Below are 115,343 nucleotides of genomic sequence, written 5' to 3'. Positions count from 1 at the left end.
CAATGCATTTAAATATACCCGGAGGGGCGGAAAAGTAACGCTATCCCTCTCGCAGGCAGAAGACTCGGGACAATGGCTGTACATTAAAGTGTCGGATACCGGTGTGGGTATCCCCGCTGAGAAGCACGGAAAGATCTTTGATCGCTTTTTTCAGCATGATTCCGCGGTCTCGATTCTTAATCAGGGAAGCGGGATTGGCCTTTCGATCGTCAGGGAATTTGTCCAAATGCACCATGGGTCCATTCACGTGGATAGCACTCCCGGAAAAGGAAGCACCTTTACGGTAATGCTGCCTTGCGGTATTTCTGCGGCCGATGTGGGAACGCCACCCGCAATTACCGTAATTTCTGATGATTACCGACCGCAGGACGCCCCGGCTTCCAAAACACCAGCTATGGCTCTGCACCCCGCTGACGCACCTGCCGAAATTCTGATCATAGAAGATAACGACGAATTCCGGCATTATCTCAAAAGCAGTCTGGAATGCCATTACAGGGTCATCGAAGCCTCGACCGGATCGGAAGGATGGCAGAAGGCCCTCGCCCAGCATCCGCAGATCATCATCAGCGACATTGCCATGCCCGAAATGGATGGTAACGAACTGGCCCGGAAGATCAAATCTGATAAGCGCACGGCACATATTCCGATCATCCTGTTAACGGCTTCAACCGGCGAGGAACACGAACTGAACGGGTTGAACTCCGGTGCGAACGACTACCTGACCAAGCCTTTCAACTTCGATATTTTAAATGCCAAGATCAACAATCTGCTGCTGCTCAACCGGCTCCTCAAAAATGCCTATACCCGGCAAATTGACGTTACGCGGCCTGAACCTCAAATCATGTCGGGCAATGAAAAACTGATCAAGAACATTCTGGCCTACATCGATGAGCATATTAACAACAGCTCCCAGCTGAGCGTCGAAAAACTGAGCAAACAACTGGGAATGAGCCGCGGGACATTGTATAGCAAGCTACTGGAAATCACCGGGCAAACGCCCATCGAATTTATCAAGGCGATTAAGCTGGAAAAGGCCGCGTTGCTGCTCGAAAAAAGCGACCTGAACATTGCGCAGATTTCCTATGCCACCGGGTTTGCCGCACCCAACTATTTCACCAAATCTTTCAAGGCAAAATTCGGCGTACTCCCTTCCGAATACATACAGGCCCGCCGAAATTTTTTGTCTTTCCAAGGGTAAAAATGTTAGAATGAAGGGGACAAATGTTCAATTCAGAGGCTAGGACGCCGTAGCGGTTAAGTGTGACGTTGACATTTCCTCAAATTTACCCAACCTTTGATTGGTGCAAGTTTTTGTCATTTTAGTCCATATCTATCACGCTTATGAAAGACCTTCTACTAGAATTTCATTTGAAAAGGCCCAGGCAATGGTTGTTAACGATATTGATAGCCATCGCCTCGGCCAATCTGGTGCTGGCAAAGGTTGCCGACAAACAGGTAACCGGCCGGGTAACGTCGGAAGACGGAGATGCGCTTCCTGGTGTAAACGTAACATTGAAGGGATCCAGCATCGGTACCAGCACTGATGCGAAAGGCGATTTTACGATCAACGTTCCCTCCGAAAGCAGCATATTGGTATTCAGTTTCATTGGATTCGGTAAACAGGAAGTCGAGGTCGGAACGAAAACACATATTGAAATAAAGCTCGCCACCGAAAACCAGGCGCTGGAAGAGATGGTCGTGATCGGGTACGGCTCCCAAAAGAAATCTTCGCTGACAGGCGCGGTATCTTCGGTATCTCCCAAAGAGCTGACGGCCCTTCCGGTGGTGAGCGCAGAGCAGGCCCTGCAAGGGCGTGTTCCGGGCGTACGTGTGGTAAACAACGGTAGCCCCGGCCAAACGCCGATCGTCCGTATTCGCGGGATCGGCTCGATCAACTATGCTTCCGGCCCGCTCTATGTGATCGACGGAATTCCTTCCGGCGACCTCAACAACCTGGACCCGAAGGATATCGAATCCATGGAAGTGCTCAAAGATGCCAGCTCGGCGGCGATCTATGGTTCGCGCGCCTCTAATGGGGTCATTATCATTACCACCAAAAAAGGATCGCAGGATGGCAAGCTGCATGTGAATGTAGACACCTATTTCGGCACGCAATCGGCCTGGAAAAAGCTGGACTTGCTCAATACCGACCAGTACATCCAATATGCGACCGCTTTGCTGGGCAATGCAGGTATCGCCATGCCAGGCAGACTTTCCGATCTGAACAAACCCATTTACGAAGGAGCCACGCAGACGTTTGCCCAGACGCACACCGACTGGCAGGACGTACTTTTCAGAAATGCGCCCGTTCAGCAGCACCAGTTTTCGGTCAGCGGGGGAAATAGTGTATCCCGCTTTTTTACCTCCGCGGGGTATTTTGACCAGGAAGGTATTCTGGTTGGCACGAATTACAAACGCGCCAATTTCCGGATCAACTCCGACCACCAGATCACCAAATTCCTCAAAATCGGCCAGACACTCACGTTTTCCTATGACAAAAGCCGCGGAGAGCAAGGCTTTGGCGGTGGACGCACGCTGGTGATGCAGGCGATCCGCAACCTACCCTACTGGCCCGTCACCGACCCTACCAAGCTGGGCGGATACAGCTCCCCGACAGCAGCCGACGGAAGCGACCCCGATAACCCGCTGCGGATCACCCAGATGGACGTCTCGCGCAGCCAGCGCATTAAAGTACTCGGCTCGGTGTTCGCGGAACTAAACCTGACCAGTTTCCTCAAATACCGTTTCAGTTTCGGGGCCGACGTGGTGAGTGCATTGTCCAACGATCAGTTCCCGATCTACAACGACGGCTACAAGTCCCGTACCCAATTCGAAATCCGCAACGGACGCACCGCCTACTATTCGCCAGTCATTACCAATCAGCTGACATTCGACAAGACATTCGGCAAGCATATGCTGAACGTCACTGCGATCGTCGACAAACAGACATTCCGCACCAACACGCTCAACGGTTCCGGTTACAGGCCTAACAACGACATTGACCAAATGCAGGGTATTTCCAATCCGAATGCCAACAGTTCTCTGGATGAAAGTGCGCTCATTTCGTACGTCGGCAGGTTGAACTATGAATATGACGGCAAATACCTGCTCAGCGGATCGGTTCGCCGGGATGGCTCCTCACGGTTTGCACCCGGCAACAAATGGGGTACTTTCCCTTCCGTGTCCCTGGGCTGGCGCATCAGCGAGGAGGAATTCTTGAAAAGCGTTCCGGAAATCTCGGAACTTAAAATCCGCGCCAGCTACGGCCAGACGGGTTTCAACGGGATCGGAAGTTACGCGTGGCAGTCGCTGGTGCAGGCCGACAATTCCAACTACGTATTCGGAGGGAGCAAGCTGCTCGGGTCCTATTTCAGCGCACTGGGCAATACCCAGCTGAAATGGGAAAGCACTGCCATGACCAACGTGGGTATCGACCTGGCTTTGTTCAACAACAGCCTCACATTCACCGCCGAGCGCTACAACCGCAATACAGATGGACTTTTGCTGGAAGTACCTATCCCGAACTCGCTAGGCTACTCGTCGTCTCCATTGTCCAACATCGGAAAGATGAAAAACTGGGGTTATGAATTCCAGTTAGGCTACAACAAAAACGACGGCGATTTCAAGTGGAATGCTTCTGTGAATCTGGACATCACCAGAAATAAGGTGGTAAGTCTGGCCACGGAAAATGCTTCCATATTCTCCGGAAAAAATGACGACTTCGGCGGCTTCGACATTACCAAAACAGAAGCCGGGCACCCGATCCAGTCGTTCTACGGCTGGAAAGTCGACGGTATTTTCCAAAGCCAGGCCGAGATTGACCAGGCTAATGCAGCCGACGGCAACGACCAGACCAAGTTTCAGCCAGCAGCGGCACCGGGCGACATCCGGTTCAAAGACCTGAATGGTGACGGCATCATCGACGGAAACGACCGCCAGTACCTCGGCAGTTTTATTCCAAAATTCAGCTATGGCGGTAACTTCGGCGGCAGCTACAAGGGTTTCGATGTGACGCTCTATTTACAGGGTGTGCAGGGCAACAAGATTTACAATGGTACCAAGGTGATCGAGCAGGGTATGCTGCGGTTGTTTAATGCAGGAACCGATGTGCTGAATGCGTGGACTCCCACCAATACCAACACCGACGTTCCCCGCGCCGTGAGCGGCGACCCGAACAACAACAGCAAAACAAGCGACCGGTTCGTGGAGAGCGGCTCTTACATGCGTATCAAAAATTTCAGCATCGGCTACACGATCCCTTCCAAAGGACTTTCCGCGCTGACCCGGAACACCATTACCAAAGCCCGGGTGTATGTTTCGGCAACCAACTTCCTCACATTCACCAAGTATTCGGGCCTCGACCCGGAAATCGGCGCGAACGGTTCGTCGACGGCCACCGGCACACAGCTGATCAATGGGATTGACTACGGCATGTACCCGCAGCCGAGGACCTTACAGGTAGGATTGAGTTTTGGCTTCTAACCACATTTGAAAAAGCATTGCAATGAAAAGAAATATCATATTGGCGTCAACGCTTTTACTGGGCATGGTCCTTTCCTGTAACCAGGATGTGCTGGAAAAGACCAATCCAAACGGTGTTACTGTCGAGAATTACTATAAAAACGGCGCCGAACTGACCAGCGGCGTGACCAGCGTGTACTCCATGCTCAAAGCCAACAACCTCGTGGCGCGCGAATGGTTCTTTCTGCACGACCTCCGAAGCGACGACATGGCCGCGGGCGGCGGGCAGCTGGAAACGCCCCGCAACCAGTTGCTGCTCGGCACGCACGATAGCGGCAACTCGGTAATGGGTACCGTATGGCTGGCCTATTACCGGCTGATCCACCGTGCGAACTCGGTGGTGGATAACTCCACGGCAGTTTCCGACATTCCGGCTGCCGATAAGGCCCGCCTGCTTGCCGAAGCCCGCTTCCTGCGTGCGTATGCCTATTACGAGCTCGTAAGCATGTGGGGCGGCGTGCCTTTGTATAAAAACTATGTACTGACCGTCGACGGAAGCCTGCCGAGATCTACCGATGCCGAAGTATACGCTTACGTCGTTGCAGAACTGAAAGAAATCCAGGACCAGCTACCGGCCACCTATAATGCGGCAAACCAGGGAAGAGCAACCAAGGGCGCCGCACAAATGCTGCTGGCGCGGGTTTTCATGCAGCAGGGCGATTATGCAAATGCCAAAACGGAATTGCTGAAAGTGTACGATTCCAACCTGTACGCGTTAGTCGACAACTACAACGATAACTACCTGGAAGAAACCGAATTCAACAAGGAATCCATTTTCGAGGTCAATTTCTATCCTTCGGGCGGAGTTTACAACTGGGACGGTGACGGCAACGGCGCAACGGCCGGCACCGAGACCGTTCGAACGCAGGAGTATTCGGCTATTGGCTGGCGTAACGTAATCCCTTCAAATGGGTTGCTCGCTGAATTTGAAAAAACCACCAAAGGCGACGCCAAGACCGATCCGCGGTATGAGGACTCGTTTTATTTCACGGGGGAAAAGTATAATAACGGGATGTCGACGCTGACCGATGGCCAGCAGAACGGCAGTTCATCAGTAGTAGATGGCGTTACCAAGAAGGTTAGCTGGCAAAAATATTCGCTGATGTACAAATTGAACGAGTCGTTTCTGACGGGCGGGATCAATCAGCGGATCATGCGGTTTGCCGAAACTATTCTTTCCCTGGCCGAAGTGGAAAACGAGCTGGGGAATATCCCGCAGGCGATCAAATACCTGAATATGACGCGTGCCCGGAAAAGCGTTTCAATGCCGGCCTACCCTACCGCAAAATACCCGGTTACCACCAAAAACCAGGTGTTTGCCGCTATCATGCACGAGCGCCGCGTAGAGTTGAGCGGGGAGCAGATCCGCAATCGCGACATTCTGAGATGGCGTAAAAACGGGAAGCTCAAAACCGAGCCGATCGCCTATTTCCAGGCTAAAAAACATGAATTACTGCCTATCCCTCAACAGGAAGTAGATAACAATGCAAAGATTGACGCCAAAGATCAGAACCCTGGTTATTGATCCTGAAAATAACAACCCAAATGCAAGACGGCACCGGTTTACGACCGGTGTCTTCTGCTTGCTATACCTATCAATCATCAATCTGTTCGTTTCCTGCAAAAACAAAAGCGATACCCTGTTTCGGCTGCACGTGCCCGATGAAACGCAGGTCAGCTTCGTCAACCGGCTCACACCCAACGACTCCATCAATCCCTTCACCTTTACCAATTTTTACAACGGGGGCGGCGTCGGGATCGGGGATGTGAATGGGGACGGAAAACCGGATATTTTCTTCGGAGGCAACCAAGTCAGCAGCAGGCTGTATTTAAGCAGGATCGACACCGTTTCCCAAAAATGGGCATTCGAAGACGTTACCGAAAAGGCAGGCGTAACCACTGCCCGCTGGTGCAGCGGCATTTCCATGGTCGATATCAACCAGGACGGGCTGCTCGACATTTACATCAGCGTGGCCAGCCACGTCAAAATGCCGGATTCGGAAAATCTCCTTTTTGTAAATCAGGGTAACCGAGCCGATGGCGTACCCGTGTTTAAAGAACTCGCGCAAGCATACGGGCTGAATACCCGTGCGTTCACCACCCAAACCGCCTTTTTCGATGCGGACCTGGATGGCGATCTCGACGCGTACATGATGAACACCGCTCCGGACCTGCAAAATCCCAATTTTATCCGCAAAACCTATCACGACGGCTCCTATCCCAGCACCGGCAGGTTTTACATCAATGAAGGCCGGCAAGCAAACGGGCTGCCCAAATACACCGACATTTCCAAAGACGCAGGCATAAAATACGAAGGGCTTGGCCTGGGCCTGGCTGTGAGCGACATGAACAAGGACGGCTACCCGGACATTTATTGCTCCAACGACTTCATCAGCAGCGATATGCTCTACCTCAATGCAGGGAAGGGCGCGCGACCGCTTTTCAACAATGTGATCAAGGAAGCGACTGCGCACACCAGCCTGTTCGGCATGGGCGTAGACGTCGCCGACATCAACAATGATACATACCCCGACATATTCCAGCTCGATATGCTGCCGGAGGACAACCTGCGGCAGAAAAAAATGCTGGCCGGCCAGGATTACGACCGGAAGGAAATGAGTATTTCGGAGCAATATGGTTATCAGTTGCAATACATGCGGAATATGCTGCAATTGAATCTGGGCCCGCTTCATGAAAAAAAAGGAAATGCCCCCGTCGCGCCCAGGTTCTCCGAAATCGGGTTGCTGGCGGGTATTTCCAAAACAGATTGGAGCTGGGCACCGCTCATCGCCGACTATGACAACGACGGTCTGAAAGATATTTTTATCACAAACGGTTACCGGCGCGATGTGACCGACCGCGATTTTATCCAATTCAAAGAAGATTTTTCAAGCTTTGGTACCAACGATTTCAAGCAACAAAATGCGCTGGAACTGATCCAAAAAGTGCCCGAAGTAAAAATCCGCAACTATGCCTATAAAAATGCGGGAAATCTAACCTTTCAGAACACATCCAAAGAATGGGGGCTCGATGAACTATCGTATTCAAACGGCGCCGCCTACGCCGACCTGGACGGTGACGGCGACCTGGACTTGGTAGTCAACAATATCGATTCGGAGCCGCTGATCTATCAGAACCAAAGCCGCGAGAAAGCGCGTGCCAACTTCCTTTCCGTCACTTTTAAAGGCGACAAGGGAAACCTGGACGGGATCGGCTGCAACGTCACAGTATGGCAGGGCAAACAGGCACAATATGCTGAAATGTATGTCGCGCGCGGCTTTATTTCGTCGGTGGGCTCAGGATTGCATTTCGGGCTGGGGAATAGCGGATTGGTCGATAGCCTGTTGGTGAGCTGGCCGGGCGGGATGTCTCAAAAGCTCTATAAAGTTGCTGCGAACCAGCATCTGGTGCTCAGGAGAAAAGATGCCCGAAACGTTCTTCCGACAGCTCCCAATGCCACCGAGCCATTTTTCCGGGATGTTACGGACGAATTAAAGATCGATTTCGTACACAAAAAATCGGGCTACATCGACTTCAAACAAACCGCCGCATTGCACAAAATGCTTTCCAAAAGCGGGTTTGCCATTGCGGTAGGCGACGCGAATCAGGACGGCCTGGACGATTTCTTCGCCGGGGCGAGTTATCTGAAAGGCAAGCCCTGCATTTACTTTCAGCAGGTGTCGGGCGCATTCACCAAACGCGAAATCGCGCAGGATTCGCTGCATGAAAATATAGCTGCAACGTTTTTCGATGCGGACGGGGATCAGGATCAGGATTTGATCGTGGTCAATGGCGGCAGCGAAAAGCCTGAGACGGATCAGGCATTTTATCAGGTACAGTTGTATTTAAACGACGGCCGGGGCAATTTCAAACTTGCACCTGCCGGGAATTTTCCCGCTATTTCAGTAAGCGGTTCCTGCGTGGTTGCCAATGACTTTGATAAGGATGGCGACGCCGACCTGTTCATAGGCGGGCGGATGGTCCCGGGCAAATACCCGCTGCCCGCGCGCAGCTACCTGCTCCGAAACGATTCACGAAACGGGAAACCGGTATTTACCGATATTACCGCGTCGCATTGCCCCGAGCTGCTGTCGGCAGGCATGGTGTGCGCCGCGATATGGGCCGATGTGGACAACGACGGCCTGGACGATCTGGTAATCGCCGGAGAATGGATGCCCGTACGCGTATTCAAAAACCAGAAAACGAAATTCCTGGAAACCGATTCCATCCGAACCTCCCTGGGCGCCTATTCCGGCTGGTGGAACAGCCTGGCAGCGGGAGATTTCGATCATGACGGCGATATCGACTTCATTGCCGGCAACGAAGGGACCAATACGTTTTACCGGGCATCGGAACGTGAGCCTGTGGCATTGGTGGCAAAGGATTTTAACAACGACGGTACTTTCGATCCATTGATGGGCTATTTTATCCAGGGAGTCTCCTACCCCAGCGTCCCCCGTGATGCGTTGAACCAGCAGGTTATTCAGTTTCGCAGAAAATACCCGCATTACATCGACTATGCCAAAGCTACTTTTGACGATTTACTAAGCGCAGACGAGAAGAAAGATGCCTACTCGGCAAAAGCGACTTTCCTGCAAACCGCCTGCATTGAGAACAAAGGGAATGGGCACTTCGAAGTCAAGGCATTACCGATAGAAGCACAAATGGCGCCGGTGTTCGGGATTGTGGTGACTGATGTGAATGCGGATCATAACCCGGACGTGATCCTATCCGGCAATTTTTATCCCAACGAGGTCAACATGGGCAGACAGGATGCATCCACAGGCCTTTTACTGCTCGGAAACGGCAAAGGCGCATTTGCTCCCCAAAGTCCCGCGAAGAGCGGCCTGCTGCTCCAAGGTGATGCACGTTCCAGCAGGCTGCTTCTGGGCTCGAGAAATCAGCGACTGTTGTTAACAGCCATGCATTCCAAAGGCGTTACGGTCCACCGCATTTCGACTGCGCTCTTTAAGCAGGAGTAATGTATCCTTTTATTCAGCCCAATCAACATACCTGACCTGATTGCGATCAAACTGAATATTTGTTTTCCGGCATCTCAAGCAAATCGCACATAATCTCAAGTTTTACCGACAAGCATTACGGCCAGGCCAATATACTTTTGCCTGGCCGGCAGCGATGCCATGCCAAATGGATCCTGCCGGATTTTGTAGCCGGTGTAAGGCACTGGCTATGCTACTACGGAGTCGGCGAGACTGCCTCAAACAACCCAAAATTGGAGCATGAAAAAAACAGAAATTGACAGACAAGACGTTGTAGAGGCTGAAAACAAACTCTTTTCGGCTCAACTTGTGAGCGATGTGGAGGTTCTAGACCAACTGCTACACGATGATTTGATTGCGGCTTCGCCGACAGGGCAAGTCCTGACCAAACAAATGGACCTGGACGCACACAGGGCAAAAGCAATGCGTATCGAAGACGCCTCAACAATCATTGATGAGATTAAAATAAATGGCGAGACCGCACTTTCGATTGTCACAATGACAGCGAAAGGAGAAATGATGGGCACACCATTAGAGGGAAAATTCAGGTATTTCAGAGTTTGGCAACGCTTTGGTGCTGACTTGAAAGTGATCGGTGCAAGTTTTATGCAACTCCACTAGATTTGCCTGCATCAGTTGAGACTTCAGTTGAAAGTCTGACGGAATTCCACCGGAGAAAGATCGGTTTTTGTTTTAAAGAGCCTGCTGAATGACTGCGGATGCTCAAAGCCCAGTTCATAAGCAATCTCGGAAATGGTCAATGTTGTTGAACACAATTTTTCCTTAGCGGTTTCAATCAGCTTATCACACCAAACACATTGACGTCGTATACCTCTTTGAACACATCTATGCCCACCTTCGTGACGCTGACACTTACAATTTGTCAGAAAAAAATGTCACGATACTGAAATTTTTTCCGGGATTTAAATATTGGTACGCAGTTTGAATTAGACCCCGATGAAGGCTCAAAAGTCCTTTGTTTATTGATTGTTTAACTTTTTAAAAAGGAGGTTAATTATGTCACTCATCAAAAGGAACGGGCTTACGCCCACAACATTCCCAGCGCTGTTCGACGATTTCTTTGGCCGCGAACTTTTTAACTGGGGCAACAATAATTATTCAGCGACCAGCACAACTGTGCCTTCGGTCAATATCCGTGAAACCGGCGACAACTTTGAAGTGGAGATGGCCGCTCCGGGCATGGATAAGACTGACTTCAAAATAGAGCTGAATGGCAACACGCTCACCATCAGTTCTCAGAAAGAGCGCGAACAGGAAACCGATCACGAAGGGTACAACCGCCGGGAGTTCAGCTATCAATCTTTCCAGCGCAGTTTCGTCCTTCCTAAGGACGTCGTTGACGTCGAGCATATCGCGGCCAGGTACGAGAACGGTTTGCTCCATCTCACCATTCCAAAACAAGAGCAAGCCAAGCAAAAGGCCCCGCGCTTAATTGAGATAGCATAAATGAGAGGGCTTGCGAATGCAAGCCCTCTCATTTTAACCTTTCTGATAGTATACACCACAACAATACCTGCATTATCGCCGGTGAAATTTTAAGTACTCCAATCTTCGGTTGCGCAGTGTAGTGATCCGGCGCATTCATTTAACAAATAAGAGTTTGGGCTAATGAACCAGGTTTTAGTTTCGCTCAGCGTTTTGAGTTTGCTGATCCTGCTGCTCATCATGGTGCTTAAGAGGTTTCAGCAGCCTTACATGATCGCTTACATCATTGCAGGCTTCCTGATCGGTCCCTATGCCGCTAATATTTTTAAGGGTGCAGAGGACGTCGAGCCAGTCGCTGAAATCGGTATTCTGTTGCTCATGATTTTCCTGGGCATGGAAATCGACATCCCGGATAACAAGTCGCTGTTGTTTAAGCCATTGGTAGCCCAAGGGATGAAGATCGTGCTGACTTTTGGTTTGGTGATGCCGATTTCATTTTTAATGGGATGGCCATGGCTGACGGGCGCCATCATTTTCGTTTTACTGATCTTTAACAGCACGGCCGTTGTGAGCGAGTATCTCCGTAAAAACGGCGAGCTTAAAACAGAGTTTGGCACGACTATATTAAATATTCTCTTATTGCAGGATTTAATGCTCGCACCAATACTGGGCGTCTTGCAGTTTGCAGGTGCGGAGCCCTTTTCCTGGTTGCATTTAGGGTTATCTGCCGTGACGTCGGTACTGGTATTTGTCTTGCTACGCGCCATTCGGAATCGCGACCTGGTTCAGTTAAAAATCAAGCACATTTTTCGGGACGACCAAGAGCTTCAGATTTTCGCAGGTTGCCTGCTGTGCCTGGGGTTTGGCCTGCTTGCCGAACTGTCCGGGCTCAGTGGCGCACTCGGGAGCTTCATAGCAGGCATTTTGATTGGCAAGCTGGATGCATTTAAATGGCTGGGCAGCGCGCTGCACCCTTTTAAAGTATTTTTCGTCGCTTTATTTTTCGTTACGATCGGATTGCGCCTGGATGTGGACTATATGAAAAGCCACCTGCTCACCATAGGAATGGGTACACTACTGCTGCTTGCAGTCAATAGCTGTTTGTCGGCGCTTATATTCAAAGGGCTGAAATACTCATGGGCCGACAGTCTTTACGCCGGGGCACTGTTGTCACAAATCGGGGAATTTGGAATTCTCGCTTGCTCGCTGGCTTACAAAATGAAAGTGATCGACCAGGACCTTTTTAAGACCGGCATCGCCGTTACGGCTCTGTCGCTCTTGCTGTCCACTATATGGATCACCGCACTCAGAAAATTTGCATTCAAGAGACCGAAGACACTCATTGAAAGTGAAAATAATCCAAACACTGCCTCTTGATCTAAGATCGGGCTTACGAGCTACTTTGAAAAGTGACTCGGCAAAGTGCTTGCCTTCATTGATCATGCCTCATCGTCTTACACGATCCTGAAATGCATCTCACCAACGGCTAACGAACAATTAAAGCTGTGGTTGGCTGGAATAGTATTTTAACAAAGGCGCCGCATAAGACTCTTGATATGTATAGTCAGCAGCTATTTATGGGAACGAGTGGTTTGGTCCTGCCATTTAAGAACCGCAACGCGTACCCGCCGGAATTCGAAGGCCGAAGCCGCCTCCAAGTATATGGTGCACTTTTTAATTCGATAGAAATCAATTCGATTTTCTACAAGCTGCCGCGTTCTTCGACGATCAATCAATGGAGCCAGTCGGTTCCTGATAACTTCCGTTTCACCTTTAAGCTATGGAAGCAAATTACCCATAATAAGGCCCTGGCATTTGATCAGGCCGATATCGAGGCGTTCTTTGACGTAATCGCCGGAGCCGTGGATCGCAGTGGATGCATTCTGATCCAGTTTCCTGCCTCGGTCAAAGCTGCTTTATTTAAAAAGCTTGAATTAATGCTGCTCGGCATTCAGCAGGCAAATACGAGCGGCTGGCCGATAGCCGTAGAGTTCAGAAGCCCTGAATGGTACAAGGAGCCGGTGTATGAACTGCTCAATGCGTACGGTGCAGCTATGGTTTACCACGACAAAGCTGGCAGCACATCGCCTCATCCCCAGTTGGAAGCAGCCCATATTTACCTGCGATTCCATGGACCTGGCGGAGATTATAAAGGTAGCTACGACCAGGGCCTGCTCTATGAGTATGCCGGATATATTGCCGAGTGGTTAGGCGAGGGAAAGTCAGTCTACGTTTACTTCAACAACACGATCGGTGCAGCAGTGGATAACCTCAAAACGTTAGAAAGATTTTTGCAGGAGGATTATCTAACGGGATGACACCCGCCCGTCAGTTAAGGTTTAAGCCGACGGTGAGCCCGAGGTAGGGCTTTCCCTGGTATATCCAGTACTTTTTATTGCTATCCAGCAAATGGTCCATGCCCAATGCCAGCCCGAAATTAAGCTTCTCCACAGCCATCAGGATGCAAACCGCCTTCGACCAGATAAAGCCATCGTATTCCACATTGATGTTGTTGTCTGTAACCCATGGATTGAGCGGCGTTACGCCAATGCCCGTTGCCAGGCCCGCGGAAAAACCCAGATGCGTTACGCGCTGGTGGAGCTTGCCGATCGGGTTGCTTTTGTAAGATAATTCATAGGTGTCATTTCTGTATCCAACATACAATGCGCCATTCAAATGATTGCTGAGCTGCGGTGTAAAGGAACTGGTAGAAGGCCTGTATTTAAAGGGTGTAGTCAGTATATCCAGGTCAAAGCTGCTTTTCCAATACCGGCTTGCCGCAATCTCCTTGTCTACACCACGCGGATATATGGTTGGCTTCATTGCCTTGCCGCTGTAACTATTTGTTTTCCAGCCTGGTTCTAATCGGTAAACCAGCATGGAGTCATCTGCATTCTCCACATAAACCTGCTTTTTCTGCTCGCCGATCTTCGTATTGTAGACACCGTCGGTCATTTTATACTTTGGACTGTTTTTCAGGACACCGCAGGAGAGCATCATCACGGATGCTGCAAAAACAAGTACAATTCTGGTCATAGAGCCACGCGATTGATTATGAATGGTTGAAATCAATTTGCCATTGAAGCGACATTTTTTCAAAACAATAGCTCGCCATTGAGTTAAAAAAGTATGCCCGTTCAAGCTGTATCCCCGTCCTCCGCTGGCGACACGCGACATGAGCGTTGGTAAGTTTCGGGAATCGCTAGGTGCTCCGGCAAACGGCCACATTTCGAAATATCGTTACAAACTTGGGCAGTCCCGCGGTTCGCCCGTAAACCACGCTGTATTTCGTGGCGAAGCAAGTAGTTACACGAAATATCGTCCGAAAACCAAGGGCTAAAATCCCATATACAGCTGTATATCAATTTATTGAAGTAATGGCATGCGCCTTGTAATTAAGCATGTAAGGCTGTGGATTCACTGATGATACGGTTCAAAAAAATCCTGCCCCGGCAAAACAACTGTCAAAGACGATTGTAAGCTTACAGTTGAACCAGCCGTTTTGTGAGCGAAAATTTGGACATCCATTTTATAGGTGGTGACGGTTAATTCGCAACAGGGATACAAACTCCCGGGAAAGTTTTAAGCACGTATAGGCTTTACCAGGAATTATAGGCTTACCTGGAATTTTACCCACTACACCTTACAAATCAAAAACGAACAACACGTTCAATACCGGACGCGCCGGCTGCCGTCTATATGGACTTAGCGCTTGAAAAGGCACTTTCTATATCTGGAACAATTCTTTCAATATAACTATGAAATCGACTTCCTTTTTTATTTAATCTGCTGATTTTGCATGATCCGCAATTATTTTAAGATAGCCTGGCGCAATCTTTCAGGGAATAAAACCTACTCCCTAGTTAACATAGGCGGGCTGTCGCTCGGGATAACCGTCGCCATACTCATCGGCCTTTGGATCTATGACGAGCTCACTTACAATAAATGTCATCAAAACTACCACCGAATTGCCCGGGTGCTGCAACAGCAAACCCTGGACGGAGAAGTTAATACAGGGGCCAATGTTCCGGCACCACTTTTCACGGAATTGCAGACCAACTTCGGAGGCGATTTTGAGCGCGTAGTCATTACTTCCTGGCTTCAACGCCATACACTCGCCTATGCGGGGACCAGCTTCACCCGGCCTGGTAATTTTATGTCTCCCGGCGCTGCGGAAATGCTTTCTCTTAAAATGGTCCGCGGAAGTGCTTCCGGACTGAAAGATCCGGCCACAATCCTGTTGTCTGAATCGACTGCAAAAGCGATTTTCAAGGATTCCGATCCGGTGGACAAGATGATGAAGATCAATAAAGACCTGAATGTGAAGGTTACCGGGGTTTACCAGGATATTCCGTACAATTCAGAATTTCATGAACTTGCCTTTATTGCTCCGTTTGACCTGTTTATGGCTTCTACCAACTGGGTAAAAGAGGCCGTGGCAAATAGTGAATGGCAAAGCAGTTCTTTTCAAATCTTGACCCAGCTTTCAGAAAAAGCCGATTTAAAGACATTATCCGACAGGATCAGAAACATTAAAGCAAAAAAAGCCGGCAACAGCGAATTGAAGTTCAAGCCGCAGATCCTGCTGCATCCTATGAGCCGATGGCATTTGCACTCCGAATGGGTGAATGGTAACAACACCGGAGGGCGCATTGGCTTTGTGTGGCTTTTTGGAACGATCGGTGTATTTGTATTGCTGTTGGCCTGCATCAATTTTATGAACCTGAGCACTGCACGTGCGGGGCAACGAGCCAGGGAAGTTGGAGTCCGAAAGGCAATCGGCTCATTGCGCCAGCAGCTCATTGGCCAGTTCCTTAGTGAATCTTTCCTGGTTGTATTGTTTGCCCTCTTGTTCGCGCTGGTACTGACCCGCCTGGCCTTACCTGCCTTCAATGAAATTGCCGACAAACAAATGGTCATTCCCTGGAAAGATCCCATCTTCTTTGCGAGCGTTACGCTATTCACACTGCTGACGGGACTGATTGCCGGCAGCTATCCCGCCTTCTATTTATCTTCTTTTGAGCCTATTAAAGCGCTCAAAGGCAAATTGGGCCGTTCCGGACATATACCCAGAAAAGTCCTGGTGGTGGTTCAATTCACGGTTTCTGTTGTATTGATGATCGGCACGATCGTGGTTTACAAGCAAATCTTATATGCCAAAAATCGTCCGATTGGTTACGCCAGGCAAGGCCTGCTGACAATGCTTGTAAACACAGCTGATATCCACCTTCATTTTGATGCAGCCCTCGACGATTTGGTCAAAACAGGGTCAGTTACTTCGCTGGCCGAATCTCAAGCTCCTCCAACGGAGGTTTTTTCGGCCAATGTCGGGTTCGATTGGAAAGGTAAAGATCCCGCCCTCAATTCAGAATTCGCGACAATTGGCGTTTCGCATACTTTTGGAAAAACCGTTGGTTGGGAATTTCTGGCCGGGCGTGATTTTACCCGGACTTTGTCAACAGATTCCTCCGGGATTGTCGTCAACGAGGCAGCGATAAAGTTCATGGGACTTGCCAGGCACGACCTGAACGATGCGATCGGAGAAGTTGTAACCTGGGATGGAAGGCGTTTCAGGATCATTGGGGTGATCAAAGATATGATCATGGAATCGCCATACGATCCGGTTAAAAAATCGATATTCTTCATTCATCCGAAAGCCGGCAGGTTTATCACCGCAAGGCTCAACCCCGAAACTAACGCCAGTTTTGCGCTAAAATCCATTGAAGCCGTTTTCAAAAAATATAGTCCCGATTCGCCCTTCAATTTCCAGTTTGCGGACCAGGAATATGCGTTGAAATTTGCGGCAGAGGAACGGGTTGGCACCCTCGCATCAATATTTACAGTCCTGGCTATTATCATAAGCTGCCTTGGACTTTTTGGAATGGCATCGTTTATCGTGCAACAGCGCACAAAGGAGATAGGAATCCGAAAAGTGATGGGTGCATCCCCTGCCAGCTTGTGGCAGCTGCTCACTGTCGACTTCGTCATTCTCGTAGCCGTTTCATGCACGCTGGCAACGCCTATCGCCTGGTACATGATGGATCGATGGCTGGAAAAGTACGCCTTTCATACAGAAGTTTCGTGGCTGATTTTCGCTGGCGCCGCCTCGGTTATGCTTGCCATCACCATCCTTACCGTAAGCTACAAGACTATTCGCGCAGCATTGCAAAATCCTGTAACCAGCTTGCGGATGGAGTAACCCATTTTCAAAGCACTAACCCAGCAACGAACGCATCTTACGCTGAATAAGATCAGCCGCATATCTGGGGCTCAGCCGGTACAATTTATCCATCGCCCGGGCGTCCGGACCGATTACCACGCGGAACTGGTTTTTCTCCATGCCTCGCAGGATTTCACTCGCGGCTTGTGCGGCTGCTATGGGTTTGAATTTCGATTCACCGGCCGTATCTGCCTTGGGGAGATTCAGGCCGGAGTTCTGCATAATGTTGGTGGCAATGGCGCCCGGAAAAACCACGGTAACTTTCACTGGTGTGTCCTTCAATTCGGCATAAAGGCCCTCGGTGAATAGTTTCACAGCCGCCTTGGCCGCGCCGTAGATCGTCTGACCAGGCACCGGCAGAAAGCCGCCCATGCTCGATACATTAACAATATGTGCTTCCGGCCGTGTTAAAAGAAGCGGCACAAATGCACGGGTAACATAAATCGTACCGTAGAAATTAACCGCCATTACCCGGTTAATCTCCTCCATCGTCAATTCAGGAACGGGCCGGAAAGGCTGGATAATACCTGCATTGTTGATGATCCCGTCGACCGAACCGAAATGGGCAAGCACTTCGGCCGGTAGCGCGTTCACTTTTTCCGGATCGGTAATGTCGGTTCTGAAACCTTTAAATTGACCCGGTGCCGGGCCAGCAAGGTTCCCGGTTTCACCGAGTGCGGTAGCATTGATATCCACGCCGGCCACGTTAGCACCACGTTGCGCCAGTTGCATGCTGAGTTGTTGACCGATGCCGCTTCCGGCACCGGTAACAACAATGGTCTTGTTCGTTAGTTGCATAAAAATTTTAGTTGTATCCTGATCCGTCCAGTGGAAATGCTAGCGAAGCTCGCCAGGCACGCCGGTGGGTAAGCCTTTCGACAAATCGACTTCGATTTTGCGGTTGTCCAGCTGCGTCTTGATGATACCCGATCCGTGGCTCCTTCCGCTGAATTTGGCATTCTCCACTTTGAGGAACCCCTTGTGTTTGCCGGACACCGTAATATCGGCATTCCAGGTTGCCTCCCAAAACGTTTTCTGACCGATCGTTTCCGAGCCATTCAGGACGTACTGCCCGTCATCCGAAAAATTAACGTACTCGATTTTAAATACCGTTTCCCCCGACGGCGACTCCGCTTTTTGGGTGCTTATATTGGCATGTCCCGAAACAAGGCCTACGAGTTTCCCTTCGGTGGGTTGTGAGGAATTCAACGGTTTTAAATCTTCCAGGTTAGTAGCCCAATCCATTGTTGGGGTTACGATTTTAAGCGGAACAGTCGGCTTTCTAGAAGTAAACGTAATTATCCGCAGGCGGCCCATGGCTTCGCCCTTTTTTACCTTGCGCGGGTCTTTTTGCTCCCAGAAAATGCCGCGGGTACTGCTGGGATGCCAGGTGAGGTTACCAAAATGGTTATATTTGGTGAGGTTGTCCGATGCCGTTGTCAGGTTCTGCCCGGTGTATCCATCCTCGGGGAGCCGCGCGCGATCTCCGTATTGGTCGGTCATCGTCAGGCCGTAGTACCGCCGGGCGTCCCTGAACCCTTCTACCTCTTCGTTCCGCCATTCCGCAACGCCCGGTGCCAGTGCATTATTGACGATAAGCGGGCGGGGGATCAGGCTGAACGCATCCATCCGGGTCGTATGCCGGTGCGACTGGAAAATGAGCCATTTGCCGTCCGGTGAAGGATACACGCCTTCGTCATAGCTGAAATGCCGGGTAAACCGTGTTACCTCGCCAGTGGTCAGGTCGATTTTAGCAATATCAAAGTTACCCGCTTCAAATGCGCTGATGGTCGTCAGGTATTTCCCCATACCGGTGAAGCTCTTCACTTCGCCCCCTCCGAAGAAGAATGGCCGGAAATCTGGTGCGCCTGGCAGAGCTGCTTTGTCTCCCGAGATCACTTTCGTTTTGGCCAATTCGTAACGCTCTCCTTTTTCATCGGAGACACGCGTTAGCTCGCTCACGAGCACCAGGGCACTCGGCGTTGGCCTGGCAACCAGCAGGGTGTATGCCACGTGAACCCCGTCCTGCGACATGTTGCTGGCAATACGGGCGATGGTTTTGCCTCCCGGAACCGTGGGGTACACAAGCGGAAGAATCCGCGCCTGCTTGCAGTCCACGATGGACGGACTGCATTCGAGAATGCCGGTGGGCGTGTAAACACGCTTTCCATCCGGGAGCGGCACAGGCATTTCCCCGCCAATGTTCTCCGGCAGCTCGCAGGTAAGGCATTTGAAACCGGTGCCGTCGTCTTTCATAATGGCAAGGTTCGACTTCTTCGCACCGGCTATGGTCACTTCCATAATCAGGTGTTGGGCATCGGGCAAATAGTTGACCAAAACCGCATCGAGGACGCTTTCAGGGAGCGGGATGGTCGAAACTTTGAACGGTTCGGGCTTGGGCGGCCGCGGGAGCTTGGGCATAAGCGCGTAGTTCGTTTGATTGGTCGCAGCCTTTTGTCCGAAGATGAAGACGGGTGAATGCAGCAGGCAAGCCAGACAGCAGAGACACATCAGGTAGGTTGACTTTTTCATTTTGAATGATTGAATGAGCCGCCGTGGGACGGCGGATGATTGTGATCCGGGTAATGGGTGATTAGACTAGAAGGTGTAGGTGGCTGTTAAGAAATAGGACCTGGGCGGAAGGCTCAATGTAAAAAACACCGCATTGGGATTCCCCTCCATTTGTGCTTTGGTGAAGCCCTGGGTATTGAGCGAGGCCGGGAACCCGCCCGGCGCCGACCAGCCCATGATGCCGTTTTGGTTGAACACATTGTTAACGTTGGCCTGGATCTGCAACCTGCGTGAAATGTTGTAACCCAGGTTCAGGTTGGTCTGGTCAAAGCCGGGGAGGTAAAACACGTTCGCTACATTACCTGCCCGCCTGCCGATATATGACCAGTCAATCGAACCGTACACTTTGCCGGAGGTGTAAGTAGGTGAAACACGGAGGATCTGGCGGGGCGAGTAGTCGGTTTCATTGCCGGAATAGCTTTGAATCTGGTCGTCGGCCTTTCCATTCCCATTCAGTACCCAGGTGTTGAAATCGACAGCCGTAGATTTTTGGAAAGTGGCTACGGCCCGGACGCTCAGTTGCTTGTTCAGGTTGTATGTACCTTCAATTTCAACCCCTATTGTTTTAAACTTGTTGTAAAGTACGGCGGTCGTGTAAGTAGAGGTCAGCTCGGCCGATTCCTGGCCGAGGGCCTGCTGAGGAACTTTGCCCAGCAAGCTGTAAAACGGCGTTACAAAAAGGGAAAACCGGTCTTTTTTAGCTTTAAAACCCACCTCATATTGCTGCGTGCTTTGGGCAATCGGATTGAGATAATCGGCATTGACCGAAGACTGGACATTCAGATAAATTCCCAGATCGGGTGCTTTGCGGCCTTGCGAATACCGGGCGTAGACGGCCAGCTGGTCATTAAATTTGTAATTCAGGCCCGCCGAATATGAAATCGTCTTAACAGTTTTGTTATACGTCAGCGTCGAAGTGACGGCCCCGCCCATGTTGTCGTATAATGTGAGGGGATTCTTGTCCGTTCCGCCGTCGGTGGAAGTGGTTGCGGAAGCGATTTGATTGCTACCTCTCACCCGTATACGTTCAAAGCGGATACCCCAGTCGAAGTTCAGTTTATCGGACATTTCCCAGGTATGGCCGAAGAAGCCCGCCAGCTGATTTTGCATGAGGTCGAAGATGTTGGTCGCAACGCTCCGGCCCGAGCCGCCCGTGATACCGTCGGGGTTGGTCACCTGATAAACCTTTCCCTGCATGTCGGTGTAAACAATGGCTGTCGGTTGCGGGCGCGGGCTTGCCATCAGGCCGAACATACTGCCGACGCCATTCGGATTGAGCCGCTTCACATCCGCATGCGCATAGTACAGGCCGCCCGTGAAGCTCATGTGGCTAAGCCGCTTGGTGAGCGTGAGCTGGTCGATGGTTTCCTTCACCCGATTATCAAATACGATCAAAGGATTGAATGTCAGGGAGTTTTTCTGGATTTGATCCCCAGGCAAGCTGCTGCTGTTAACCGTAAATTTAAGGCCGGCGGGTGCCCCGTTTACGAAATTGATGCCCTGCGTGACATTGGCCAGTTCGGTGCCGGTGGCCAAATCCTGGAACGAATAGGTGCCGAGTTTACCGGCCAGGCTATTTACCCCATAAAAGGTCACATTATCAATGGCAAACGGATAGGGAATCGATGTGGTGTTCCAAAAGGACGTTTTGTAAGCATAGCGGATCTTATTTTCAACGGTCCATCCCTTGCCGAAGTTATGGTCGAAGTTGGCACCTATCGCCAGATCTTTCGAGTGAATTTTGTCGCGTGAATCGAAGGTACCGCGCTCGCCGGTGTTGTTAATGGTGTATTCGGCCGAAACCGGGGGGATCAGTACCGAGTTGGTTTGCTTGACACCCGGTGCCAGATGAGGATTTTTGAAATTGACGGTCGGCAATTGTTCGAACCAGGAATTGTGGTCGTTCAGGTGTTTGGCGTACAGTTTCAATGAACCATTTTTGAAACGTTTCAGCACATTGGCTTTAATCTGCCCGCCGTTATTCATCGGGTATCCGGGATAGCGGGCACCATGATTCTGTCGCCAAAACCCGCCCACATTAAACGTGAGCGTCTTGTCCCTTGCCAAGGGGCCGCCGATGTTGGCGTCGGCCCGGTAATAGGGATTCCGGCCATTGCCTTCCAGCCCGAACTTCGCCCGGGCCTGCACCTCGAATGCCTGCCCGCCCGTTTTGGAAACATAGTTGAAGATACCGCCGGGCGCATTGTTACCCAGGATCGACGCCGTACCACCCCGCACGGCTTCCAGTTTGCCCAGGGTGAGGTCCGGCCGCAGAAAGAAATCCGGGCCGTAGTTTCCGTAAGTTGCATTCGTTACCGGCAGACCGTCCTCCTGCATCGAAACGTAATAATAGCCGTTGGATACGTCGTTCCCTCCCACATTTACACCCCTGGAACTGACCGTGTTCCGGATTTCCCCGAGCGATGAATTAACATATACGCCGGGCACATTTCGCAACAGGTCGGCGGCGCTCAGGGGCGCCTGCAACTGAATGAGCTTGGAAGGGAGCACCGATATCGCGACGGAGGACTCCATCCGGCTGCGCTTGTCGAACACACCGGTAACGATCACTTCGTCCAGGTTGGCAGGGCTTTCCGAAAGCGTCACATCGATGACCGTCCGGGAGCCCACCGGCACTTCCTTAGGCAGAAAACCAATAAAACTGAACACAAGCGTAGCCGACGGTGCCAGGTTCGGAAGCTGATAACTCCCCGAACCATCCGTGACCGTGCCCTGGCTGGCACCTTTCACTTTCACGCTGACGCCCAGCAGGGCTTCTCCTTTGCCATCGCTCACCTTTCCGTGAACCGATGACTGTGCTAACGCAACCGGGCAATTGACCATAAATAGGAACACGAGTCCTGACAGCAGCCCGAATACATTTTCAGGCCGGGGAAGGTAGAATTGTCTGTTCATCTACAAATCGGTTAATGGAGTTGTATTGTACTTTTCCTATATGCGCCGTTTGCAAGGCGCTGCACGTTGAGTGTGGTATTATTTCAAAAGGCAAACCGGATCCGGGCACAACAACCTATGGCGTTGGCAGTTTTTAGCATAAAATCGGATGAGATTTAAAAAACTCCAGTCATACTATAATAGAATGACTGGCAGTTGATTACTTCAATGCGTTTATCTGATAACATACATTACTCCACAAATGTAAAGGAAAAATATTATTATTATCTACTCGAATAGATAATAAATTTTTCACTTTTATTTCTATTTCCGGGGCGGGGCTTCCCGGTCTGTTTTAGTTACTTGTGTTCTACAAAATTTACGGGATGACATTTGCAGTTGGTTATTTTCTATAACAATAGATAATATTCCAAAATCTGTATATTTGAGACCTTCTCCGGCAGCGCTTGTGCAGACCGGCCACCTAAACAGAGGAATGAAAAGCAATATGAAATCCGTGGAATCGGTAAGTGATAAAAATTACATTGAACAGGTATCCGTCGAGTGTGTCATTCTCGGCTACCACGACAAGAAGCTGAGGGTAATGGTGCCGAAGCTCGCTTTTAAAGGGGATTTCTGGGGCCTGCCCGGCGGTTTTGTGTACCAGGACGAAGATACGGACGATGCGGCCAGACGCATACTTCAGGCGCGCACGGGCATCAAGGACGTCTACCTTGAACAATTTCAGGTGATGGGGAAGGCAAACCGAAACAGCCGCGCCTTTATGGACCGCATGATCGAACAGAATACCGAACTGTTCAACAACCCGTTGGCGGAAGGGCAGCGCAGCCGGATGGATTATGATTGGTTTACGCGGCGGTTCATATCGATCGGCTACTACGCGTTGGTGGATATGAACCAGGTCATTCCACAAAAGACGGATCTCGACGCTTCCATCGAATGGTACCCTGTGGACGAATTACCACCGATGATCATGGACCATAACCAGATCGTGGCCAACGCGCTTTCGACACTGCGGCTTACAGTCGATCAGAAACTGAATGCATTCAACCTGCTTCCGGAAACCTTTACGATGCAGGAAATTCAGGATGTGTATGAGGCCATCTTCGACAAGCGTTTTGCCCAAAACAATTTCCCCAAACGTATTTTGCGCCTGAACGTGCTCGACCGGCTGGAAAAGAAGTACACAGGTGCCGCCAATAAAGCGCCCTACCTGTATCGTTTCGATAAGGAACGGTATGACCGGTTACTGGCGGAGGGTGATTATCCAATAGCCGATTCCCCCTTACCTATCTCGACGTAGAATAAGAACTCCTGATTTTGGATAACCAGAACAGCCGGATGTGCAGTTGGTAATGTCGGAGGAACCTCTCGCCACACAGAATCCGTGAATTCCGTGCTAGTACGCAAAGCTTCTTGTCCTGGTGGTGTGTGCTGAGAAATAGCCCATAGCTCCCCCGCGTATATTCGTTTTCGGGTTGGAGATCACGGCTGAGTTTTGCTTCAAAGCCTGGTCCAGAGAGTAGTAAAAGTCATACACGTCGGTATCGATGCATTGCAGGCTCACCGTAATGATATCACCCCTTCTGATGTCTACATCATTATTTAAAACGTGCGTCACCGTTGCTCCGTTGTTGATTTTGTCGTTGTGCAGGTATATCTCCCGCGACGGTCGGTCCTGAACAGCTAGTACAAGGTGATAAAAGTTTCCTCGCGCGACAGGATCATCATATAGGGCCACAACATCTGTGCCGTCTCCAAAAGTAGCTGCCTTCGTATACAGGCTGTCCAGCGCAATGGGTGGCGGCATTGTAGAAACGGAGGAAAACGTTTCATTTCCCAGCATTACCACCATTTTGTACGTATGCCCGGGCACGCCCGCTAACACGTGCGTCAGGTACCGGCCCGGGGTCACCTCCGTCAAGGTATCCGTCAATCCGGCGTTCTGATCTGTGATGTAGACTTTGGCGCCGCTTACTGCGGGGAAATTGTTATCCTGATCAAAATGGATGGAGCTTGTCATTTTTACCTCATAAGGGCCCGGCTGGTCGGTGATATTGCCGGTGATAACATACCTGGGAGACGACGGATTAAGCTTGACTTCAATCACTTTCTGACAGGAATAAAATGAGGTTACGCAAAATGCGAGCATCCAAACCGATGTTTTCATCATACTAAAATTTGAAATTGTAGGAAATAGAAGGCACCCATCGGAATAATGAGGTCTGGAGCGCCTGCGTCTTGGTTGGGTCGTCGGGGTCAGTCTCGAAGGTGATAATGTACGGGTTCTGCCTTCCATAGGCGTTGTAAATGCTGAAAGCAAGTTCGGAAGAGAATCGCCTACGTTCCTTCAATTTGAGAATAGCGCCCAAGTCCAGTCTGTGATAGGCCGGTCTTCTGTATTCATTTCGCCCCGTGTAGTACGGTATCGCCTGGTCGTCGACCTCATATTTGCCGCTCGGGAAGGTAGCGGCATTACCGGTATAGTAAACAAAATCGGCCGACAACGTCCATTTCTTCGATAATTTATACATTCCCACGATGGACAGGTCGTGAGTACGGTCCTGGGTGGCAGGATACCATTTGTTGTCGTTTACGCCGTTGATCCGAAGTTCTGTTCGTGATAATGTATAAGACAACCAGCCTGTCAGCCGGCCTTCATTCTTTTTTACACTGAATTCAATGCCGTACGCACGCCCCTGCCCGAATAGAAGCTGGGGCTCTATCGGTTCGTTGCTGTTCAAAATCTGGGCATTGTCTTTGTAATCGGCCACATTATGCATTGCCTTGTAATACGCTTCCACACTGGTTTCATAAGTATTTTCTTTGAGGTTCCGGAAGAAGCCAAGCGACACCTGGTCGGCCACCGTCGGTTTGATAATGTTATTGGTGGCCACCCATTTATCGATCGGGTTGCTCGTAATGAAATTGGAATACAGATGCAGGTACTGTGCGTTTCTCGCGTAGGCAGCCTTGATAGACGACGAATTTCCCAACTGGTAGCTGGCGGATATCCGGGGTTCAAAATTCACATAGGTCTTAAACACATGATTCGACGGGAATTGAAGGGTATCAACGATTTGGCGGTTGTCGTCGAGCGTATAGAACCGGGAATCGCCTCCAAGGACCACAAAGGCACTCAACCGCATTCCGGCGTCGATGTTGAGTCTCCTTGTCGCCTTCCAACTGTCACTGACGTAAACCGCATTTTCCCAGGTTCGCGAATTGGCCGTGTCCGAGACGGCCGGGCTGGCGGTGATAATTCCGGGCGTGATGGTATGGTGAATGGAATTGAATCCAAAATGCAGGGAATTGTTACTGCTTAGGTAGTAATCCAGCCCCTCCTTGAAGTTCCAGTCTTTGATGGACGACAACATGTTGCCGTTTACACCTGCGGTATTTACGTGGACTTTGTAACGGTAGTCGCTGTAAATAAGAGAAGTATTTGAAAATAGTTTCGAACTAAAAACATGGTTCCATCGCAGGGTTGCCGTGGCATTGCCCCAGTCGATGCCCAAAACGTCCCCAAACGACAAAACATCTTTGCCATAATAGCCGGAAAGATAAATCCGGTCCTTGTCGGTGATTTTGTAATTCAACTTGGCATTCAGATCGTAGAAATACAGCCGGTTGTTCCGTACCGTGGAATCGCCGGACAGCCCAAGGAACGCATCGGCATAGGTACGCCGCGCACTCACTAAAAATGACCCTTTCCCTTTTACGATCGGACCCTCCGCATTCAGCCGGGCGGCGATCAGTCCGATCCCTCCGCTTGCGTGGTACGACTGATCGTTACCATCGTTCGTTTTCACATCCATGACCGACGACAAACGTCCGCCATACTGCGCAGGCTGGTTGCCCTTGTACAGCGTAAGGTTCTTGATCGCATCTGAATTGAAGACCGAGAAAAAGCTCAGCAGGTGCGAGGGGTTATACACGATGGCCTCGTCCAGCAGGACCAGATTCTGGTCGGCCGCACCTCCCCTGACATAAAAGCCGGTGCTGCCTTCACCGGCAGCTTTCACGCCCGGCAAGAGCTGGACGATTTTCATCACGTCTTTTTCACCGAATAATACCGGCAGCGAAGCCAGTTTTTTCACATTCAGATTTTCCCGCCCCATCTGCGCCGAGGTCACCGCCTCGTTTTTGGCCTTATCACTTACCACTACCTCCTGTAATGTGTTGCCCTCGGCGGCCAATGTTACCTTTAACTTATAATCCTTATCGAGCACCACCTTTTCCGCGTATCGTGCATATCCGATATAGCTCGCATAGATCGTGTAAGAGGCTGCGGGAAGGGAGATGGAGAAAAAGCCGTATTCATTCGTAACCGTCCCCTCATGAGTACCTTTCACGCCGACGGTCGCGCCAATCAGCGACTCGCCGGTCGCTTTGTCGGTCACGGTGCCGCTAATCGTATATCTTTTCTGGGCAACGCTGCTTAAACCGGCCAAAAGCAACATGCCCAGGATGAGTAGTTTGTTCATAAAACAGGATTGAAGTCGAACAAAGCTACTTTTCTATACCTCTGGGGCTTTTGCGAATTATAGGAAGGAGCCTAACTTTTATACCAAAGTGGCAGGGCATTATAGAACCCCGCCCTGCTTCGCGGCAATAGAAGTGAGGGAGATGGGTTGGTATAATAAACCAAGCCGTTTGTATAATTCAGCATTTGTGCAGCATTTAGATCGTTATCTTGGAGTTGCAAAAGTGAAGACTACCAGAATGGAACCAGCCAATGGACTTTCAGCCCGCGACACTTACATGGAATTGCTGATTGCGCGAAAGTACCGGATATACCGGCACCTGGTACTGGTATTTATGCTCGGTACTTTTGTGTTGAGCATGGAGCCGGGCGGCAACGGCACCTCCGAGGACCTGTTAAAACTGCGCTTCTTCATTTTTTTTTGTGTCCCTTCTTTATACGAATATGTATTTGCTGGTCCCGCATTTGCTCTTCAGGAACAAACACGTCCGGTTTGTGGCGGCCATCGCGTTGTTTATAGCCATCGCTTATCCCCTGGTCTTTTTCAACTACCAAGCCAATGGCTTTTCAACCACGCCGTACTGGGGAGTGGCGAAATATGTCTTCATATCTCTGGTGTGGGTTGCCGCCTCCACTGCCATCAAACTATTTCAGCGCTGGCTGATCGACTCCCGGCGTATCAGCGAACTGGAACATCTGACGCAATCCGCCGAATTGGAGCAACTGAAAAATCAGATTAATCCCCATTTTCTGTTCAACATGCTCAATAATGTCAATGTGCTTACGCAAAAGGATCCGCAAAAAGCCTCCCAGATACTCGAAAAGCTCAGCGATTTTTTGAGATACCAGTTATACGATAGCGCCAGGCCCAAGGTATTGCTGACGTCCGAGATTCGATTTATTCACGATCTGCTCAATATGGAGAAAATAAGGCGGGACAATTTTGAGTTTACCATTTCAAACGAAGGGCAGCTCACCGGTATCCAGGTCGCTCCCTTGCTGTTTATGACCTTTGTCGAGAACGCGGTGAAACACAGCCTGGATGCCGACAACGGGTCCTGGGTTCATATTTATTTCGGCGTCCATGAGGGTGAATTGAGTTTCAAATGCACCAACTCGAAACCCCGGTTGGAAGCCACGCTGCCAGGTCCCGGAGGCCTTGGATTGACAAATGTTAAACGCAGGCTTTCCTTGCTTTACCCCGATCGGCATGCTTTGAAATCGGAGGATTCCGCTCAAACCTATTCGCTCAGCTTAATTATCAAGTTATGAGATGTATCATCGTCGACGATGAGCCTTTGGCCAGAGAGGGCATTGCGTCCCTGGTAAGTAAAACGCCAGGCGTGGAACTGGTCGGGACTTTCAACAGTGCGAATGCCGCAGCCAGGTTCCTGGCCGACGAGGCGGTTGATCTGCTCTTCCTGGACATTCAAATGCCTGGAATGAACGGCATCGATTTCGCCAAATCCGTACCGCCATTGACATTGGTGATTTTCACGACCGCGTACGCGGAATATGCTTTGGATAGTTACGAAGTGGAAGCGGTGGATTACCTGATAAAGCCGATCAAGATCGAGCGTTTTCAAAAGGCCGTTCTTAAGGCGTCCAACTACCTGGACCTGTTGAAATCGGGCTCTGCCTCAACCAACAGCATACAACGGATAGCGAATGACTACTTCTTCGTAAAAGCCGAAAGACGCATTTTCAAGATACAATTCAACGATATCCTTTTCATAGAAGGGTTAAAGGATTATGTCGTCATTCAGACAGTATCTCAGAAGGTAATCACCGCCATGAATATCAAAACCATTTACGACCAGCTGCCGCACAACACATTTGCGCGGGTAAGCAAATCATACATTATCAACATGGGGCAAGTGACGTCCTTTGATAACAACACCGCCTTTATCGACAAGTACGAAATCCCGATTGGCGACGCTTATCGGACGCAGTTTTTTGATGGTTTTGTAACAGGAAAATTATTGAGCCGAAACCGGTAAATGCCGGTTTCGGCTCTTACTATCTTTCAACGGCGCTCAGGCATTGTCAAACCTTTCACATCTTCCAATGGGCCAAAAACGCCAAACTCTGTTCACCTCACTTTGGCATCAGCACTGTATCAATTACGTGAATCACCCCGTTAGACTGAAAAACATCAGCAATAGTGACCATCGCTTTGTTGCCTTTGGCGTCAGTCAGAACGATTTTTTTACCCTTTTGCATCGCTGTGAGCTCTCCACCCGCCACTGTTTTCAATATGGCCTTGCCGCCTCCATCCTTAATGGCCTTCATCAGGTCCGCTGCGCTCATATTGCCGGAAACAACGTGGTAGGTCAAAATGCCCGTTAGCATTGCTTTGTTTTCCGGCTTTACAAGCATATCAACAGTTCCCTTCGGCAATTTATCGAATGCCATGTTGGTCGGAGCAAATACCGTGAACGGGCCTGGACCCGACAAGGTTTCTACCAACCCGGCAGCTTTTACAGCCGCAACCAGTGTGGTGTGGTCTTTTGAATTGACGGCATTTTCAATGATGTTTTTAGATGGATACATAGGCGCTCCACCGACGGTTACAGTTTTTTCTTGTGCGAACGAATGGTTTCCAATCACTAACAAAGTGATCATTGCGAGAAAGAAATTTAGCTTTTTCATTGTGTAAGTCAGCTTGAAAAGTGAACAGTTAAGTGTGTGTGATCGATCAACACGACCAATCTACGTCCGCCAATCTGCTCTTGGATCATTCTGCCACATTATTGAGACTTAGCAAAGCCAGTTTTTATACATAACCAGTTTATAATTAAATAGTTAACTCTACCATAAATCAAGTTCATACCCGTCTGGAGCGTATAGTGCGCATGGACAAAACCAGAATTCACTTAAAAAAAATATTTTTTTTGCCTTCAATCTTATTCTTACAAGTCTGCGTAAGTCTCCCCGAAAACTCATTCAAAATGAAAGGGAAACAAGCTCATTAACTTTTACTTACGAAGATCATGCACACAAACAAGAAGTACAGCTCCAACAGCGCAGAGGAAGAAAGAGCATCACATGTCAACAGACGGTTGTTTTTAAGCTCGGCAGGATTGACCACCGCAGTCGGTACTATTTTGATCGTAACGGGTTGCACTAAGGAAGACCACCAGATACCCGGCATGGGTGACGCGGTAGACCTTGGTTCAGGCGACATTGGCGTGCTCAACTATGCGTACGCACTCGAACAACTCGAAGCAGCATTTTACGCGAAGGTGATCGATTCCCCTTTTTCCGGCATGACCGACATGGAAAAAACCATCCTGACAGACATCCGTGACCACGAGATCGTTCACCGCGAATTTTTCAAGGCTGCCTTGGCAGACAAAGCCATCAAAGGGCTGACTCCAAATTTTGACGGAATCGACTTTGGCAGCAGAACCGCTGTACTCGGTGCAGCCAAATTGTTCGAGGATACCGGTGTAGCCGCATATAACGGTGCGGGAAAGCTCATTAAGGACCCGAACTACCTGCTCCTGGCAGGAAAGATTGTTTCTGTGGAAGCGCGCCACGCGGCTGTTATCCGTGACTTGATCAACCCCAAATCTGCTGACTTTGCCGGTGACGACATTATCGACCTGAACGGAATGGACAAGGCCATTGCGCCGGCTGACATTCTTGCTGCGGTTAAGGGCTACGTCAGAGACACGATTACGGGCGCCAACGTAGGTAAATAATCATTCACACTAACAGGATCAGAAACAATGGATATTTTCAAAATTATAGATCAGTTTCAGCAAATCGACGGCGATGCAGCGGGAAGACTCGAATATGCTTCACGCCGCTATTTCATGAGGAAGGTGGGGAATAAATTAGCTTCGGCGGCTATTCCGACTGCATTTGCAGCGATTGTGAACAAGGCCTTCGCGCAATCTGCGGCGGCGATCGATGTGCTAAACTATGCACTAACGCTCGAATACCTGGAAGATGAGTTTTACAAAGGAGGGCTTGCAGCGGCAAATCTTATTCCTGCGTCGGACAAATCGATATTCACGCAGATTGGTAAGCACGAGTCGCAACACGTAGCATTTCTGGTGAAAGCACTAGGTGCGAAAGCCATTGCCAAACCGATGTTTGATTTTACCTATAAAGGTGCATTTGCCGATGTATTCAGTAATTACAAGACGTTTGTAACAGTTTCGAGTGCGCTTGAAGATACAGGTGTGCGAGCTTACAAAGGTCAGGCAGGGGTTTTGATCCCGGACCCGCAAATTCTGGAATATGCATTGCAGGTCCACTCCGTAGAAGCCCGCCACGCGGCTGTTGCCCGCAGGTTAGCTGCAACATTGCTTGGGGCGCCTGCCATGAAAGGTTGGATCACGGGCAAGGAAGGCGCAGTACCTGCTATTTACGCAGGCGAAGACAATATGACTCAGGGCGGAGTAAATATCAAAGGCCTGGCATCAAAGACGGATGCTGCTGTTACCGAAGCATTCGACGAGCCCCTGACAAAAGACGCGGTACTGGCGATTGCCGGTCCATTCATAAAAGGTTGATTGAGTTGATAGTAAAGTAAATTGATTGTTAGTTTAAAATCCGTTGTGATAGCACAGCGGATTTTTTTTAACATGACCAACAAATCCAAAGACCGACTGGCGGCGTAAATGGGTTATCAAAACTACATAACTCAATCACGTTCCCATGAAATCACTCAACTTTCGCCTGAGGCTGGTGGTTGCCGCCCTTAGCTTCATCCTCTTGTTCTCCATGTCTTCTTGCGACGATCACCGCGTGCCGCCTGCCGGGCCGTCGCTTCCCGACCGGATTTTCTACGCATTGTCGGATAATAACCTGCTGCACGAGATCAATATCCGAAATACAGGCACACCGTTACGCACTTTTGAAGTAGTCGGTCTTGAACAGGGCGATATGCTTAAAGGCATCGATTTCCGCCCTGCCACCGGACAACTTTACGCGATCAGTTCGATGAATAATCTCTATCAAGTGAATGTTAAGTCCGGCGATCAGCACGGAAAGGCTACCCGCATTGGCTCGGCACCGATTGCCGCTACTTTGAACGGCCATGTTGGTTTCGACTTCAATCCCACCGTCGACCGTATCCGAGTGGTGACCAGCTCGACCCAGAACCTGCGCCTGCATCCTGAGACCGGGGCAATTGTTCCTGGCGACTCACCATTGAATGGTTATGCCAACCCAATGATCGGCGCGGTTGCTTACACCAACAGTCGCGCAGGGGTTACTGCCGCACCCGCGGGCGCAGGTACGACACTCTACGACATCGACCCTTCAACGGACATGTTATACATACAAAATCCTCCCAATCCCGGAGGATTGGTGCCGGTAGGAGCGCTCGGACTGAACATCGAGGAAGTAGGCGGGTTCGATATCTCCCCTGACGTAAACCCTTCTGATATTTACCCAATTGTCTCTGTCAAATTCGGCGGCAAATGGGAGCTCGACTTCGTGGATCTGGCCACCGGCAAGCTCCAAAAGCTGGGCGATTTCCCGGCTAATGCGAATGTCATCGGTATTGCCATTCCCCCACTCCCCGTCGCCTATGCTTTGACCGACGGCGGTATGCTGAAAATTTTCAACCCGGAAAACGGCATGGAATACGGCACCAAGTCAATTCCGGCAATTCCAGGCGTTACATTACAGGGCATAGACATTCGTCCTGCCAACGGCAGGCTTTACGCACTGGGCAATAACAGCAAAATTTACGGAATAGACCTTGGAAGCGGAGCTGTTACCGAGCTGGCAAGCCTGAAACTGGCCGACAACACCCCGTTAATGCTCAGCGGCACCTATTTCGGCGTCGATTTCAATCCCGTCGCGGACCGTCTGCGCGTCGTAAGTGACAACGGGCAGAATCTCCGCATCAATGTAACTGACGGCGTGACGGTCGTTGATCAACCTCTCAAAATCGGTGTTGCAGGGCCCATTCCGTTTATTACCGCGGTTGCCTACACTAATAGCTATCCGGGCACTACAACTACGACGCTATTCGATATCGACAGTCAATCAAATACTTTATATGTACAAACACCGCCCAACAACGGTGTAATGACCGATCCGAAGGCCCTGGGAATCGATGTTGAGCCTGGTCTCGGCTTCGACATCGGTAATGTCTCCGGCAAAGGCTACGCCGTTTTCACGGTGGGACTCAACACCAGCTTTTACTCCGTCGATCTGAGTACCGGCGCTACCATGCACAAATTTCCGTTCAGCGGACCTGTAAAAGGGCTTGCCGTTGGGTTCGGGTTGTGAAATTTTATATTTTAAAAAAAGCACCATTCCGGTCGAGCCGGATGGTGCTTTTTTGTGTCAATCTCTTTCGTAATGATTTTGTATTGCTCGGAAAAAAACATGAGGCCTGCCAATGAGCCGAAAGCCGGGCGAGCTATCTCACCGCCACCAACCCTGCGACTTATCTTTGAGCCGCAGGCTATCGTGTTTTATGTTGAAATGTTTTAAGCATATCTTAAGAGTCAGGGATACAATTTTATCATAGCTTCTTATTTACTTCGTGCGTTCTGACATAGTACTACCACCCAACGTATGCGGATCCTGATCATCGAAGACGAACCCGGCATTTTAAACTTCCTCCGGCAGGGACTTGAAGAAGAGTCCTATTCGGTCGATACGGCGACGAATGGCCTGGATGGGCTTGAAATGGCACTCGCAGAAGCGTATGATGTGGTACTGCTCGATTGGATGCTGCCGGGGAAAAGCGGGGTCGAGGTCTGTCGGGAAATCAGAAGAGCAGGGATTAAAACACCCATCATCTTTCTTACCGCCCGCGATACGGTGCAGGACACGGTCTTCGGTTTGCAGGCCGGTGCCAACGATTACATCAAAAAGCCATTCAGCTTTGAAGAACTTTTGGAGCGGATCAAGGTGCAATTACGGCCACATTCGGGCGAACAGGTTGAATTTCGGTTGGGCCCCATTGTAGTCGATACCCAATCCCACCAGGTTTTCAGGGATTCACAGGAAATTAAGCTCACGCAGAAAGAGTTTGGCCTGCTGGAATTTCTGCTGCGCAACAAAGGAAAGGTTTGCCGGCGGACACGGATTATCGAAAGCGTTTGGGATATTCATTTCGAGTATAACACCGGTGTAATCGACGTTTACATTAACTCGCTGCGCAAAAAGCTGGGGCTCACCAAAGAGGAAGATTATATCCAGACCATCCGCGGTGTAGGCTACATTGCAAAGGAAATATGAACAATGCGCGGATGAACTCCTCTTATCGAAACCGGATCGCCCTTAACTTTACCCTGGGCACGGGGCTATTGGTAGCCCTGGTTTTTCTGCTGATCTATTACATTGTCAGCGCTACGGTTTTCAACCGCCTCGAAAAAGACCTTGGCTACGAGTTGGATAAGCATTTCTATGAAGTGGGCGTCCGGGATGGGCAACCCTACTTCGCCGATAAGGCCGAATGGCTGGAACGCGAGCATAGTGAACTGGAAATCAACCCGGTATTCGTTGTCCTGACGAGCCTTTCGGGAAACGTCATCGATAAATCGCCCAATCTGAAAAATGATTCGCTCAAACTTCATTTCTCGACGGTGGATCGCGCTGTGTTCAAAACCACTTTACAAGGACAGGCGATCGAGCAAGTGCAACTGGCCATCAAGGAAAATAACCGGCCAGCTGGCTATATCGTTGTAGCTATGCCTATCGACGAATCGGAAAGAGTGCTTTTTAATCTCAAAGTTGTACTTCTCGTGGCGTTTCCGGCGGTGCTGGCAATCCTGTTCGGTTTCACCCGGTACAGCGCCGGCAGAAGCATTCAACCAGTCTTGACGGTGATTGAAACAGCCAGCAAGATCTCCAAGGACAATATGGGCAGCCGCATCCCGGTACCCGCGGTCCGCGACGAGCTTCATTTGCTGGTAACCACCCTGAACGAACTGATGACCCGTGTTGAGCATGCGATAGAGCGGGAAAAACGGTTCACGGCCGACGCCTCGCATGAGCTCCGTACGCCACTGGCGGTGATCAAAGGCACCCTGGAAGTACTGATACGGAAGCCGCGATCGGCGGAGGAATACATCGCGAAAATCTCCTTTTGCATCGCAGAAATGGACCGCATCAACCACTTGGTTGACCAGCTCCTGTTGCTAACCCGGTTCGAAAGCCAGCAGAAGGCCATGGATATGGGCGCGGTGGATCTTTCCGAGCTCACGGGCAACGTTTTGGGGCGTCACCAGCAGCAGATCGTCGAAAAGAAACTCTCCGTAGACTTGGAAACGGACGGATCGCACGTCGTATATAGTGATCCGTACATGGTGGAGATCATGTTAGACAACATTATTTCCAATGCGGTAAAATATTCGACCGGCCCGGCCGGCATTACCATCAGGATTGCCACTTCCGGCGAAAGTACGCAGTATTCGGTCACCGACCAGGGAATCGGCATCGATGCAAACGACATCAACCGCATACGTGACGCCTTCTACCGTTCGGCGCCCCTGTCCCATCCCGAGGTGAAAGGAAGCGGCCTCGGCCTCTCGATCGTCAGCCGCATGTGCGAAATGCTTGGAGTGGATTTCAGTATCCATAGCCAGCTAGGCAAAGGCACGGATGTTACGCTCTCATTTCCAATCTTAAGCCAATCTTAAGAATCCCTTGAGAATCCCTTAAGAAAAGCAGGGATACCTTTGATTCAAACAGAAAACAATCAGAGTTAATCCTGCTAATCATCTATGAACTCCACCGGACACGCTGAGAACCTGAGCCGTCATGCCTTCCTGCGCAAGCTGGGCTTTGGCGGAGCTGCACTTTCCGCAATTTATTTTGGCAGCCATCTGCAATCATGCACCAACGACCGGGTCAACCCCGCGCCTACCAATATGACCCTCGATCTGAACGACCCCGCTTACGCAGCCCTGAAATCCAACGGCGGATACGTCGTAAAGGATGGCGTCGTCATCGCCCGAAGCAATACAGGCGCCTATATAGCGGCCACCCGCACGTGCAGCCATGAAGGCCGAAACGAGGTAATCTACCAAACCGACCATTTCTATTGCACAGCACACGGCGCCAAATACGACAACACCGGCAAAGGCCTCAATAGTGAAGGCAGGAAAGGAATAGCCGTCTACACGACCTCCCTTACCGACCAAATCCTTACCATAACTGCCTAAGCCATGCTCAAAACAACGTTTGTCCTCTTTTTCAGCCTGATCACTTCAGTAGCTATGGCCCAGACCGATCTGATGAAGCAGTTGGAGCAAGCCGACGATTCGACCGTACACTATGCTGCGGCGATATTCAAGGGCACCCGCATTATCAACGGACATTCAGTCGAAACGGTCGGGAAAAACAATATGGACTTCATCATTTCGCACCGCTTCGGGGCGATCAATTCCGGGGCCGGCAACTTTTTCGGGTTAGACGAGTCCCAGATCCGGCTCGCGCTGGAATACGGTCTTACCGACCGGCTAATGGTAGGTCTGGGCCGCAGCAGCTATCAAAAAACGATCGACGTTTTTGTGAAATACCGCCTGCTTCGCCAGTCAAGCGGCCTGCGCAACATGCCCGTATCCGTCACGCTTTTTGCCAGCGACGCGCACAATGCCAGCACCTCCACGCCAGACCTTCCTTTTTACACCATTACCCAGCGCCAGACCTACACGTTCCAGGCGTTGGTCGCCCGCAAATTCAATGAAAGGCTCTCCTTGCAACTCACACCCACTGTGATGCACCGCAACCTGGCGGAAAAGCCATTGGATGCGAACAATGTGTATGCGTTAGGGATGGGCGGGCGCTACAAGCTCACCAAGCGGACCTCGTTCAATGCCGAGTACTGGTACACCCCCAAGCGTATTGGAAACACCACACAACGGGATCCGCAATACACCAACACGCTCTCCCTCGGCTTCGACATCGAGACCGGCGGACACGTGTTCCAGCTTCACCTGACCAACTCGCGCGGCATGATCGAGAAGCAGTTCCTGGGCCAGACCACCGGCAAATGGAGTAACGGCGACATCTTCTATGGCTTTAATGTCGCCAGAACATTCAGTTTCGACAAAAGCAAAAAACGCAGCAACAGCAATGGATACTAAGCTTTTCAGACTGGCATTTCTGCTCATGGCCAGTCAGCTGCTGGCCATCTGCGCCAGTGCGCAGATTTACATGACCAAAGCCGGGCAAACCAGCTTTTTCTCGCAAACGCCCCTGGAAAACATATCGGCCGTAAACCAGCAGGTAGCGGTGCTGCTCAACAGCGCCAGCGGAGAAATCGCGGTTCGGATGCAGCACCGGGCATTTAGTTTTCCAAACAAGCTCATGCAGGAGCATTACAATGAAAACTATATGGAAACCGAGAAATATCCGGCCGCCAGCTTTACAGGCAAGGTCAGCGAGCATATCGATTACGGCAAGGATGGTACTTATAGTGTGAGCGCGGAGGGTGTTCTCGATATCCACGGTGTTAAGCAAAAACGGGTATTGAAAGGTCAGCTGTCAGTAGACCACGGACAATGCACACTCAGCTGTGAATTCGAGGTAAAGCTCTCCGATCACAACATTCAGGTCCCCACCCTGGTGATCGCCAAAATCGCGGAGTCCATATCAGTTAAAAACAGGTTCGTTCTCACATTGAAGAAAAACCCTTAGCCATTCAATGCTGAACAAAATCATCTCTTTCTCAGTCAGGAACAAACTGATAGTCGGGCTGCTGGTGCTTGCGCTGATAGGTTATGGCAGCTATGAGCTGACCCGGCTGCCGATCGACGCTGTGCCGGATATCACCAACAACCAGGTACAGGTAATCACCATTGCGCCATCCTTCGGTGCGACCGACATCGAACGATTGGTTACTTTTCCCATTGAGCAGGCCAACAATAATATTTCGGGGTTAAAAGAGATACGAAGCTTCTCGCGCTTTGGTCTTTCCCTGGTCACGATCGTTTTTGAGGACGATGTGGATGTGTATTGGGCAAGGCAGCAGGTCTCCGAACGCCTTGCGAAAGTGCAGTCGCAAATTCCCCAGGGTATCGGTACGCCGGAGCTCGGGCCCATCAGCACCGGACTCGGTGAAATTTACCAGTACGTGGTCCGTGCCAGGGAAGGTTACCAACACCGTTACGATGAGACCGAGCTTCGCACAATTCAGGACTGGATCGTACGAAGACAGCTACTTGGTGTGAAGGGCGTTGCCGAAGTGAGCAGTTTCGGCGGAAAGCTCAAACAATATTCGATCGAAGTGGATCCCGCGAAACTGCTTTCCATGGGGTTAAATATCAACGACATATTTACTGCGTTGCAGGAAAACAACGCGAACACCGGGGGCGCTTATATCGAAAAGGGACCGTCGGTGCTTTACATCCGCAGCGAAGGGCTTGTCGAAGACCTGGAAGATATCGGCAACATTGCCGTCAGGAACCTGCCCGATGGGCAGCCGGTGTTTATCCGTGATGTTGCCGAGGTTAGGACAGGATTCGCCACCCGATACGGGGCCATGTGCTACAATGACCAGGGGGAAGTCTCGGGAGCTGTGGTAATGATGCTGAAAGGGGCCAACAGCAGCGAGGTAATTACGGCCGTGAAGCAACGTGTGGCGCAGATCCGGAAAACGCTTCCCGAAGGTGTGGTGATCGAATCTTTTCTGGACCGCACCAAGATGGTTAACAATGCCATCGGGACCGTTGAAAAGAACCTGTTGGAGGGGGCGTTGATCGTCGTTTTCGTGCTGGTACTCTTTTTGGGAAACCTCAGGGCAGGCCTGCTGGTAGCATCTGTAATTCCGCTAGCCATGCTTTTTGCGGTCATCATGATGAACACGTTCGGCGTCAGCGGCAACCTGATGAGCCTTGGCGCACTGGATTTCGGCCTGATTGTCGACGGAGCCGTGATCATTGTCGAAGCGGTGATGCATCAGATCGCCCGGAGTGCCCGGTTTTCAGGCACCGAACGACTCACACAAACACAAATGGACGAGCAGGTCAACGAGTCGGCCGACCGCATGATGAACAGCGCTGTATTCGGGCAGATGATTATTTTAATTGTATACCTGCCCATATTCACCCTGCAAGGTATAGAAGGGAAAATGTTTAAGCCCATGGCCCAAACCGTGGCATTTGCCCTGCTGGGCGCGTTCCTGCTCTCGATAACCTACATTCCTATGATGAGCGCGGTGTTTTTGAGCAAAAAAGTACGCCATGAGCCCAATTGGTCCGACCGCGTAATGGGCAAAATTACGGCTGGCTACCTGGTCACTTTGGATAAACTGCTGCACTTCCCAAAACTCGTCATACTTTCCGCATTGCTCCTTTTCACTGTGGCGATATTTACACTTACTACCCTGGGGGGCGAGTTCATACCCGCGTTGGAAGAAGGGGATTTTGCCGTGGACACGCGTGTGCTTACGGGCAGCAGCCTGACCACCACAATCGCCAATACTACTAAGGCGGCACACATTCTTAAAACCCGCTTCCCCGAGGTGGAGAAGGTGGTTACCAAAATCGGCAGCGGCGAGGTCCCCACCGATCCTATGCCCATGGAAGCGAGCGATATGATGGTAATCCTGAAAGACAAAAGCGAATGGACCTCGGCAAGCACCTTCCCCGAGCTTTCGGAAAAAATGGGCCGCGCATTGCAGGAAGTACCCGGCGTCACAGCCGGGTTTCAATTTCCGGTGCAAATGCGCTTCAACGAGCTCATGACCGGCGCACGACAGGATGTGGTTTGCAAAATATTCGGAGAGGACCTGGATACGCTGGCATTGTATGCGGCCCGGCTTGGCAAACTGGTCAATCAGGTCGATGGCGCCCGGGACCTGTACATCGAAGCGGTATCGGGCCTGCCGCAGATCGTTATACGGTACAATCGGAACACGATCGCGCAATTCGGCCTTACCGTCGGGGCGGTGAACCGCATCGTCAATACCGCGCTGGCAGGTCAAAGCACGGGGATGGTTTTTGAAGGAGAAAAGCGCTTCGACCTGGTCGTAAGGCTCAGCCCGACTCAAAAAAGGAATATTGCACAGATCCGCGACCTGCTGGTACCTACCTCCGGCGGCACGCAGGTCCCGCTTTCGCAGCTGGCCGACATCCGCATTGTTACCGGCCCCAATCAAATCCAGCGGGAGGATGCCAAGCGCCGCATTGTGGTGGGCTTTAACGTTGCCGGACGCGACGTACAAAGCATTGTGAACGAGCTTCAAGCCAAAGCCGGCCAAAACTTGCAGCTACCGGCTGGCTACTACGTTACCTACGGCGGCGCTTTCGAAAACCTGAATGCGGCCAAAGCACGGCTGATGATCGCCGTGCCCGTGTCGCTCGTGCTGATCTTTGTGCTGCTGTATTTTGCCTTCAACTCGGTGCGCGACGGATTGCTGATTTACTCGGCGATCCCGCTATCGGCCATCGGAGGGATTTTCCTGCTTGCGCTCCGTGGAATGCCGTTCAGTATCAGCGCCGGGATCGGCTTTATCGCCCTGTTCGGTGTGGCCGTACTGAACGGAATTGTACTCGTGGCCGAGTTCAACCGGATTCGTAAAGCGGGTGAAAGCATTATTCGAAGAGCCATACTCGAAGGCGCCAGCCACCGGCTTCGCCCGGTCCTGATGACTGCTTTTGTCGCCTCGCTAGGCTTTCTGCCAATGGCGGTGAGCAATGGTGCCGGAGCGGAAGTGCAACGGCCACTGGCAACGGTAGTGATCGGCGGCCTTCTGGTAGCAACGGCGCTGACATTGTTCGTCTTGCCGGTGCTTTACATGGTATTCGAAAACCGTTCCCATCTCAAAGCAGGGGCTGTTGGCCTGGTGATCTCCGCTTGCCTGCTCGCACCCGGTCATGCCCGGGCCCAAAAGGAGATCGGCCTGGAAACTGCCATTAACCTCGCATTGAAAGATAATAGTCAGTTAAAAAGCGAAAAGTTACGGGCAGAGTACCGGCAGGCACTCATCCAAACCGCGGTCGACCTGCCGCAAACCACTATAAGTATCGAGACAGGCCAGATCAACAGCGCCTACACCGATACAAAGTTTGCATTATCCCAATCAGTACTGCTTCCGGTGGTCTACCGGCGGCAGCGTTCGCTTTTGGAGCAAGAATTTGAGGCAGGTGTCCTGCAAGCCTCGGCCACCGCGCTCGACCTGCGTCGCAATGTCACGCGCCAGTTTTATATGCTGCTTTACCTCAAACAAAAAGCCCGGCTTCTAAGCTCGCTCGACAGCCTTTTCACTGCGGTAGCTGCGCGCGCCAACGAGCGCCTGGCGCGGGGCGAGACCAACGTGCTCGAAAAGACAAGCGCTGAAATGCAGCTCGGACAAATCAGGCAGCAGCGGGGGCAGCTGGACGCTGATCACAAACTGGCGCTGGTCGCATTCAACCTGCTGCTAAACGGATCGGAACCGCATGAACCGCTCGACAGTCCGCTTCTCATTTCTTCCACCGTATACACGGACACCGCCAAATTATTATCGCACCCCTACATGCAGCTGGCCGGCAGGCAACAAAACATTGCCGACGCGGCTATCGCCATTGAAAAAGCCAGGCTTTTACCCGAATTAAACCTGACCTACAACAACATGAGCATGCGTGGTACCGGCGCAGACAATAAAATGTACAACGGCTGGCCGCGCTTTCAGGCTGCACAGGTGGGAGTGGGTATTCCCGTTTTCGCAGGTGCACAGAAAGCGCGCATCCGGGCGGCAAAGATCGCCGGTGAGGCTGTCCGGCAGCAATCTCAGAGCCAACACCGCCAGTTTACAGCCCGTTACATGGCAACGCTTACGAGTTACCGTCAACTGCTCGAACGCTTCGGCTATTTTCGGAACTCAGCCCTTCCCAGTGCCGAGCTGATGGTCCTGACGGCGAGCAGCCAGCTTGCGGAAGGTAATATCAACTACCTGGAATGGAGCCAGCTGATCGCGCAGGCCACTTCGATCAAAAACGAATACCTCGACACGATTGCTAACCTGAATCAAAATGCGATAGAACTGGACTATTTCCTTAGCCAATAAGCGAATGATGAATATCAAATTTCTCCTTTACACTGCGCTGGGCATTATACTTGGTTCCTGCGCGGGAAAAACGGCTGACCAGGAGTCTGCCGGCCAGATGCCGACACAAGAAAACGTCGCGAAACTCACACCCCGGCAAATCCGCAATGCAGGAATTGCCCTTGACTTTCCGAAAGTGAGGCAGGTTTCATCCGTACTGCGTTTGAACGGCAGGATCGACGTCCCGCCGCAAAATATGGTATCGATCAGCGCCCCGCTCGGCGGGTATCTCAAATCTACTAACTTGCTGCCCGGAATGCACGTGCAGAAAGGGCAAGTACTCGCCGTGCTGGAAGATCAGCAGTACATTCAGCTACAACAGGACTATCTGGCCGGCAGCGCCCGCATCAAATACCTGCGAACCGAGTATGAGCGCCAAAAGAGCCTCAATAGCTCCAAGTCGGTAAGCGATAAAACCTACCAGCAAGCCGAAGCCGACTTCCTGGCCCAACAGGTGGCGGTGGGGGCTTTGGCCGAAAAGCTCTTGCTGGCCGGAATCAATCCGAATCACGTAAGCGCCGACCGGATCTCGCGCAGCGTCAACATTTATTCGCCAATCTCGGGTTATGTGTCAAGGGTCAATGTAAACATCGGCAAATACCTGGCCCCTACCGAGGTACTTTTTGATTTGATCAACCCGTCAGATATCCACCTGGCCCTGAAAGTGTTTGAAAAGGACCTTGATAATATCCGCAAGGGGCAGCAGGTACTAGCCTTTACCAACTCCCGGCCAGAGCGCAAGCTGGCTTGCGAAGTGATACTGGTCAGCAAAGACCTGTCGCCCGAACGCACCGCCGAAGTCCATTGCCACTTCCAAAAATACGAGCATGACCTTTTGCCCGGCACATTTATGAATGCGGAACTTGCACTGGAATCCCGCAACGCGACCGTCCTGCCCGATGATGCCATCGTCAGCTTTGACGGGAAAGAGTACATATTTATTCCCGAAAAGGACGGATTTACCCTGACGGCCGTCCAGACGGGCCATAGCGAAAATGGAGTAACCGAAATCCTGAGCCCTGTCAATCTCCGGGACACGCGCTGCGTCACGAAAGGCGCATACTCGCTGCTGATGTTTTTGAAAAACAGACCAGACCAATAAGCTTCCTTCGTGTTCCCACCTAGCCTCCCCATTGGCTAGTCAATCAAATCAGCGTTTAGTGGTTGGAGATCTGGTGACACATACTCCTTCCGCGCCTTGACCGAAAAAATCAAATCTTCACTATAAAATTTCAGAAAGGCTGTTCGCTCAGAGAAAGGGCTCGTGAACAGGTGATTACAAGCTTCTAAAGAGCGACATGCGTCCACGCTTCAACCGGCAAGGATTTGTCGAAAAATTACCTACCGGAAGTTTTCGAGCGCGACTTTGCGCCGGATCCGACTCAAACTTTCCGGCTTCATGCCCAGAAAAGATGCAATGTATTGGACCGGCACATTGTGCAGTATTTCCGGGTGCGAGGCGATAAGCTTACGGTACCGTTGCTCGGCGTTGAGCGTGGCAAGTTCCTTCGACCGATTTTCATTATAAGTAATGGAGTGCTGAAAAACGGATATGCTGAAATCCTTCATTACGGGGCTGGAAGCGATCAGTTGGTCCAGTTCCGGTTTCGTAATTCTCAGGAGTTCGCATTCTGTAATGCATTCGACATTTTCGCCCGAGATGGTTTGGGCAATAAAATGGCCATAGGAAGTAAAAAAACCGGGCGGGCAATTAATGTGCGTCGTCACCTCGTCCCCGTTCTCATTATAGTGGAACAGGCGCAAGAAGCCGGAAACGATGTAGTACAAGTATTTAGGAACTGTCCCTTGCTCCTCAATGACCCGGTTCTTCGGAAAAAGGACAGGATCAAACGCCTTCCGGATCAGCATTGCTTCTGGTTCCGGAAGAGCGTGATCCTGCCTGATAAAATCGATGAGTTTGTTGTGCATTGACCGTCGCTTGATCGAGGCTTTCAATATAAGCAAAACTATTGAAGCAGGTTCTGGTGTTCCATCAGGTAGGCCAGTGCCGATGTAACAGCTTGTTCAGGTTTGCCGGGATTAAAACCAAGTTCCGTTCGCGCTTTTTCAATATCGAAATTTTGCTGCAGTCCCGAGAATATCTTTATGTCCTTTCGGGTCAGCAGGGGTGCCTTTCCCGAGAACTTCGCCGACAATTCCATCATGGCCGCCAGGCCCAGCAGCATAAATCTGGGCAAGGCTCCCGGCACCTTCAAATTCAGTTCCGGGTAAAGGCGGCTGGCCAACCGGGTCGTATGGGTAATGCTCATACACTGCTCGTTAGCCAGGATGTACCGTTCGCCCGGAAGTCCCTTTTGCGCAGCCAGGTAACACCCCTGGGCCACATCCCTGACATCGATCCAGTTCAAGGTGATTTTGGTGTCGACGGGAATCTGCTTGTTCAGGATCAATTTCAAAACGCCATAAGAAACATTCAACGGAAGGGTAGCGTCCCCTCCTATCATCGCCGAGGGCAATACGGCTACCAACTCAACGCCGAGCTCGTCGGCCAACCGAAATGCCAACTGTTCGCCGTCATTTTTCGAGTTGTAATACATGTCCCGTCTTTCGGGATTATAACCGTAGCGCTCCTTAGTAGGAAGTTTCGAATAATTAAGTGCGGCAACCGAGCTTACATACACGATTCGTTTGACCCCCATTTCAGCAGCGGCTTCAATCATGTTGCGCGTACCGTTCAGATTTACATCGTAAATCTCCTTTTGCGGATCCCTTGCCCAAAGCTTAAATGCCGCGCCTACCGCATAAAACACCTCCACACCTTCGAGTGCTTTTGCAAGCGAGGCTTTATCGGTAATATCGGCTTGAACTACCTCACAATCCATCCCCGAAAGCGATGCTTTGTTTTCAATATTGCGTATCGAAGCCCTCACCGGGATGCCCTTCGATATCAAAAGTCTAACCAGGTTGTTGCCCAGATGTCCGTTTGCGCCGGAAACCAACGCTAAATTCTTTTGTCCCATTGTTACTCTTGCTGATTGTTCGGGACAAAATTCAAGACTTCCGAATCGCCGGCGCTTGACATTTGTTATTTAATCATCCGCATTATACAAATACATAAGCATTGGAACATCCCGCTCACGAAATGGGCGTGTTACATCGAAAGTCCCCAAACAAACACATTCAGTACTGTTTCAAACAGTGAACCCAAATTCGACAGTCAGTCCAAATCGGGCTACACTTAGCCGCAGTTCCAAACTATTCCTATACGTTACGCATCACCGACCGCGGCAGAAAGGCCGGCGGCGGCCGGCCTTTACCCGGTCGTCTTAAAAACGCAAGCAGGTCGCCGGGTGCTTAAAGTATTGATTACTCGTCAATTGAGCATTTCATATGCATAAATCCAGGTGATATAGGCTCAGTTTCGGATCCTATGCCACCTGGCTACTCAACAATTAATATTCCTGGATTATGCGTTGATTCCTCCATCAACCGCAAAACTGCTCCCGGTAATATAGCCTGCTTCCGGGCCGGAGAGGAAGTTGACCATGGCGGCAATTTCCTGCGGTTTGCCTAGCCTTTTGAGTGGAATTGCGTTAGTGAACGCTTCGCGAATCGCCGGGTCAGCGGGCATCATGTCTGTGTCGATTGCACCTGGCTCAACGGTATTCACAGTGATGTTGCGGGAAGCCAGGTCCCAGGCCAGTCCACGGGTATAGCCGCTGATCGCGGCCTTGGTGGCGGCATAATCCGACATGAAAGGCCCTCCTATCCTTTTGCCTCCCACTGAGCCGATGTTGATGATCCTGCCGCCTTCCGGAATATATTTCACCGCCGCCCGCACCGCTTCGGAAACGGCCCGGATGTTGACATCGACCTGGCGATCATACTCACCCGACCTTTCGACGGCTTGATCCAATGGCCCTGCTACTGCGATGGCAGCATTATTGACCAGGATATCGATTTTTCCGAACTTACTGACGGCCTCGTTTATTGCCTCGGTCAATGCTCCACGCTGCGCAGCATCTGCTTTGATCCCGAGAGCACTTCCCCCATTTTGTGCAATTTCGTCCGCCAACTTCTTAGCTTTTTCTTCTGAGTTGACGTATGTAAAAACAACACTCGCGCCTTCTGAGGCAAGTCTTCTGACAATTGCCTCACCCATGCCACGTGTACCACCTGTAACAAATGCGACTTTTTCTGTTAATGTCTTCATGATCAAACTGATTTATTTTGGAATTATAGTTCCAGAATAAATATTTTGGAATTATAGTTCCAATAAGTTTGTATTTTTATCACGACACAATTGATCTGACGCTAAATCATAATCCAATGGCTAGAAACCGTAACTTCGACGAGCAGGAAATTTTGGACAGGGCAATCGACCTTTTCAAAGTTCGCGGGTATCGGGGTACTACGCCGGAGGAATTAGTCAATACGTTAGGTATCAGCAGATCGAGCCTCTATAACACCTTTGGCGACAAACATTCATTGCTGCTCAAAACACTTCACCGCTATTACGAAAAGACAGTAACTGCCCTGGAACACATTATTGCCGACACGGAGGATCCGCTGGCCGGGATCAAGTTAATCTTTAAATTGTCGATTGAAGGCACCTACCCGGGAGGTATGCCCGAGGGCTGCTTTTTGATCAACTCCATTATAGAGTTTGGTCCCGACGAGCCGGCAGCAGTTGAAATTGTCAAGAAAAGTATTGATGCTACCAGGGCCGCATTGCTCCACTTTGTGGCTTGTGGCAAAAAAACGGGGAAGTTTTCGGATAGTCTCGATACTGAGACCATGGCAGACTATTTGCAGAATTGTATTAACGGGATCGTGGTTTCAGCCAAAGCGGGAATGAGTCAGGCCAACTGTGAGCGAATGGTTGAAAGCACGCTGATATTACTGCACTAGCGACACTAGCCTGCTCGTATATTATGGATGGGCGTTCCGACAGATCTGATCCGTGGCTGCGCTTACCAGTGACAATCCTGTGATGTTTACAGATTTTCTTTTACAAAGTTTTCAGCGTATGTTTTGATCTGCTCACGGACGGCCCGGAACGCTTTCAGAACCTGTTCATCAGTACCCGTCGCTTTTGCCGGATCAGGGAAGTTGTGATGGAATTTCTTTGCATTATTGGGAAAACAAGGGCACCGCTCTAGGGCATTGTCACAAACAGTAATGACGAAATCAAAATCGATGTCGCCGTATTCATTCAGGTTGTTCGACGTGTGATTGGAAATATCGATCCCGTCTTCCTCCATGATCGCGATCGCTTTGGGATTCACACCGTGCGTCTCTACCCCGGCACTGTATACGGTGGCCTTATCTCCGGCAAAATGCCTCAAATACCCTTCGGCAATCTGGCTCCGGCAGCTGTTACCGGTACATAGCACCAATATTTTTTTCATGTTAGTTTTAATTGACTCCTATCGTTTTACTTCTACGCTCCAACAGAGTAATATTCCGCCAGGCTCCTTTCATTTTGCCGATTTTTTCACGGTAGCCGATGATGCGGAAACCATTGTTCTCATGGAGCCTGATGCTAGCCGGATTTTCCGGAAAAATACTGGCCTGCAACGTCCAGTACTCCTTGCATTCGCTTTCGGCAATTAAATGCTTCAAAAGTAAATCCCCTATTTTCTGTCCCCTGAAAGCTTCCGCTATATAAATGCTCACTTCCGCAACCCCGGCATAAACACAGCGACCGGAAACCGGTGTCAAGGCAGCCCAGCCCGCCACTTCTCCGCTATCGGAAACGGCTACGTACCGGAGATTCGCCACATGGGACTGATCCCACACCTCCCATTCCGGCGGACTTGTTTCGAGCGTTGCCTGACCGGTTGCAATACCCTGAGCGTAGATGGCCCGGACGGCAGTCCAATCTTTGGGTGTCAGTTCTCTGATCGTCATCGATAGGTTGTTATGATGGTTAATTAGCAACAGCCGCCTCCCGGTGTGCAACAAGACGCCTCCTCGCTGGCCGCAACCAACTTCGGCTCTTCCTTTTTATCGGCGGAATTGCAGCAAGACACGTCGGCCGACGATGTTCCACAGCTTTGATTGCGCGAAAGTGCCTTGCACTGCGTGAAGTCGGGGACCAAATTTACCGTAAATGTCTGGTCTTCGGTAACCAGCTCGCCCGGATACATCTGCCGCGTGTCGAACTTCGAATTGCCGAATTCAATCTTCACTATGGCATCCGGGCTCAAAGGCAGTGTTTTTTCTACGATCCCAACGATTTTAAGCGCCTTGCCCACTTTCATGGACCGGTCAGCTTCTTTGACCGAGGGCTCCCATAACTGCACGATAACCTCCGTCCAGCTATTCATCTGCCCACCGCAATCGACCGACGCGATCGGCGCCTGCTTGATTTCGGTAATATGATATGAGCTGTCTACGAACTTTCCTGCTTCATATTCGAATTGCAGGTGCAGATCAGGATTTTGTTCGAGCGTACTTTTGAAGTCACCCCACGTCATCGGACGCCGCGTCACCGGATTTGGTTGATTTGTCATAGCTTAATTGTTATAATGTAATATTACGATGGATTTAGTCAAAAAAATACCCGCCTAATTGCAGCAGGTAACCTGTTCAAAGGATTCCAGTAATGAGCCGAAGGCCTGCCTTGCCTCTTCCCACACCGGTGGATTAATGCAATAGCAAACGCGGGGAGGGTTAATCTCTCCCTGAATGATTCCAATTCGCTTCAACTCCTTCAAATGCTGGGACACGGTCGCCTGGGCAAGATCCAGTTCATCCACCAAGTCACCGCAAACACATGCCTTGCGGGCAATGAGCAGCTGTAAAATTGCCACCCGCGCAGGGTGTGCAAATGCTTTCGCCAGATCCGCGATCCGGTTTTGTTGCTCGGTAAATATTTCCGTTTTCGTAACTCCCATGATGCAAACATAAGAAAAAAAATTAATCGCAATATTACGATTTGTTTTTTTTAACGGACGCCTAAATACCGACCCAATTACTTCGAATGATGCACTGGAATTTTCGGAGTAGTGATCGGCGTCGACACACTAACGCATGTAAATCAATTTGATCTTGCCCCAGGCAATGCTGTGAGCAACTACCAGCTCGTCCAGCCGCCATCGACCAGCAGGTTTTGCCCGGTTATGAATGCCGATGCATCCGAAGCCATGAATACGACTGGCCCCTTGATATCAGCGTCATCAGCGAACCGCCCCAACGGGGTGAGTCTTTTATAATTTTCAATGAATTCCTCCTTGCCTTCCAGCTGCGCAACACCAGGTCCGTATCCACCCGGACTAATGCAATTGGCGCGGATGTTGTACCGGCCGTAAAAATTGGCCAGCCATTTGGTGAAACCCACCATTCCCCATTTGTCGTAAGTGTAGTTGACCGGACTCGTCATTCCGGTCTGTCCGTAAACCGGGAAATGCGGCCCTACTGCACCCTGGATCGATCCGATATTGATAATGCTTCCGTTGCCCGCCGCCTTCATGGGTTCGATAACCGCCCGCGTCATTAGCACAAGTCCGGTCGCATTGACACGCTGTGCCGCCTCCCAGCCAGTAACCTCTACCTCTTCCAGATTCTGAAATCCCTGCCTCGAAACCGCGTTATTGACGAGGATATCTATTCGCCCGAACATACCCATCACATTCTCGGCAAATGCCCGGATCGAAGATTCTTTTTCAAGGTCTACGCACATGGCCGTGGCCAGAAAACCGCGGGCCGACAGCCCGGACGCTAAATGCTCGCATGTGCTGACATTACGCGAGGCAATGACTACGTGAGCGCCTGCCTCCGCTAGGGCTGTGGATATGGGTGTACCAAAGAAGCCGGCCCCTCCCGTGACGATCGCTACTTTGCCCGTCAAACTGAATAACTGGTTCATCATCTGATTAAATTTTCCATCTTCCCGGCGTAAGAATTTCATCGGGGACAGCTGTAAACACTTGAATAAATTCGTTTCGAAGCGGTGCCGGGACCTCCGGCGCGCCGAGCAGCTGCACATTTTCGGCCAGTTGAGTGGAAGTATCCGCCCCCACGACAATACTGCCGATACCTGGCAGATCTCTAACGTAAGCAAAAGCCAGGCCTGCGATATCAGCGGGATAGTCTTGTGCAAAAGCATGAAGCTGCTTCAAAAATGGGATGGCTGGTTTGAGGTTGCCCTTGATTTGCCCGGGATCCATAAAAAACAATCCTTGCAGGAACACACTGCGCGCAAAAACGAGTTTCTGCACCTGCGCAAGACGCTGCAATGCGCCCGAAACGACCAGCCGCTGGTCAAAGATATTCACCGGTACCTGCACCGCTTCAATAAGAGGCTCCGACAAGCAAAAAGCAACGTCTGCCGGCTCATACACCGACACGCCGCCTATATCGATCAACCCCTGCTCCCTAAGCCGCGAAATGATCACCGGTAGTACGCCTGCCACAGCGTCCATCGGCTCCTCTCCCTTGTGCAGCAGACACACGGGCAGCTTGCTGATTCTCAGGCTTTCAACAGAAGCCCTGACACTGGCCTCTACCGATTTCCAGGCGCGCTCCAATGCACCGCCATCCTGCGGGGCAATCTTAAACTTCGAAACCATGTTCAGATCCGCTCCGGTATGCCCCGCCAAAAAGCGGCCCAACAATGCCTCGGAGGCACCATACTGCCGTGCCGTGTCGAAAGTGGTAATTCCTGCCTCGGTCGCCATGCGCAGCATATCCAGCGCTTCCCGATCACCGGGCATGCCTTGTGAATTGGATATCCCGTAAGGCATACCCAGCTGAACAGTCCCCAGTGTGAGCTGGGAAAAACGGTATCCTCTAAATGTGATTGTTTTCATGAATGCCTGCCGAAAATCAATAAAATTTTAATAAACACCAGTGATAGCAGGCGTTCTGATGCCGGGTTTAATCTCCCCGCTAATGTAAAACCACTGGTTTTGCCAATGTACCACCGGCAGTGTCACGCGGGCTGGGATACGTTGCTGTCTGCCCGCAAACTCCCAGGAATCGGTGTTGGGAAAGTAGTACAACAGGTCGTTGGTAATACCCGGGTGCGAGGAAGGCGTCTTATGCTGGGCCGTCACGGCATCGACCCCACCCCAGAACAGAAACCGGTCGCCCTTTAAAACCGGTAGCAAAGAACCACCGGCGGACATCCCCCTCGGCATCGCTGCAAGCTTTTCCCAATGTACGCTCCGCCGTCCGGCCAAATGCCGGATGCTCAGCCGGTATCCGTCCTGATGAATCAGCCTGTATGAATTTCCTTTGGAATTAATCGCGGTAGCCTCGCCGCTGAACATATAAAAGGCTCCCTCGAATGTCGCGCAAACCGGGAAAATACGCCCCGGACCAGGCCAGGGTTCCATTTCAGTCCAACCGGCTTGGATATCCTTCAAATCCAGCACCAGGCATTTAGCGAGCCCCGGACCGGTGGGTGAAACATTCCCCCCGACGACAATCAGAAGATCTTCTAGTACGGCGCCGGACATATTGGCCAATGCGAAAGGTAATGAAGGATATTGATGCTGCAACAGGGCGGCACCATCCCATTCATAGCCCATCACCCGGCTCAAATGTTCGCTTGCATTGCTCCCCCCGATGAGAATTACTTTGTTCTGATAGGAAACCGAAACGCCATATCCGGCAGCGGTTTCCATTTTTTGTGGCAGCTTTTTCCAGCTACGGCCCTGTTCGAGCAAATAAATCCCGTCATACCATTTCTTGAAGCCGCCATCCCAGGGATAACCGTCGGGGAAATTGGCGCCGCCCAGGCAGAGCAACGCACCATGGCTTACGCCCGCATACATGCCTGCAAACCCGCGTTCGTCAGGCAAGTCGGGCAAGGCATTCCATTTCAATGCGGTTTGTGCAACGGCCGCTTCAACTACCATCATCATTACTATAATTAAGAAATATTTCATAGATGCTTTCATATCACATGTCGACGGTCATCAACAACACAGCTCCCGGCCCGGGCTCGGCATAGCCACCGGTAATTAAAACCGATTTCCGATGCGGCTGGTCGGAGACAAAACACAGGTTACTGGTAAGCGGTAATGCGGTATCCAAACTGGCCAGCAACGTCGCCTCAGCCGAAAACACCTGAATAGCCTGCATGCCATAATGGGCCACCCACACACGCCCCTGTGCATCGGTTGCCAGCCCGTCGGGCAGGTTATCGATCGGCCTGCCCGAGCGATGCCCGGGCAACGTCGCCCAAACAAAAGCCGGCGGAACCGGCCCCTCGTTCAACGAAATGGCCCATATCCTGTTCTGATAGCTTTCAGCAACGTAGAGCAGTGCGTGATCCGGGGACAGAGCAAGTCCATTCGGATAATCCAGGCCGTCGGCAATGCATTGCTGCGACCCTTCTTTTCCAATTTTGAAAACCCTCCCGCTTTCGCGTACCGAATCGGTAAAAAATACATTACCGTAGCGGTCTTCGACCAGGTCGTTCGGGCACTGCACGGCATACCCTGCACATTGTTCATGAAGCAGCTCTCCGGTCCGACTGCCTGCGCGATCGAATTGCACGATGGCCCTCTCCGCACTGTCGCACACCAGGTGGGTGCCCCCGCTCGTGATAACCTGACCATTCGGGCAGCCTGCTTCGGCCCATCTCAACGGGGCTTCGCCCGGCCGCATCCGCAGGAGCTGACCGCCGCTTAAAGTCGTAAAGAATAAATTCCCTCCTTCATCCACACAAGGGCCCTCCGTATAGAAAGGCAGATCCAGGAGTTTCACCGTAGTGCTTTGCAGGTCCATAAGCTGTCAGACATATTCTTCAAAAGGGAACAGGGGCACCTTTCGGTTTTTGTATTCAAAAAGGGTCATATCGGCTTGGGTCACCCCGGCTGTATCGACCTGAATAATCGATGGGCAAACCTCACAATATGCTGCAATAGGCGCATTGACCCCCTTGGCCACAATCCCCCGGAAGCTATGCGGATCCAGACCAAAGGCGGTTAGTTGCCGCAGACTGTACGGTGGCGTGCGCCTGGTTGTGAGCATCACCGTATTGCCGCTCAGCGTGCGGACCACCGCCGTGGGGCCCATGTCGTAATGGACAAACCCGCCATGCCGCGGAGCATCCTCCGTAAAGTGCCCCTCGTATAATGCCAGAATGTCAACGCTCGTTTGAAAGCCCCTCTTTCCTCCCAGGGAAAGGGATGCACCCGCACCGACCTTCGCCTCAGCGCATTGTGCCACACTTTCAGGATCGTGTAAGCAAATAAAAAAGTCCGAAAATCCGCTTGCTTCAAGATGTTCGAGGATCAACGTGCTATTGCCCGGTGCCCCGCCTCCAATGTTGTCGCCCATATCCAGCAACAATACCGGTTGCGGGTGATCTTCAAAGTCTCTCAGCACCTCCCCGATCCCCGATTTTTTCCCGTTGAATGCCTGTTTGTTATCCAGCAAAAAGTCCGACAGCTGCGATGCCGCCTCCTGTGCCTGGCCGGCCGCCGCTGGCGAGTGGTTACGGTCCGCGATCATAATGAACCCGGATCCCATTTCCTCGACATCCGCGTAGGGAAAGCCAAGCAATACGCTCACCGCGGCCAGGCCGAAACGTTGTTCCAGCTCTTGCGCTAGCGTATAAAGCCCCAGGCAAGGCTGATTTGAAGTAAACTGCTGCTCGATGCTGATGGCCACAGGCGGCTTAACCAGGAATTGCACGGGCGAAATCTCCCCACGCAGCGTCCTGACCAGCAGCCGGGCGGCCGCCATACCGGTACGTTTCTGATCGATGTGCGGGTTGGTAGCATAGGCAATCAGGCCATTGGTTGCATCAACCATCGCATCACTAACATTGGCGTGAGGGTCCAGCGTACCGATGACCGGCACCTCACTTCCCAGTTTCCGTCTCAGCAACGACAACCAATGTCCGTCCATATCCGGGTACCCCTCGGCCACACCTGCGCCATGCGGCGCTACCAGGCAGGCATCCAATGCCCCCGCCTCGTCCAGAAGCTGCATCATACGATCCAGCAATTGTTCGTAGCAGTCCCTGGTAATCAGCCCTCCGGGCGTGGCCATGGCGTAAAATATCGGCACCAGTTCCATATCCGGAGCACCGTCTATTACCTCGATCAATCCGCTGATCTCATGGTTGGCACCCTGGTATTCGTCCCGGATCCGGCCTGATTCCAGCCAGTACCCTTCGCGAAAATCGGCCAGCGTCGTTGCGGATTGGATAAAAGTGTTAGTCTCATGATAAATCCCCAGCAATCCCACCCGCAAGGGTGTATGCTGAAAATCCCGTTTCTGCGGCGCTGATTCAATCATAATCGGGTTAGTTACTTAAATGAATGACCGCGTCGACTTCGAATTTGAGCAGGTCCCCCAAACATCCTATCAGCGTAGTGCGAGCAGGAAATGGCTCCCGAAAATATTCCCGGTAAATGGCATTGAAACTGGCCAGGTCCTGCTGTCGGCCAACGTAATTTCTCACCTGCACGGTATCGTCAAGGGTTGCACCCGCGGCCTCGACGATCCGTTTCAGATTATCAAACGCCCGGCGGCATTCACCCTCAAAAGTGTCGTTGACGATCTGACCCTGATCGTCGACGCTCGCCTGTCCGGAGACAAAAAGATATTCTCCCGAGACGATCCCCGGCGAAAAAGGTAAATGGCTCTGCGGGACTGGCCCGGTAACAACGTGTTTTGTTTTCATAGTACCCCGAATTTCTGATATGCCTCCATGGCCTTCATTCCGCTCCTGATCGCGTCGCGCGTGATGTTCTCGGCGGAGACCTTTTCGAGCGCCGCAGCCAGCACCTGTGCTTCTACCTGCTGCGGCACTACCACAATCCCGTCCTGGTCGGCCATCACCAGATCACCCGGCGCAAATTTCACTCCGTCGATTTCCACGACTACATCCAGGTCGACCACCTTCTGACGGTTCTGGCTGTCATAGGGGTTTTTACCGGTTGCAAATACAGGAAATCCCATGGCGGTCATTTTGTCGATATCGCGCACCGAACCGTGCACGACTACGCCCACACAGCCGGCATTACTTGCGGCGGTGGAAAGCAGCTCGCCCCAGATACCCGACCGGTTGGAACCGCCGGCCGCGCAGATCAGCACATCGCCGGGCTGGCATGAATCAACCGCCTTCAATTCGAGTTCATAGGGGTTGGGATCCTGATGGTACATATCCGCCCAGAGTGTGGTCTTGCAGCGGCCCATCAGCTTGTCGGTACCGGTATAGGCGAAAAAGGGAGTACGGGTAGCCTGGCCGGTAAACCCCAGCTGGTCGAGTACGTCCGCAAGTACGGCCACGTAGAGTTTGTCTTTCAGTTCTTCAATATTCATTTTTCAATTTGATTTAATACCTGATTATCAACAGGCTCTGTCCTGATATATCTTAAAACCACCACGCATACCAGCATCATACCTGCCGCGACCTTGAACATGGCAGAAAGCGGTACATCGGCATCCCGGAGCATCCCGCCTGCGTAGATTCCCAGCCCGCCTACGATGCAGCTGAACATATTGAGAATGCCATACGCCGTTGCCCGGTAGCGCGCATCGACGATCATGCTCAGAATAGGCATCATGTTCGCATCCGTGAAAGTGCGTGTGAGCGCATACAGCATGAAGCAGCCGATCGCCACAGCAAGCACGGCCGTATTACTGGCCAGAAAGATAGCCGGCGCGCCGATCAGCAAACCATACAGGGGTACCAGCACCCGCGCACGGGGGTTGTACCTGCTCCACCGGTCGGCCAGAAAGCCGCCCAGTAATACGCCCGCCAGCGATGCAGTGTGAAAATACCCGGTCGAATACACCCCGGCCATACTTTGTGATAATGCAAAATGTTCTTTAAAGTAGGTTGGCAACCACGCCACCACCACCCAGCCGACAATGCTGATCAATCCCCAGTACAGGATCGCAAACAGGTAAGACCGCGTCCTGAGCAGCCTGCCGATCGCCCCCGAAAAACCCGTGGGCCTGTTTAAGCTCCTGCCGGATTGCTGAATGCCTATCCGGGGATCACGCAGCGTGAGCGCCAGGAGCACTGCGTAAACGATGCCAAAACCTCCGAAAACCTTGAATGCAAAATTCCAGGAATGGTTTTCAGCAAGCCAGCCGCCGATAAAACCCAGGCTTTGCCCGAACATCACGCCGCCCATATGGATACCTGTGGCCAGCGATTTGGTCTTTTCCGGATGATAGTCCATGATCAGGGCCAGCGCGGCGGGAATGTAGCATGCCTCGCTGATGCCCATCAGCGCCCTGGTCGCCAGCAGTTGCTCGAAAGTGACCGCCTGCGAGGTAAGCCAGGTCACGAGTGACCATACGAGCAGACTGATGATGATCACTTTGCTGCGACTGAACCGGTCGGCCAGAAATCCCGCAACCGGGCTGAGCAGCCCGTACACCCAGAGGAAAACGGAGGTAAGCAGCCCGAACTGCGTCTCCGACATCGGGATCGCCGCCACAATGGAGCTGCGCATGGTGGTAATCATCATCCTGTCCAGGTAGTTGAGACAGCCCACCAGACAAAGCATAACAACCACCAGCCAGGCATACAAAGCCGGCTTGTCTTCCGGAAAGGGTTTTGCGATCTTCATGAACTGTGGGTTTGCAGGATATTCTTGATAAATCAGTCGGTGATACCGCTTAACTAGCTGACAGGCGTATAGAAATTCTCTATTTCCTCCATCATGGCCATAATCTGATCGTCGGTCCATGGAAGGGGCTTAGCCAGCAAAGGCGGCTTGGGTTCGCCAATGACGATATTGTAGCGTAAATACATCGCACGATTGAAAAAGGACCAGATAACCGGAATGATTGTCTCGATAAACTTCTGGAAAGTAAGCATATACTCCATGGCATGCATCGTTTCTCCGGCCAGGAACGACTCCCTGATGTATTTGCAGGTCGGGCCAAACAGATTGTAGCTCGTACCGATTGCCCCCACAGTACCGCAAAGCGCAGCCTGGCACATCAGCTCATCGGCCCCGCTGAAAAGCTTCCATTGTTCTCCCGCCCTGTTTTTGATCGTACTGATTTCCAACATCTTGTCGGTCGTCAGCTTCATGCCGTGCACCTGCGGCAAGGTCAGCAGCCGGTCGATCACCTGCATATTGGCCGCATTGCCGATCTGGTAGGGAAAGAAAGGTACATCGGTAGCTTGCGCGATGCGCCGGTAATGCTCAAAGGCCATTTCGGCCGACGCACCGTAGTAAATCGGGCCGACAGCCGAAATACCGTCAGCACCATGGTCGGCGGCGTGCCGTGCGAGGCGTATGGATTCTTCCGTATTGAGGGCGCCCACCTGTACCATCACCGGGATACGTTTTCCGGCTATTTCCAGCGTCAGGCGGGTAATCTGTTTGCGCTCTTCTTCTGAAAACAGGAAGCCCTGGCCTGTCGAGCCCAGCAGGTATAGTCCGTCCACTTTTTGGGCGATCAACAGTTCGATGAGCTTTTCGAGCTCCTTCGGATTAAGGCTTCCGTCCGGGTTCACCGGTGTAAAAAGCGCCGGCCACAGGCCCTGGAAAATAGTATTTTGCTCACGCATAATCTTGATTAAAAAGAGTTTGAATTGTTTTTATCCATTGATGTGACGGCATTGTATCCGTCGGAGGGAGTTGAAAACGCAGGTCCACCGCGTTCATATCTTTGAAGCCGCTGCCGGTTACCAGGCACACTACCGGGCGGCTCTTGTCCAATTCGTTTTGTCTGAGGGCGTTTTCCAGCCCCGCCAACGCCACTGCGCCGGCCGGTTCACAGAAAATGCCCTCCTTTTGCGCCAATGTCCGTTGCCAGCCGAACACCCGCTCGTCGCTGACGCTGTACCCATTGCCTCCCGACCGCCGGCAATGCGCAATGACGGCATCGCCGTCGATAACGCTGGCTACCTGCAATCCGCTGACCGCCGTTGTGGACGCATTCACGGGAACTGCCGCAGCTTTCCCGTTTCGCAGCGCGCCCGCGATCGTGTCGTTTCCCTCGGGCTGCACGCAATGCACCGTAAAGCCCGCGCCGGACTGCTCCGCTCCACGACATAGCCCCAATGTGAGGCCCCCGCCACCGGCCGGCACAAAAACCTGTACGTCGGCCGGCAATACCTCGGCTATTTCGGCGGCGATTGTTTCAACGCCCCTCATCGCAGACGGGCAATACCGGTAAGCACTAATCGGCAGCGGAAGGTTATGCATATGGCAAAGCGCCTCCAGGTGATCGAAAACGAAAGTGGTAGTCTGCGGATCTTTGCCAAAGTCTTTCACCATCACAACTTCCGCTCCGTAAAGCTGCATTTGCCGTACCTTCTGAACGGGCGCCCCGTCCACTGCGACAATCATGCAACGGATGCCTGCGGCCGCGCAGTAAGCACTCAGCGCCGCGCCGGTGTTGCCGCTGGACGTAGCGATGCACACCTTCTGGCCACGCATATTCATTTCCGAAACAAGCACGGCCGCGAACCGGTCCTTGTACGAGCCGGTCGGATTAAGGTTTTCCAGTTTGAAATACAATGCATCCAGGCCCAGAGCCGCCCCGATACTGCGCGACCGCACCAATGGGGTCTCGGCCTCACCGAGCAAAACCCGGCTTTCTGCCGCCACCTGGGGCAATAGCGCGGAATGTCTCCAGATGTTTTTCAAAATTGATCAGGGAATTGGTTTCTTTTTACACTGTACCCGCTGAAATTGGGTTTGAACCCGCCGTCCACGACCAATGTCGTTCCGGTAATATAGGAAGCGCATTCCGAGCTTAGCCAGCATATTGCCTCAGCTATTTCCTCCGGGTCTGCCCCTCTTCCCAATGGCACGTTGTCATTTACCGCGTCAATCAACCGCGTGCTTACATCATCTCCTCCGGCATCGCGGTAGTCGCGGCTCAATGCGGTCTCCACGTAACCCGGGCTCACGCCCACCACCCTGATCCCGCTGCGCCCGTAGGTAACTGCGAGTTCGGCGGTAAGGCTATTAAGTGCGCCCTTGGAGGCAATGTAGGCCGGGGAGGTGCCGGCAGGCCGGTCGGCCATCATGCTCGACACGTTCACAATCACAGCGGGTCGCCGCAATGCCTCCATCCGCAGCGCCACAGCCTGCGAGAGGAACGCCGGCGCCGTCAGGCAAATCCGCAGCGTTTTCTCCCAGGTCTTAACCGGTATTGTTCGCATGGTTTCAATTGTCCGCCAGGCTGCATTATTCACCAGCACATCCACAACTCCCCATTTTGCAAAAGCACTGCCGATAAGCTCGTCCCAAAAACCGGTTTCGCTCAAATCGCCTGGTAGCGATAAAACCTGCTGGTTATACCTTCCCTTCACCTCCTCTTCCAGCGCCGATAAGGCCGATGTATCGAGGTCGGTTAATACCAGCTTGCAGCCTGCCGAGGCAAATGCATTGGCTGTGGCACGGCCAATCCCTCCGGTAGCCCCGGTAATCAATACCACCTGATCCCTATTCATAAATCGTATGTTTTCCTTTTTGCGTAATGGGCAGAATGCCCCCCAGCGCATCGCCGGATTTCACTTTCACGATGGCCCTTTTGAGAAAGACAATCCCTGCGACGTCTGCCGAAACCGAATGGCTGACGCCGGACACCGGATCAAAAATGCGTCCGAAGTATTGGCCTGCACTGACTGTCTCCCCCAATGCAACGCCGGCCATCAGGATACCCTCGGCAGGCGAGGGCATTTTGCCCTGAAGATAGCCGCTGTCGGGACGGTGATCTTCCAACCAATAGGGTTCGGGCGACCGGCTTACCTCCCCTTCAATCATTCCCAAATACCTCAGCAGATTGATCACCCCGGCCACATAGGTATCGACTACTTGGCGGCGAAATCCGGTCCCACCCCCGAATTCAAGGTAAACAGCCGGAACTTTTGCATCTCGTGCAACCGACAAGGTCCGCCCCTGCGGCCGGTAATCGGTACCCCAGATCAACGGCACATCGAAGCACCGGGCCATTTGTCGTTGTATATCCAAGATACCCTCGTCAGGATGAAGCATATACCCTGCCAATGGGTGGATCTCGTAGGTCAGCCCGCCGGTATGCATATCCACGTAATAATCAGCCTGTTCTATCATCGAGCTGATCCGGGCCGCATAGGCTTCGGAAGCCGATCCGATGTGGTTACCCGGGCAAATCCGCGCCAGGTCCAGCCCGTCGCTCCCCTGCCGGCTCCCCCACCCGTAGGCATCGGGATTTACGACCGGGACCACCGTGACCTGACCGTGCGTCAGCATCCCAGGCAAGATTGCCGCAAGCTCAACTGCCGCAACCATCGGCTCATATTCGTCGCCATGCACGCCGGCGGAGATCAGTACGGCAGGGCCTTGCTGCTCCGCTGCAATGACGGTGGCCAGTTCGTTTTCAATGCGCTCCTTCATAGTAGGCTGCCCCGCAGGTGGGCTGGGCTGGGTCAAAGATGTTCAGCGTTTTAAAAAGAGCTGCGGCAAGCTGCCGGTGCCCGGTCTGATTGGGGTGCAGCGGATCGTTCAGCCACTCGCGATGGACCACTTCGGCCGACCGGCTCGCCATCGCGGCGCTCCATTCGGCATAATGATCCACCAGAATCACATTCTCCCGCCCGGCCACTTTTCGGATCACTGCCACGTATTCAGGGAGTGACACCCGCTCCGGGGCCTTTTCCGCGATAATCGGGTTGGGTGTATGCAGGATCGGCACGGCATTCATCGCACGGATTTGCGCTACGATCGAGGTCAGATTGGCTTCAAAATCCGCCAGGGTTACCTGATTGCGCGCGCAGTCATTCGTTCCCAGCATGACCGATACCACCTGCGGCCTGAATTGCCCCACACGCCAATCCATATCATTCATAATGTGACGGGTAGTATGCCCGCTCATGCCGGTATTAACGACGATGTCGCCTACCCGGGCCAATTCCCAGCGGAGGCGCTCCGCAAAAATTTCGGGATAGCTCCGATGCCCGTGGGTATGCTTGGCTCCTTGAGTAATGCTGTCCCCGGTAAAAACCCAAGCATCGCGTGTTTTGCCGTTCAGCAAAGCCGCGACCTTTTTCAGATCCTCTTCTGCCGAGGCCGCTTTCCTGCCCGTACGTACATGCGCGGTCGCCCGGGCGGGCAACAGGCCCGCGAACGCGCATGCCAGCGCACGCAGCAGAAAAAATCTACGTGCACGATAATGAAGCTCTTTCATACGGCCGCTTACTGGTACAGCCATTTTTGCGAGAACCGCTTTACGTTCGTCACCGACAAATGCGTCTTTTTCGCCTGACTTCCGGCACAGTAACCCAACAGCACGTCATTTTTGGTGAAATGGATTGCGATATAGCAGTACCAGCCATCCGGATCAGTTTCGATATTCCGGGTGTTGATCCAGGTTTTACCATCGTCTTTGGAAATAGCCACCGCCAGCGGCGTACGCTTGTCTTTCATCTCGGGCTGGCTGCCGTCGTTGTTGTTCCACACCAGCAGCAGATCCGACGTTCCGGGAATTCTTTTGATGGAAGCCGGCGAAAGCGGCGAAGCAATGTTGCTCGGCGCAATATGCGACCAGCTGGCTCCTTTATCGGACGAATAGGACAATTGCTGTACACCACCGCTCGCGCGAATGAACATCATAATCCGGCCGTCCTTCAATTCGATCAGTCCCGGCTCCTGGGTAATAATCTGTGAATTATTAGGTACCGCGGAAGACGACTTCCAGCTCGCACCCTGGTCATCGGAATAATAGCTGTACAGCGTAGCCTGATTCTGCCATTTGCCGTCGATAGCCCGATGCAGCGCGACGGCCATCATCAGCCGGCCATCGGCCAACTGGATCACCCGGCTGTTGTTCAGCACGAAATATCCTTTTTTGTCGGTAATGCAGGGAATGGGCTCACTCCATGTCTTGCCTTCGTCGGCCGAAGTTCTCATTTGCGGAATACAGTCCGTCTCCGAATTCTTTTTCAGGTAAAACAAGGCAATTTTCCCATTCTTCAACCGGAGCAGCGATACCGACATCACATTCATATCGCCTTCCTGCCGCACGATCAATCGGTCGGAAGAAGTCCAGGTCTTACCACCGTCGCGGGATAGTCTTCCGGCCAGGTAGGCAGGTGCGTGGTCACTGGTGGAGCTGCCCGTGTAACGGCTGTATATAAAAAGGATGTCCCCGTTTTTGAGTGTAATAAAATCCCCCTCACTATTTCGCGGATTATCCGGGCCGGGATTGAGCTGCAATGCAAGCTGCGGCTCGCCGCCCGACGGCTTTTGGGCGCGTATGCAAATGCCCGATGTAACAACCAGGAAGGTAAGAGCAGTAAGAACTAATTGTTTCATGAGGTTAAGAGTTTAATTCAGCAATGATCTGATTAATAGCCGGGGTTTTGTTTAACCTGCGGTTCGAGGCTTAATGTAGCTTCTGAAATCGGGAAAAGCAGCAGATAATCCTTACCGGCACGGTCCTTCAACGAGGGTATTTTTTCGAATGCCTTACCAAAACGCACCAGGTCCCACCATCTTTTTCCTTCAAAAACCAGTTCGAAAAGGCGCTCCTGCAGAATGGCTTCGTCGTTGGCATCCTTGCTACCGCTTACGAATACATGTTGCTTGTAGGCAGCGCCATAGGCCCGTTCCCGCACCTTGTTGATTTCCGCAGAGGGATCCTGGCCTAATGCATTCTTCGCTTCTGCTTTCATCAGCAGCAGGTCGGCGTAGCGGTACAGAATCACATCGTCCAGAAACAACCGGATGCCGGAGTTGACAAAACCATTGAACTTCACGGCCAGCGACCCCACAAATTTTTGCGTGCCCGACGCCGAAGTGTATACTTCGATAAAAGAGGCATTCTTCCGGCTGTCGTCCGCCGTAAACTGGCTACGGATCGTCGCGGACGGTGCCCAGTAATTCTGGCCAGCCGGCAGACCAATCGCCGCTCTGGTTGCCGCATCCAGGTCGGATGGCAAAAATGCCTGCGGGAAGTACATGAGGCTATAATGGTTGTCGGTCACTTCGATATCCTTGAAACGGACTGCCATCAGAATCTCCTTGTTGCCTTTATTGGTATAGTCAAAAACGTCTTCGAATTTGGGCAAAAGGCTTACGTCTGCCTTCTCAGCCTCGGTAATGGCTGCCAGCGCAGTGTTGAAATCGGCCTCACCCCCGCCGAGCCTCTTGGCCGTCCAGAGAAACACATCCGCTTTAAGGGCATTCAAAGCAGGTTTCGACCAGAACTGCCGTCCCTGCGCCAGGGTATTGGATTCACCAAAAAGTTGGGTGGCCTTCGTGATATCCTCCTTGATAAAAGAAAAAATCTCTTTCACCGGTGTGCGGGGCTTTTGGATGGAGGCCGGGTCGTAACCCTCGGTCGGCTCGGTTACCAGTGGCAAGTCGCCCCAGGTTTTGGCCATGGTGAAATACGTGAATGCTCGCATGGTGTACGCCTGGGCGAGGATATTGTTCTTAGTCGCCTCGGAGGTAAAGGTGATTTGCGGCACATACTTAAGAATCAGGTTGGCCTGGTGGACAATGTAATACATCCCCAGCCAGTTGGGCCCGGCCGTCGTCACATCCAGGCTGTTGTCGTGATACCGCTCGCGGCCGCCGGAACCCTGCACGCCCAAGCCCATCACCTCGCTGCGTCCTTCGCCCCACAGGTACAGGTTCTCCGATGCCTGTCTTCTCAAGAGCACATAAAGGCCGTTCAAAGCACCATTTGCGTCGTTTTCCGATTTCCAGTACGAGGCCTCCGTGATCACGCTCACAGGCGCGACATCGAGGTTATCGGTGCACGACTGGTTCATCCCGGCACATAACAATGCCAGGCAGGTCAGCATTTTATATTTTGTCTTCATCTGAACAGTCATGATGGTTTTACAATGAAATATTCAAGCCCAGGATAATGGAGCGGGGTATCGGGTATCTTCCCCGGTCGACTCCGCCTTCCTCGGGGTTCAACCCCTTGTAACCCGTGAAGTAATGCAGGTTGTTCGCCGTGATGTTAAGCCGCAAACCGTTGATCTTGGCCCTGTTTAAGATGGATTTGGGTATGCTGTATGCCAGGGTAAGCTCCCGCACGGCCAGGTAATCGCCCTTTTCGTAGTACATCGAGTTTCCTCCGCCGATGCCGCCCCGGTACAGGTTGTTCTGCACCTGCTGGTCGGCCCAGTAAAACCTGGGGATGTCGGTAATGTCACCGGGTTTCTGCCAGGATCTTTTCACGTCCGAAAGCAGCCCTATTTCCCCCTGAAACTGGCCGATCATCTGTGCCCTGGGATAATTCTGGATCGTATGGCCGGTCGTGTAATCCATCCGCAGCAGCAGACTGATCCCTTTGTATTCCAATGAATTGGTAAAACCGCCTGTCCACACCGGGTAAGGATTTCCGACATACACCCTGTCCTTTTCGTCGATCACCTTGTTCTGATCCGCATCCTGCCAGTTCACATCTCCGCCATACTTGGTCTTGTTGGCACCGGTTACCAGGTTGTCCACCGGACCGGCGGCAGCTTCCTCGTCGGTGGCGTAGATACTCAACTGCTTATAGGTATACATGTCGCCGATCCGCCCGCCCTCTTGCAAGCCGCCCATCCAGGCATAACCATTCGTCGCGGGGTTCCAGACGTAGACCCCTCCGATCCGGTTGTTTTCAATGCCGTTGTAAGGCAGGCTTAGAATCTTATGCCTGGTCTGCGACGCATTGAAGGAGATATTCCAGTTGACCGCGCTGCTGGACGGAAGCACGCGCGCGCTCAATTCGAGCTCTACCCCTTTATTTTCCAGGCTTCCCAGATTGGTAAGTACGCTCGAAAAACCGGTCGACATAGGGAGGCTCAGCGAGGTCAGCAGGTTATCGGTCACCCTGCGGTAGTAGTCGAAGAGCAAACTGATCCTGTTTCCGAACAGACCGACGTCAGCCCCGACATCAAATGTCTTCGAGCGTTCCCATTTCAGGTCCGAATTGGAGATGGTTGTATTGAGTACGGCCGCGTTGGTCGAATACTGGTTGCCAACGCTGTAATTCCCCTGGGCGGTGAAGTCGCCCAGGCCGCTGATGTTCCCATTCACGCCATAACTTGCCCGCAATTTCATGCGCAGGAGATTTTCCGGCAGCACCTTCCAGAACTCCTCCCGATGCAGGTTCCAGCCGACAGACACGCCGGGAAAAACGCCCCATTGGTTATTGCGTCCCAGGTTGGAGGCCCCATCGTAGCGGGCGCTGAGCGACACGAGGTATTTCTGATCGAAATCATAGTTGATTCTTGAAAAATAGCCAATTAGTACCTGGCTGCTCTCCGACCCGCCGACCGCCACCGGCTCAGCCGATGCATTCAGGGTCGGCACCAGATCGGACGCCGCTTTTCTACCGGTCGCGCTCAACCCGCTGTTGATCCGATTAAAGTAAGAAATACCCGCCTTTACTTCCAGGTTGTGCTTGCCTGCCAGTGTTTTGGCGTAGGTCAGCACTCCGTCGGCCTGGTATTGCTCGGTTTTGTCGAAAGAGCCCGTCGCATTACGCGTGTCCACGTACAAGCCCGGACCATTGTAAAATGCTTCCTGGAACGATCGTGCCTCTACGGTAGACTTGAACAACGACAGCTGGGGATCGAAAGAGAGTCCCGGCAAAATATCCCAGTGCGAGCCGATCGCCAGCGTCAGGTTATCGCGGTTGTTCTTAGCCTTGATTTTATTCAGGTGATACACCGGATTTCCGATACTCTGGCCGGTTCCGGGGGCCAGCGTCCCGTCTTCATAGGCATACTTGGCCGTCGGGGCCAGACCAATGGAGCGCTCGAACAGCGCATTGTCGGAAATCCCCTGGTTATTGCCCGAACTGGAAAACATCAACCGGCTGTAAAACCGGAGTTTATTGCTCACGGTCAGATCACCATTCAGGTCGAAGTTCAGCCTTCGGTACTTGGTGGTAATGGCGATTCCTTCGGCATCCATATAACCAAGCCCGGCGCTGTAAGTAGCCTTTTCCGTCCCGCCGCTCACCGAAACATGGTGATTTTGCGATAGCGCCGTCCTGAAAAGAAGGTCCTGGTAGTCGGTACCTTTGAACAGCAGCGTTTTACTGGGATCGACCGGATCGGGCATGCTTTCCCACCCTTCTTTGAGCTTGAACTCATTGGCGGGCGTCAGATACTGGGTCGTGTAAGCGGTGTTGTTTGTCAGGTCATTCCCGGTGCCGGAGCTATTGGGCAATGTCAGCTTGTTGAGGTTAGCGGGGTTCTTTACCGAGGAAGCCACCGTACCCAGCCGCTGAAAATAAAGCCAGTCGCGTGCAGAAAGCAGGTCGTATCCTTTGGCAAGGCTGGACATCGTCGCATCGTACTGATACGAAACCCGCACCTTGCCGGCCTTGCCCGACCGCGTCGTGATAATCACTACTCCGTTGGAGGCCCTGGCCCCGTAAATGGCCGTAGCGGCCGCATCCTTCAACACCTGCATCGACTCGATTTCCTCCGAGCTGATGTCATTCATATTGGAACGGATCACACCGTCGATAATGAAAAGCGGCGCCGAGCCATCGGGGTTGTTGATCGACGTCCCTCCCCGCAGGATAATGCGGGGCGCATTACCGGGCAAACCGGACGTACTCTGCACCCGCAGGCCGGCAATAGATCCCTGAAGAGCCGAAGCCGCATTGGCGAAGGGGATATTTTCAAGAACCTTGCTGTCGAGTTTGGAGATGGAGGAGGTAATATTTTCGCGTTCCTGCTTTCCGTAACCCACTACCACCACTTCATTCAGGTTGTTCTGGTCGGGTTCGAGGACCACATTCAGCTCGGTCCTGCTTCCTACCCGTTCTTCATGCGTACGATAGCCTACGAAACTAAAGATCAAAATGCTCTCCCTGCCTACGCTGATCCTGAATTTCCCTTCGGCATCCGTATTCACTCCCTGCTGACTGCCTTTTACCACGACAGTCACAAAAGGCAACGGCTGGTTGTCCTGCCCGGACTTCACCTGTCCGGAAAGTACCAGATCTTGCGCATACACCGCCGAAATCGCAAACCACAGGCCAGCGAGAATCGTCAGTGTTTTGATCGTTTTGCTTTTAATGTAACGCATAAAATTTCAAATCATAAAGGTTTATATCGGGAATTGTCAGAAATACAAAAGAATGATCGGTTGTTTATTTGTCCTACAAATGTAATTATAGGATTTTAATATAAAAGTGTTTGTCTGAAAATATTATAAAAGTTGCCTATGTAGCCATCTTTAACTTACCTTTGCGACCAAAAGGAAACTGAGATCAATGAAAGCGAGCGCACTAGGCCCCATGGAGAGCCTGTCGATGACCGACAGGGTGGAGAACATTCTAAGGGAGTATCTGATGGACAATGGTTTCAAACCGGGTGATTCGTTGCCCAATGAAACCGAGATTGCACAAAAACTGAATGTAAGCCGGAATGTGGTCCGCGAAGCGCTGAGCCGCCTGAGAATGCTGGGGCTGATCGAAAGCCGCACACGGCGCGGGATGATCATGGCGCAACCCGATCTTTTCGCGGGTATTGAAAAAGTAATGAGCCCGTCGATCCTGAGCCATGACAACCAGAAAGACCTTTTCGAGCTACGGCTGATCCTCGAAATGGGTATTGCCGAATTTCTGTTCGCCCGTAAGACCGATAAGGACCTTGAAGAACTCGAAGCGATTGTCAACAAACAGAAGGGGCTCAAATCGCTTTCGCGGGAAGACGAAATTGAGTTTCATGGCAAACTATACGAAATGACGGGCAATGATACATTCAGACGATTTCAAACGCTGCTGTTCCCGGTCTTCGATCATGTATTCAGGGAATATTTAGATAAGGGGGTTCATGCGGATTTACCCAATCCGGTCTCCCATGCCGACCTTTTCGACGTACTGAAAAACGGCACCGCCGCGCAGTTTCGCAACGCGATGTACGTGCATCTGACCCCCTATTTTATAACAACGCTTAAAAACGGGGCGCACACACCTTCCTAGCCATCCAAAACATACCAGCCTACCCGACAATTTGGTAATTAGCCCGATGAGGATAAAGTTTCGACGCAATACAATTGTGTAACAATCAATTACTCAATCGCAACGCCCTTTATCAGGACTATAAACCCGCGATAAATGCTATAAAAGTGCGCATTCTATCGAAATTCACCCTACATTTAAACCCAAATCCTTCCTGTCATCCATAGCAACGCCCCCCGCACCTTAACAGGTGTCGGATTTGCAAAAAGGGCAACCATTTGTTCGCAGATTATCTTTTGACAAACGTGCGACATTAAATCAGATCGTGCAGATTGAACATTTGGCTGGCGCCCGGTCCCTAATAGGTTCCGAAGCCGACTTTCTTAATTTCTGACAACAGATTATTGCTCATTCATGACAAAAAAGGTACTGGCTCTGTTTCTACCCGGAACGAGCGGCAAGATCCGGCACATTGTGAAGCTCCACAAAATGAAGGTTCTGCACCTGGTCCTGATTACTTGCTATACACACCCCTGTCTTTCTCAAAAAAACAAGTTAATCATATCCCAATACACAACAGACCATGGCTTGCCTCAAAACAGTGTAAAGTTTATCGCGTTTGATAAATGGGGTTTTTGCTGGCTTAGCACCGAAATGGGGTTGGTCCGTTATGACGGAAGATCCTTTACCACCTTTGGAAAATCAGAGATCAAAGGACTGCGGTCGGCCAGAATGCGTATATTGAACCGTGACCAAAACGGGGCTCTTTATGTTCGCGGCGAATATGACAAAGTTGTCCAGGTAAAACCGGCGATGTCGTTGGCAATTCCCTCGCCGCAACTGATGATGGAAAATTCGGTCTTTGTGCCCAGACAAGGATTAGCCATTACCAACCAGCCGAGGCTGAATGCTCTGAAACAATTTTACCTAAGCAATCCCGAAGCGAAAAATCTTTTCACCGCGGCTCTTTCCGATGGAACCATGTATTTCTTTTCGTCCGAAACAGTTCTCTATTGGGGAAATGACGGCATGGCTCCACGTCCATTGCAGACTCATTCGGCAGCCGAAAGGAATGAACATATGCTTTTAGACGACAATGTTTTTGTGTCTGTCAAAGCGGGAAACATTGTCGAGGCCTGGGATCATGGTCAGTTGATCGAGGGAGTAAAAGCGATCAAAGGCCCCCTTGCATTAGAAAGTGCGTTCTTGCAGGGGAACTTCATTACCTTCGCGAATGAATCAGGGGCCTTTGTATATGTTGACAATAACCTGTATCAACTCACATTCAGGAATGGCGAAATTGCCTCAAAAAAGGTCCTGGAAGGAATTGCCATCCCGGCGCTTTCATCGGTATTTTATGAGAAGTCCCAAAATAAATATTACATGGGCTCTTCTATACAAGGTTTGTTCATTGTTGAGAAAGCATCTTTTAAACATCCGGAGGTGTCAAGCCCCGCCTCAGGAAAAAGCTTCTATGCACAGGCTAAAATCAATGACACAACCGTCATTTGCAATGACCTGGTGCTGAGCCCCGGCAACAAGACCACGAGCGCCAACTTGCATCAAGACCCTTTCTCTGCCGTGGATGTCTCTACGGCAGGACAAATGCTATTTCAAAGAACCAAAAACCGCAGACTGATAAGATATGATCTCGGAAGCCGGAAACTAACAGATCTGCGGTCGACGAGCGATCTGATGGTATTCGTAAAAGCGGATAATCCGTCGGCAAGATCATATACATTTTTCACAGAACAGGGATACGGGAAGGTCCATAATGACTCTCTTATTAAATCCCAAGCATTTCCGGGCAGCGCAAAAATCATGGCGGTGACTCCCCTTTCAGGTAATCTGTATCTGGTTGGCACCGAAGATGGAATGAAATGGTATGATGCCGAAAAAAATACGGTCTATAAATCGGTATTGGATTCGGTTCAGGTTCGGGCGATATTCCTGGATAATGCGGAGCGAATATGGATTGGCACTTATGGCAACGGGTTCTATCTTTTGATTAAAAACAGACTCTACAAAATGCCCTATGGCTCCCAAAAGGCACTCAGTACGGTTCATTCGTTTATTGATGACGGTCAGGGTTTCTTTTGGATACCCACCAACAACGGATTATTTAAGGTCAGGAAAGACGATCTTGTCCAATATGCGCTTGCGAAGCAAAAAGATGTCCCCTTTTTCAGGTTCGACCGGGGGAATGGCCTGGCAACCAACGAATTTAACGGCGCGTGCCGCCCTACTCACGTTTGGCTCAAAGACAGCTTACTTTCTATTTCATCATTGGAAGGCATTGAGTGGTTTTATCCCAACAAATTGCACCCCAATTATCCGAACAGGCCAATCTTCGTAGACAGCCTGAAAGTAAATAACATTCCAGCCGAATTTCGTAATAACCGGATTCGGCTTGGCCCGGATTTTACCAGTGTCGCCCTCACCGCCAGTTCTCCATATTTTGGTCATGCGGCCAACCTCAATCTGGAATACATGCTTCAAGGGTTTGACTCACATTGGCATTCGCTTGGTGAAAACGGAACTTTGACAATTAACGGCCTGCCCGCCGGCGACTACAACCTGGTGCTCCGACGGGCTAGCTATACACCCGGTAATCCTCACTTTCAGCTATCGGTACCGTTGAGTGTCGACCCGTGGTTTTATAATACATGGTGGTTCCGAACAGTCACCGGGCTCGGGTTATTCTTCCTCTCCTACTTGCTTGTAAAACGCAGGCTAAACCTGTTAAGAAAAAAATCTGAGGAGCTCGAAAACACTGTCGAAAACAGAACGATTGAACTCCACCGGGCTATCGAAGATCTTGCGAGGTCAGAGCACGCCTTGACGCAAAGCAATCGCTTTAAAGATCAGGTACTGACTATGATACTGCATGACCTTCGCTCTCCAATCAAGTTTATCTCGGTACTGAGTGGAAAAATATACGAAAATCACGATAACTTCAGCAGGGACGAACTACATGTTCTACTATCTGACCTTCTTACAGGGACGCAAACCCTTTTAGGATTTTCCGAGGATTTTTTTCTTTGGATTGCCTCTCAGCAGGAGGGTTTCAAAGTCAATAAGGGTTGGTTTTCATTACAATCTCTTTTCGACGAAATTGCCGCACTTTATGATAAAATCGTTGAAGTAAATAAAAACGAGCTTGTCATTCAACCAACTCACCTGGATTGCTATACCGACTACCAAATCCTGTCAATAATAATCCGTAATCTGATCGATAATGCAAATAAGCACACCACTAGCGGTACTATCGCGGTAGCGGCAAGATACCAAAACGAGAATTTATCGATAACTGTTAAAGACTCGGGAAGGGGTTTGGATAGTCGCCAAATCACTGCGTTTTTGAGCCGCGAAAAAAGTTTCCGAAATAACGGTACCGGGAGTATCCTGATTCTCACAATGCTCGACCGGATAGGAGGCACAATAACAATAAACAGTCAAATAGACAAAGGGAGTGCTTTTACTATCCATTTCCCGGCTCCGCCGAAATCTGGTATTGCTGCGCAAGACGGCTAAGCGCCATCAAATTCTTAATTTCAAGTTTTTCGAATATACGGGAACGGAAACTGCTCGCAGTCGACGCTTTGATGGACAATGCCTCGCCTACTTCCATTATTCCATGTCCTTTAAGAAGCAGCAACATAACTTCAAATTCCCGGGGAGACAGCTTATCAAATGGAGATTCACGATGTTTGCCTGTGAGTGACAAGGCTAGCAACTCCGCCTGAGCTCTCGATACATAACGTCTCCCCTGACTAACCAGCCTGATAGCATCATAGATCACTTCCTCAGGTTCTGATTTGTTAACGTACCCCATTGCTCCGGCTTTTAGAAAACGCGCAGCAAACACGTTGTCGGGTTTCACTGTTATAATCAAGATTTTTAGTTCGGGCCTTAATGCCAAAGCTGCTGAGATAAAACTGATATCGTCAGTATCAGGCATATTCAAATCAGTTAACAATAGATCGTAACTGTTCCTGTTCAGCTTTTCGAGCACCTGTCTACCGTCGCCCGCAAATTCTACAATAGCATTAAATCCCAGTATTTCTTTGACCATCAATTGGAGGCTTCTCCTCACCAACTGGTGGTCATCTGCTATAAGAACAGATAAAGGCATATAAATTCATAATTACTTAAATCTTGTCATTCTCCAAGGTAACCCTTGGCTCATTTATTTGCAAGCGTCATAGCTGACCCAGCAAAATTAGCGCTCTGAATTTCTGGCTTGCGTTATTCACCACAATATAGGTTGTCCTGATAAGGGCCTGAACATGACGGCTGGCCGATCCCGGATCGATGCGCCGTCATCACTTCATAAAGTTCAAATGGCGTTTGGACACCGATCTTGCTATATAGCTGTGTTTTATGAAAACTGACGGTGCTTTGTGCCACTTGCAAAACACTTGCAATCTCCTTCAGCATTTTACCTTTCGCTAACATGTCGGCAATCAATAGCTCTGTTGCATTAAGCCCCATTAATGGATTGTCAGCATCTGTGGAACACCCGGCCAAAGAAGTCAGTAATCCTTTTTTTGATTTCTCGCTGATGTACGTTCTCCCGGAGGCAACAGCCAAAAATGCCTGATAAAACTCATCCAAACTAGCTGTCTTCGAAAGAAATCCTTCTGCCCCGGCCTCTATATAATGCCTGCCAAAAGTGGCTTCGTCCAGGTCAGTAAAAACCAGTATGGCGATCCCAGACTGACAAGCTTTGATCCTGTTGATCATCCGGAATCCCTCCCCGCCGGGAATTGAGTCATCAAGCAACAGAAAATCATATTTGTTCACCGAAAGTTCGCGCAGCAACTTTGAATAATCGTCCACTTCGGAAATAAGCGGATGCTGATCAATCCTGGATAAGCTTAACCTTACACTAAGCCTTACGATCCAGTACCTTTCTGCGTGCAGTAGCCTCATTATCTCGTGATTAATAGAAAGAGCTTGCCAACTCGACAATGCTCCGGGCATTGTTCTTTTGCAGTATCGATCGCTTCATTGTGCTGATTGTCGTGATCTTCAAGTTAAGCCTTTCAGCAATTTCGGAAGTCCTAAAACCCCTAAGGAGCAGACTCGCCACTTCTTTTTCCCTATTGGACAACTTCTTATGCAACTGTTTTGATTTTGCTTTTAAAAAGAGACGAAGGAAGGCCCGACAGCTATAATCAAATAGCAGCTCCTGGCTCAGGGAATTTGATGTCCGCTCACAAATATAAAATCTGTCTTCAAATACCTCTCTGCAACAGCAAATGGTCTCAACGTAATTTGCTGATTTGGACAGTAGCCCGCGAGCTCCGTTCAAAAAACACGCAAGAGCCTTTTTGTACAAATTATCATTATATAAGATAATCCAAGGCGTGGATTTTCGCTTTCTAATTATTTTCGGATCCAGGTTTGAATTTTCATTAATACCAGCCACCACAAGGTCTATATGCTTTTGATCAAGATAAGCCAAAAGCTCATTCTTATCAGAGGTTTCTAAAAAAACAAATTCCTGCCCAAATTCTTTAAAGACCTCTTTTATGCCACGAAAAATAATGGGATGAGAATCAAACAGTATCACTCTGACCATTTGCTTGCTATTTAAAACATGCCATTTACTTTATAAAATCTCCATAAATTCTCTGCAACACAGACTAGTTGAGCACCAGGTCAAATTATCTAATAGTACATTAAAGCATTTTACGAGTATAACAGAACAATAAGCCTTGGATAAATGATTGTATCATCTGAAAGGTCCTGAATATTCGACAGAACGACTTGTGAAAATTATCTACAAATGTTTAAAAATACATATCAATAGTTTGTAGTTATTTTCTTACTGTTTGTAGCTCAGTAGCCACAAACTTCAAAAAGAGCCACGCACCACATTGGCTTTCAATGGCTTAAAACGCACCCTCAGCAAGCACAAGGACGCAGGATTTGAATTGTACCGGATATAGTGACACTTCCGGTGGTTGTAAGAAAGCAACCAGGTCGTTGGCCAAACGATCTAATCCACTACTATCTCCACTCGATCGGCCTATAATTTGCACTTCACGCAAATAGACAATTTGTCTGAAATTGTATACAATCATCAGTAATGCTTTCTTCATAGTCATAGAATAGCAGCCACGAGCAAGTCAATCGAGCTCTGTTTGAAAGTTCCGCTATAACTTCACCGAAGGCCCATAAGCAAGAATCCCGGCTATCAAAATTATGATCAACGAAGGTCATAATTATCGAATTACACCTACGAATACTGATCAAGTTCTACAAATAAAAAAGCAATAGTTCTATTGTCAATGCCACTAATCCTACATAGCTTTCCAAATACTCTCCACAATGTGTCAGCTATTTCTTTGCCATCGACAGTTGACACTCATATTGAAATCACTCCCCAGCAATACAAAGGATGTTGATCGTCCAATGGAATTCTCAAACTAAAATCAATTCAATATGGCAGTTTCAAATTTAGCACGTCGGAAGCCTCTAAATCCGAGGGATCTTTCCAACAAAAGAGCTCCACCAAAAGGTATCGGGCAAGTACTATTCGGCCCGTGATGTTCCAATAACCTCTTATTACCTGACTGGGGGTATTAATATCAGCTAAGGCATAAAACTGACCATAAGCCAATCATCAGGTGAACAACTATTTTCCCACCTCAGTCATGTTTGCCACACTTAATCCCAAGATTTTATGGAAAAACAATTACTATGTCGATTTTTATTCGAAAAAACTCGAAAAAACGGCACTCTTCGCTCATCAGCAAAGATCGTTCTTCTATTGGCGTTTGTACTTACCTCATTCGCCTCTCTTGCCCAGGTGGTTTCACCGGATACAAGCCTATTGCCCTGTAACACACCTACCGCACTGAACCTGCCTACGTACCACATGAGCATTGTCCCCAATGAATCCTGCGGGATCGGGTGTACAACTGTGTGGACCGGCCGGTATGGCATATCCCTGTCGGCGGTCAATAATGCACCCAATGCCATCAGTGCCAGTACAGCTGACTTCGCAAGCTTTGTTGCAGTGCTTACCGCCGCAGGCGGGTTGCGCCTGACCGTACAAAGCGATAACGGATATTATCCTGCCGGGTATTTCGCCGGTTTTCAGATTCAGAACTCCGGCCTTGCAGGCGCCTCGCTACTGGGCTCGCTGACGATACGGACCTATCTGGGAACCACATTGCAGGAGGAGTATACCGGCCCCGGTGGCTTGCTCACGGCAAACATCGTCAGTACCGATGGCAGGACGACCGTCGGCTTTTTGACTACCAAGAACTTTGACCGGATCCAGATCGATCAGGCGTCGTCATTGAGCGTTAACCTGGGTACGACCCAGATTTACAATGCGGTCGCGACCAAATTTTGTGCAGAATCGACGCCCCGCCCTTGTAATCTCGTGGAACAGTGGAACAACCCGGCCTTCCCGGTATACGTGAACACCGACCGGACCGGTATCAGTACCAACGTCGCATGCGTGAACTGCGCCGTGAGAAATACTACTAACCTGGTCAATTCGGATGCAACCGATTATGCGGAAATCGATCTGGTTGCTTCCGTCGCTTCAACAGGATCGGTCTCGATCAAAAACACCAAGACCGTATATCCCGCCGGGACATTCGCCGGCTTTGAGATAGAAGACCAGCGAACGCTCGGGGTTGCATTTGCGGCAGGCCATACCGTTACGACTTACCTCAATGGCGTACAGCAGGAGACGGTTTCCGACGGAGGTGCTTTGGGCAGCGCAGGCCTTTTCACCTCTTCCGGGCATGCCATCACCGGTTTTAAAACCAAATTGGCCTTTGACGAAATCCAGTTCAGCGTTTCCATGCTCGGTGCGGTGCAGGTCGCCCCGATAAGGGTGTATGGCGCTGTGACAGAGCGTTTCTGCGAAGGCCCCGCATTGGCTTGTAATACCAACACCAAGCTGGTCAAACCGGATTATCCTGTTTTTGTCGACACCCGCAATACCGGGATCGATGCCACCGCCTGTGTGCAATGTAACATAGTAGCCTCCGGCAATGCGATCGACGCAGATCCGGACAACTATACCGAGCTGGTAGTGCCGGCAAACATCGGCACAACGGCTACTTATGCCGTAACCGACGGGGCAAAAATTTACCCGGCCAATACCTTCGCCGGTTTTGACATCGACAACCCCAACCTGATCGGTGCGAACGCGCTTTCGGGAATAACCATCTCCACCACAGATCAGTACGGAGCTGTGATCGAATCGTTTTCCGGCAATACCGGATTGATATCTGCTAAAAGTTCGGTGCTCAACGGCACAGGACGGCAAACCCTTGGCTTCTTGGCGACGCTTCCATTCAGTGGAGTTAAGATCACGGTCAGTTCTGTGATCAATGCCAACATAGGTACCACCCGGATCTACAACGCGGTATTTAAGTCATTCTGTGCCAACGAGCTGGCATGCAACACACTGACGGCCGTTTCAAACCCTACTCATCCGGTCTACGTCAATGGTGTTAGGACCTCGATCGACGCGGTAGGATGCGCTGCCTGTCAGCTGAACAACTCGGAGAACATCGTGAATGGATCGGTGGTAGTGCCAGCCACGCTGGTGATGGGTGCAAGCGTGGGCTCAAAAGCGACTGTTTCAGTAGCCAATGCCATTGAAACCTATCCGGCAGAGTCTTTTGCGGGTTTTGACATCGAGTCAGGCGCACTGCTGTCAGCAAGCGCGCTGGGTAGTATGACAATCCATTTGTACAACAATGGCGTCCTGGTACAAAGCGGCACTGGAAATTCGTTGATGGCAGGGGTGAGCTCTTCCCTGGTGACCGGAGGTGCCAACAGGCAGATCGTAGGCATCATCAGCACCGTCCCATTCGATGAAGCGCAGCTTGAAATCACCAATCTTGCAGGTGCAGATTTGGGCAATATTTTGATTTACCGGGCCTATATGCAGCGCAGCTGCGCGATTACCGTCGGCTGTGATTTTAATGTAACCTTGAATGATCAGGCCCATGGCGCGGTAATCGATGCTGAAGAAACCGGAACAAAGGGTATCGCGTGTACCGGATGCGAGGTACAGGCGCCATGGAACGCAGTTTCGGCCTCTACTCTGGACTTTGCCCGGATTCACAACCTTGCCAGCGGTCTGGAAGTAAACTCTCTGGCCGTTGCAGTCCCTGCCACATCATTCCCGGCCGGAACTTTTGCGGGCTTCACCATCAAGAAAAACCCATTCCTGCTTTCGGGAGGGCTATTCACCGGTATCACCATCACCACTTATCTGAACGGGGTACAGCAGGAATCGAAAAACGACGCGGCTTTGTTTGACCTCTCTGTCTTGAACCAATGGTTTGGCACCCCTTCTGACTTTTACAATCCAGGGTTCTACACCACGGTACCATTTGACGAAATCAAGATCTCGATTGGCTCACTGGTACAGGCAGTCGACCAGTATGTGGATGTGTATGGTGCCATTGTCGATACACGCATGGCTATTGGTTTGAGTTGTAACCAGACAAATCCGGATGTCAACGTGGCCCTTGCCGGCGTTGCTATTGGCGGAAATGTTTCTACGAACGACGTTATCCTTCCAGGAACCACCTATGGAAGTGCAACAACAGCGCCAGGAATTTCAAACCCGGGCGGAGAGCTGCCGGTCGTGGCTGCCGATGGCAGTTATACGTTTAGCTCCGCTACCCCGGGTGTATACCGTTTCCTGGTTCCGGTATGCCCGCCTTCTGTGACGACAAACTGCCCGGTAGAGCTGCTGGTAATCACCGTAAACGGTACCGGGACCAACAACCCGCCGATCGTGAACCTGGATATAGCTGCTACCAAACTGAATACGGTCGTAACCATTAATTCGCTGGCCAACGATGCAGCCGGAAACAAAGATGTGCAGCTGGTGCCTGCTTCGGTTGTGCTGACAGACCTTAACGGAGGCAACCCGGGTAACACCCGCCTTGGCGGTACTGCGGTCGTAAACCCGGCAACGGGAGCTGTGACCTACACCCCTCCGACTGGGATTGTGGGTAAAGACACGATCCTGTATACAGTCAGTGATAACCGGCCGGTCCCTTTGAGCGCCTCTGCTTATCAAATCGTTCACGTTTCACTTGCCGGAACGACCAATACCACTCAGGCTGGCGATGACTACGCCCTTCTGTCTTCGGCGAGCGGAATCAACGCTACCGCCGCAAACGGGGTAAAAGCGAACGACACGGATCCGGAGGGGGACACCCAAACTGTGACCGCGCAGACAACCTCTGTAACCGGCAAGGGGACTTTAACGCTCCAACCTGACGGAAGCTACACTTTTGTCCCCGAAGCTACTTTCAAAGGCAGCGTTGCCTTCCCATACACCACGACCGATTCCCAGGGAGCCGCGTCCAATGCTACGCTGTACATCTCCGGGGATGAGGCAGCATTACCAGTCACGCTGGTTGAATTCAAGGCAGCTCGGGAAGGCAGTCAGGCGCTGCTCTCATGGACGACTACCTGGGAAACCAACAGCGACTATTTTGAGGTACAGCACAGTAAAGATGCCAAAAACTGGCGTGCTGTTGGCAAGGTCGAATCCTTCGGGGAAAGCGCCATACGTCGTGACTACACGTTCGTTCATGCCGCAATGGCTTCCGGAGAGAACTATTACCGCCTCAAAATGGTCGATAAAGATCAGACTTTTGCATACAGTGGCATCAGGAATGTCGAATCCGGTATTGGTGGTTTAACGACCTACCCTAACCCGGTATCCGATAAGATCTTCCTCAGCGACCTGGCAGGACGGAAAATCGCCCGCGTAACGATAACCAACAGCAGCGGCACCGTGGTTTATTCTGCCGACGGCTTCCCAACCACAGGATTGCGGGTAGCCAAGTGGGTATCAGGGCTGTATGTGATCGAGGTAACCGAGGAAAATGGCCTGACACACCATTTAAAAACTGTCATCCAAAAATAAGGACGCACCCCGCAAATGAAATGAAAGCCCCTCTCCTGTTGGAAGGGGCTTTCACAACTTCACATCGCTATCCTGTTAAAAGCCGGGACTGTTCTCTGTGCTATCGGTCCGCAACAGTGTGATAATTTTTTCGCCCCTTATTATGATCACAACGGTAATAGACACCCATTCGACTTCGATCAGGAGATTGACCCAAACGTTACGCGAGTCAGTCGAAGACATCCACATTTTCCCATTTGAATCCGCTGAATCTATGATTGACGCCATGACCCATGTGGGCATCAGCCCCGCCCTGGCTGTCATCAGCATCAATCAAGTGGTTTACGAACAGGACCTGGCATTCTGCAAATCGATTACAACTTACTGGCCCACATGCAAAATAATTGTCTTTTACCAGCAGCGGAAAATGGTGCGGCCATTTCTGAAACTTGGCCCGCATGGATTCCTAAAAAAAGATGCCGACGTAAAGGAGGTCAGAGAGTGCGTCGAATGGGTCCTTAGCGGGAGACGATATTGTAATAACGATTTTATCGACTGGATTATCGGAACGTCCCCGAAAAGACTAAACGTCAGATAAATAGTCGCCGGCACAAGCATTTTTGATTACTCGTTTCCAGAATACTGACCGCTTTGGTCGGATCTACGACCTAGCCGGAACCGCCGTCTATAATCTTGCGATCACGGGACCGGTTAAGTCGCTTGACCTCAACTCACTGTCAACAGGCAATAATGCTAGGATTATTGGGCATTTACAGCAGTGGCATTGGTTGAAACCTGATTGAAACATGCGAAAACTTCACGGTAGAACTCCGGGTGTGATTGCCAGGTTTGCCCTGTTATGATATTTCCGTCGCGAACAGCCTGCCGGGTGGAATACGTACCGCCTCCCATCTCAATTTCTGCACGCACATGTTCATAGGCCGTGAGTATCCGATTATCGGCCAATCCTGCTGTTACCAGAATCTGGATACCGTGGCAGATGGCAAACACCCATTTACCTTGCCGGTCAAACTCGCGAACTATCTCCAATAGTACCGCGTGATTGCGCAGGTATTCGGGGGCGCGGCCGCCCAACAAGAGTATGGCATCATAGTCGCCTACCACCACTTCGTCAATCATCAAATCTGCATCAAGGCAATAGCCAGGTCGCTCCACATATGTATCCCAACCCGGTTCAAAATCGTGCATTACCAGGTTAAGGCGGCGTCTGCTGGGTGCGGCGATCTTCACAATATCCCCTTCTTCCTGAAAGCGGTGCACGGCATAAAGTGTTTCATAACTTTCGCCACCGTCGCCGGTGACGATCAATACTTTTCGATTCATTTGTAGTCAATTTAAATTGGGAGTGTTAATCTGGTCACTTCATTGACAAAAAACTCAAAAGTTAAAACCGGGTACATCCTACCCGCTTTTACCGGGTAACCTTGCATCTATTCGGCGTGTTTGGATCCAAGATGATAATCCCGGGAAGGAAACACAACAAACTTTATAACACTCCTTAGTGGAAGCCTCCAACAGCTTCATCGAAAACTTCGAAGAACACATTAGCCAAGATAAGCGCGAGGGCGGTACACAAAAAAGTAACAGAGCCCGGGAAACTATTAGACATCTTCCCGGACTCTGTTTAACTACGCCTTATTTCATTTGGACTCGGCTACCGGTGCTGCGTTAGCGCCTATATTACCAGCGGCTACGGTGACCGCACCCAGTTTAACCGTTACGTTTGCATTGTAGGCGTCAAGCTTATCGAAAAACCCCTCTTCATTAATGCTGAAATACTTACTGGTCGCGAATGCCCCCGTAGCACCGGCGACTGTGTCGAGCACCTTCAGGGCCGCGGCGGGCGCTGCCGTCACCTTTCCGGGAAAAATGGCGGCTGTATAAGAGCTACCCTCCGCCCCGTTATAAAGGCCCATCTGTACCAAAGTGATCGTTTTGTTGTACTTGTAAAAGACGATGCGTCCATAAATGTTTTCCGTATTGGCGGCAGCTAACGTGTAAGCCTTATACGTCGATACCGTACCGCCACCTGGTGCCGTACTTAGGTTGGGCGGGTAGTCCTGTTGCTCACAAGAACTGAGCAGCGCGAATAGCGTCATCGTGATAAGCGAGAACAACTTCGGGGTGATTTTGCTGATATATGTTTTCATGTCGGGATGATCATTAAAAGTTGAAAGAAACACGGCCGTAGTAATAAGATCCGTTGGAGCCTTGCTGATTGTTGTCGTACAGGTAAAAGCCTTGATTTTCGGGGCGCAAAATGTCAGGGTATTTATTGAAAACGTTACTGCCGCCGATGGACAATTTCAGGTTCCTGGTCAGGTCGTAGCCAACACTGGCATCGAAAATAGATTGCGCAGAAAACTTCTGATCATAAAAGTTGCCTTCCGCATCGGAGGAAGTTGATCGGGAGGTAACCGTCCCAAAGTATGTTCCTCTCACCATAGCATGAAATTTATTGACGCGGTAGGTAACCGAGCCGATTAGTTTCTGTCTTGGTGTTCCCGTTTCAAACTGGCCAATGGTGGCCCGGTCGAGGTACTTGGCCACAATCTGGTCTTCGGTCAGGTTAGCCACATTCAGGTCAAGTACTTTCCTGTTCAGAATGGTGTTTTTGCTGAAAATAGCGGCAAGGCTGAAAATGAAGCTTTTACCACGACTCAGGGTCAATGTATAGTTTCCTACTGCTTCAATTCCCTTGGAGCGCACGTCTGCACCATTTACAAAAAACTGGGCTTCACCCCCACCGATTACCTCGTCGTAATGATTGCCAACCTCGGAAGCATTGAAGTAGCTGGTCCTGAAAATACGGTTATCTACATCAATCTGATAAGCGTCCAAAGTCACTTCAAATCCATGGGCCGGTTGGTAGGTAAGGCCGAAACCGTAGGTTCTCGATTTTTCCTGCTTAAGGCCCTGAATCCCTAAAACCCTGGCTGCGGTACTGTTGGTTGGGTAAGTAGTCACATCAAGCGGTTGCGGAATACCGTTTGCGTCGGGCACGAATGCCGTGGCAGTATGGGTATAATTCAACTCCTGAAGAGATGGTGCGCGGAATCCGGAAGCAATCGAAGCACGCAGTGAAAGCGTTTTGGCGATGGAATACCTGGCGGCCAATTTGCCGATTGTAACGCCGCCAAAATCCGAATAATTTTCTACACGAAAAGCGCCGGCGACCAGCAGGCTTTTAGTCACTTCAAGTTCGGCATCGAGGTAAGCGGCCATGGTGGTGCGGTACTCGTCCCTTTCGTTTTTCGGGCCGAATCCGGCAAAACATTGGCAGTTTGACGACAAGGATTTGACGGTAACCTGCTGGCCCGCATTCACACTGATCGGATTTCCATTTGCATCTACGATCGGTGTGCTGCTGGCGTCCTCCAAAGGTTTTCCGTCGGGCCCGACAAGCAAACCAGTTTTACCTACCGTAAGTACACCTGCATCTCCATAGGTATAGGCCTCTTCCTGGCCCTTCATGATTTTGTAATTTTCTATACGCATTTCAGCGCCAAAGGCAATGTTCAAACCGCCCAGTACATCTTTGAAATAGCGCGAAAAATCGAGGTTAGTGGAGTTTTGTGTAAACTGGTGTGTACCCAGATACATGTTAACCGGTGAATTGGAGCCCAGTGAAGCATTCATGGTATTGACCATTCCGATGCGCATCCGGTTACGACCAAATGTGTTGCTGAAATCAACATTGAATTCCCCCAGCTTACTCTTAATACCGGTTGTATTGGAAAGGTCCGAAGTATTGGAAGTCATTTGCGGACGGAAGCCATTGGGATACAGCAGGTAATTGAAACGGTCGGTTTGTGCAGGACGGCGGAAGTAGCACGAGAAACCTTTAAGGTATTTGTAAGACGCTCCTCCAAAACTGTACAGCGTTGTGGTAGGATTCAGTTGATAACCTGCATTGTAAAAAGTACTGCCGAGGGTAATGGCAGGCATACCCGCATAAACGGCAAAATCAGCTTTGGTCAGGCCGCGTGCAGCCATTAACCCCGATTCCGTGGTCAGCGAAGCAAGTGCCGCCGTGTTGCCCGAGGCCTGTGCAGCAACAAGCTCTGGATTGGTGATGACCGGATTTCCGTTTTTATCGGTCCGCAGGTTATTCAGGTAAGTTTTATCAAAAAATCCCCAGTCATTCACAAAAGGTCTCAGGGTCGGGCGTTTCTGTGTAATTTGGCCGGACAGGTTAAAGTAACCCTTGTCACCCATTTTGAAGCCGTAATTGGCATCAAACTGATAATTGAATCCGTCGGGCTTACCATCCTTTGTCAGCTCCCCTGCCTTACCTCCGGTATTGGCATAGCCTCCGCCGGTAAAGCTGCCTGTCAGCTTGTCCGTCCCTTTTTTGAGAATAATATTGACTACGCCGGCCACTGCATCCGAACCATATTGAGCCGCAGCGCCATCGCGTAAAATTTCAACCCGATCTATGGCGGAAGCCGGAATGGTCATCAAATCGACGGAAGTAGAGGGGCTGCCGACAGCCGTTCCGGTAATAAGCAAGGCGGAAGTGTGCCTTCGTTTCCCGTTCACCAGGACCAGTATCTGGTTGGGGGCCATATTGCGGAGCTGGACCGGGTCTACATGGGAATCAAGGTCACCACCCTGGGATCTGACCGCATTAAAACTGGGTGCAACAAAAGCCAGCATTTGGGCCAGATCGATCTGGGGAAGGTCTGCCATGATATCCTTGATGGAAATGACGTCCACCGGGACGGGGGTTTCCAGAATCGTTCGCCCCGTGTTTCTGGATCCGGTCACTATTAATTCATTTAACTCCGTGCCGCCATCTTCCAGCGGAACGCTTAACGTTGCTTCGGAGCCTATCTTAACTTCCTTCGTCTTAAAACCTATAAAGCTGAATACCAGCACATCGCCAGGCGCGGCGTCGATCGAGAACATACCCTGATTGTCCGTAATAGTACCTTTGTTTGTATTTCCTTTCAGGATGATGTTAACACCGGGAAACACCTCCGAGGTGGACGCGGAAAACACTTTACCGGAAATCTTTTTGCTTTGGGCAAGCGCGGTAAACGGTAACCAACAAATAAGCAGAAAGAGCATCGCAGGCCTGGCCACGAATTCGCATTTTCGTAAGTTTCTCTTCATAGTAATGGAGTGATTTTAGTTGGATATTCATTTCAAAGGATCAGACTGGATGGACATAGTCTGATAGCAACAGCCCCCGTTCCGGGTCTGCATGGTGTGATTGTATCAAATGCGCGGCTAATACGTTGAAAATATTGAAAAAACAGTATAATGCAATATATAATATCGGATACATAGCAGAATACAATATAATTTATATATATTCTTCAGAATATATTGCTTTTACTACGCACTGGCCAGAAACTGAAACGGGGCGGCAGCCCGGGCAATAACCGTACGCCCACGAAAGCGATAAACAGATTGTTGAACATTGTTGCGCCTTATTTTCTGCATAACTTTATGGTACCGGGCAAGCAAAAGCGCTCTCAATCTAACAAGATGTACTTCACCAGTTTACCTGATCACTCCAAGGCCGGTTTCGATGAAACCAGGCATTTCGATAAATTCGGAAAGCACAATATTATCTTTCATGCGGAAAGCAACGAAAGTCATTGTGATGACCATGTAGGCTGCCTGTCCATCAAGACGGTATGGAGCGGTGAAGAAATTTATGGCGTTGACGGCCGGCAATTGGTCGTGCGCCCCGGCCAGTTACTGGTCTTGAATAATGATCAGCGTTACAGCTGCCGCATCAGAAGCAGGGAGAATGTGCAGTGCTTTTCCATCTTCTTTAAAAATGATTTTGCCTCATCGGTACTGACCGACACGTTGCATACCGAAGCGTTCTTGCTGGACAATCCAGATAGGGATGGCAGTGAAATACCCGAATTTTATCAAACACTTCGTCAGATAACGCCCGATATCGACAGACAGTTTTCCGGCCTGAAAGGCCTGCTGCAGATGGGAGAGTATCATCAGGCCGGGGTCGACGAGCATCTGATCTTTATGTTGCGCAACCTAATCGGCATCTACCGGTCGGATATAAAGAGCATTGGTTTGGTAAAAGCAGTTAAAGCCAGTACCAGAAGGGAAATATACAGACGTTTGTGCATCGCAAGGGATCTTCTGCATTCGTCGCTCGGAGAAAGTCTGGATTTAAATACGGTCGGTACTCAGGCCGGGCTGTCGGTTCCTCAACTGGTCAGGCAGTTTAAATCGGTTTTTCAAACTACCCCGCATCAGTATCTAACCGATATCAGGCTCAAACAAGCGGCCGGGTTATTGCAACATACCGACCAACAGGTACAGGACGTGGCCTGGGCATGCGGTTTTGAAAATGCCGGGGCTTTCAGTCGGGCATTCAGATCGGTCTATGGCGTGCAGCCGACACGTTTCAGGTTGGAAAACTAATTTGAGCATTTTTGCACAGTGCCGGTAAATGGACGTCATTACATTTGGTCATTCACAATCCGAAGTATGATCAGGCTCTTGAAATCCGCAAATTTTGTCCCGGCACTGATATTTATGATTTATTGGCTGCCTGCTACCGCCCAGCAGCGGGAAATACCACTTTACGAAAACGGTGTGCCGAATGCCCGCAAGGCTCCGGCAGATTATGTAGAGCAAACCGATGCCGACGGGCGGGTAACAAAGGTAACACAACCCGCACTCGTTCCTTTTTTTGCAGAGAAACGGACCGCTACGGGAACAGCCATTTTAATCTTCCCTGGCGGGGGGTATCGCCTGCTTTCGCTTGGCGCGTGCGAAGAAATAGCGAGGGCTCTCCAATCGGAAGGCATTACCGCTTTTGTCGTGAAATACCGGCTACCCAACGACACAATCATGGTCGATAAATCGATTGGCCCTCTGCAAGATGCACAGGCGGCCATCAAAATCGTGCGTAAACGGGCAGCTGAATGGAACATCAACCCCGATAGAATTGGTATGATGGGACTTTCCGCGGGCGGTCATCTGGTATCGATGGAAGGTACGCAACTAAACAGGGTGGTGATCGACAACAAAGAAAAAATCAGCCTTCGCCCCGATTTCATGGCATTGCTATACCCGGTGATCATTTACGACCCGGACATTCCCCGTACTCGTGAAACCCTGATTGGCAAGATGCCTTCCCGCGAATTACTGGATCAGTATAGTACAGACAAGCATGTTAGTATCGCTACACCACCAACGTTTCTGGTACATGCGGCCGATGACGATGTAATCCCCGTCAAAAACACGCTTTGTTTTTTTAATGCCCTGCAACACGCCGGAGTAAAAACCGAAATGCACATCCAGCAGTCGGGGGGACATGGATTTGCCCTTACCGATTTGAATAGTAAGGACAATTGGTTCAGAATGTTCAAAAGTTGGCTGGCGGAAAACGGGTTTTAAGAAATTGAACTCGGTTCAACGCCACCACTGATCAGGCATTTCCGCCCGGATTGACCACCCTGTCTTTCATTCATCGCGCCTGGAAGCGGCAGCGATGCACAATTCGTAAATTTTCAGTGGTGGTCAATCCGTTGCGGAACACCGTGGCTGCGATACCACTACGCTACATAAGATAAAACCCTATAATCCCTTTGGATTCTGAACCGCCACACTCCCATCACCAGCTTTATTATAGGCAAGCTCGTTGGCTGGCACATCCCAGTAATCCAGGAAGTTATAGTTAATGGTCGCGTTCTTGCTAACCACACCCGCCTTATCAACCACAACCGCGCCAGTTCTGCCTCCGCCTGTTGCAACATCATCGATCACTCCCCAGCGTCTGGCATCGTAGAAGGCAAGACCCCGGAAAGGCAGAACCACCCTTCTCTCGCTTCTCAATTCTTCCTTGGCAGCTGCCAGGGTGAGCCCTTTGCCTGCGACGGCAGCCAGGCCGGCGCCCTGAAGTTTCCGGATGGCATCAATAATTTTAAGACCGCCCTCGATATCTCCTGTGTTGATAAGCGCCTCGGCCAATGTCAGCTGAGTTTCTTCGTAGGTGGTGGCCATATAGAATTCATATTCCCCCACCTTTTTATTTCCCAGCACAACCACGCCCGCAAGCCCCTTTCCACCGTCGATCAAGCCATACCGGGTATTGAAAATGTTTCCGCGGTCATTATTGCCGATCCATGGGTTGGTTTCAATCGCGAAATTGTTCTCAAGTCTTTTGTCACCCGTTTTAAAATCCTGTACCAGGCGTTCGCTGACTTTGAAACTACTGGTTTTGGTCGTACCCGTAGTAAGGGCCGAAGGCGTGCTTCCGGTGGCGGAAATAAAATCACTGGTCTCATTTGATCTGGCCGTAAAAACATAATCCGTAGCCGTAACTCCATCTTTCGCAAGAGCGATAATGGACGCCCACTGTGCCGCGGTCATGTTTTTTACAGTGGTATTCACCAGCAGGTTTCGTGCTTTCATAGAGTTGATGTTCCTCTTCCACATATCAGGCGTAAGAATTCCACCTTTCCCCACCTGAAAAAATGCCGGGATAATTTTACCGATCACCGCGGAGTAATCGGCAACACTGCTAACAGCGCTTAGAGCTGCTGCCGCTTTATCATAGTTGGCATTGGATTCGGTAATGATAGCTTCCTTACTCACAAAGGTATTGTTGGTACCCACGGCCTGGTCGTTGATGATACCGGCATAGTAAAGTGAGCCGATACGGCCATAAGCGTAACCCTTCCACCAATATGCCCACGCTTTAAGCGCGTTCTTTTTACTTTCGGCATCTCCGGTAAATGTGGTCTTATCTACCAGCGCCAGCACGTTATTGGCTCCGGTGTTGAGGCTGTACATGTAGGCCCACTCGTAATACAGCGGGTTGTCGCTGGCATTTGCATTGATATTTACCTGCCGCAGCATATCCAATTGACGGGTCGGAGAATTGGGGTTCATTACCTTGGTGCCGTTATCAAGGATCACGTAGTTGGCCACCCCGATTTCGTTCAGCCGCTGGTTGGCAGCTTCCACCCCGACAACGTCTCCCATAATATCGTGATAACTAAACGGATCTCCGAAAAACCCGCCATAAAAACCGCCATACTTCACAGTCAGGAAGCCATTTACATAAATAGCGCCCTGCGCCAGGTTAATCAGGCCGGATTCCGAATCAGCGCTTCCAGTTGTTGGCTGATTCGGGTTCTTAACGTCTAATTGGTCCTTACAGGAAAGAACAGACGCCAGAAGCACCAACATCGATAGCAATTTTATTTTTTTCATGTTTTATCTTTTTAAGAATGCAATGAGTGTTTTCAGAAACCGAAGTTCAAACCGACCTGATAAGATCTGTAATTCGGCATACTGCTGTGGTCAGTTCCGCGGTCCCATGCCGAGTTATTGGCACCCGACACGATTTCAGGATCCATACCGGTGTACTTGGTTAAAGTAAACAGGTTACGTCCCGAGAGCACCAGTTGCAGCCTTCTGAATCCTTTGATGTGAGTCAGTTTTGCAAAATCCAGAGCAACAGAAATATTTCTCAGACGGAGAAAAGAGGCATCTTCATAGAAATAATCTTTGGTGCCGTTTCTGGTAACGGCCGCATATACACCCCGGTAAAACGCGGTCCATGCTCCGGTTTCTCCGTCGATCGTGAACGGTTTTGCATAATCGGCATGGATTCCGTCACGGTACATCCATTCCTTGGTTTGGTTGTAAAGATGGCTTCCCTGAATCCAGTCCAATTGAACGTTGAAAGTCAGAAAGTTCTTGATCGTGAAGTCATTGATGAACGAAATGTTGAACTTCGGATTCGGATCGCCGAAGCTGTATTTGTCAGGGGTTACGTAAGGGAATTTGGTGGCTTTGTTGACCACATAGCCGTTGCTTGCCAGCGTGTAGTTACCCTTTTCCGTCTCCGAAAGAAAGGGGGTGCCGTCCGGCTTTGTGGCGTCCAGGCTATGGATCATTCTATGTCCGTAAAGCTGTCCGATTTTTTCATCTTTGCGAAGCACATAATTGGTACTTCCCGCATTGGAGATAACAACAATCTCCTGATCGCCAACGACAGAATTGATTTTCGAAGTCTGTTTCGTGAAGTTGGTAGTCAGGTTCCAGCTGAAATTCTTGCCCTGGTATACAGCTGCGTTCAATGAAGCCTGCAGACCATGGGAGCCCAGTGAAAAAGCATTGGTTTTCAAAGTTCCTGAACCGGAAGTTGGCGCCACGTCAATGCTCCATATCGCATTGTCCGTAGTCCGTTTCCAATAAGTGGCCGACAGTCGCACATCGTTCAGCCAATCGGCATTAGGCATGACGTTCAATGTAAAATCCGTTCCGATTTCAAGCTCTTTGGATACTTCCACACCCAGATCGGGGTTATTTTGATTTGGATCGAAATAGAAGGCATTGCTGGCACCCAAAACCTTTGTACTTAAAGTAACATAGCGATCAAAAGGCTTGGGCTGAATACCTGCCTCTCCATATGCGGCACGCAATTTAAATTCGGGAATGCGGTCGGCGATCGCTCCTGATTCCCAAAAGCCCAGTGACGACATTCTTAAATAAACATCGCCTCTTGGAAAGGTAAACGGCTTCGAACCTCCTCCGAATGCGGACGAATAGTCACTCCTGAACCCGCCGGCAACACCGAATATGTCCCCGTACTCAATTTTCTGGTTGACAAGGTACCCGTAAGTAATAAACGGTTCGCGGTAATCCTGAATAACCTTGAAGGATGTTCCCTGCGTGCTGTTGAACGGCGTGTAAGTCGGCAATCCGGCAGCCGCTGCCGCATACAGTGTCTGTTTCTGGTTGCGGTAGTCAAAGGATACCTGGGTAGATGTCGTAATTGGGACATTCCAATGAAAATCGTCCTCGAAATTGGTATAGATGAATGCAGTACCCAAAAAATTCTGGAATGTTCTTGAGTAAGTATATTTATCGATACCGCCTGTGTTGTCGGGACTGATCGCGGAGCCGACCCAGGTCGAGGCAGCTACGGAATTGGCATTATTTGACTGGTTTTGCGCCGTGTAGATGTAGTCTTCCCTATTATAGTTGAGGCCGTACTTTGCATCCAACTCCAGATACTTGTTGACTTTATAGTTCAGATTGAAATTTTGGATGATATCAACCTTTTTATCGTCGCTGTCTGAATAATACTGGGCGTAAATAGGGTTACTTCCGTTCACGCCCGCTGCATCCCCCAACTTGTTGATTGGGCTACCGTCGGGCAATTTGAAATCGTAATCCACAAAAGCACGGCTATTAAAGATCGAGTATATATTGTTCCCATTTACGGTGTTTTTGGTATAAACCAGCTGCGTGGTGCTGCGCAGCCTTAACCCCTTGGCAAGCTGAACACCAAGGTTGGTAACCAGGTTGCTGCGGTCGTTATAGCCGTTGTTAAGAAAATTGGATTTCTGGTGGTTATTGGATACGGAAGTGCTGAAATCGAACTTTTCGCTGCCTCCTGACAGGGAAATGCTATTGTTGATCGTATTGGCGGGAACGAAAAATTGTTTGAAGTGATCATGATAAGCAAGATTGGCATTGTAGGGCTTATCGGTCTTGTTAAGCGGGTCCGTACTGTTCCAGATTACGTTTTCGGTGTACAAGCCGGTCTGCGGGTCGATCGAAATCGGAGCGCCCGATGAACCGATGATGTTATTGTTTGCGTCGGTATTATACCCATGAAAGCGGGATTTGGCCACTCCACCCACATTCAGATAGGTGTTGTTTGTGATCGCACTGGAAATATCGATATTCAGCTGGCCGCTTTTCCCTCTTTTTGTAAAAAGCTGGATAACGCCGTTCGCGCCCTGGGCCCCATAAATGGAAGCAGAGGCGGCGCCTTGAACGACTTCCACCCGCTCGATTGAATTAAGGTCGATCGCGCTCAGATCCGTCGAAGCCATCTGAATACCGTCAATCAGGATCATGGGCGAAGTTCCCCGGTTCACGGAGTTAATACCTCTCAGCAAAATGTTGACTCCCGCACCCGGCGTCCCGTTACCGCTGGTGATCTGCGCTCCCGGAATTTTCCCGACCAGCGCCTGATCCACCGAAGCAGAGGGCGTCTGCGGCAGGCTTTTACCGGAAATCGTTTCGACCGATATCCCTAGCTTGGCTTTGCTGGTAGCCACACCGCTACCGGTCACAACCACTTCGCTTAAAATCCTGGCGTCAGACACCAGTTTCACGTCGATCACCGATAAGCCATCGAAAGTGATTTCCTGTGAGATCATTCCAACAAAACTAAAGGTCAATTTACCCTGATCGGGCACGGCGATTTTGTATTTGCCATCCATGTCCGTGATGACGCCGTTGTGGGTGCCGGCAATTAGCACGTTCACTCCCGGGATTGGTGATTCGTCCTCCGCAGCGGTGACGACACCTGTTACAAACTTTTCCTGTGCCCATAGCAATGACGAGCAGCAGCACACCAGCAGGGTGCCCAGCAGTAAAATCTTCTTCATACGTAAACAATAGTTAGGTTGGTATCGAGACTTGTCTCAAAACAAAAATACCCTTTTACATTTTCAATACAAATCAACTAATGTTCCACAAAACACATATATGATAGTTGCATATTCGATATATAAACAAAATTATATTTTGTTTATAATTCAAAACTTGAAATATAATTCCAAATAAAATCGCCAGGCAATATCGACTCAAAATCATCATTCTGAGCGGCATCCGGATACGGCTATTCATTTTTAAAAAATATTATAAAGTCGGCAAGCTAAAATTCTTGATAATATTCTACAATTACATTTTAAAATGATTTCTTCAAAATGCGTTTTTCCGCACCTCTCAGACTCATTGCGGCAGATGTATCCGATAATAAACTTATTATTAAACAACTAGTGAATCTTTTTTGGGAATTTCGACAGCAATACTGTTAAAACGATTCATGTTTAAGTATCATTTTTTTAAGATTAATTGTATCCTTTCACAAACCATGGGCTTAACATTTGGCAAAAAAACTATACACTATACCAATATACGTTTCCAATCAAAGACATCTTCTTTGATCGAAAAGCAACCTGTATCAATATACGTCGGGATCAATCTGCTTACCTAACCGATTTTCACATCGCAGGTATGCAATGAACGGGCCTTAGGGGACGTGAGATCATGCCCATATTTTATGTTATTCTAGTTTTTTTGTAGAATTTTCGCGACAAAACATATGGACCTGTTTTTTGAAAAGTGCGCCTACAATACAAAATGACACATTTCTAGCCTGGCGAAAGGCAATATTCAAATAAATACTACTAATATCGTACAATATTCCTACACAAATCATGTACCGCATAGAACTTATTTTATTGTTTCATTGAGCTACATTGTGTAGCTTCACTTGTAAATATTTCTATTGAGATTGCCTCTGAAACGGTCCTAAACCACAAGTATTCTTCTAGCACTACAAATCGAAAAGTCAAGCCACCGGCTTGTGCTATTTTTATTCCTTTTACATAACCAGGCAGATAAATAGTATGGCAACTTCTACTTCACCCCCTACTGAAACCGATCATCTGACGCTCGCGTACGAAGGCGAGAGAGCCCCTCCATTTATGGACTGCGATAGAATGCAAGTCTATTGGCCCCTTTTAGCCAAAGCACTTGCTGTATAGATTAATATCTTACCAATAAGCAGCTGTTCACCAATGCAATAACTGGTTTTGGTGAGTGATTGTATTGCCTCTCGAAAGGTATGCCGAAGTTATATTAGGCCATCTCGTCCCCTGGCGATTTTGCCCAGGCCAGGCAACGCTACGAATTATTTCTACGTATACAAATAACCGTTAGTTTACCAAAGCAACTTTGTTAAATCCGCTTTGCTTGCCGGCCCGCAAAAGGTCGACAAGTTCCTACTATGGCCCTGAAAAATTCAGATGGTCGCATTCCATTATTCTATCCAACAAACGCTATGGAAAAAATGTTACCCCGACGCGCTCCCGGCAGAGCTGTCAAACAATCCGGCCTTGTTCTTTTATCAGCTAAGGCGCTTGTGCTATGGGCGTTTGCGACGCTCCCTTTTCTCTCCGTCGCACAGGTAGTTTCACCGGATACCTCATTGTTGTCATGCAACACGCCAACTGCACTCAATTTACCGACGTACCACATGAGCATTGTCCCCAATGAATCCTGCGGGATCGGGTGTACAACTGTGTGGACGGGCCGGTATGGCATATCCCTGTCGGCGGTCAATAATGCACCCAATGCCATCAGTGCCAGCACAGCTGACTTCGCAAGCTTCGTTGCAGTGCTTACCGCCTCAGGTGGGTTACGCCTGACCGTGCAAAGCGATAACGGATATTATCCTGCCGGGTATTTCGCCGGTTTTCAGATTCAAAACTCGGGCCTTGCTGGCGCCTCGCTACTGGGCTCGCTGACGATACGGACCTATCTGGGAACCACATTGCAGGAGGAGTATACCGGCCCCGGTGGCTTGCTCACGGCAAACATCGTCAGTACCAGCGGCAGAACTACGGTAGGCTTTCTGACTACCAAGAACTTTGACCGGATCCAGATCGATCAGGCGTCGTCATTGAGCGTTACCCTGGGTACAACCGAGATTTATAATGCGGTCGCGACCAAATTTTGTGCAGAATCGACGCCCCGCCCTTGTAATCTCGTGGAACAGTGGAACAACCCGACCTTCCCGGTATACGTGAACACCGACCGGACCGGTATCAGTACCAACGTCGCCTGCGTGAACTGCGCCGTGAGAAACACTACTAACCTGGTCAATTCGGACGCAACCGATTATGCGGAAATCGACCTGGTTGCTTCCGTCGCTTCAACAGGATCGGTCTCGATCAAAAACACCAAGACGGTATACCCTGCCGGGACATTCGCCGGTTTTGAGATAGAAGACCAGCGAACGCTCGGGGTTGCATTCGCGGCAGGCCATACCGTTACGACTTACCTCAATGGCGTACAGCAGGAAACGGTTTCCGACGGAGGTGCTTTGGGCAGCGCAGGCCTTTTCACCTCTTCCGGACACGCTATTACCGGTTTCAAAACCAAATTGGCTTTTGACGAAATCCAGTTCAGCGTTTCCATGCTCGGTGCGGTGCAGGTCGCCCCGATAAGGGTGTATGGCGCTGTGACAGAGCGCTTTTGTGAAGGCCCCGCATTGGCTTGTAATACCAACACCAAACTGGTCAAACCGGATTATCCTGTTTTTGTCGACACCCGCAATACCGGGATCGATGCCACCGCCTGTGTGCAATGTAACATAGTAGCCTCCGGCAATGCGATCGACGCAGATCCGGACAACTATACCGAGCTGGTAGTGCCGGCAAACATCGGCACTACGGCTGCTTACGCCGTGACAGACGGGGCAAAAATTTACCCGGCCAATACCTTCGCCGGTTTTGACATCGACAACCCCAACCTGATCGGTGCGAACGCGCTTTCGGGGATAACCATCTCGACCACAGATCAGTACGGAGCTGTGATCGAATCATTTTCCGGCAATACCGGATTGATATCTGCTAAAAGCTCGGTGCTCAACGGCACAGGGCGGCAAACCCTCGGCTTTTTGACAACGCTTCCATTCAGTGGGGTTAAGATCACGGTCAGTTCTGTGATCAATGCCAACATAGGTACCACCCGGATCTACAACGCGGTATTTAAGTCATTCTGTGCCAACGAGCTGGCATGTAATACACTGACAGCCGTCTCAAACCCTACTCATCCGGTCTACGTCAATGGCGTAAGGACCTCGATCGACGCGGTAGGATGCGCTGCCTGCCAGCTGAACAACTCGGAGAACATCGTGAATGGATCGGTGGTAGTGCCAGCCACGCTGGTGATGGGTGCAAGCGTGGGCTCAAAAGCAACTGTTTCGGTAGCCAATGCCATTGAAACCTATCCGGCAGAGTCTTTTGCGGGTTTTGACATCGAGTCAGGCGCACTGCTGTCAGCAAGTGCGCTGGGTAGTATGACGATCCATTTATATAACAATGGCGTACTCGTACAAAGCGGCACAGGCAATTCGCTGGCCGCAGGGGTGAGCTCTTCCCTGGTGACCGGAGGTGCTAACAGGCAAATTGTCGGCATCATCAGCACCGTCCCATTCGATGAAGCGCAGCTTGAAATCACCAACCTGGCAGGAGCAGACTTAGGCAATATTCTAATCTATCGGGCCTACATGCAGCGCAGCTGCGCCATTACTGTTGGTTGTGACTTCAATGTAACGATAAACGACCAGAACCATGGCGCCGTAATTGATGCCGCGCAGACCGGAACCAAAGGCATAGCCTGTGCAGGCTGCGAAGTGAAAGCACCTTGGAACGCAGTTTCAGCCTCTACCACAGACTTCGCCCGGATTTACAACCTGGCCAGCGGATTGGAAGTAAACTCTCTGGCCGTTGCAGTCCCTGCCACATCATTCCCGGCCGGTACTTTCGCGGGCTTCACCATCAAGAAAAACCCATTCCTGCTTTCGGGAGGGCTATTCACCCGCATTACCATTACCACCTACCTGAATGGGGTACAGCAGGAATCGAGAAGCGATGCGGCTTTGCTTGACCTCTCCGTGTTAAATCAATGGTTTGGCACCCCATCCGACTTTTACAACCCTGGGTTCTATACCACGGTACCATTTGACGAAATCAAGATCTCGATTGGCTCGCTGGCACAGGCAATCGACCAGTATGTGGATGTATACGGCGCCATTGTCGATACCCGCATGGCTATCGGGCTTAGTTGTAACAAGACAAATCCGGATATCAATGTAGCGCTTGCCGGCGTTGCCATCACGGGAAATGTCTCTACCAACGATGTTATCCTTCCAGGAACCACCTATGGAAGCGCAACAACAGTGCCGGGATATTCAAACCCTGGCGGAGAACTGCCTGTTGTCAGCGCTGATGGAAGTTATACGTTTAGCTCCGCTACCCCGGGTGTGTACCGTTTCCTGGTGCCGGTATGCCCGCCTTCTGTAACGACAAACTGCCCCGTAGAGCTGCTGGTAATCACCGTATACGGCACAGGAACGAACAACCCGCCGATTGCTAACCTGGACATTGCATCCACTAAAATGAATACCGCGGTAATTATTAATTCGCTAGTCAACGACGCAGCCGGAAACAAAGATGTGCAGCTGGTGCCTGCTTCGGTTATGCTGACAGACCTTAACGGAGGCAACCCGGGTAACACCCGCCTTGGCGGTACTGCGGTCGTAAACCCGGCAACGGGAGCTGTGACCTACACCCCTCCCACCGGGATTGTGGGTAAAGACACGATCCTGTATACAGTCAGCGATAGCCGGCCTATCCCACTGAGCGCCTCTGCTTACCAGATCGTCACTATTTCGCTTACGGGAACGACCAACAGTACCCTGGCAAGCGATGACTACGCGCTGCTGTCTTCGGCGAACGGAATCAACGCTACCGCGGCAAACGGGGTAAAAGCGAACGACACGGATCCGGAGGGGGACACCCAAACTGTGACTGCGCAGATAACCTCTGTAGCCGGCAAGGGAACTTTAACGCTCCAACCTGACGGAAGCTACACCTTTATTCCCGTTGCGACTTTCAAAGGCAGCGTCGCATTCCCATACACCACCACAGACTCGCAGGGAGCAACCGCGAATGCGACGCTGTACATCTCCGGGGACGAGGCAGCATTGCCCGTGACGCTGGTTGAATTCAAGGCGGTTCGGGAAGGCAGTCAGGCGCTGCTTTCATGGACAACTACCTGGGAAACCAACAGCGACTATTTTGAGGTACAGCACAGCAAAGATGCCAAAAACTGGCGTGCTGTTGGCAAGGTCGAATCCTTCGGGGAAAGCGCCATACGTCGTGACTACACGTTCGTTCATGCCGGTATGGTTCCCGGAGAGAACTACTATCGCCTCAAAATGGTCGATAAAGATCAGACTTTTGCATACAGTGGCATCAGAAATGTCGAATCCGGTATTGGTGGTCTAGCGACCTACCCTAACCCGGTATCCGATAAGATCTTCCTCAGCGACCTGGCAGGACGGAAAATCGCCCGCGTATCGATAACCAACAGCAGCGGTACCGTGGTTTATTCTGCCGACGGCTTCCCATCCGCAGGATTGCGGGTAGCCAATTGGGTATCAGGGCTATATGTGATCGAGGTAACCGAGGAAAATGGCCTGACCCACCATTTAAGGACTGTCATCCAAAAATAAGGCTTCTCTGTAAGTGAAATGAAGGCCCCTCTCCGACTGAGGGGGGCTTTCACAACTTCACATCGCTATCCCGTTAAAAGCCGGGGCTGTTCTCTGTGCTATCGGTCCGTAATAGTGTGATAAAATTTTCGCCCTCCGGTTATGATCACTACGATAATAGACGCCCATTCGAATTCGATCAGAAAACTGACGCAAATTCTGCGCGACTCTGTTGAAGGCATACACATTTTCCCATTTGCGTCCGCTGAATCCATGATTGACGCCATGACCCATGTGGGTATCAGCCCCGCCCTGGCTGTCATCAGCATCAATCAAGTGGCTTATGAACAGGACATGCCGTTCTGTAAATCGATTACAACTTATTGGCCGGCTTGCAAAATAATCGTCTTTTACCGGCAGCGTAAAATGGTCCGGCCATTTCTGGAACTTGGCCCGCATGGATTCTTGAAAAAAGATGCCGACGTAAAGGAAATCCGTGAATGCATCGAATGGGTCCTTAGCGGGAGACGATATTGTAATAACGATTTTATCGACTGGATAATAGGAATAGCGCCCAAAAGACTAAACGCCAGATAACTAACTGCCGCCTACCACGGGTAGTCCCCGGCTCTGCCACCCAATGAATTGGTCAGTGGTACGACATTTTCCAATAAACCCGGCAATGGACAATTGCCGGGTTACCCCATCTAAACTACCGGGAAGTTGCCGCCGTCGACAGCGACGTTCGTCCCGGTAAGGTAAGAAGCCGCCGGACTGACGAGAAAGTTAACTACTTCCGCTGTTTCTGCCGGATCGGCCATCCGGCCCAGCGGCACGCCGCCGACACGCTGCAGCAAGTTCTGGGTCATCTCTTCAGTGCTGATACCCGCCGAGGTAGCCAGTCCTTCCAGGAAACTGCTCATTGCGCCGGTTTTGTTTAGTCCGGGAGAGACGGTCACCACACGTACGCCCTTCGGCGCGACTTCGGTGGCGAGAGACTTGCTGTAAGCATTCAGGGCTGCTTTGGCAGCACTGTACGCCATCGTTGTATCCCACAGGGGAAACATACCGCTGGTAGAGGAGACGTGGATGATGACCCCGCCGCCCGCCTCAATCATACCCGGCAGAAAAGCCCGGTCCAGTCGGACCGCCGCAAGCAGGTTGACTTGCAGGACATTGTCCCAGTCCTTATCGCTGAGCGCGCTGAAACCACCGGCAGGAGCTGTATTCGCGCCCAGGTTGTTAATCAGGATATCCAGCCCACCGAACTGTTCCTTGACTGATGTCACAAGCGGATCTACCGCGACTACATCCGATAGATCCGCTGCGATAAAGTGTACACCTTCGTCGGTCTCCTCCGGCTTACGCCTGGCAGTCACAACGACGGTCGCCCCTGAGATTCTCAATCTTTGGGCAATGGCCTTGCCGATCCCTTTTGTCCCGCCCGTTACGAGGGCGATTTTGCCTTCCAGCACTAAGCCGGTTTCTTGTTTGAACTGCATTGGATGTGAATTTTGAAATGATTGTTTCAAAAAGGACTAAAAAAAAGCTTATCGCAACAACTGGCGCACCATAAAGGCCGCTAATTGCTTAATTTTTGCCGGGTCTTTGTGGAGGATATAGAGCTCATACCAACCCGTGTAGGTACTTATAATATAGTCTGCGAGTAAATCTGGATCCGTATCCTCATTCATAGCTCCCTGTTCGACTGCCTCGCGGATCAGTGTGTACAGAAAGGTATGGGTGAAATCATTGTCGTCTTTCAATAGCGCCTGTATGGCTTTGTCCTCGGGCGACACCTCGAAAGCAGTTTTAATCGCAAAGCATCCCTGGGCATCCTTGATGACCACATCCGCCACGTCATTGATAAAGCTTTCCAGTGCCTTCAGCGGCGAATCGAATGCTTTGGCACGTTCTTCGAGCAGTGCCCTTCTTCTCTTCGTATAGTGTTTGATGCACTGTACGAAAAGTTGATGCTTATCGCCCAAAGTGTTGTACAGGCTACTGGAATTGATCTGCATGGCGTCGGTCAGATCGCGCATAGACGTCCCGTTGTATCCTTTTCGCCAAAAAACATCAAGCGCCTTTTCAATCGCCTGATGCTGGTCAAATTCCACTGTTCTTGCCATACGCGCTTTTTTTCCAAAGGTAACTAAATTCTGAAACAATTGATTCAAAAAAAATGAATCATGAATTTTCCACTGGATTAGCAGCAACACCATCGCCAAGAGGCTGGCGGAGCGAACAAATTGCGAATGCTCGTCCCTCAGAAGCAGAGGTCATTGATTTTGTATACATTATTTGGGTTAAAATTCTAACATACTGGTTACAAAGACTGATTCAACTTACCAGCACAGGGCGTGTTTCCATATAAATCCAAGCAAAATATGACCCTTTAAGCAATCATCTCCAATTAAAACATCGTATTTTAAGAGTTTCACCTTCCTTTTGGCTTCCAAAAAACAAAAAACAGCGAATTTTATTTTTGTATACAAAAATTACATAGTTTTGTATTCATAAATGCGATCACCCGACGCATTGACACTAAGCTTGTTTCGTTTCCAATCGTTAATCCAATTAGTCACTCATTTAACCAAGGTGGTATGAATCATTCGGTTTACCTAAGTTTTGCGCCCGCAATCAGGCAGCTATCGAAATCCAGGGAGCGTTTTACCTTGCTCGTGGGCTTGATGCTGCTGTTGCTATTCACAAACGCGACGGCAGGGCCTGCCTCGCCCCCAAGAGCCGGTGCGTCAGCCCTGGCAGAGATAAAGGGCATAGTTACCGATACATTGGGGAGCCCTATACCGGGCGTCATTGTTCGGGTAAAAAGCACCAATAATGCGACCATCACGGACGAGAAAGGGGCCTACAAACTCAGTAATGTATCGGAAGGCGCCCTGCTCGTATTCAGTATGATAGGCTACGAGCCGCAGCAGGTCATTGCGGGCTCGGGCCGGTTGGATATTAAACTCAAAGTGTCGGACGTTTCGCTGGAAGCGGTTACCATCACCAATGGCTACCGGGTGACGCATATCGCCGAAAATACCGCCTCGACCGGCACCATAGGAGGTAAAGCATTGGAAAACAAACCATTTTCGACCGTCATCAGCTCCATGCAGGGACAAGTAGCCGGGTTTACGGCCCCGGTGACGAGCGGACAACCCGGCGGTTTGGTGGATGTCCGCATCCGGGGCCTGGGCTCCTTGTCGTTGTCTTCCAGCCCGTTGTTCGTCATCGACGGAATGATTGTCAACTCCGGAAAACTGGGTTATAATACCACCACAGCCGACGCCCTGGCGGGGCTGAACCAGAATGATATCGAACGTATCGACGTACTCAAAGATGCAGCAGCCACCGCATTATATGGTGCGCGCGGCAGCACCGGGGTGATCGTGATCACTACCAAAAGAGGAAGCGCGGGCCGGACGCAGGTACGCCTGGATACCGAAATAGGCGTATCCGCGGCCATGAACCCGCCGAAAGCCGGTATGCCGCTCAACGCAAGTCAATATGCCGAATTGTTCAGGGAGACACTGACCAACAGCAATTTCACGCCCGCACAGGTGGAAACATTAGCTGAAAGCTATGGCCTCAACAGCGGCAAAAGCAACAACTGGTACGACCTGGTGACCCGCACGGGAAAGCAGAGCCAATACAATGTCAGCGTAAACGGCGGTTCGGAAAAATCGAAGTTCTTCGGGTCCCTGGGCTACTTCTCGCAGGAGGCCACCACCATCGGTTCCGATTTCCGGAAGATATCCGCATTGCTCAACATCGATCACAAGATCAATAGCAAGGTGGCTCTATCGGCCGGTTTCAACGTGTCGAACGTAAACCAGAATACGCCTTACAGTTCTCAGTTCTCCGGCAATCCCACCTGGGCTGCGCGGTCGCTACGTCCGTTCCAGCTTGCGTATAATGAGGATGGTTCGATTAACACGACTACGCCCGGCAACACGAACTTCCCCGGCATTTACAATCCGCTGTGGATTGCAGAGAAGGATAAAAAATTACTGTCGGCCACCAAAATGCTCGGCAACCTGAAACTGAAATGGGACATTGTGAAAAACCTTTCCTTCTCTACCTACACCAGCGTCGATTACAACGGGTTGGAGGAAACACTCTTCCTGAATGCCACCATGGGAGACGGCGCTTCCCTTAAAGGCCGCAGCAAGAATTATTACACGAGGTATTTCAACTGGTTGTCCAGAAATCAGTTCGACTATCGCTACAATATCCCTGGCTTTAACAACTTTTATGTGAGTGCTTCGGTCGGATATGAAGCGCAAAAATCAAAAGAATACCTGCTGGCGGCCGACGGAAGCGGATTCCCTTCCGCACACGAAGACCTGACCGCCCTCACGAATGCGGCCACGCCACTGGGAACGTACGGACAATACAGCAACTATGCATTCACTTCACTGTACGCGATCGGAGAGGTAAATTTCAAAAACAAGTATGCGATCAGCGGATCTTTCCGCCGGGACGGCTCCTCGCGCTTCCCGAAAGCAAATCGCCAGGCCAACTTCTTCTCGGTAGGCGGCACCTGGAATGTGCATGAAGAGGCATTCTTTGTCAAACAACGCTTTTTGTCTTCTTTAAAAATCAGATCGTCCTATGGTACTACCGGGAACGCCAATCTGGGCAACTACGCGTGGGTACCACAGGCGAGTTACAGCATCGCCTACGGGTATGCAGGTTACAACGGACAACAATATTCCAGCGTGGGCAACATTGATTTGAAATGGGAAACATCCAAAAAGTTCGACGCAGGGGTTGATATCGGACTGGCCAATGATCGCTTCTCGCTCACAGTCGATTACTACCGCAACAATATCGACGGATTGATCCGCTCTATCCCGACTTCTTACACAACAGGTTTTACGGCAGTGAGCCAGAACGTTGGTTCGATGCTGAACCACGGTTGGGAATTCACGGTGAGAGGCGACTTACTCCGTATCAAGGATTTCACCTGGAACAGCAATTTCAACCTTTCGCTCAACCGCAACAAAATTACCAGCCTGCCGGCCGGGACCGCGGTTACCAACGGCCAGTATTACCTGAAAGAAGGATACAGCTTTTACACCTATTACATGCGTGAGTTTGCGGGCGTTGATCCGGCCAACGGCAGCCCGTTGTACTATACGAACGAGTCAAGAACAGAGAAAACAGCCAACATTGCCGACGCAAGCCTGATTGTTCAAAAGAAACAATCTAACCCGAAATACACGGGAGGATTCAACAACCTGTTTACCTACAAGGGCATTACGCTGGGCGTCGATTTCAATTTCAACCTGGGGTATTGGATCTACGGCGCTTCGGACCTTTACCAGACTTCGGGCACCTATTATACCTACAACAAGTACCGGTTTGTGTACGACCGCCGCTGGACCACGCCGGGGCAGGTTACCGACGTGCCTAAAATGTCGACTACAACCGACAACTCGGTGAGCACCTACCGTATTTATAAAGGCGATCATATCCGGTTCCGCAACCTGGTAGTGGGATACGACTTCAAAAACCTGGGCGTATTCAAAAATCTGAAAGTAAACAAGCTCCATCTGTACGGCAGGGCCACCAACCTGTTTACCAAAACATTCGATGACCGTTTGCCTTTCGATCCGGAGGTTGGCTTTTCAGGCTTCGACTCGCAGGATATGCTGCAATACAGAACCTATACAGTTGGCGTAAACATCGGACTATAATCCTTACTGACATGAAAATTAAAAATAAATATACCGCCCTGGCGCTGGCGATACTGATGACCGCTTCCTCTTGCAGCGACAGTTTCCTGGACGAATCGCCCACAACGGCCATTTCGGTCGAACATGCCATCAAAACGGATGGCGATATGATGGAGGCAACCGCCGGGATGTACCGCGTTTTGCAGGGTTATTACCTTTTCGGCCGAAATGCTACCGTTTTCGGGGATATGCTGGCCGACAACGTCTACCTGAGCAGCTCCAACTCCAACCGGCTCATTCCGCATAACAATTTCACCTTCGTTGCGGGAAATGCGGAAACCAGAATGCTCTGGCAACAAGCTTACTATGCCATTTTGCAGGCCAACCGCATCATCGGCTCGGAAATCGCCGAAAATGATAATGTGAAATACCTCAAAGGCGAAGCCTATGCCGTGCGGGCATTGTGCTACCTCAATCTGGTTAACTGGTTCGCCACCCCTCATACCGTAAATCCATCCGCGCCCGGGGTGCCCGTCGTGACCGTTTCGACCGATATCGCAGGTCCGCTGGTATTGCCGGCCCGCAGCACCGTCGCAGAGGTGTATGCGCAGATATTGAGCGATTTGCAAACGGCCTTTGCACTAATGCCCGGCACCACCCCGTCCATTCATATCAACAACACCAATTTCCTCTCCCGGTATGCCGTAAAAGCGCTGGAAGCCAGAGCGCAATTGTACAAAGGCGATTACCAGAAAGCCAAGGACGCCGCGCTGGAAGTCGTGCAAAATGGCGGGTACACGTTGTCTCCAACCAAAGCGGATTTCTCCGCCTATTGGGCCGCTACAACACCCCGCACCGACAAGCTCGAAACACTTTTCGAACTGAACAATTCGGCTACCGCCAACAACGGCGTGGAGGGAATGGACTGGATGTATGCCAAAGGCGGCCTGGGGGAATTGCTCGTGACCGATGACACCTACGCCATTTACAGCGCAACAGACATGAGAAGGGACCTGATCCTGGACGGCACACGGGGGAACAATCAGGTTTATTATGTAAACAAATACCAGAACACGGCCAATACCGACCGCGACGAGATCAAGATGATACGGTATGCGGAAGTGATATTAACGCTCGCCGAATCGTATGCGAGGCTGGCCGACAATGCTAACGCGCTGAAATACCTGAATATGCTTGCCCAAAATCGCGATCCGGAGCAAAAGGCATATGCCTTGTCCGCTGACGAACTGATCAACACAATCCTGCTCGAACGCCGGAAAGAGCTCGCATTCGAAGGCTTGCGGTTCTTTGACCTCACACGTACCAATGTCAGCTACACCCGGCAGAATATGGGAGCCAAGGCGGCGGCCATCTATCCTTCGGTAACCACCACGGATTTCAGAAGATTACAGCCTATTCCGGAATTGGAAATCGCAGCCAATCCAAACGTGGGCCAGAATCCGGGGTATTCCAATTAAACAACTTACGAAAAAGGGGTGCCGGCAGCTTCTGAATCCGGACTCCTTTTTCCCTTTGTGATGATAGTAGTTTCAAATAGCAAAATGTGGCTGGGGTTATCAGCGCTCTTACTGAGCTTGCTTCCTTTATGGGCAGGGGCTCAGTCCTATTACAACAACAACGGCGAGATCGTATTGAAAATCAATGCTTCGGAGGGCCATATCAACAAAGCCACGACAAACATTATCCGTACCGCGAAAGATCAGCGGTCGAAAACCTGGGTAGCACTCAAAAGCGCCCACCCCAGGTCCGCCGCCGATTCAGTCGGCAAATCCGACGTAGTTTTTAAAGTAAAGCTTCCTCACGCGGGCCTGTACTACCTGCGCACCTACGCAGCCGAGAGTGGGCCGCCTACGGGTAAAGCCTCACATATCGGCATTCAGATCGACAACCAGCGGGTCACCCGCCGCATCGTGTTCGATTCGTACCACGGGGCGGCGCAGGTGGCAGGCAAGTTTCATTTCACCGGCCAGAATCAGGAAGTAAAGCTCTGGCTGCCCTATGGCATTCAACTCGCGGTAGTAGAGTTCAAAGAATTCATTCCGCCGGCTGTTCCCGAAGCTGTGAGAAATTACCAGCCGCGCATCAAACCGCCCGCGAGCCGGCCCAGGCTTTGGGTAAACCAGGAATCTTTGCCGGTGGTAAGGACTCGGCTCACGCAGGGAGAAAATAAAGCAGCCTGGGAAAAGGTTACCGCAAGCGCACTGGCGCCGTTCCGGTTCGACTTCCAGGCCGACCAGGAGATTTTCTACCGGGAGGATGTGGAAAAAGCAGCCGAAACCAAAGCCTTTTATTACCTGATGACGGGGGATAAAAAGGTGGGTGCGGAAGCAGTGACTTTGATGACCAATTATTTATCGGTACTCGAATTCGGTAATATCACATACGGGGACATTACCCGTGATGTCGGCCGCTCGATCTACACGGCCGCGCTGGTGTACGACTGGTGCTACGACCTGCTCGATGCTAAGCAAAAAAAGGCGCTTTTCGACCCCATGCATAAACTGGCTACCGAGATGGAAATCGGCTGGCCGCCGTTCGACGAATCGCTGCTGAACGGCCACGGTAACGAGGCCCAGCTGAGCCGCGATCTGCTGGCGATGAGTATCGCCGTGTACGACGAAGACCCGGAGCCCTACCGCTACACCTCCTACCGCATCCTGGAACAGCTGGTGCCGATGCGCAAATTCGAATACCAGTCGCCCCGGCATAACCAGGGCGTGGACTACGGCGCCTACCGCTTCGGCTGGGAAATGCATGCGGTTTGGCTGCTGTACCGCATGAGCGGCCAGACCAGCTTTGACGACAACATCAAAAAACTGCCCGAATACTGGCTTTATATGCGCCTGCCCGACGGCTACATGCTGCGCGATGGCGATATGTTCAGCATCAAAAACAAAGGATCGCAGCCTGTTTACTGGAAGCAGCCCCAGACCATGCTCCTCTCCTACGCCTATTCGAACAACCCGCTGATCAAAGGCGAGTTTGAACGGCAGGGCGGCCTTCCCGATAATCCCGTGTTATACCTGCTGGTCAATGACCCGTCATTAAAAGCCGACCATGACCTGACGAAGCTACCGCATACCAAAGACTTCGGTCCGGTGCTCGGCTCGATGATCGCACGAACCGGCTGGGACAACACGCTGAACAGTAGCGATGTAATCGCGGAAATCAAAGGTGGCGGATACAATTTCGGGAACCATCAGCATGCCGATGCGGGCGCGATGCAGATTTTTTACAAAGGCATTCAAATGGGGGATATTGGCCTTTACCTTTCCTACGGCCCGCCGTATGATATGGAATTCAATAAAAGATCTATATCGCATAGCACCATGCTCGTGCTGGACCCGAATGAGCAGCTGTTGTTCCGCACCAAGAGACATGACGGCGGTTCCAGGTTCAGTCAGCGGTTTCCATTGTCGCCGCAGGAAACGGTCAGCGACGCCTGGTATAACTACGGCTCGGTGGTTTCGTCCCATTTCGGTCCTGACGCCATTAAGCCTACATACAGCTATTTCAAGGCCGATTTGACAGCAGCCTATACCCAAAAGGTCAGTCATTTTACCCGTGAGTTCTGCTTTTTGGATTTAAACAGAAAAGATGTCCCGGCGGTCATTATCCTTTCCGACGACATCGCCAGCTCTAATGCGGATTTCACCAAATACTGGCAAATCAATACGCTCAATGTGCCTGACACAACCGGCTCGGTTATCACGCTGCACAACCAGCTGAATGGCATCACGGGCCGAACGCATGTCAATATGCTCGTTCCGGCTCCATCGGCCAGAAACCTTGAAATCAAAAGCGGCAAGGAAGCGAACAGCACCTTCGGACAGCAATTCGAGGTCAAGTCCGACAAACCGGAAGCCAACGCGCACCGGATCATGGTTTCTCCTAAAAACAAAAACAGGCAGGATCGCTTCCTGACGGTTTTCCAAATGCTTTCCGATAGTACTAAGCCTCTCCCCGTGCAATTCTCCGAGCATGACGGACGCTACCAATTGACTTTCGCTGACCGGGTCGTGAGCATGAGTGCTTCGCCCGGCCTCGCCGTATCCGCATTCACGGTAACCGTTCCCGTGGACACTACCTATCAGGTGGTACTCACGGGGTTAACGTCCGGTTTCTGGTCGGTCAAGGGCAACAAGGATGTCGCGGCCGCTAACTATGACGTCAAACCCGGCCAGAACGTGATCTATTTCACTTCAACGGGGGGCGTATTGGAGGTAACGCCCGGAAGATCCCAGGAGCCGCAGGATGTGCAACCTCCGGCAAAACCCTGAGAATCAAAGCATAAAACCGAATAAATCACAGTAACCAATACATTTTTTATATAACTGAAATGAATGATATGAACACGCTAATCAAATCATCTGAAATTTTAAAACGCAATGAGAACTACATTCCGGGAGGGGTTGTCTCGCTCAACCGCAAGTCGGATCCTAATATATGCTTTACCAAAGGGAATGGAAGCCGCGTATGGGACGTAGACGGCAACGAGTACATTGACTATCAGGCCGGTTTTGCCGCGTCCTTTCTGGGGCACAACGACCCGGACATCAACCAGGCCGTGCGCGAAACATTGGAACGCGACGCTGTTTTGATGGGAGCCGGACCGACGGACCTGGAAGGAATTTTTGCGGAAATGTTTATTCGCAGTGTTCCCACCGCAGAGAGCCTGCAAATCACAACCACAGGCTCGGAAGCGACTTACCACGCGATCCGCATTGCACGCGCCGCGACCAAAAAACAGCACGTGATCGTAATGCAGGGCGGGTACAACGGCTGGCATAACGACGTGGCCTGCAATGTGATCAGCAGCCTCGCGGACGTGGGCCCGCGCGTAAGCCCGGGCGAATATCCATTCGACTCGCTCTCGGCCGGTATCCCCGATGTGCACAAATCGCTGGTCCATATCATCAATTACAACGACCTGGCGTCAGTCGAGTATGTGGTCAAGCGATATGATATCGCTTGTATCATCCTGGAACCGCTGCTGCAGAACATCGGGATCGTCAAGCCCCAACCGGGCTACCTCGAAGGATTGCGAAAACTGGCCGATGCGCACAATTTCCTGCTCATTTTCGACGAGGTCAAAACCGGCTTCCGCCATGCATTGGGCGGCTACCAAAGTATTTGCGGTGTGACGCCCGACTTGAGCACTTTCGGGAAAGCCATCGCCAATGGTTTCCCGCTGGGCGTGATTGCCGGAAAGAAAAAGTACATGGATTACTTCGTTCATCCCGAAAAAGAAAACCGGGTACTGATCGCGGGCACCTACAACGCATTTCCGCTGACCACCATGGCCGCGATTGCGACGCTGAAAAAACTCGCGTCAGCCGAACATGACGTGTACGGCCACGTAAACAGGCTCGGAGCGATGCTGGAAGAAGGGCTCAACTCCATTTTTTCTGAAACCGACCAGCCTTATTACCTTGCACGCCAGGGTTCTGCCTATTGCCTCTACCTGATGGACCACGCGCCGGCAGACCTCCACGATATCCTGAATAACCACGATTTTGCGCTCGACAAAGCCTACCGCCTTGCATTGATTGAAAAGGGCATTTACAACTTCCCGCTGCCGATCAAACAAGGCAGCATTTCATTCGCCCACACCGAAAAGGATATCGAGATAACCCTGGACAAGACCCGCGAGGTCGTCAGCAGCCTGTTCAAAGGCGTTGTCGTGCCATAAACACATTTGTTACCCAATCATGAAAATCACCGCCATTGAAACCAAAGTTTGCCATGCCCGCATGCGCAACTGGATATTTGTTAAAATCATAACCGATCAGCCGGGCCTATGGGGCTGGGGAGAGGCCACCCTCGAATGGCATACCCGCTCGGTAGTCGGCGCGATCGAAGACCTTTCGCAACTGCTGATCGGGGAAGATCCCCGCCGGATCGAGTACCTGTGGCAAATGATGTACCGCCAGCATTTCTGGCACGGCAACGGCGTCGTGCGCGGCACGGCGATCAGCGGTATCGACATTGCTTTGTGGGATATTCTCGGTAAAATTCATGGTGTGCCCTGTCACGAACTATGGGGCGGCCGCGTGAGGGATTACATCAGGTTGTATTGCCACCTGGGCGGGGGCAAGATGGAAGACTTTTATGAAACCCGCCGCGACGACGCCAAACGTTTCGGTGAACTTGCCCAAAAAGCCGTAGAGGACGGGTTCACGGCCTTCAAATCCATGGCTGTGCCGGAAACGGCACCCCTGGAAGGCTTGCAGCCCGTGCACTATGCAGAAGCGTGCGTAGCCGCCATGCGCGAAGCGGTCGGTGATTCGATCGACATCATGGTCGACTGCCACGCCCGCCCTTCCCCACGGATGGGAATGCTTTTCGCGAAAGCGCTGGAACCCTACGGCCTGTACTTTTTCGAAGAGCCATGCTGGCCGGAAACGATGGAGGATATCGCGCTGATCCAGCGTTCGGTTCGAACGCCCATCGCCAGCGGCGAGCGGCTCACAGGCATTCACGCATTCAGGGATATGCTTGAAAAACGTGCGGTGAGTGTGATCCAGCCTGATATTACCCACTGCGGCGGGTTAAGCGAAGTCCGTAAAATTGCTGCACTCGCCGATGCCTACCGGGTGTCCGTCGCGCCGCACAACCCGCAGGGCCCCGTAAGCACGGCAGCTTCGATAGAATTTGGATTTTCCGCGCCTTCGTACATCATTTGTGAAAGCGTGCACAACGATGTGGCCTGGCGGCAGGATGTAGTGCAGGAAGGCTTTGTCGTGGAAGAAAAAGGAAGGATCGTGAAGCCGAACGCATTGCCCGGCCTCGGAATCGAAATCAACGAAAAGGAAGTAAGCAAGCATCCGTTTCAGCAGGAAGTATTGCAACGCAGTTTTTACAAGGACGGAAGCGTCGGCGACTGGTAGTAAGCCGGTGCCTTTAAACAGGATTCAATAAATGAATAAAATCTTTCAGGAAAAGGTCGTCGTGATCAGCGGTGGGCTGGGTGATATCGGCACTGCCATTGCGCTAGCATTTGCTTCCGAAGGGGCATCGGTGGCGATCGGTGATGTGAAACCTGCGCAGGAAGCGGAATCGTTGCTTGCTGCAATCACCTCGCAGGGCGTGCAGGCACATTACCGGCAGGTGGATGTTTCGCGCCCCGACGAGGTGGCCAGCTGGATCGCGGCCGTTGAAAATGCGCTGGGAACGCCGCAGATCGTCATCGCCAATGCGGCCACAGTCACCATAGCCGGCATTGAAACCGTGACCGACCAGCAATGGGCGAGCGAGATCGCTATCAATCTCAACGGCTCGTTCTACCTGAGCCGCACGGCGGCTTCGCGCATGATCGCCCGGCAAATTCCCGGCCGGATCATTTTCGTGGGAAGCTGGGCAGCGCATGCCGTCCATCCTAATCTGCCGGCCTACTCGGTATCCAAAGCCGGTGTGCGAATGCTTTGCCAATGCATGGCGTTGGAACTTGCGCCGCACCAGATCCTGGTGAACGAAATCGCGCCGGGCTATGTGGAGGCCGGACTGAGCGCGGCCATCTGGAAAACCGCGCCGGAACTCGCCGAACAAGCCAGACAGCGCGTGCCGGTGAAAAAACTGATAACCATCGGGGAAGTGGCCAGACAGGTGCTGCACCTCTGCCACCCCGACAATCTCCATATGACAGGCAGTACCCTGCTGATGGATGGTGGCCTTTCCCTTTTAACCTGAAAACAATGATATCCTACCCTATTGTAGCCAACCCTTCTTTTTCAGGACTGATCGGCGTGTCGCAGGCAGACATTACCCCTCCGGCGGGTATTTATGCAAAAAATTGGGGCGCTGCGACGCACGAAACCGCGGAAGGTGTACACAAACCGCTGTTTTTAACGTGTATTACATTCCGGTCGATCGGGATGGATCAGCCCCTCGTGCTGATCGGGGCAGACCTCGGCTGGTGGAAAAGCGCGGATGACGAGCAGTTTCTCCGGAACGGGATCCTGGCCGAAACAGGATTACCGGCTGAGCACCTTATGTTCTGCCTGTCACATACCCATGCCGGCCCGAGCCTCTTCCGCGAAGATGCGGCCAAGCCCGGCGGGCACCTGATAGAACCCTACCTGATCGAAATTCGGGACAAATCCGTATCTGCCATTCGCCGGGCAATGGCAGCCGAAACCATGGCAACCTTGACCTGGAATTACGGCAAATGCTCCCTGGCCGTCAACCGCGATTTGCCCGAACAGGGAAAGGAGCGGTTACTGGTCGCGATGAATCCCGGCCAGCCCGCCGATGATACGCTGCTGGTGGGAAGGATTACTAGCCTCAACAACACGGTCATCGCCACGATCGTCAACTACGCCTGCCACCCTACCACCCTGGCCTGGGAGAATAAGCTGATTTCGCCTGACTACATAGGGGCCATGCGCGAAATGGTTGAAACGGCCACGGGAGCCCCTACCCTGTTTCTGCAAGGCGCGTCGGGCGAGCTCTCGCCGAAGGAGCAGTACGTGGGCGACACGGCCATTGCAGACCGCTACGGCAGACAGCTCGGCCACGCCGTGCTCACAACGCTTGAAGACATGCTTCCGGCAGCAACCGGCCTCTCCTTTCAGGGAGCTGTCGAATCGGGAGCCCCGCTGGGCATTTGGACGCAAACCCCGCTGGTACCGCCCCAAACCATCGCATACGCCCTGACGGAAATACCTTTCATCCTCAAAGATATGCCCTCGCTTGCCGAAATAGAGGCGGAGTGGGCTGCCTGTACCGACGCGGTGACCAGGGAAAGGCTGTGGCGAAAAAGGGGGATCCGAAAAACGGTAGGCGACGGGCGCACCAGCGCCATGCCCCTCTGGACATGGCGCCTGGGAGATTCCCTGCTCATTGGCCAGCCGAACGAGGCCTATTCGGACTTCCAGCAACAGCTTCGCGCCCAATTTAAGGGAAAGGCTGTGGCGGTGATCAACATTGCGAACGGCTACGCGGGGTATCTGCCCCCCGAAAATATGTATACCAGGGACACCTATGCCGTCTGGCAGACGCCCTTCGAAGCAGCTTCCCTGGAATTGCTGATCGAAAAAACCATTGAAACCGCTCAAAGAATCCTCGGAGAATGAATATAAACCTGACCTTGGCGGATGCCGTCATTTTTGGCCTCTACATACTGAGTATTCTCCTGCTAGGCCTGTACGCTTCCCGAAAAGGCAAACAGACCAAACGCGACTATTTCCTGGCAGGCGACAAGCTGCCCTGGTGGATGATCGGCGGAAGCATTATCGCCTCCAATATCAGCAGTCATCACCTGGTAGGCGCGATGGGCGCCGCCTACAACCGGGGCTTTGTGGTGATCGCCATGGAATGGGGGGCGATCCTGATCGGCTTTAATGCACTGCTCTGGATTTTTCTGCCTTTCTACATCCGGAACGGGTTCTACACCATCCCTGAATTTCTGCATAAAAGATTCGGCACTGCGGCCAGGAGCACGTATTCCGTTTTGATTTTAATGACCTACATTTTTGTAGAAATAGCGGCCGTACTGTACCTGGGCGCACTTTCCCTGCACGCGTTGCTGGATATCCCGGTGATCGTCAGTATCATTCTGCTGGCTTTACTGACCGGCCTTTACACGATTTTGGGCGGCTTGCGGGCGGTGATATGGACGGAAATGTTGCAGCTCGTCGTGCTCGTTGCCGGCGGGATTATCCTGACGGTCGCCACACTGAATGCTACCGGGGGCGTGGAATCTGTACTGGCAACGACCAAAGACTGGGAGCTCATCCTGCCTTCGGACGATCCGGATTTCCCCTGGACGATGTACCTGGGCGGCCTGCTCTGTATCAGCATTTTCTATTGCGCTACCAACCAGTTTATCGTGCAGCGCGTGCTGGCCGCCAAAAACGAATGGCACGCACGGATGGGCGTTATTTTTGGAGATTATCTCAAATTCCTCGTGCCGCTGATCATCACGATCCCCGCACTCGTGGCGCCACGCCTGATCCCGCACCTGGACAACCCAGACCTGCTTTTCCCGATGCTGGTAGCCAAACTGCTGCCTTCCGGGCTGATAGGCCTGGTAATGGCCGGGCTGATTTCAGCCGTGATGTCGCATTTGTCCGGGGCTATCAATTCCTGCACGACGATATTGACAGTCGATGTGTACCTACCCCATTTTGCCAAAAATGCCTCCGACCAGCAGGCTGTTCGCTTCGGACGTGTAGCCGGAACCCTCATTGTGGTGGCAGGTATCCTTTGTACGGGATTGTTGATGAATTACTCCGATAAGCCGGTTTTCATTTACCTGATGAATGCCTACGGACTATTTACGCCGGGAATCGCGACCATGTTCCTGATGGGAATTTTCTGGAAGCGGACCACGCAGGCAGGCGCATTGGCGGCCGGCATCCTGACCATCCCGCTCTCGCTGCTGATAGAATTTACATTCCCGCAAATGCCGTTTTTCAACAGAACGGGTATCGTGTTCTGGATTTGTATGCTACTGTGCCTGTTGACAAGCCTGCTAACCAAACCCAAGCCCGAAACTGAACTCTCCGGACTGATCTGGAACCGCGAAAGCCTGCGCCTGTTACCCGAGGAGCGCGACCAGCAACGCGGCATTCGAAACCCTTTCTACTGGTGGGCCTTGATCACCGCCGCCGTGCTGTTTTTCTACATTCGTTTTGCCTGACGAAGTGTATGGTAAGGACATGGATCGAGGTATGCCGGCCTTTACGAGCGCGTTCAAATAGGTATTAACTTTATAAATTCGTTTATTTGAATTAATACTTTTTGTATACACAATGAAACAAGATTCACAGGCCAGCAAAGTGTACATGGAGCTGCGGCGAAAAATCCTCTCCAACCAGCTCTCGGCAGGAAGCAGGTTGAAAGAAGATGCTTGGGCAAAAAAAATGGAAGTCAGTCGGATTTCTGTCCGCGAGGCGCTGACCAGGCTTTTAGGCGAAGAACTTATCGTTTTCGGGGAAAAGGGGGGCTATTTTGTCAAATCACTGACTGCCCAGGACGTGAAAGAAATTCGCCAGATGCGGCAAATTTTCGAAATAGGCGCGCTCAGACTGGTCGTACAGAACAGGGATCCCCAGGTGATTACCAAATTGGAGGAAATCTGCGACGACTTTTCAACGATGATCCAGCGCGGCTACCTTGGCGGCGCGTGCGAAGCGGATATCAAATTTCATGAAACCCTGATTGCCAGTGCAGGAAACGAGAAATTGAAGATGCTGTACCAGGTCAGCAATATCCCCCTCTTTCATCAGAAACTTGGGCAAGCCCAATCACACATGGACGACTACGAGCTTACCGACATCGAGCACCGGCAAATCCTGGAAGCCATCAAAGCCAACGACCTGGAAGCAGCCGAATCCTTGCTCAACAAGCATTTGCTGCGAGGGGAAGCTGCCGTGCTGGAAGGCGTCGATTAGGGTGCCGCTACCGCGTTTAAATCGTTCCAGAAACATCAAAGTATACATTTTTTAAGTATATTTGCATACAAATTATTATTACCTCGATCAATACCTACCCGGCGATCATGAATTGGGAAGTTGCGGGTAGTTTCCGCTGTCAGTTAGGCGAAGGCCCGGTGTGGGATGTGGCCAGCCAAAGTATATTATGGGTGGATATCACAGCGGGCAACATCCATCAGTTTTGCCCCGACACGGGCGCCCATTCTAGCTATTTTACAGGACAACAAACAGGCTCGATCGTTTTGGAAAGGTCGGGACAGCTGGTAGCCGCCTTGCAAAACGGCTTTTTTCGGATCAACCTGCGGGATAAGACCCAAGTACCGATTGCAGATCCTGAGCGGCATTTGCCTGGTAACCGGTTTAATGATGGCAAATGCGATCCGGCCGGACGTTTCTGGGCGGGAACCATGTCCGTTCGAGACGAACCGGGAGCCGGTAAGCTCTATTGCCTCCACAGAGACCTCACGGTATCGGTGAAGATCCGGGGCCTGGGTTGTTCCAACGGGCTCGCTTGGAGCCCGGACCAGCAAACGTTCTACTTTATCGATTCGCTGGCCCGAAATGTGGTTGCCTATGACTATGACGTAGCCACCGGTACAATCTGCAATTCCCGTACTATTCTGGAAATACCGCCGCAAAATGGCATTCCCGACGGCATGACCGTCGATACGGAAGGGATGCTCTGGGTGGCATTATGGGGCGGCGGCAAAGTGATACGGATCAACCCTGCCACCGGCATCATCCTACATGAAATCGGCTTGCCGGTGAGTCTGGTAACCTCCTGCACATTCGGGGGAAAGGACCTGCGCGACCTGTACATTACCTCGGCCAGCATTGGCCTGACTGGCCATGAAATGCAACAGCAGCCACTGGCCGGCTCGCTTTTTATTTGCAGGAACACTTCTTTTCAGGGGTACGCGCCTCATCTGTTCGTCGGCTAGGCGGGTAAAAGATGTTCCTTGCGGCTACTATTTTTGTAGCCTTAGAGAAAAACTAAAACATGAAAGACATATCCAAAGCCAACACGGCTTACAATGAAATTCGCAAACGAATACTGTCCAATCAGGTGATGGCCGGTGCAAGACTGCGCGAGGATGAATGGGCAAAAAAGCTGGAAGTGAACCGGGCAGCGGTACGTGAAGCGCTTACAAGGCTATTGGGAGAGCAATTGGTGGT

At 51.0% G+C, this 115,343-nt stretch carries 82 protein-coding genes and 1 pseudogene (2 of these 83 cut by a window edge); 42 read left to right on the top strand and 41 right to left on the bottom strand.

The features are described 5' to 3' along the window. The 5 genes from J2Y43_RS09720 to J2Y43_RS09700 all read left to right on the top strand — a co-directional run. Nucleotides 1-1,198, top strand: partial view of a two-component regulator propeller domain-containing protein gene (locus J2Y43_RS09720; RefSeq protein ID WP_310226469.1) — the end only. 2,888 nt of this gene lie to the left of the window's left edge; 1,198 of the gene's 4,086 nt are visible here — the last part of the coding sequence; the start codon falls outside the window, past its left edge; the stop codon is at nucleotides 1,196-1,198. Nucleotides 1,199-1,341: 143 nt separating this feature from the next. Next, complete coding sequence (locus tag J2Y43_RS09715) at nucleotides 1,342-4,482, top strand: TonB-dependent receptor (RefSeq protein ID WP_309981994.1); 3,141 nt, start codon at nucleotides 1,342-1,344, stop codon at nucleotides 4,480-4,482. Nucleotides 4,483-4,504: 22 nt separating this feature from the next. After that, nucleotides 4,505-6,046, top strand: a complete 1,542-nt coding sequence (locus tag J2Y43_RS09710; protein ID WP_309981993.1) for a RagB/SusD family nutrient uptake outer membrane protein — start codon at nucleotides 4,505-4,507, stop codon at nucleotides 6,044-6,046. Further along, the gene (locus tag J2Y43_RS09705) at nucleotides 6,006-9,503 is read left to right on the top strand and encodes a VCBS repeat-containing protein (RefSeq protein WP_309981992.1); all 3,498 of its coding nucleotides are present in this window, start codon (nucleotides 6,006-6,008) and stop codon (nucleotides 9,501-9,503) included. Before J2Y43_RS09710 ends, J2Y43_RS09705 begins: the two co-directional genes overlap by 41 nt. 258 nt (nucleotides 9,504-9,761) lie before the next feature. After that, nucleotides 9,762-10,142 (top strand): nuclear transport factor 2 family protein, encoded by a 381-nt coding sequence (locus tag J2Y43_RS09700; protein WP_309981991.1) that lies wholly within the window; start codon nucleotides 9,762-9,764, stop codon nucleotides 10,140-10,142. A 23-nt stretch (nucleotides 10,143-10,165) separates the two neighbouring features. Here J2Y43_RS09700 and J2Y43_RS09695 read toward each other — a convergent pair. Continuing rightward, nucleotides 10,166-10,327: pseudogene (locus tag J2Y43_RS09695) on the bottom strand (helix-turn-helix domain-containing protein); the annotation flags it as partial. A gap of 211 nt (nucleotides 10,328-10,538) precedes the next feature. Here J2Y43_RS09695 and J2Y43_RS09690 point away from each other — a divergent pair. From J2Y43_RS09690 to J2Y43_RS09680, 3 genes are all read left to right on the top strand, one after another. Next, entirely contained in the window at nucleotides 10,539-10,988 is a 450-nt protein-coding gene (locus J2Y43_RS09690) for an Hsp20/alpha crystallin family protein (protein WP_309981990.1), read from the top strand. Nucleotides 10,989-11,186: 198 nt separating this feature from the next. Further along, nucleotides 11,187-12,344, top strand: a complete 1,158-nt coding sequence (locus J2Y43_RS09685) for a cation:proton antiporter (RefSeq protein WP_309981989.1) — start codon at nucleotides 11,187-11,189, stop codon at nucleotides 12,342-12,344. Between the two features lie 200 nt (nucleotides 12,345-12,544). Next, a complete protein-coding gene (locus J2Y43_RS09680) occupies nucleotides 12,545-13,285 on the top strand; it encodes a DUF72 domain-containing protein (protein ID WP_309981988.1) in 741 nt (246 codons plus the stop codon). A gap of 10 nt (nucleotides 13,286-13,295) precedes the next feature. Here J2Y43_RS09680 and J2Y43_RS09675 read toward each other — a convergent pair whose 3' ends face one another. Then, the gene (locus J2Y43_RS09675; protein ID WP_309981987.1) at nucleotides 13,296-14,003 is read right to left on the bottom strand and encodes a hypothetical protein; all 708 of its coding nucleotides are present in this window, start codon (nucleotides 14,001-14,003) and stop codon (nucleotides 13,296-13,298) included. Nucleotides 14,004-14,766: 763 nt separating this feature from the next. Here J2Y43_RS09675 and J2Y43_RS09670 point away from each other — a divergent pair. Continuing rightward, a complete protein-coding gene (locus tag J2Y43_RS09670) occupies nucleotides 14,767-17,166 on the top strand; it encodes an ABC transporter permease (RefSeq protein WP_309981986.1) in 2,400 nt (799 codons plus the stop codon). A gap of 15 nt (nucleotides 17,167-17,181) precedes the next feature. On the opposite strand, the gene J2Y43_RS09665 is transcribed toward J2Y43_RS09670, so the two are convergent. The 3 genes from J2Y43_RS09665 to J2Y43_RS09655 form a co-directional block, all read right to left on the bottom strand. Beyond that, nucleotides 17,182-17,985, bottom strand: coding sequence for an SDR family oxidoreductase (locus J2Y43_RS09665; RefSeq protein ID WP_309981985.1), 804 nt, complete (start codon nucleotides 17,983-17,985; stop codon nucleotides 17,182-17,184). Between the two features lie 39 nt (nucleotides 17,986-18,024). Next, nucleotides 18,025-19,719 carry a hypothetical protein gene (locus J2Y43_RS09660; protein ID WP_309981984.1) on the bottom strand — a complete coding sequence of 565 codons (1,695 nt, stop codon included), beginning with the start codon at nucleotides 19,717-19,719 and terminating at the stop codon, nucleotides 18,025-18,027. 66 nt (nucleotides 19,720-19,785) lie between these two features. Continuing rightward, a complete protein-coding gene (locus J2Y43_RS09655; RefSeq protein WP_309981983.1) occupies nucleotides 19,786-22,674 on the bottom strand; it encodes a TonB-dependent receptor domain-containing protein in 2,889 nt (962 codons plus the stop codon). 475 nt (nucleotides 22,675-23,149) lie between these two features. Between J2Y43_RS09655 and J2Y43_RS09650 the strand changes: the two genes are divergently transcribed. Then, nucleotides 23,150-23,977 carry an NrtR DNA-binding winged helix domain-containing protein gene (locus tag J2Y43_RS09650; RefSeq protein ID WP_309981982.1) on the top strand — a complete coding sequence of 276 codons (828 nt, stop codon included), beginning with the start codon at nucleotides 23,150-23,152 and terminating at the stop codon, nucleotides 23,975-23,977. 96 nt (nucleotides 23,978-24,073) lie between these two features. On the opposite strand, the gene J2Y43_RS09645 is transcribed toward J2Y43_RS09650, so the two are convergent. Together J2Y43_RS09645 and J2Y43_RS09640 are read right to left on the bottom strand one after the other, a co-directional pair. Beyond that, complete coding sequence (locus J2Y43_RS09645; protein WP_309981981.1) at nucleotides 24,074-24,847, bottom strand: DUF4249 domain-containing protein; 774 nt, start codon at nucleotides 24,845-24,847, stop codon at nucleotides 24,074-24,076. 1 nt (nucleotide 24,848) lies between these two features. After that, nucleotides 24,849-27,161 carry a TonB-dependent receptor gene (locus tag J2Y43_RS09640; RefSeq protein WP_309981980.1) on the bottom strand — a complete coding sequence of 771 codons (2,313 nt, stop codon included), beginning with the start codon at nucleotides 27,159-27,161 and terminating at the stop codon, nucleotides 24,849-24,851. A 443-nt stretch (nucleotides 27,162-27,604) separates the two neighbouring features. On the opposite strand from J2Y43_RS09640, the gene J2Y43_RS09635 reads away from it, so the two are divergent. Beyond that, complete coding sequence (locus J2Y43_RS09635; RefSeq protein WP_309981979.1) at nucleotides 27,605-28,432, top strand: histidine kinase; 828 nt, start codon at nucleotides 27,605-27,607, stop codon at nucleotides 28,430-28,432. Continuing rightward, nucleotides 28,429-29,160 (top strand): LytTR family DNA-binding domain-containing protein, encoded by a 732-nt coding sequence (locus J2Y43_RS09630; RefSeq protein ID WP_309981978.1) that lies wholly within the window; start codon nucleotides 28,429-28,431, stop codon nucleotides 29,158-29,160. The genes J2Y43_RS09635 and J2Y43_RS09630 overlap by 4 nt, the downstream gene beginning before the upstream one ends. Before the next feature lie 97 nt (nucleotides 29,161-29,257). Here the strand turns inward: J2Y43_RS09630 and J2Y43_RS09625 are convergent, their stop codons facing one another. Next, the gene (locus J2Y43_RS09625) at nucleotides 29,258-29,812 is read right to left on the bottom strand and encodes a fasciclin domain-containing protein (RefSeq protein WP_309981977.1); all 555 of its coding nucleotides are present in this window, start codon (nucleotides 29,810-29,812) and stop codon (nucleotides 29,258-29,260) included. 341 nt (nucleotides 29,813-30,153) lie between these two features. Here J2Y43_RS09625 and J2Y43_RS09620 point away from each other — a divergent pair, with 341 nt between their 5' ends. The 10 genes from J2Y43_RS09620 to J2Y43_RS09575 all read left to right on the top strand — a co-directional run bounded on the left by J2Y43_RS09620 (nucleotide 30,154) and on the right by J2Y43_RS09575 (nucleotide 43,275). Next, nucleotides 30,154-30,867 (top strand): ferritin-like domain-containing protein, encoded by a 714-nt coding sequence (locus J2Y43_RS09620; RefSeq protein WP_309981976.1) that lies wholly within the window; start codon nucleotides 30,154-30,156, stop codon nucleotides 30,865-30,867. Between the two features lie 27 nt (nucleotides 30,868-30,894). Continuing rightward, on the top strand, nucleotides 30,895-31,686 hold the full coding sequence (locus J2Y43_RS09615; protein ID WP_309981975.1) for a ferritin-like domain-containing protein: 792 nt from the start codon (nucleotides 30,895-30,897) through the stop codon (nucleotides 31,684-31,686). Nucleotides 31,687-31,831: 145 nt separating this feature from the next. Further along, nucleotides 31,832-33,418 carry a DUF4394 domain-containing protein gene (locus J2Y43_RS09610; protein WP_309981974.1) on the top strand — a complete coding sequence of 529 codons (1,587 nt, stop codon included), beginning with the start codon at nucleotides 31,832-31,834 and terminating at the stop codon, nucleotides 33,416-33,418. A 291-nt stretch (nucleotides 33,419-33,709) separates the two neighbouring features. After that, complete coding sequence (locus tag J2Y43_RS09605; protein WP_309981973.1) at nucleotides 33,710-34,378, top strand: response regulator transcription factor; 669 nt, start codon at nucleotides 33,710-33,712, stop codon at nucleotides 34,376-34,378. 11 nt (nucleotides 34,379-34,389) lie between these two features. Beyond that, entirely contained in the window at nucleotides 34,390-35,781 is a 1,392-nt protein-coding gene (locus J2Y43_RS09600) for a HAMP domain-containing sensor histidine kinase (protein ID WP_309981972.1), read from the top strand. A gap of 84 nt (nucleotides 35,782-35,865) precedes the next feature. Beyond that, entirely contained in the window at nucleotides 35,866-36,306 is a 441-nt protein-coding gene (locus J2Y43_RS09595; protein ID WP_309981971.1) for a Rieske 2Fe-2S domain-containing protein, read from the top strand. A 3-nt stretch (nucleotides 36,307-36,309) separates the two neighbouring features. Then, nucleotides 36,310-37,230 carry a DUF5777 family beta-barrel protein gene (locus J2Y43_RS09590; RefSeq protein ID WP_309981970.1) on the top strand — a complete coding sequence of 307 codons (921 nt, stop codon included), beginning with the start codon at nucleotides 36,310-36,312 and terminating at the stop codon, nucleotides 37,228-37,230. Then, nucleotides 37,220-37,783 (top strand): YceI family protein, encoded by a 564-nt coding sequence (locus J2Y43_RS09585; RefSeq protein WP_309981969.1) that lies wholly within the window; start codon nucleotides 37,220-37,222, stop codon nucleotides 37,781-37,783. The genes J2Y43_RS09590 and J2Y43_RS09585 overlap by 11 nt, the downstream gene beginning before the upstream one ends. A gap of 7 nt (nucleotides 37,784-37,790) precedes the next feature. Next, nucleotides 37,791-42,134 carry a CusA/CzcA family heavy metal efflux RND transporter gene (locus tag J2Y43_RS09580; protein WP_309981968.1) on the top strand — a complete coding sequence of 1,448 codons (4,344 nt, stop codon included), beginning with the start codon at nucleotides 37,791-37,793 and terminating at the stop codon, nucleotides 42,132-42,134. Between the two features lie 4 nt (nucleotides 42,135-42,138). After that, on the top strand, nucleotides 42,139-43,275 hold the full coding sequence (locus tag J2Y43_RS09575; RefSeq protein WP_309981967.1) for an efflux RND transporter periplasmic adaptor subunit: 1,137 nt from the start codon (nucleotides 42,139-42,141) through the stop codon (nucleotides 43,273-43,275). A 239-nt stretch (nucleotides 43,276-43,514) separates the two neighbouring features. On the opposite strand, the gene J2Y43_RS09570 is transcribed toward J2Y43_RS09575, so the two are convergent. The 3 genes from J2Y43_RS09570 to J2Y43_RS09560 all read right to left on the bottom strand — a co-directional run bounded on the left by J2Y43_RS09570 (nucleotide 43,515) and on the right by J2Y43_RS09560 (nucleotide 46,347). Further along, nucleotides 43,515-44,102 (bottom strand): Crp/Fnr family transcriptional regulator, encoded by a 588-nt coding sequence (locus J2Y43_RS09570; RefSeq protein ID WP_309981966.1) that lies wholly within the window; start codon nucleotides 44,100-44,102, stop codon nucleotides 43,515-43,517. Nucleotides 44,103-44,140: 38 nt separating this feature from the next. Continuing rightward, nucleotides 44,141-45,154 carry an NAD-dependent epimerase/dehydratase family protein gene (locus J2Y43_RS09565; RefSeq protein WP_309981965.1) on the bottom strand — a complete coding sequence of 338 codons (1,014 nt, stop codon included), beginning with the start codon at nucleotides 45,152-45,154 and terminating at the stop codon, nucleotides 44,141-44,143. A 446-nt stretch (nucleotides 45,155-45,600) separates the two neighbouring features. Continuing rightward, nucleotides 45,601-46,347, bottom strand: coding sequence for a 3-oxoacyl-ACP reductase family protein (locus J2Y43_RS09560; RefSeq protein WP_309981964.1), 747 nt, complete (start codon nucleotides 46,345-46,347; stop codon nucleotides 45,601-45,603). A gap of 116 nt (nucleotides 46,348-46,463) precedes the next feature. Between J2Y43_RS09560 and J2Y43_RS09555 the strand changes: the two genes are divergently transcribed. Then, a complete protein-coding gene (locus J2Y43_RS09555; protein WP_309981963.1) occupies nucleotides 46,464-47,045 on the top strand; it encodes a TetR/AcrR family transcriptional regulator in 582 nt (193 codons plus the stop codon). An 86-nt stretch (nucleotides 47,046-47,131) separates the two neighbouring features. On the opposite strand, the gene J2Y43_RS09550 is transcribed toward J2Y43_RS09555, so the two are convergent. The 20 genes from J2Y43_RS09550 to J2Y43_RS09455 form a co-directional block, all read right to left on the bottom strand. Next, nucleotides 47,132-47,545 (bottom strand): arsenate reductase ArsC, encoded by a 414-nt coding sequence (locus tag J2Y43_RS09550; RefSeq protein ID WP_309981962.1) that lies wholly within the window; start codon nucleotides 47,543-47,545, stop codon nucleotides 47,132-47,134. Between the two features lie 7 nt (nucleotides 47,546-47,552). After that, nucleotides 47,553-48,047: an N-acetyltransferase family protein gene (locus J2Y43_RS09545; RefSeq protein ID WP_309981961.1), complete on the bottom strand. Its 495-nt coding sequence runs from the start codon at nucleotides 48,045-48,047 to the stop codon at nucleotides 47,553-47,555. Between the two features lie 23 nt (nucleotides 48,048-48,070). Beyond that, nucleotides 48,071-48,652, bottom strand: coding sequence for a DUF6428 family protein (locus tag J2Y43_RS09540; RefSeq protein WP_309981960.1), 582 nt, complete (start codon nucleotides 48,650-48,652; stop codon nucleotides 48,071-48,073). 54 nt (nucleotides 48,653-48,706) lie between these two features. After that, the gene (locus tag J2Y43_RS09535; protein ID WP_309981959.1) at nucleotides 48,707-49,036 is read right to left on the bottom strand and encodes a metalloregulator ArsR/SmtB family transcription factor; all 330 of its coding nucleotides are present in this window, start codon (nucleotides 49,034-49,036) and stop codon (nucleotides 48,707-48,709) included. 179 nt (nucleotides 49,037-49,215) lie between these two features. Then, entirely contained in the window at nucleotides 49,216-50,010 is a 795-nt protein-coding gene (locus J2Y43_RS09530; protein ID WP_309981958.1) for an SDR family oxidoreductase, read from the bottom strand. 4 nt (nucleotides 50,011-50,014) lie between these two features. Next, entirely contained in the window at nucleotides 50,015-50,950 is a 936-nt protein-coding gene (locus J2Y43_RS09525; protein WP_309981957.1) for an aldo/keto reductase, read from the bottom strand. Between the two features lie 27 nt (nucleotides 50,951-50,977). Then, nucleotides 50,978-52,033 (bottom strand): hypothetical protein, encoded by a 1,056-nt coding sequence (locus J2Y43_RS09520; protein WP_309981956.1) that lies wholly within the window; start codon nucleotides 52,031-52,033, stop codon nucleotides 50,978-50,980. Nucleotides 52,034-52,046: 13 nt separating this feature from the next. Beyond that, on the bottom strand, nucleotides 52,047-52,877 hold the full coding sequence (locus J2Y43_RS09515; RefSeq protein ID WP_309981955.1) for an SMP-30/gluconolactonase/LRE family protein: 831 nt from the start codon (nucleotides 52,875-52,877) through the stop codon (nucleotides 52,047-52,049). Between the two features lie 6 nt (nucleotides 52,878-52,883). Continuing rightward, the gene (locus J2Y43_RS09510) at nucleotides 52,884-54,398 is read right to left on the bottom strand and encodes a M81 family metallopeptidase (protein ID WP_309981954.1); all 1,515 of its coding nucleotides are present in this window, start codon (nucleotides 54,396-54,398) and stop codon (nucleotides 52,884-52,886) included. 7 nt (nucleotides 54,399-54,405) lie between these two features. Continuing rightward, nucleotides 54,406-54,786, bottom strand: coding sequence for a RidA family protein (locus J2Y43_RS09505; RefSeq protein ID WP_309981953.1), 381 nt, complete (start codon nucleotides 54,784-54,786; stop codon nucleotides 54,406-54,408). Then, nucleotides 54,783-55,427, bottom strand: coding sequence for an RraA family protein (locus J2Y43_RS09500; protein ID WP_309981952.1), 645 nt, complete (start codon nucleotides 55,425-55,427; stop codon nucleotides 54,783-54,785). The genes J2Y43_RS09505 and J2Y43_RS09500 overlap by 4 nt, the downstream gene beginning before the upstream one ends. Then, nucleotides 55,424-56,689, bottom strand: a complete 1,266-nt coding sequence (locus J2Y43_RS09495) for an MFS transporter (RefSeq protein ID WP_309981951.1) — start codon at nucleotides 56,687-56,689, stop codon at nucleotides 55,424-55,426. Before J2Y43_RS09495 ends, J2Y43_RS09500 begins: the two co-directional genes overlap by 4 nt. A 53-nt stretch (nucleotides 56,690-56,742) precedes the next feature. Next, on the bottom strand, nucleotides 56,743-57,642 hold the full coding sequence (locus J2Y43_RS09490; protein WP_309981950.1) for a dihydrodipicolinate synthase family protein: 900 nt from the start codon (nucleotides 57,640-57,642) through the stop codon (nucleotides 56,743-56,745). Continuing rightward, nucleotides 57,635-58,726 carry a PLP-dependent lyase/thiolase gene (locus J2Y43_RS09485; protein WP_309981949.1) on the bottom strand — a complete coding sequence of 364 codons (1,092 nt, stop codon included), beginning with the start codon at nucleotides 58,724-58,726 and terminating at the stop codon, nucleotides 57,635-57,637. The genes J2Y43_RS09490 and J2Y43_RS09485 overlap by 8 nt, the downstream gene beginning before the upstream one ends. After that, nucleotides 58,723-59,538 (bottom strand): SDR family oxidoreductase, encoded by an 816-nt coding sequence (locus J2Y43_RS09480; RefSeq protein WP_309981948.1) that lies wholly within the window; start codon nucleotides 59,536-59,538, stop codon nucleotides 58,723-58,725. Before J2Y43_RS09480 ends, J2Y43_RS09485 begins: the two co-directional genes overlap by 4 nt. Next, nucleotides 59,531-60,499, bottom strand: a complete 969-nt coding sequence (locus tag J2Y43_RS09475; RefSeq protein ID WP_309981947.1) for a M14 family metallopeptidase — start codon at nucleotides 60,497-60,499, stop codon at nucleotides 59,531-59,533. The genes J2Y43_RS09480 and J2Y43_RS09475 overlap by 8 nt, the downstream gene beginning before the upstream one ends. Then, nucleotides 60,447-61,253, bottom strand: a complete 807-nt coding sequence (locus tag J2Y43_RS09470; RefSeq protein ID WP_310226466.1) for an SGNH/GDSL hydrolase family protein — start codon at nucleotides 61,251-61,253, stop codon at nucleotides 60,447-60,449. Before J2Y43_RS09470 ends, J2Y43_RS09475 begins: the two co-directional genes overlap by 53 nt. An 8-nt stretch (nucleotides 61,254-61,261) precedes the next feature. Further along, the gene (locus tag J2Y43_RS09465) at nucleotides 61,262-62,380 is read right to left on the bottom strand and encodes a sialidase family protein (protein ID WP_309981945.1); all 1,119 of its coding nucleotides are present in this window, start codon (nucleotides 62,378-62,380) and stop codon (nucleotides 61,262-61,264) included. 32 nt (nucleotides 62,381-62,412) lie between these two features. Further along, complete coding sequence (locus J2Y43_RS09460; RefSeq protein ID WP_309981944.1) at nucleotides 62,413-63,894, bottom strand: RagB/SusD family nutrient uptake outer membrane protein; 1,482 nt, start codon at nucleotides 63,892-63,894, stop codon at nucleotides 62,413-62,415. Between the two features lie 19 nt (nucleotides 63,895-63,913). Beyond that, a complete protein-coding gene (locus J2Y43_RS09455; protein WP_309981943.1) occupies nucleotides 63,914-67,117 on the bottom strand; it encodes a TonB-dependent receptor in 3,204 nt (1,067 codons plus the stop codon). Between the two features lie 187 nt (nucleotides 67,118-67,304). Here J2Y43_RS09455 and J2Y43_RS09450 point away from each other — a divergent pair, with 187 nt between their 5' ends. Both J2Y43_RS09450 and J2Y43_RS09445 read left to right on the top strand, forming a co-directional pair. Further along, entirely contained in the window at nucleotides 67,305-68,015 is a 711-nt protein-coding gene (locus J2Y43_RS09450) for a GntR family transcriptional regulator (RefSeq protein WP_309981942.1), read from the top strand. Between the two features lie 393 nt (nucleotides 68,016-68,408). Continuing rightward, a complete protein-coding gene (locus tag J2Y43_RS09445; RefSeq protein ID WP_309981941.1) occupies nucleotides 68,409-71,528 on the top strand; it encodes an ATP-binding protein in 3,120 nt (1,039 codons plus the stop codon). Here the strand turns inward: J2Y43_RS09445 and J2Y43_RS09440 are convergent. The 3 genes from J2Y43_RS09440 to J2Y43_RS09430 form a co-directional block, all read right to left on the bottom strand. Then, nucleotides 71,476-72,129 (bottom strand): response regulator transcription factor, encoded by a 654-nt coding sequence (locus J2Y43_RS09440; RefSeq protein WP_309981940.1) that lies wholly within the window; start codon nucleotides 72,127-72,129, stop codon nucleotides 71,476-71,478. The genes J2Y43_RS09445 and J2Y43_RS09440 overlap by 53 nt on opposite strands. A 113-nt stretch (nucleotides 72,130-72,242) precedes the next feature. Beyond that, entirely contained in the window at nucleotides 72,243-72,929 is a 687-nt protein-coding gene (locus J2Y43_RS09435; RefSeq protein ID WP_309981939.1) for a response regulator transcription factor, read from the bottom strand. A gap of 10 nt (nucleotides 72,930-72,939) precedes the next feature. Then, nucleotides 72,940-73,581 (bottom strand): response regulator transcription factor, encoded by a 642-nt coding sequence (locus J2Y43_RS09430; protein WP_309981938.1) that lies wholly within the window; start codon nucleotides 73,579-73,581, stop codon nucleotides 72,940-72,942. A 1,302-nt stretch (nucleotides 73,582-74,883) separates the two neighbouring features. Between J2Y43_RS09430 and J2Y43_RS09425 the strand changes: the two genes are divergently transcribed. Both J2Y43_RS09425 and J2Y43_RS09420 read left to right on the top strand, forming a co-directional pair. Then, nucleotides 74,884-78,930, top strand: coding sequence for an Ig-like domain-containing protein (locus J2Y43_RS09425; RefSeq protein WP_310226462.1), 4,047 nt, complete (start codon nucleotides 74,884-74,886; stop codon nucleotides 78,928-78,930). Between the two features lie 142 nt (nucleotides 78,931-79,072). Beyond that, nucleotides 79,073-79,507 (top strand): hypothetical protein, encoded by a 435-nt coding sequence (locus tag J2Y43_RS09420; protein ID WP_309981936.1) that lies wholly within the window; start codon nucleotides 79,073-79,075, stop codon nucleotides 79,505-79,507. A 161-nt stretch (nucleotides 79,508-79,668) separates the two neighbouring features. Here J2Y43_RS09420 and J2Y43_RS09415 read toward each other — a convergent pair whose 3' ends face one another. From J2Y43_RS09415 to J2Y43_RS09405, 3 genes are all read right to left on the bottom strand, one after another. Continuing rightward, nucleotides 79,669-80,253 (bottom strand): DJ-1/PfpI family protein, encoded by a 585-nt coding sequence (locus J2Y43_RS09415; protein ID WP_309981935.1) that lies wholly within the window; start codon nucleotides 80,251-80,253, stop codon nucleotides 79,669-79,671. A gap of 317 nt (nucleotides 80,254-80,570) precedes the next feature. Continuing rightward, complete coding sequence (locus J2Y43_RS09410) at nucleotides 80,571-81,080, bottom strand: hypothetical protein (RefSeq protein WP_309981934.1); 510 nt, start codon at nucleotides 81,078-81,080, stop codon at nucleotides 80,571-80,573. A gap of 13 nt (nucleotides 81,081-81,093) precedes the next feature. Then, nucleotides 81,094-84,048, bottom strand: a complete 2,955-nt coding sequence (locus J2Y43_RS09405; protein WP_309981933.1) for a TonB-dependent receptor — start codon at nucleotides 84,046-84,048, stop codon at nucleotides 81,094-81,096. A gap of 300 nt (nucleotides 84,049-84,348) precedes the next feature. Here J2Y43_RS09405 and J2Y43_RS09400 point away from each other — a divergent pair, with 300 nt between their 5' ends. Further along, nucleotides 84,349-85,338, top strand: a complete 990-nt coding sequence (locus J2Y43_RS09400; RefSeq protein ID WP_309981932.1) for an AraC family transcriptional regulator — start codon at nucleotides 84,349-84,351, stop codon at nucleotides 85,336-85,338. A 114-nt stretch (nucleotides 85,339-85,452) separates the two neighbouring features. Then, on the top strand, nucleotides 85,453-86,319 hold the full coding sequence (locus J2Y43_RS09395) for an alpha/beta hydrolase (protein ID WP_309981931.1): 867 nt from the start codon (nucleotides 85,453-85,455) through the stop codon (nucleotides 86,317-86,319). Nucleotides 86,320-86,499: 180 nt separating this feature from the next. On the opposite strand, the gene J2Y43_RS09390 is transcribed toward J2Y43_RS09395, so the two are convergent. Both J2Y43_RS09390 and J2Y43_RS09385 read right to left on the bottom strand, forming a co-directional pair. Then, a complete protein-coding gene (locus J2Y43_RS09390) occupies nucleotides 86,500-88,140 on the bottom strand; it encodes a RagB/SusD family nutrient uptake outer membrane protein (RefSeq protein ID WP_309981930.1) in 1,641 nt (546 codons plus the stop codon). A 32-nt stretch (nucleotides 88,141-88,172) separates the two neighbouring features. Continuing rightward, on the bottom strand, nucleotides 88,173-91,340 hold the full coding sequence (locus J2Y43_RS09385) for a SusC/RagA family TonB-linked outer membrane protein (protein WP_309981929.1): 3,168 nt from the start codon (nucleotides 91,338-91,340) through the stop codon (nucleotides 88,173-88,175). A 1,655-nt stretch (nucleotides 91,341-92,995) separates the two neighbouring features. Here J2Y43_RS09385 and J2Y43_RS09380 point away from each other — a divergent pair. Next, nucleotides 92,996-97,042, top strand: coding sequence for an Ig-like domain-containing protein (locus tag J2Y43_RS09380; RefSeq protein ID WP_309981928.1), 4,047 nt, complete (start codon nucleotides 92,996-92,998; stop codon nucleotides 97,040-97,042). Between the two features lie 141 nt (nucleotides 97,043-97,183). Beyond that, nucleotides 97,184-97,618: a hypothetical protein gene (locus J2Y43_RS09375; protein WP_309981927.1), complete on the top strand. Its 435-nt coding sequence runs from the start codon at nucleotides 97,184-97,186 to the stop codon at nucleotides 97,616-97,618. A gap of 110 nt (nucleotides 97,619-97,728) precedes the next feature. Here J2Y43_RS09375 and J2Y43_RS09370 read toward each other — a convergent pair whose 3' ends face one another. Further along, complete coding sequence (locus J2Y43_RS09370) at nucleotides 97,729-98,523, bottom strand: SDR family oxidoreductase (protein ID WP_309981926.1); 795 nt, start codon at nucleotides 98,521-98,523, stop codon at nucleotides 97,729-97,731. Nucleotides 98,524-98,571: 48 nt separating this feature from the next. Next, nucleotides 98,572-99,243 carry a TetR/AcrR family transcriptional regulator gene (locus tag J2Y43_RS09365; protein ID WP_309981925.1) on the bottom strand — a complete coding sequence of 224 codons (672 nt, stop codon included), beginning with the start codon at nucleotides 99,241-99,243 and terminating at the stop codon, nucleotides 98,572-98,574. A 381-nt stretch (nucleotides 99,244-99,624) separates the two neighbouring features. On the opposite strand from J2Y43_RS09365, the gene J2Y43_RS09360 reads away from it, so the two are divergent. From J2Y43_RS09360 to J2Y43_RS09310, 11 genes are all read left to right on the top strand, one after another. Then, the gene (locus J2Y43_RS09360; protein WP_309981924.1) at nucleotides 99,625-102,729 is read left to right on the top strand and encodes a SusC/RagA family TonB-linked outer membrane protein; all 3,105 of its coding nucleotides are present in this window, start codon (nucleotides 99,625-99,627) and stop codon (nucleotides 102,727-102,729) included. 11 nt (nucleotides 102,730-102,740) lie between these two features. Next, nucleotides 102,741-104,186, top strand: coding sequence for a RagB/SusD family nutrient uptake outer membrane protein (locus J2Y43_RS09355; protein WP_309981923.1), 1,446 nt, complete (start codon nucleotides 102,741-102,743; stop codon nucleotides 104,184-104,186). A 60-nt stretch (nucleotides 104,187-104,246) separates the two neighbouring features. Then, on the top strand, nucleotides 104,247-107,009 hold the full coding sequence (locus J2Y43_RS09350; protein WP_309981922.1) for a hypothetical protein: 2,763 nt from the start codon (nucleotides 104,247-104,249) through the stop codon (nucleotides 107,007-107,009). A gap of 68 nt (nucleotides 107,010-107,077) precedes the next feature. Further along, nucleotides 107,078-108,421: an aspartate aminotransferase family protein gene (locus J2Y43_RS09345; RefSeq protein WP_309981921.1), complete on the top strand. Its 1,344-nt coding sequence runs from the start codon at nucleotides 107,078-107,080 to the stop codon at nucleotides 108,419-108,421. A 19-nt stretch (nucleotides 108,422-108,440) separates the two neighbouring features. Next, nucleotides 108,441-109,619, top strand: coding sequence for a galactonate dehydratase (gene dgoD, locus J2Y43_RS09340; protein ID WP_309981920.1), 1,179 nt, complete (start codon nucleotides 108,441-108,443; stop codon nucleotides 109,617-109,619). A gap of 31 nt (nucleotides 109,620-109,650) precedes the next feature. After that, a complete protein-coding gene (locus J2Y43_RS09335) occupies nucleotides 109,651-110,418 on the top strand; it encodes an SDR family oxidoreductase (protein ID WP_309981919.1) in 768 nt (255 codons plus the stop codon). Between the two features lie 5 nt (nucleotides 110,419-110,423). Then, the gene (locus J2Y43_RS09330; RefSeq protein WP_309981918.1) at nucleotides 110,424-111,803 is read left to right on the top strand and encodes a hypothetical protein; all 1,380 of its coding nucleotides are present in this window, start codon (nucleotides 110,424-110,426) and stop codon (nucleotides 111,801-111,803) included. Further along, nucleotides 111,800-113,371, top strand: a complete 1,572-nt coding sequence (locus tag J2Y43_RS09325; RefSeq protein ID WP_309981917.1) for a sodium:solute symporter family transporter — start codon at nucleotides 111,800-111,802, stop codon at nucleotides 113,369-113,371. The genes J2Y43_RS09330 and J2Y43_RS09325 overlap by 4 nt, the downstream gene beginning before the upstream one ends. Before the next feature lie 112 nt (nucleotides 113,372-113,483). Then, nucleotides 113,484-114,125, top strand: coding sequence for a GntR family transcriptional regulator (locus tag J2Y43_RS09320; protein ID WP_309981916.1), 642 nt, complete (start codon nucleotides 113,484-113,486; stop codon nucleotides 114,123-114,125). Nucleotides 114,126-114,232: 107 nt separating this feature from the next. After that, entirely contained in the window at nucleotides 114,233-115,108 is an 876-nt protein-coding gene (locus J2Y43_RS09315) for an SMP-30/gluconolactonase/LRE family protein (protein WP_309981915.1), read from the top strand. A gap of 59 nt (nucleotides 115,109-115,167) precedes the next feature. After that, a protein-coding gene (locus J2Y43_RS09310; protein WP_309981914.1) for a GntR family transcriptional regulator crosses the window boundary here: on the top strand, nucleotides 115,168-115,343 show its start. The gene runs 451 nt beyond the window's last position; 176 of the gene's 627 nt are visible here — the first part of the coding sequence; it begins with the start codon at nucleotides 115,168-115,170; the stop codon falls past the right edge of the window.

The organism is Dyadobacter sp. BE31, from assembly GCF_031457695.1.
Taxonomy (GTDB): domain Bacteria; phylum Bacteroidota; class Bacteroidia; order Cytophagales; family Spirosomataceae; genus Dyadobacter.
This window is presented reverse-complemented; position numbering and strand designations above follow the sequence as displayed.

Coding starts and splice junctions, on each gene's coding strand:
- J2Y43_RS09715 (WP_309981994.1), top strand. CDS start 1,342: ATGAAAGACCTTCTACTAGAATTTCATTTGAAAAGGCCCAGGCAATGG.
- J2Y43_RS09710 (WP_309981993.1), top strand. CDS start 4,505: ATGAAAAGAAATATCATATTGGCGTCAACGCTTTTACTGGGCATGGTC.
- J2Y43_RS09705 (WP_309981992.1), top strand. CDS start 6,006: ATGCAAAGATTGACGCCAAAGATCAGAACCCTGGTTATTGATCCTGAA.
- J2Y43_RS09700 (WP_309981991.1), top strand. CDS start 9,762: ATGAAAAAAACAGAAATTGACAGACAAGACGTTGTAGAGGCTGAAAAC.
- J2Y43_RS09690 (WP_309981990.1), top strand. CDS start 10,539: ATGTCACTCATCAAAAGGAACGGGCTTACGCCCACAACATTCCCAGCG.
- J2Y43_RS09680 (WP_309981988.1), top strand. CDS start 12,545: ATGGGAACGAGTGGTTTGGTCCTGCCATTTAAGAACCGCAACGCGTAC.
- J2Y43_RS09675 (WP_309981987.1), bottom strand. CDS start 14,003: ATGACCAGAATTGTACTTGTTTTTGCAGCATCCGTGATGATGCTCTCC.
- J2Y43_RS09670 (WP_309981986.1), top strand. CDS start 14,767: ATGATCCGCAATTATTTTAAGATAGCCTGGCGCAATCTTTCAGGGAAT.
- J2Y43_RS09665 (WP_309981985.1), bottom strand. CDS start 17,985: ATGCAACTAACGAACAAGACCATTGTTGTTACCGGTGCCGGAAGCGGC.
- J2Y43_RS09660 (WP_309981984.1), bottom strand. CDS start 19,719: ATGAAAAAGTCAACCTACCTGATGTGTCTCTGCTGTCTGGCTTGCCTG.
- J2Y43_RS09655 (WP_309981983.1), bottom strand. CDS start 22,674: ATGAACAGACAATTCTACCTTCCCCGGCCTGAAAATGTATTCGGGCTG.
- J2Y43_RS09650 (WP_309981982.1), top strand. CDS start 23,150: ATGAAAAGCAATATGAAATCCGTGGAATCGGTAAGTGATAAAAATTAC.
- J2Y43_RS09645 (WP_309981981.1), bottom strand. CDS start 24,847: ATGATGAAAACATCGGTTTGGATGCTCGCATTTTGCGTAACCTCATTT.
- J2Y43_RS09640 (WP_309981980.1), bottom strand. CDS start 27,161: ATGAACAAACTACTCATCCTGGGCATGTTGCTTTTGGCCGGTTTAAGC.
- J2Y43_RS09635 (WP_309981979.1), top strand. CDS start 27,605: ATGTATTTGCTGGTCCCGCATTTGCTCTTCAGGAACAAACACGTCCGG.
- J2Y43_RS09630 (WP_309981978.1), top strand. CDS start 28,429: ATGAGATGTATCATCGTCGACGATGAGCCTTTGGCCAGAGAGGGCATT.
- J2Y43_RS09625 (WP_309981977.1), bottom strand. CDS start 29,812: ATGAAAAAGCTAAATTTCTTTCTCGCAATGATCACTTTGTTAGTGATT.
- J2Y43_RS09620 (WP_309981976.1), top strand. CDS start 30,154: ATGCACACAAACAAGAAGTACAGCTCCAACAGCGCAGAGGAAGAAAGA.
- J2Y43_RS09615 (WP_309981975.1), top strand. CDS start 30,895: ATGGATATTTTCAAAATTATAGATCAGTTTCAGCAAATCGACGGCGAT.
- J2Y43_RS09610 (WP_309981974.1), top strand. CDS start 31,832: ATGAAATCACTCAACTTTCGCCTGAGGCTGGTGGTTGCCGCCCTTAGC.
- J2Y43_RS09605 (WP_309981973.1), top strand. CDS start 33,710: ATGCGGATCCTGATCATCGAAGACGAACCCGGCATTTTAAACTTCCTC.
- J2Y43_RS09600 (WP_309981972.1), top strand. CDS start 34,390: ATGAACTCCTCTTATCGAAACCGGATCGCCCTTAACTTTACCCTGGGC.
- J2Y43_RS09595 (WP_309981971.1), top strand. CDS start 35,866: ATGAACTCCACCGGACACGCTGAGAACCTGAGCCGTCATGCCTTCCTG.
- J2Y43_RS09590 (WP_309981970.1), top strand. CDS start 36,310: ATGCTCAAAACAACGTTTGTCCTCTTTTTCAGCCTGATCACTTCAGTA.
- J2Y43_RS09585 (WP_309981969.1), top strand. CDS start 37,220: ATGGATACTAAGCTTTTCAGACTGGCATTTCTGCTCATGGCCAGTCAG.
- J2Y43_RS09580 (WP_309981968.1), top strand. CDS start 37,791: ATGCTGAACAAAATCATCTCTTTCTCAGTCAGGAACAAACTGATAGTC.
- J2Y43_RS09575 (WP_309981967.1), top strand. CDS start 42,139: ATGATGAATATCAAATTTCTCCTTTACACTGCGCTGGGCATTATACTT.
- J2Y43_RS09570 (WP_309981966.1), bottom strand. CDS start 44,102: ATGCACAACAAACTCATCGATTTTATCAGGCAGGATCACGCTCTTCCG.
- J2Y43_RS09565 (WP_309981965.1), bottom strand. CDS start 45,154: ATGGGACAAAAGAATTTAGCGTTGGTTTCCGGCGCAAACGGACATCTG.
- J2Y43_RS09560 (WP_309981964.1), bottom strand. CDS start 46,347: ATGAAGACATTAACAGAAAAAGTCGCATTTGTTACAGGTGGTACACGT.
- J2Y43_RS09555 (WP_309981963.1), top strand. CDS start 46,464: ATGGCTAGAAACCGTAACTTCGACGAGCAGGAAATTTTGGACAGGGCA.
- J2Y43_RS09550 (WP_309981962.1), bottom strand. CDS start 47,545: ATGAAAAAAATATTGGTGCTATGTACCGGTAACAGCTGCCGGAGCCAG.
- J2Y43_RS09545 (WP_309981961.1), bottom strand. CDS start 48,047: ATGACGATCAGAGAACTGACACCCAAAGATTGGACTGCCGTCCGGGCC.
- J2Y43_RS09540 (WP_309981960.1), bottom strand. CDS start 48,652: ATGACAAATCAACCAAATCCGGTGACGCGGCGTCCGATGACGTGGGGT.
- J2Y43_RS09535 (WP_309981959.1), bottom strand. CDS start 49,036: ATGGGAGTTACGAAAACGGAAATATTTACCGAGCAACAAAACCGGATC.
- J2Y43_RS09530 (WP_309981958.1), bottom strand. CDS start 50,010: ATGATGAACCAGTTATTCAGTTTGACGGGCAAAGTAGCGATCGTCACG.
- J2Y43_RS09525 (WP_309981957.1), bottom strand. CDS start 50,950: ATGAAAACAATCACATTTAGAGGATACCGTTTTTCCCAGCTCACACTG.
- J2Y43_RS09520 (WP_309981956.1), bottom strand. CDS start 52,033: ATGAAATATTTCTTAATTATAGTAATGATGATGGTAGTTGAAGCGGCC.
- J2Y43_RS09515 (WP_309981955.1), bottom strand. CDS start 52,877: ATGGACCTGCAAAGCACTACGGTGAAACTCCTGGATCTGCCTTTCTAT.
- J2Y43_RS09510 (WP_309981954.1), bottom strand. CDS start 54,398: ATGATTGAATCAGCGCCGCAGAAACGGGATTTTCAGCATACACCCTTG.
- J2Y43_RS09505 (WP_309981953.1), bottom strand. CDS start 54,786: ATGAAAACAAAACACGTTGTTACCGGGCCAGTCCCGCAGAGCCATTTA.
- J2Y43_RS09500 (WP_309981952.1), bottom strand. CDS start 55,427: ATGAATATTGAAGAACTGAAAGACAAACTCTACGTGGCCGTACTTGCG.
- J2Y43_RS09495 (WP_309981951.1), bottom strand. CDS start 56,689: ATGAAGATCGCAAAACCCTTTCCGGAAGACAAGCCGGCTTTGTATGCC.
- J2Y43_RS09490 (WP_309981950.1), bottom strand. CDS start 57,642: ATGCGTGAGCAAAATACTATTTTCCAGGGCCTGTGGCCGGCGCTTTTT.
- J2Y43_RS09480 (WP_309981948.1), bottom strand. CDS start 59,538: ATGAATAGGGATCAGGTGGTATTGATTACCGGGGCTACCGGAGGGATT.
- J2Y43_RS09470 (WP_310226466.1), bottom strand. CDS start 61,253: ATGAAAGAGCTTCATTATCGTGCACGTAGATTTTTTCTGCTGCGTGCG.
- J2Y43_RS09465 (WP_309981945.1), bottom strand. CDS start 62,380: ATGAAACAATTAGTTCTTACTGCTCTTACCTTCCTGGTTGTTACATCG.
- J2Y43_RS09460 (WP_309981944.1), bottom strand. CDS start 63,894: ATGAAGACAAAATATAAAATGCTGACCTGCCTGGCATTGTTATGTGCC.
- J2Y43_RS09455 (WP_309981943.1), bottom strand. CDS start 67,117: ATGCGTTACATTAAAAGCAAAACGATCAAAACACTGACGATTCTCGCT.
- J2Y43_RS09450 (WP_309981942.1), top strand. CDS start 67,305: ATGAAAGCGAGCGCACTAGGCCCCATGGAGAGCCTGTCGATGACCGAC.
- J2Y43_RS09445 (WP_309981941.1), top strand. CDS start 68,409: ATGACAAAAAAGGTACTGGCTCTGTTTCTACCCGGAACGAGCGGCAAG.
- J2Y43_RS09440 (WP_309981940.1), bottom strand. CDS start 72,129: ATGCCTTTATCTGTTCTTATAGCAGATGACCACCAGTTGGTGAGGAGA.
- J2Y43_RS09435 (WP_309981939.1), bottom strand. CDS start 72,929: ATGAGGCTACTGCACGCAGAAAGGTACTGGATCGTAAGGCTTAGTGTA.
- J2Y43_RS09430 (WP_309981938.1), bottom strand. CDS start 73,581: ATGGTCAGAGTGATACTGTTTGATTCTCATCCCATTATTTTTCGTGGC.
- J2Y43_RS09425 (WP_310226462.1), top strand. CDS start 74,884: ATGAGCATTGTCCCCAATGAATCCTGCGGGATCGGGTGTACAACTGTG.
- J2Y43_RS09420 (WP_309981936.1), top strand. CDS start 79,073: ATGATCACAACGGTAATAGACACCCATTCGACTTCGATCAGGAGATTG.
- J2Y43_RS09415 (WP_309981935.1), bottom strand. CDS start 80,253: ATGAATCGAAAAGTATTGATCGTCACCGGCGACGGTGGCGAAAGTTAT.
- J2Y43_RS09410 (WP_309981934.1), bottom strand. CDS start 81,080: ATGAAAACATATATCAGCAAAATCACCCCGAAGTTGTTCTCGCTTATC.
- J2Y43_RS09405 (WP_309981933.1), bottom strand. CDS start 84,048: ATGAAGAGAAACTTACGAAAATGCGAATTCGTGGCCAGGCCTGCGATG.
- J2Y43_RS09395 (WP_309981931.1), top strand. CDS start 85,453: ATGATTTATTGGCTGCCTGCTACCGCCCAGCAGCGGGAAATACCACTT.
- J2Y43_RS09390 (WP_309981930.1), bottom strand. CDS start 88,140: ATGAAAAAAATAAAATTGCTATCGATGTTGGTGCTTCTGGCGTCTGTT.
- J2Y43_RS09385 (WP_309981929.1), bottom strand. CDS start 91,340: ATGAAGAAGATTTTACTGCTGGGCACCCTGCTGGTGTGCTGCTGCTCG.
- J2Y43_RS09380 (WP_309981928.1), top strand. CDS start 92,996: ATGAGCATTGTCCCCAATGAATCCTGCGGGATCGGGTGTACAACTGTG.
- J2Y43_RS09375 (WP_309981927.1), top strand. CDS start 97,184: ATGATCACTACGATAATAGACGCCCATTCGAATTCGATCAGAAAACTG.
- J2Y43_RS09370 (WP_309981926.1), bottom strand. CDS start 98,523: ATGCAGTTCAAACAAGAAACCGGCTTAGTGCTGGAAGGCAAAATCGCC.
- J2Y43_RS09365 (WP_309981925.1), bottom strand. CDS start 99,243: ATGGTGTTGCTGCTAATCCAGTGGAAAATTCATGATTCATTTTTTTTG.
- J2Y43_RS09360 (WP_309981924.1), top strand. CDS start 99,625: ATGAATCATTCGGTTTACCTAAGTTTTGCGCCCGCAATCAGGCAGCTA.
- J2Y43_RS09355 (WP_309981923.1), top strand. CDS start 102,741: ATGAAAATTAAAAATAAATATACCGCCCTGGCGCTGGCGATACTGATG.
- J2Y43_RS09350 (WP_309981922.1), top strand. CDS start 104,247: ATGATAGTAGTTTCAAATAGCAAAATGTGGCTGGGGTTATCAGCGCTC.
- J2Y43_RS09345 (WP_309981921.1), top strand. CDS start 107,078: ATGAACACGCTAATCAAATCATCTGAAATTTTAAAACGCAATGAGAAC.
- dgoD (WP_309981920.1), top strand. CDS start 108,441: ATGAAAATCACCGCCATTGAAACCAAAGTTTGCCATGCCCGCATGCGC.
- J2Y43_RS09335 (WP_309981919.1), top strand. CDS start 109,651: ATGAATAAAATCTTTCAGGAAAAGGTCGTCGTGATCAGCGGTGGGCTG.
- J2Y43_RS09330 (WP_309981918.1), top strand. CDS start 110,424: ATGATATCCTACCCTATTGTAGCCAACCCTTCTTTTTCAGGACTGATC.
- J2Y43_RS09325 (WP_309981917.1), top strand. CDS start 111,800: ATGAATATAAACCTGACCTTGGCGGATGCCGTCATTTTTGGCCTCTAC.
- J2Y43_RS09320 (WP_309981916.1), top strand. CDS start 113,484: ATGAAACAAGATTCACAGGCCAGCAAAGTGTACATGGAGCTGCGGCGA.
- J2Y43_RS09315 (WP_309981915.1), top strand. CDS start 114,233: ATGAATTGGGAAGTTGCGGGTAGTTTCCGCTGTCAGTTAGGCGAAGGC.